The sequence below is a fragment of the Paenibacillus sp. S02 genome (assembly GCF_019454065.1).
Classification (GTDB): domain Bacteria; phylum Bacillota; class Bacilli; order Paenibacillales; family Paenibacillaceae; genus Paenibacillus; species Paenibacillus polymyxa_B.
On record NZ_CP073682.1, the window covers coordinates 531,030 to 646,372 of the forward strand.

At 45.8% G+C, this 115,343-nt stretch carries 106 protein-coding genes, 2 tRNA genes and 2 pseudogenes (2 of these 110 cut by a window edge); 65 read left to right on the plus strand and 45 right to left on the minus strand.

Annotated features, from left to right (window positions below; translation table 11 throughout):
• Positions 1–2,629 carry the 5' portion of a bifunctional lysylphosphatidylglycerol flippase/synthetase MprF gene (gene mprF / locus KAI36_RS02375; RefSeq protein ID WP_220026825.1) on the minus strand. It extends 14 nt beyond the left edge of the window, so the window shows 2,629 of its 2,643 coding nt (coding positions 1–2,629); its start codon is at positions 2,627–2,629; its stop codon lies beyond the left edge, outside the window.
• Positions 2,630–2,840: 211 nt separating this feature from the next.
• On the opposite strand from mprF, the gene KAI36_RS02380 reads away from it, so the two are divergent.
• From KAI36_RS02380 to KAI36_RS02390, 3 genes are all read left to right on the plus strand, one after another.
• Positions 2,841–3,602 (plus strand): AAA family ATPase, encoded by a 762-nt coding sequence (locus tag KAI36_RS02380; RefSeq protein ID WP_025722438.1) that lies wholly within the window; start codon positions 2,841–2,843, stop codon positions 3,600–3,602.
• Between the two features lie 248 nt (positions 3,603–3,850).
• Positions 3,851–5,053 (plus strand): MFS transporter, encoded by a 1,203-nt coding sequence (locus KAI36_RS02385; RefSeq protein ID WP_220026826.1) that lies wholly within the window; start codon positions 3,851–3,853, stop codon positions 5,051–5,053.
• 222 nt (positions 5,054–5,275) lie between these two features.
• Entirely contained in the window at positions 5,276–6,328 is a 1,053-nt protein-coding gene (locus KAI36_RS02390) for a lactonase family protein (RefSeq protein WP_220026827.1), read from the plus strand.
• A gap of 119 nt (positions 6,329–6,447) precedes the next feature.
• Here KAI36_RS02390 and KAI36_RS02395 read toward each other — a convergent pair whose 3' ends face one another.
• Positions 6,448–7,404 (minus strand): ArsR/SmtB family transcription factor, encoded by a 957-nt coding sequence (locus tag KAI36_RS02395; protein WP_025718196.1) that lies wholly within the window; start codon positions 7,402–7,404, stop codon positions 6,448–6,450.
• A 271-nt stretch (positions 7,405–7,675) separates the two neighbouring features.
• On the minus strand, positions 7,676–8,641 hold the full coding sequence (locus KAI36_RS02400; RefSeq protein ID WP_220026828.1) for a hypothetical protein: 966 nt from the start codon (positions 8,639–8,641) through the stop codon (positions 7,676–7,678).
• A 273-nt stretch (positions 8,642–8,914) separates the two neighbouring features.
• Between KAI36_RS02400 and KAI36_RS02405 the strand changes: the two genes are divergently transcribed.
• Both KAI36_RS02405 and KAI36_RS02410 read left to right on the plus strand, forming a co-directional pair.
• Positions 8,915–9,547 (plus strand): NAD(P)-dependent oxidoreductase, encoded by a 633-nt coding sequence (locus KAI36_RS02405; RefSeq protein ID WP_076294492.1) that lies wholly within the window; start codon positions 8,915–8,917, stop codon positions 9,545–9,547.
• 33 nt (positions 9,548–9,580) lie between these two features.
• Positions 9,581–11,296: an NAD(P)H-hydrate dehydratase gene (locus KAI36_RS02410; RefSeq protein WP_220026829.1), complete on the plus strand. Its 1,716-nt coding sequence runs from the start codon at positions 9,581–9,583 to the stop codon at positions 11,294–11,296.
• Here KAI36_RS02410 and KAI36_RS02415 read toward each other — a convergent pair.
• Entirely contained in the window at positions 11,280–11,774 is a 495-nt protein-coding gene (locus tag KAI36_RS02415; RefSeq protein ID WP_023986747.1) for a hypothetical protein, read from the minus strand. The two genes, KAI36_RS02410 and KAI36_RS02415, sit on opposite strands and share 17 nt — an antisense overlap.
• A gap of 170 nt (positions 11,775–11,944) precedes the next feature.
• Between KAI36_RS02415 and KAI36_RS02420 the strand changes: the two genes are divergently transcribed.
• Positions 11,945–12,781: an HAD hydrolase-like protein gene (locus KAI36_RS02420; RefSeq protein WP_220026830.1), complete on the plus strand. Its 837-nt coding sequence runs from the start codon at positions 11,945–11,947 to the stop codon at positions 12,779–12,781.
• Positions 12,782–12,948: 167 nt separating this feature from the next.
• On the opposite strand, the gene KAI36_RS02425 is transcribed toward KAI36_RS02420, so the two are convergent.
• Positions 12,949–13,899 carry a beta-ketoacyl-ACP synthase III gene (locus KAI36_RS02425; protein WP_025723691.1) on the minus strand — a complete coding sequence of 317 codons (951 nt, stop codon included), beginning with the start codon at positions 13,897–13,899 and terminating at the stop codon, positions 12,949–12,951.
• A 245-nt stretch (positions 13,900–14,144) separates the two neighbouring features.
• Between KAI36_RS02425 and KAI36_RS02430 the strand changes: the two genes are divergently transcribed.
• Both KAI36_RS02430 and KAI36_RS02435 read left to right on the plus strand, forming a co-directional pair.
• The gene (locus KAI36_RS02430; protein WP_025723692.1) at positions 14,145–14,825 is read left to right on the plus strand and encodes a LexA family transcriptional regulator; all 681 of its coding nucleotides are present in this window, start codon (positions 14,145–14,147) and stop codon (positions 14,823–14,825) included.
• Between the two features lie 115 nt (positions 14,826–14,940).
• Complete coding sequence (locus tag KAI36_RS02435) at positions 14,941–15,747, plus strand: patatin-like phospholipase family protein (protein WP_220026831.1); 807 nt, start codon at positions 14,941–14,943, stop codon at positions 15,745–15,747.
• Positions 15,748–15,927: 180 nt separating this feature from the next.
• Here KAI36_RS02435 and KAI36_RS02440 read toward each other — a convergent pair whose 3' ends face one another.
• From KAI36_RS02440 to KAI36_RS02450, 3 genes are all read right to left on the minus strand, one after another.
• A complete protein-coding gene (locus tag KAI36_RS02440) occupies positions 15,928–17,679 on the minus strand; it encodes a methyl-accepting chemotaxis protein (RefSeq protein ID WP_220026832.1) in 1,752 nt (583 codons plus the stop codon).
• Positions 17,680–17,845: 166 nt separating this feature from the next.
• Positions 17,846–18,877 (minus strand): ribonucleotide-diphosphate reductase subunit beta, encoded by a 1,032-nt coding sequence (locus KAI36_RS02445; protein WP_023986750.1) that lies wholly within the window; start codon positions 18,875–18,877, stop codon positions 17,846–17,848.
• A gap of 20 nt (positions 18,878–18,897) precedes the next feature.
• A complete protein-coding gene (locus tag KAI36_RS02450) occupies positions 18,898–21,231 on the minus strand; it encodes a ribonucleoside-diphosphate reductase subunit alpha (RefSeq protein ID WP_220026833.1) in 2,334 nt (777 codons plus the stop codon).
• A 526-nt stretch (positions 21,232–21,757) separates the two neighbouring features.
• Here KAI36_RS02450 and KAI36_RS02455 point away from each other — a divergent pair.
• The 3 genes from KAI36_RS02455 to KAI36_RS02465 all read left to right on the plus strand — a co-directional run bounded on the left by KAI36_RS02455 (position 21,758) and on the right by KAI36_RS02465 (position 23,922).
• Positions 21,758–22,105, plus strand: coding sequence for an MTH1187 family thiamine-binding protein (locus tag KAI36_RS02455; RefSeq protein WP_013308518.1), 348 nt, complete (start codon positions 21,758–21,760; stop codon positions 22,103–22,105).
• A 73-nt stretch (positions 22,106–22,178) separates the two neighbouring features.
• Positions 22,179–22,250: transfer RNA gene (locus KAI36_RS02460), tRNA-Thr, on the plus strand.
• A gap of 256 nt (positions 22,251–22,506) precedes the next feature.
• Positions 22,507–23,922 carry a transcriptional regulator gene (locus tag KAI36_RS02465; protein WP_220026834.1) on the plus strand — a complete coding sequence of 472 codons (1,416 nt, stop codon included), beginning with the start codon at positions 22,507–22,509 and terminating at the stop codon, positions 23,920–23,922.
• A gap of 460 nt (positions 23,923–24,382) precedes the next feature.
• Here the strand turns inward: KAI36_RS02465 and KAI36_RS02470 are convergent, their stop codons facing one another.
• The 5 genes from KAI36_RS02470 to KAI36_RS02490 all read right to left on the minus strand — a co-directional run bounded on the left by KAI36_RS02470 (position 24,383) and on the right by KAI36_RS02490 (position 29,043).
• Positions 24,383–25,885: an oligosaccharide flippase family protein gene (locus KAI36_RS02470; RefSeq protein ID WP_258382234.1), complete on the minus strand. Its 1,503-nt coding sequence runs from the start codon at positions 25,883–25,885 to the stop codon at positions 24,383–24,385.
• 75 nt (positions 25,886–25,960) lie between these two features.
• A complete protein-coding gene (locus KAI36_RS02475; protein WP_220026835.1) occupies positions 25,961–27,085 on the minus strand; it encodes an amidase domain-containing protein in 1,125 nt (374 codons plus the stop codon).
• Between the two features lie 24 nt (positions 27,086–27,109).
• On the minus strand, positions 27,110–27,781 hold the full coding sequence (locus KAI36_RS02480) for a class F sortase (protein ID WP_258297196.1): 672 nt from the start codon (positions 27,779–27,781) through the stop codon (positions 27,110–27,112).
• 51 nt (positions 27,782–27,832) lie between these two features.
• Positions 27,833–28,147 (minus strand): hypothetical protein, encoded by a 315-nt coding sequence (locus tag KAI36_RS02485; RefSeq protein ID WP_104496237.1) that lies wholly within the window; start codon positions 28,145–28,147, stop codon positions 27,833–27,835.
• Positions 28,148–28,260: 113 nt separating this feature from the next.
• The gene (locus tag KAI36_RS02490; protein ID WP_104496238.1) at positions 28,261–29,043 is read right to left on the minus strand and encodes a polysaccharide deacetylase family protein; all 783 of its coding nucleotides are present in this window, start codon (positions 29,041–29,043) and stop codon (positions 28,261–28,263) included.
• Positions 29,044–29,299: 256 nt separating this feature from the next.
• Between KAI36_RS02490 and KAI36_RS02495 the strand changes: the two genes are divergently transcribed.
• Positions 29,300–29,360 (plus strand) — tRNA-Thr (locus tag KAI36_RS02495).
• A gap of 259 nt (positions 29,361–29,619) precedes the next feature.
• Positions 29,620–31,041 (plus strand): transcriptional regulator, encoded by a 1,422-nt coding sequence (locus KAI36_RS02500; RefSeq protein WP_220026836.1) that lies wholly within the window; start codon positions 29,620–29,622, stop codon positions 31,039–31,041.
• A 318-nt stretch (positions 31,042–31,359) separates the two neighbouring features.
• On the opposite strand, the gene KAI36_RS02505 is transcribed toward KAI36_RS02500, so the two are convergent.
• The 3 genes from KAI36_RS02505 to KAI36_RS02515 form a co-directional block, all read right to left on the minus strand.
• Positions 31,360–32,535 carry an MFS transporter gene (locus KAI36_RS02505; RefSeq protein WP_220026837.1) on the minus strand — a complete coding sequence of 392 codons (1,176 nt, stop codon included), beginning with the start codon at positions 32,533–32,535 and terminating at the stop codon, positions 31,360–31,362.
• A 24-nt stretch (positions 32,536–32,559) separates the two neighbouring features.
• On the minus strand, positions 32,560–33,378 hold the full coding sequence (locus tag KAI36_RS02510; RefSeq protein ID WP_220026838.1) for a MerR family transcriptional regulator: 819 nt from the start codon (positions 33,376–33,378) through the stop codon (positions 32,560–32,562).
• Between the two features lie 666 nt (positions 33,379–34,044).
• Complete coding sequence (locus KAI36_RS02515) at positions 34,045–34,563, minus strand: DUF3231 family protein (RefSeq protein ID WP_025723699.1); 519 nt, start codon at positions 34,561–34,563, stop codon at positions 34,045–34,047.
• A 293-nt stretch (positions 34,564–34,856) separates the two neighbouring features.
• On the opposite strand from KAI36_RS02515, the gene KAI36_RS02520 reads away from it, so the two are divergent.
• The 3 genes from KAI36_RS02520 to KAI36_RS02530 all read left to right on the plus strand — a co-directional run bounded on the left by KAI36_RS02520 (position 34,857) and on the right by KAI36_RS02530 (position 37,100).
• A complete protein-coding gene (locus tag KAI36_RS02520) occupies positions 34,857–35,507 on the plus strand; it encodes a glycosyltransferase (protein ID WP_220026839.1) in 651 nt (216 codons plus the stop codon).
• A gap of 458 nt (positions 35,508–35,965) precedes the next feature.
• The gene (locus KAI36_RS02525; protein WP_025723703.1) at positions 35,966–36,847 is read left to right on the plus strand and encodes a glycosyltransferase family 2 protein; all 882 of its coding nucleotides are present in this window, start codon (positions 35,966–35,968) and stop codon (positions 36,845–36,847) included.
• 145 nt (positions 36,848–36,992) lie between these two features.
• Positions 36,993–37,100: a hypothetical protein gene (locus KAI36_RS02530; protein ID WP_023986758.1), complete on the plus strand. Its 108-nt coding sequence runs from the start codon at positions 36,993–36,995 to the stop codon at positions 37,098–37,100.
• A gap of 277 nt (positions 37,101–37,377) precedes the next feature.
• On the opposite strand, the pseudogene KAI36_RS02535 reads toward KAI36_RS02530, so the two are convergent.
• The 3 genes and pseudogenes from KAI36_RS02535 to KAI36_RS02545 all read right to left on the minus strand — a co-directional run.
• Positions 37,378–37,662: pseudogene (locus KAI36_RS02535) on the minus strand (hypothetical protein); the annotation flags it as partial.
• 171 nt (positions 37,663–37,833) lie between these two features.
• Positions 37,834–38,475, minus strand: a complete 642-nt coding sequence (locus tag KAI36_RS02540; RefSeq protein ID WP_220026840.1) for a hypothetical protein — start codon at positions 38,473–38,475, stop codon at positions 37,834–37,836.
• 1,444 nt (positions 38,476–39,919) lie between these two features.
• Positions 39,920–40,918 carry an SPRY domain-containing protein gene (locus KAI36_RS02545; RefSeq protein ID WP_220026841.1) on the minus strand — a complete coding sequence of 333 codons (999 nt, stop codon included), beginning with the start codon at positions 40,916–40,918 and terminating at the stop codon, positions 39,920–39,922.
• Positions 40,919–41,213: 295 nt separating this feature from the next.
• On the opposite strand from KAI36_RS02545, the gene KAI36_RS02550 reads away from it, so the two are divergent.
• Positions 41,214–41,531 (plus strand): hypothetical protein, encoded by a 318-nt coding sequence (locus KAI36_RS02550; protein WP_375162978.1) that lies wholly within the window; start codon positions 41,214–41,216, stop codon positions 41,529–41,531.
• Positions 41,532–41,704: 173 nt separating this feature from the next.
• Positions 41,705–42,520 carry a DUF2935 domain-containing protein gene (locus tag KAI36_RS02555; protein ID WP_220026842.1) on the plus strand — a complete coding sequence of 272 codons (816 nt, stop codon included), beginning with the start codon at positions 41,705–41,707 and terminating at the stop codon, positions 42,518–42,520.
• 78 nt (positions 42,521–42,598) lie between these two features.
• Here KAI36_RS02555 and KAI36_RS27645 read toward each other — a convergent pair.
• The 3 genes and pseudogenes from KAI36_RS27645 to KAI36_RS02565 all read right to left on the minus strand — a co-directional run.
• Positions 42,599–42,778, minus strand: a pseudogene (locus tag KAI36_RS27645) (alpha/beta hydrolase family protein); the annotation flags it as partial.
• A gap of 175 nt (positions 42,779–42,953) precedes the next feature.
• Positions 42,954–43,319 carry a cupin domain-containing protein gene (locus KAI36_RS02560; protein ID WP_028541171.1) on the minus strand — a complete coding sequence of 122 codons (366 nt, stop codon included), beginning with the start codon at positions 43,317–43,319 and terminating at the stop codon, positions 42,954–42,956.
• Positions 43,320–43,428: 109 nt separating this feature from the next.
• Positions 43,429–43,971, minus strand: coding sequence for a GNAT family N-acetyltransferase (locus KAI36_RS02565; protein WP_025721908.1), 543 nt, complete (start codon positions 43,969–43,971; stop codon positions 43,429–43,431).
• A 177-nt stretch (positions 43,972–44,148) separates the two neighbouring features.
• Between KAI36_RS02565 and KAI36_RS02570 the strand changes: the two genes are divergently transcribed.
• The 3 genes from KAI36_RS02570 to KAI36_RS02580 are packed head-to-tail and all read left to right on the plus strand — an operon-like array spanning position 44,149 to position 46,793.
• Positions 44,149–45,003: an aminoglycoside 6-adenylyltransferase gene (locus KAI36_RS02570; RefSeq protein WP_220026843.1), complete on the plus strand. Its 855-nt coding sequence runs from the start codon at positions 44,149–44,151 to the stop codon at positions 45,001–45,003.
• A complete protein-coding gene (locus tag KAI36_RS02575) occupies positions 44,987–45,580 on the plus strand; it encodes a dienelactone hydrolase family protein (RefSeq protein WP_220026844.1) in 594 nt (197 codons plus the stop codon). The genes KAI36_RS02570 and KAI36_RS02575 overlap by 17 nt, the downstream gene beginning before the upstream one ends.
• 58 nt (positions 45,581–45,638) lie before the next feature.
• The gene (locus KAI36_RS02580; protein ID WP_220026845.1) at positions 45,639–46,793 is read left to right on the plus strand and encodes a hypothetical protein; all 1,155 of its coding nucleotides are present in this window, start codon (positions 45,639–45,641) and stop codon (positions 46,791–46,793) included.
• A 23-nt stretch (positions 46,794–46,816) separates the two neighbouring features.
• On the opposite strand, the gene KAI36_RS02585 is transcribed toward KAI36_RS02580, so the two are convergent.
• Positions 46,817–47,506 carry an ArsR/SmtB family transcription factor gene (locus tag KAI36_RS02585; RefSeq protein WP_220026846.1) on the minus strand — a complete coding sequence of 230 codons (690 nt, stop codon included), beginning with the start codon at positions 47,504–47,506 and terminating at the stop codon, positions 46,817–46,819.
• Between the two features lie 98 nt (positions 47,507–47,604).
• Here KAI36_RS02585 and KAI36_RS02590 point away from each other — a divergent pair, with 98 nt between their 5' ends.
• The 9 genes from KAI36_RS02590 (at position 47,605) to KAI36_RS02625 (ending at position 57,547) form a co-directional block, all read left to right on the plus strand.
• Positions 47,605–48,243 carry a flavin reductase family protein gene (locus KAI36_RS02590; protein WP_220026847.1) on the plus strand — a complete coding sequence of 213 codons (639 nt, stop codon included), beginning with the start codon at positions 47,605–47,607 and terminating at the stop codon, positions 48,241–48,243.
• A gap of 152 nt (positions 48,244–48,395) precedes the next feature.
• Positions 48,396–49,688, plus strand: a complete 1,293-nt coding sequence (locus KAI36_RS02595; protein ID WP_013308539.1) for a homocysteine synthase — start codon at positions 48,396–48,398, stop codon at positions 49,686–49,688.
• Positions 49,689–49,880: 192 nt separating this feature from the next.
• The gene (locus KAI36_RS02600) at positions 49,881–51,533 is read left to right on the plus strand and encodes a CoA-disulfide reductase (protein WP_220026848.1); all 1,653 of its coding nucleotides are present in this window, start codon (positions 49,881–49,883) and stop codon (positions 51,531–51,533) included.
• A 137-nt stretch (positions 51,534–51,670) separates the two neighbouring features.
• Positions 51,671–52,000 (plus strand): hypothetical protein, encoded by a 330-nt coding sequence (locus KAI36_RS02605; protein ID WP_220026849.1) that lies wholly within the window; start codon positions 51,671–51,673, stop codon positions 51,998–52,000.
• A 339-nt stretch (positions 52,001–52,339) separates the two neighbouring features.
• Entirely contained in the window at positions 52,340–52,462 is a 123-nt protein-coding gene (locus KAI36_RS27075; protein WP_023986778.1) for a hypothetical protein, read from the plus strand.
• Positions 52,463–52,562: 100 nt separating this feature from the next.
• Positions 52,563–52,871: a hypothetical protein gene (locus KAI36_RS02610; protein WP_023986779.1), complete on the plus strand. Its 309-nt coding sequence runs from the start codon at positions 52,563–52,565 to the stop codon at positions 52,869–52,871.
• Between the two features lie 786 nt (positions 52,872–53,657).
• Positions 53,658–55,160: an HD-GYP domain-containing protein gene (locus KAI36_RS02615; protein WP_220026850.1), complete on the plus strand. Its 1,503-nt coding sequence runs from the start codon at positions 53,658–53,660 to the stop codon at positions 55,158–55,160.
• A gap of 175 nt (positions 55,161–55,335) precedes the next feature.
• Complete coding sequence (locus tag KAI36_RS02620) at positions 55,336–56,781, plus strand: ATP-binding protein (RefSeq protein WP_220026851.1); 1,446 nt, start codon at positions 55,336–55,338, stop codon at positions 56,779–56,781.
• A 46-nt stretch (positions 56,782–56,827) separates the two neighbouring features.
• Positions 56,828–57,547, plus strand: coding sequence for an NAD(P)H-binding protein (locus KAI36_RS02625; protein WP_220026852.1), 720 nt, complete (start codon positions 56,828–56,830; stop codon positions 57,545–57,547).
• A gap of 75 nt (positions 57,548–57,622) precedes the next feature.
• On the opposite strand, the gene KAI36_RS02630 is transcribed toward KAI36_RS02625, so the two are convergent.
• Complete coding sequence (locus tag KAI36_RS02630) at positions 57,623–58,897, minus strand: DUF4179 domain-containing protein (RefSeq protein WP_220026853.1); 1,275 nt, start codon at positions 58,895–58,897, stop codon at positions 57,623–57,625.
• Positions 58,894–59,421: a sigma-70 family RNA polymerase sigma factor gene (locus KAI36_RS02635; protein WP_220026854.1), complete on the minus strand. Its 528-nt coding sequence runs from the start codon at positions 59,419–59,421 to the stop codon at positions 58,894–58,896. The genes KAI36_RS02630 and KAI36_RS02635 overlap by 4 nt, the downstream gene beginning before the upstream one ends.
• 263 nt (positions 59,422–59,684) lie before the next feature.
• On the opposite strand from KAI36_RS02635, the gene KAI36_RS02640 reads away from it, so the two are divergent.
• Positions 59,685–60,065 carry a RidA family protein gene (locus tag KAI36_RS02640; protein WP_013308546.1) on the plus strand — a complete coding sequence of 127 codons (381 nt, stop codon included), beginning with the start codon at positions 59,685–59,687 and terminating at the stop codon, positions 60,063–60,065.
• Positions 60,066–60,189: 124 nt separating this feature from the next.
• A complete protein-coding gene (locus KAI36_RS02645; RefSeq protein WP_276572456.1) occupies positions 60,190–61,254 on the plus strand; it encodes an undecaprenyldiphospho-muramoylpentapeptide beta-N-acetylglucosaminyltransferase in 1,065 nt (354 codons plus the stop codon).
• A 98-nt stretch (positions 61,255–61,352) separates the two neighbouring features.
• On the opposite strand, the gene KAI36_RS02650 is transcribed toward KAI36_RS02645, so the two are convergent.
• Entirely contained in the window at positions 61,353–62,108 is a 756-nt protein-coding gene (locus KAI36_RS02650) for a tryptophan-rich sensory protein (RefSeq protein WP_220026855.1), read from the minus strand.
• A gap of 244 nt (positions 62,109–62,352) precedes the next feature.
• Here KAI36_RS02650 and KAI36_RS02655 point away from each other — a divergent pair, with 244 nt between their 5' ends.
• From KAI36_RS02655 to KAI36_RS02665, 3 genes are all read left to right on the plus strand, one after another.
• Entirely contained in the window at positions 62,353–63,303 is a 951-nt protein-coding gene (locus KAI36_RS02655; RefSeq protein WP_023986785.1) for a bile acid:sodium symporter family protein, read from the plus strand.
• A gap of 250 nt (positions 63,304–63,553) precedes the next feature.
• Positions 63,554–64,678: an NADH-dependent flavin oxidoreductase gene (locus tag KAI36_RS02660; RefSeq protein ID WP_220026856.1), complete on the plus strand. Its 1,125-nt coding sequence runs from the start codon at positions 63,554–63,556 to the stop codon at positions 64,676–64,678.
• A 112-nt stretch (positions 64,679–64,790) separates the two neighbouring features.
• Entirely contained in the window at positions 64,791–65,378 is a 588-nt protein-coding gene (locus KAI36_RS02665) for a GNAT family N-acetyltransferase (protein ID WP_220026857.1), read from the plus strand.
• Here the strand turns inward: KAI36_RS02665 and KAI36_RS02670 are convergent.
• A complete protein-coding gene (locus KAI36_RS02670; protein WP_220026858.1) occupies positions 65,308–66,969 on the minus strand; it encodes a response regulator transcription factor in 1,662 nt (553 codons plus the stop codon). The genes KAI36_RS02665 and KAI36_RS02670 overlap by 71 nt on opposite strands.
• 7 nt (positions 66,970–66,976) lie before the next feature.
• Entirely contained in the window at positions 66,977–68,791 is a 1,815-nt protein-coding gene (locus tag KAI36_RS02675; RefSeq protein ID WP_220026859.1) for a sensor histidine kinase, read from the minus strand.
• 207 nt (positions 68,792–68,998) lie between these two features.
• On the opposite strand from KAI36_RS02675, the gene KAI36_RS02680 reads away from it, so the two are divergent.
• The 3 genes from KAI36_RS02680 to KAI36_RS02690 all read left to right on the plus strand — a co-directional run bounded on the left by KAI36_RS02680 (position 68,999) and on the right by KAI36_RS02690 (position 72,172).
• Positions 68,999–69,880, plus strand: coding sequence for a carbohydrate ABC transporter permease (locus tag KAI36_RS02680; RefSeq protein ID WP_029515990.1), 882 nt, complete (start codon positions 68,999–69,001; stop codon positions 69,878–69,880).
• Positions 69,881–70,717: a carbohydrate ABC transporter permease gene (locus KAI36_RS02685; protein ID WP_023986791.1), complete on the plus strand. Its 837-nt coding sequence runs from the start codon at positions 69,881–69,883 to the stop codon at positions 70,715–70,717. It abuts the gene before it with no gap.
• 159 nt (positions 70,718–70,876) lie between these two features.
• On the plus strand, positions 70,877–72,172 hold the full coding sequence (locus KAI36_RS02690; protein ID WP_071639382.1) for an ABC transporter substrate-binding protein: 1,296 nt from the start codon (positions 70,877–70,879) through the stop codon (positions 72,170–72,172).
• Positions 72,173–72,254: 82 nt separating this feature from the next.
• On the opposite strand, the gene KAI36_RS02695 is transcribed toward KAI36_RS02690, so the two are convergent.
• Entirely contained in the window at positions 72,255–72,794 is a 540-nt protein-coding gene (locus tag KAI36_RS02695) for a dihydrofolate reductase family protein (RefSeq protein WP_220026860.1), read from the minus strand.
• Between the two features lie 106 nt (positions 72,795–72,900).
• Here KAI36_RS02695 and KAI36_RS02700 point away from each other — a divergent pair, with 106 nt between their 5' ends.
• From KAI36_RS02700 to KAI36_RS02745, 10 genes are all read left to right on the plus strand, one after another.
• Positions 72,901–73,833: a helix-turn-helix transcriptional regulator gene (locus KAI36_RS02700; protein ID WP_220026861.1), complete on the plus strand. Its 933-nt coding sequence runs from the start codon at positions 72,901–72,903 to the stop codon at positions 73,831–73,833.
• A 180-nt stretch (positions 73,834–74,013) separates the two neighbouring features.
• Positions 74,014–77,139, plus strand: coding sequence for a DEAD/DEAH box helicase (locus KAI36_RS02705; protein WP_220026862.1), 3,126 nt, complete (start codon positions 74,014–74,016; stop codon positions 77,137–77,139).
• 20 nt (positions 77,140–77,159) lie between these two features.
• Complete coding sequence (locus tag KAI36_RS02710) at positions 77,160–77,885, plus strand: phosphoribosylglycinamide synthetase (RefSeq protein WP_220026863.1); 726 nt, start codon at positions 77,160–77,162, stop codon at positions 77,883–77,885.
• A gap of 151 nt (positions 77,886–78,036) precedes the next feature.
• Positions 78,037–78,942, plus strand: coding sequence for a M15 family metallopeptidase (locus tag KAI36_RS02715; RefSeq protein WP_220026864.1), 906 nt, complete (start codon positions 78,037–78,039; stop codon positions 78,940–78,942).
• Positions 78,943–79,032: 90 nt separating this feature from the next.
• Positions 79,033–79,590, plus strand: a complete 558-nt coding sequence (locus tag KAI36_RS27080; RefSeq protein WP_258382235.1) for a hypothetical protein — start codon at positions 79,033–79,035, stop codon at positions 79,588–79,590.
• Positions 79,590–79,928 (plus strand): hypothetical protein, encoded by a 339-nt coding sequence (locus tag KAI36_RS02725; RefSeq protein WP_220028031.1) that lies wholly within the window; start codon positions 79,590–79,592, stop codon positions 79,926–79,928. Before KAI36_RS27080 ends, KAI36_RS02725 begins: the two co-directional genes overlap by 1 nt.
• 1 nt (position 79,929) lies before the next feature.
• Complete coding sequence (locus KAI36_RS02730) at positions 79,930–81,363, plus strand: glutathionylspermidine synthase family protein (RefSeq protein WP_220028030.1); 1,434 nt, start codon at positions 79,930–79,932, stop codon at positions 81,361–81,363.
• A 94-nt stretch (positions 81,364–81,457) separates the two neighbouring features.
• Positions 81,458–81,871 (plus strand): DUF350 domain-containing protein, encoded by a 414-nt coding sequence (locus KAI36_RS02735; protein ID WP_053324534.1) that lies wholly within the window; start codon positions 81,458–81,460, stop codon positions 81,869–81,871.
• A 65-nt stretch (positions 81,872–81,936) separates the two neighbouring features.
• Positions 81,937–82,077 (plus strand): hypothetical protein, encoded by a 141-nt coding sequence (locus KAI36_RS02740; protein ID WP_220026865.1) that lies wholly within the window; start codon positions 81,937–81,939, stop codon positions 82,075–82,077.
• Between the two features lie 21 nt (positions 82,078–82,098).
• A complete protein-coding gene (locus KAI36_RS02745; protein ID WP_220026866.1) occupies positions 82,099–83,175 on the plus strand; it encodes a Gfo/Idh/MocA family protein in 1,077 nt (358 codons plus the stop codon).
• Positions 83,176–83,342: 167 nt separating this feature from the next.
• Here KAI36_RS02745 and KAI36_RS02750 read toward each other — a convergent pair whose 3' ends face one another.
• Together KAI36_RS02750 and KAI36_RS02755 are read right to left on the minus strand one after the other, a co-directional pair.
• The gene (locus KAI36_RS02750) at positions 83,343–83,843 is read right to left on the minus strand and encodes an NAD(+) diphosphatase (RefSeq protein WP_220026867.1); all 501 of its coding nucleotides are present in this window, start codon (positions 83,841–83,843) and stop codon (positions 83,343–83,345) included.
• 136 nt (positions 83,844–83,979) lie between these two features.
• On the minus strand, positions 83,980–85,449 hold the full coding sequence (locus tag KAI36_RS02755) for an MFS transporter (RefSeq protein ID WP_220028032.1): 1,470 nt from the start codon (positions 85,447–85,449) through the stop codon (positions 83,980–83,982).
• 164 nt (positions 85,450–85,613) lie between these two features.
• Between KAI36_RS02755 and KAI36_RS02760 the strand changes: the two genes are divergently transcribed.
• Positions 85,614–86,039 (plus strand): MarR family winged helix-turn-helix transcriptional regulator, encoded by a 426-nt coding sequence (locus KAI36_RS02760; protein WP_025719761.1) that lies wholly within the window; start codon positions 85,614–85,616, stop codon positions 86,037–86,039.
• Positions 86,040–86,141: 102 nt separating this feature from the next.
• Here the strand turns inward: KAI36_RS02760 and KAI36_RS02765 are convergent, their stop codons facing one another.
• Positions 86,142–86,720, minus strand: coding sequence for a TetR/AcrR family transcriptional regulator (locus KAI36_RS02765; RefSeq protein ID WP_220026868.1), 579 nt, complete (start codon positions 86,718–86,720; stop codon positions 86,142–86,144).
• Positions 86,721–86,908: 188 nt separating this feature from the next.
• Here KAI36_RS02765 and KAI36_RS02770 point away from each other — a divergent pair, with 188 nt between their 5' ends.
• Positions 86,909–88,132, plus strand: coding sequence for an MFS transporter (locus KAI36_RS02770; RefSeq protein ID WP_220026869.1), 1,224 nt, complete (start codon positions 86,909–86,911; stop codon positions 88,130–88,132).
• A 17-nt stretch (positions 88,133–88,149) separates the two neighbouring features.
• Here KAI36_RS02770 and KAI36_RS02775 read toward each other — a convergent pair whose 3' ends face one another.
• Together KAI36_RS02775 and KAI36_RS02780 are read right to left on the minus strand one after the other, a co-directional pair.
• Positions 88,150–88,578 carry a DUF3995 domain-containing protein gene (locus tag KAI36_RS02775; protein WP_220026870.1) on the minus strand — a complete coding sequence of 143 codons (429 nt, stop codon included), beginning with the start codon at positions 88,576–88,578 and terminating at the stop codon, positions 88,150–88,152.
• A gap of 12 nt (positions 88,579–88,590) precedes the next feature.
• A complete protein-coding gene (locus KAI36_RS02780) occupies positions 88,591–89,154 on the minus strand; it encodes a TetR/AcrR family transcriptional regulator (protein ID WP_220026871.1) in 564 nt (187 codons plus the stop codon).
• A gap of 548 nt (positions 89,155–89,702) precedes the next feature.
• Between KAI36_RS02780 and thrS the strand changes: the two genes are divergently transcribed.
• Complete coding sequence (gene thrS, locus KAI36_RS02785) at positions 89,703–91,616, plus strand: threonine--tRNA ligase (RefSeq protein WP_220026872.1); 1,914 nt, start codon at positions 89,703–89,705, stop codon at positions 91,614–91,616.
• 159 nt (positions 91,617–91,775) lie between these two features.
• Here the strand turns inward: thrS and KAI36_RS02790 are convergent, their stop codons facing one another.
• A complete protein-coding gene (locus KAI36_RS02790; protein ID WP_023986812.1) occupies positions 91,776–92,576 on the minus strand; it encodes a GTP pyrophosphokinase in 801 nt (266 codons plus the stop codon).
• A 278-nt stretch (positions 92,577–92,854) separates the two neighbouring features.
• Between KAI36_RS02790 and KAI36_RS02795 the strand changes: the two genes are divergently transcribed.
• Genes KAI36_RS02795 through KAI36_RS02805 form a run of 3 tightly spaced genes read left to right on the plus strand, consistent with a single transcriptional unit; the run spans position 92,855 to position 95,006 of the window.
• Positions 92,855–93,316 carry an S-ribosylhomocysteine lyase gene (locus KAI36_RS02795; protein ID WP_007428584.1) on the plus strand — a complete coding sequence of 154 codons (462 nt, stop codon included), beginning with the start codon at positions 92,855–92,857 and terminating at the stop codon, positions 93,314–93,316.
• A 5-nt stretch (positions 93,317–93,321) separates the two neighbouring features.
• Complete coding sequence (locus KAI36_RS02800) at positions 93,322–94,092, plus strand: SDR family NAD(P)-dependent oxidoreductase (protein ID WP_220026873.1); 771 nt, start codon at positions 93,322–93,324, stop codon at positions 94,090–94,092.
• Between the two features lie 29 nt (positions 94,093–94,121).
• A complete protein-coding gene (locus KAI36_RS02805) occupies positions 94,122–95,006 on the plus strand; it encodes a MetQ/NlpA family ABC transporter substrate-binding protein (protein WP_025719774.1) in 885 nt (294 codons plus the stop codon).
• Positions 95,007–95,172: 166 nt separating this feature from the next.
• Here the strand turns inward: KAI36_RS02805 and KAI36_RS02810 are convergent, their stop codons facing one another.
• Positions 95,173–96,012 (minus strand): AraC family transcriptional regulator, encoded by an 840-nt coding sequence (locus KAI36_RS02810; RefSeq protein ID WP_220026874.1) that lies wholly within the window; start codon positions 96,010–96,012, stop codon positions 95,173–95,175.
• A 239-nt stretch (positions 96,013–96,251) separates the two neighbouring features.
• Between KAI36_RS02810 and KAI36_RS02815 the strand changes: the two genes are divergently transcribed.
• The gene (locus KAI36_RS02815) at positions 96,252–98,435 is read left to right on the plus strand and encodes an alpha-galactosidase (protein WP_220026875.1); all 2,184 of its coding nucleotides are present in this window, start codon (positions 96,252–96,254) and stop codon (positions 98,433–98,435) included.
• Positions 98,436–98,671: 236 nt separating this feature from the next.
• Here the strand turns inward: KAI36_RS02815 and KAI36_RS02820 are convergent, their stop codons facing one another.
• Positions 98,672–99,565 carry an AraC family transcriptional regulator gene (locus KAI36_RS02820; RefSeq protein ID WP_220026876.1) on the minus strand — a complete coding sequence of 298 codons (894 nt, stop codon included), beginning with the start codon at positions 99,563–99,565 and terminating at the stop codon, positions 98,672–98,674.
• Positions 99,566–99,722: 157 nt separating this feature from the next.
• Between KAI36_RS02820 and KAI36_RS02825 the strand changes: the two genes are divergently transcribed.
• Positions 99,723–100,628, plus strand: coding sequence for a DMT family transporter (locus tag KAI36_RS02825; protein ID WP_220026877.1), 906 nt, complete (start codon positions 99,723–99,725; stop codon positions 100,626–100,628).
• A gap of 56 nt (positions 100,629–100,684) precedes the next feature.
• Entirely contained in the window at positions 100,685–101,017 is a 333-nt protein-coding gene (csaA, locus tag KAI36_RS02830; protein WP_104497192.1) for a chaperone CsaA, read from the plus strand.
• A gap of 266 nt (positions 101,018–101,283) precedes the next feature.
• Here the strand turns inward: csaA and KAI36_RS02835 are convergent, their stop codons facing one another.
• Positions 101,284–103,710, minus strand: a complete 2,427-nt coding sequence (locus KAI36_RS02835; RefSeq protein ID WP_220028033.1) for a UvrD-helicase domain-containing protein — start codon at positions 103,708–103,710, stop codon at positions 101,284–101,286.
• A 310-nt stretch (positions 103,711–104,020) separates the two neighbouring features.
• On the opposite strand from KAI36_RS02835, the gene KAI36_RS02840 reads away from it, so the two are divergent.
• Complete coding sequence (locus KAI36_RS02840; RefSeq protein ID WP_220026878.1) at positions 104,021–104,872, plus strand: zinc ribbon domain-containing protein; 852 nt, start codon at positions 104,021–104,023, stop codon at positions 104,870–104,872.
• Positions 104,873–104,937: 65 nt separating this feature from the next.
• Entirely contained in the window at positions 104,938–105,726 is a 789-nt protein-coding gene (locus KAI36_RS02845) for a TrmB family transcriptional regulator (protein ID WP_220028034.1), read from the plus strand.
• 7 nt (positions 105,727–105,733) lie between these two features.
• On the opposite strand, the gene KAI36_RS02850 is transcribed toward KAI36_RS02845, so the two are convergent.
• Positions 105,734–106,366 carry an NUDIX hydrolase gene (locus KAI36_RS02850; protein ID WP_220026879.1) on the minus strand — a complete coding sequence of 211 codons (633 nt, stop codon included), beginning with the start codon at positions 106,364–106,366 and terminating at the stop codon, positions 105,734–105,736.
• A gap of 172 nt (positions 106,367–106,538) precedes the next feature.
• Between KAI36_RS02850 and KAI36_RS02855 the strand changes: the two genes are divergently transcribed.
• Complete coding sequence (locus KAI36_RS02855; RefSeq protein WP_023986824.1) at positions 106,539–106,832, plus strand: hypothetical protein; 294 nt, start codon at positions 106,539–106,541, stop codon at positions 106,830–106,832.
• A gap of 79 nt (positions 106,833–106,911) precedes the next feature.
• Positions 106,912–107,613 carry a histidine phosphatase family protein gene (locus KAI36_RS02860; protein ID WP_220026880.1) on the plus strand — a complete coding sequence of 234 codons (702 nt, stop codon included), beginning with the start codon at positions 106,912–106,914 and terminating at the stop codon, positions 107,611–107,613.
• 85 nt (positions 107,614–107,698) lie between these two features.
• Here KAI36_RS02860 and mscL read toward each other — a convergent pair whose 3' ends face one another.
• Complete coding sequence (mscL, locus tag KAI36_RS02865) at positions 107,699–108,193, minus strand: large conductance mechanosensitive channel protein MscL (RefSeq protein ID WP_023986826.1); 495 nt, start codon at positions 108,191–108,193, stop codon at positions 107,699–107,701.
• A gap of 151 nt (positions 108,194–108,344) precedes the next feature.
• On the opposite strand from mscL, the gene KAI36_RS02870 reads away from it, so the two are divergent.
• Both KAI36_RS02870 and KAI36_RS02875 read left to right on the plus strand, forming a co-directional pair.
• Complete coding sequence (locus KAI36_RS02870) at positions 108,345–108,788, plus strand: carboxymuconolactone decarboxylase family protein (RefSeq protein ID WP_025719800.1); 444 nt, start codon at positions 108,345–108,347, stop codon at positions 108,786–108,788.
• An 18-nt stretch (positions 108,789–108,806) separates the two neighbouring features.
• Positions 108,807–109,766 (plus strand): sigma-70 family RNA polymerase sigma factor, encoded by a 960-nt coding sequence (locus tag KAI36_RS02875; RefSeq protein WP_220026881.1) that lies wholly within the window; start codon positions 108,807–108,809, stop codon positions 109,764–109,766.
• A 56-nt stretch (positions 109,767–109,822) separates the two neighbouring features.
• Here the strand turns inward: KAI36_RS02875 and KAI36_RS02880 are convergent, their stop codons facing one another.
• The 4 genes from KAI36_RS02880 to KAI36_RS02895 form a co-directional block, all read right to left on the minus strand.
• Positions 109,823–110,161, minus strand: coding sequence for a DUF4870 domain-containing protein (locus KAI36_RS02880; protein ID WP_023986829.1), 339 nt, complete (start codon positions 110,159–110,161; stop codon positions 109,823–109,825).
• Between the two features lie 348 nt (positions 110,162–110,509).
• Entirely contained in the window at positions 110,510–110,791 is a 282-nt protein-coding gene (locus tag KAI36_RS02885; RefSeq protein WP_023986830.1) for a hypothetical protein, read from the minus strand.
• 31 nt (positions 110,792–110,822) lie between these two features.
• Positions 110,823–111,974 (minus strand): MGDG synthase family glycosyltransferase, encoded by a 1,152-nt coding sequence (locus KAI36_RS02890; protein WP_220026882.1) that lies wholly within the window; start codon positions 111,972–111,974, stop codon positions 110,823–110,825.
• 43 nt (positions 111,975–112,017) lie between these two features.
• On the minus strand, positions 112,018–113,055 hold the full coding sequence (locus KAI36_RS02895) for a serine hydrolase domain-containing protein (RefSeq protein WP_220026883.1): 1,038 nt from the start codon (positions 113,053–113,055) through the stop codon (positions 112,018–112,020).
• A 365-nt stretch (positions 113,056–113,420) separates the two neighbouring features.
• On the opposite strand from KAI36_RS02895, the gene KAI36_RS02900 reads away from it, so the two are divergent.
• Both KAI36_RS02900 and map read left to right on the plus strand, forming a co-directional pair.
• Positions 113,421–113,609 carry a hypothetical protein gene (locus KAI36_RS02900; RefSeq protein ID WP_007428354.1) on the plus strand — a complete coding sequence of 63 codons (189 nt, stop codon included), beginning with the start codon at positions 113,421–113,423 and terminating at the stop codon, positions 113,607–113,609.
• Positions 113,610–113,714: 105 nt separating this feature from the next.
• Positions 113,715–114,497: a type I methionyl aminopeptidase gene (map, locus tag KAI36_RS02905; protein ID WP_081327425.1), complete on the plus strand. Its 783-nt coding sequence runs from the start codon at positions 113,715–113,717 to the stop codon at positions 114,495–114,497.
• A gap of 66 nt (positions 114,498–114,563) precedes the next feature.
• Here map and KAI36_RS02910 read toward each other — a convergent pair whose 3' ends face one another.
• Positions 114,564–115,343: the 3' portion of a hypothetical protein gene (locus KAI36_RS02910; protein ID WP_220026884.1), read on the minus strand. 507 nt of this gene lie beyond the right edge of the window; 780 of the gene's 1,287 nt are visible here — the last part of the coding sequence; its start codon lies beyond the right edge, outside the window — the gene reads right to left on this strand; the stop codon is at positions 114,564–114,566.

Genomic DNA, 115,343 nt, shown 5'->3' on the forward strand with positions numbered 1-115,343 from the left:
TGGACACGAGATATACCAGCTCCAGCGTCAGGATCGGTAGAAAGACAGAAGCCGGATAGGCCAGATAGCGCGGCTCCCATTGCGGCTTGAACTTATCCTTAAAGCGCCGAAGCCCCTGAAAACCGTAAAAATGTCCCCCGTATTGAAAAACGAGTCGAGCCAGCTTTTCCTCGCGCAATGCCTTTTCGCTTTGCCCTACCTGGGACAGGGGTGCCATTCCCAGATTAAATGTCGTATATCCACTCTCCTTGGCCCACTCAATGACCCGTGTGAATAAATAATCCATCGTGCCATTTGGCGTGTCAGGCAAGTGGCGCATCAGGTCAATGGAGACCGTCCGTCCATGATCATAGGCAGGGGCCATCGTAGCGAAAGCGATGACTTTTCCTTCAGAGTCCTTTAGCAATGCAATCGGCGCCAACTGAAGATAGGGCTCTTTGAACCAGCCGAGTGAATATCCCTTCTCCTTGCGCCCGTCCAGCCAAATATTCGAAACATGTCGCATCTCCTCAATCAGTGACGCCTCTAGAGGCGATTGGATGATTTCGAACGAGTAGCCATCGCGGTCAAAGCGGTTTTTGGCGCTGCGTAGCGCCTGATTGCTTTTGCCCGTCAGTGTAAAGGATTCCAGCGGCACCAGTGCTTCCTCGCCGAGTTTGAAAAAGCGATAGCCGTTCTCGTGATAGATGGACAAATACTCCGGTGATGCCTGATAAAATACAGCCGTTAACGCATACCGATCTGCGAAACGCTGAAATTCCTGAATCGCTTCACTCACACGTTCTTTTGGACCGAGTGGGTCACCTAATACAATCAGTTTGTCCCGGCTGCGAGCATAGGGAATGACGACCTGTTCATTTTTGGTCCAGTACAGATATTTATCGCCCAGAAAAAGCATATGAGAAACGAGATTACCACCCTGTCGTTCCAAAAATTCTTTTAGCTTATCCAGCTCCTGCGCGTCGGGTAGATTGCTGATACCACGCTGAGGTCGAAGAAAGAAGTACACCGTCAGGAATACCCATGCCAAAATCAGACTAAACACGGCAGTAACTCCGTAATCGCTGCGGTTCATAAAAAAGTCCAGATGGACCTTGGCGTGCAAATGGCGCATAAACGGAGTATTGGAGCCTGCCCCAATGATAAAATAAGCCCCGGTTACGAGTAGAGATAATCCGCCCCATATTAAAATATTGTGCCGATTCAGCGGTGCACTGACCCGATAAAACCGCGAGCGCGAGATCCATAGCATTAACGCCACGAACAGTAGAAATAAGGCTTCTTCAAAATCCAGACCTTTAATAAAGGTGAAAATGGCGCCGGCCAGCAGCAGTATCAATGTCAGTCGTAATGCTCTGCGAATACGCAGAGAGATTCCGTGGGACAGGACGACAAGCATAATCCCGATGATGACTGAGATTTCATGCGACAAGCGCATGACGGGCAGGCTGAGCAAATGCTCAGCAAAACGGAGCCGATATAACAGACCTGGCGTAGCTGCCGACAAAAGAAGCACCACGCCGGAGATGAGTACCAGCTTACCAAGCGCCCATACCCCTAGATCTGCCAAAAACCGGAATTGACCAGGCCAGCCCCATACCTTCTGCCAAGCATTAAGGGAGTAGTCCCAGCCCGTCTCAGCTAGCTGATTTAGGCGCTCGTTACGCGGAATCATTTCCAGCGCGGCTAATACCAAGCCGATGAGCCACGGGATGATGTAATAAAAGACGCGAAAGACCAGCAGCACAGCCAGTGCCCGATCTGAGTTGGCTCCCGCCATTTGCAGCCCGAGCAGGGCAATGATATCGAATGCCCCGACCCCTCCGGGTGCAAGACTGATCAACCCGGCAATCGCGGCTATTACATAAATGCCGAACACAGCATGCATCGGCAGTTCATGGAGCAAGTGCGAGCCGATCCATGCAAAGGTAAGGCCAGCCAGCAGCCACTCCAGCAGGGAAGCACTGATGGAAGCGGAGATGGTGGACCAGGAAAGCTGTCCTTCTCCCTTGTTGAACCATGTGGAGTACCGTTTGGAGCGCTGCATGATCAGAAATAGCGGCAAGTACAATGCCATTCCCCACAGCGCCCAATGAAGCCAAGGATGAGCATCCAGTACAGGCTGTACCGGATACAAATGGACAATGGCTCCCCAAGCCAGCAAAGATAGTCCGGTAATGACGACTGGCGAAAGAAACACGACCGCAGAGGTGATGACACCCAACGGCACACCGCTTTTTTTATAGAGTACTGTGCGAAGGCCCGCTCCTGTAAAGCCTGCAAACCCAAAGACATTATTGAAGGTATTGGAGATCCAGGCATAGCGAAATGTCGTTCCAGGCTTGACCTGAAGCTTGAAATGATGCCTGATTACGTAATCGTATGCGCTCATAGCCGCCACGGCAGCCAGTGAGAACAAGCCAATCTCGATGAGAAAGGTGGCATCCATTCGCCGCAGTTCATGAAGCATACGCGCCAGATTAAAGTCTTTTAGCTCTCGTCCGGCCTCCCATATAATAAAAGCCAGTACAGCCAGTGGTAGCAGAATACGTGTCAATCGCTGCCTGTAGACGGTCATCACGAACTGTACGATTTTAAAGGATTGAATCGATTTGTGATTAGATTTCATAGATTCACCTGCTTGGAAAAGAATGAGATGTACACGGAATGAAGTGCTTAGATTTCATGCCCGATGAACATTACTATATATTATACCTGTAATAATCGTTTGAATAACAACAGAAGGGTTACGAAATGGGTTTCAGTTTGATTGCTGTAAATAATTCCAATATAATGATGGAAAACCTAGTGAGTTGCTTGGCAATGGAGCTGAACTGGACATGAGTATATGGGATCGTAATCTTTTTATACGTCGCCTGGAGCTGATATGGCCTCCAGATGCTGACAAGAGCCAATATCCGTTTAACTTAAAAGCCTTACACCAGTGGAATGAACTTAAATTTCATCCTTCCGTTACCTATATTATTGGAGAAAACGGTGTAGGTAAATCGACGCTTATGGAGGCAATCGCGGTCGCGTGGGGATTTAATCCAGAGGGCGGTACTAAAAATTTTAATTTTTCTACACAAGCCACGCATTCCTCACTGCATGAGCATATCCGGCTGGTAAGAGGGATAGAAAAGCCGAGAGATGGCTTCTTTTTCCGGGCGGAGAGCTACTATAATGTGGCGACTCATATCGACGAGCTGGATCGCGAAGGAGGAGGGCGACCGATTCGAAATTCCTACGGGGGTAAATCGCTGCATGAGCAGTCGCATGGCGAATCTTTTTTTGCTGCATTTGTGCATCGGTTTGGAGGACAAGGATTGTATATTTTGGATGAACCGGAGGCTGCGTTATCTCCTTTGCGCCAGATGGCCATGCTTGCACGGATTCACGAGCTCGTACAGCAGGGATCACAGTTTATCATTTCTACTCATTCCCCCATTTTGATGGCTTATCCAGATTCCATCTTGTATCATCTGACACAAGAAGGGATTGACACCCGGACGCTGGAGGAAACCGACCATTTTATCATTACGAAACAATTTCTGAATAACAAGGAAAAGATGATACGGGAGCTATTCGAAGATCCACAATAGGGATCATAGGGACCGCCAGACCGTTTCATAAATTCACCCTTGTCGTTCGTTATGAGAGGGACAACTTCGTCTTTTCAGGTTGTTCCTTTTTACTGTTCTGCCAAAGGAAAGATTCAGGGTTATCGGAAGTATTTTATGATTGTTATTTGTCTCTCGCTCTATTAATATAATGAAGAGTTTTGCTGGAATGGTTGCAAAATGAGATTTTCGTATACGAAATAAAGAACCTGAGGAGGACAAAACGCAACATGTCAGATTCACAACAGTTGAAAATGGGACCGCTGGTCATTTTGATGATTAATATGTTTATTGCCATGCTGGGAATTGGTCTCATTATTCCGATACTCCCTAAGTTTATGAGCTCCTTAGGAGGCAGTGGTGAAACGGGCGGTTATTTGGTTGCCGTGTTTGGCTTAACCCAATTCCTGTTTTCGCCGCTAGCGGGAGAATGGTCCGATAAATACGGACGTAAAAAAATGATTATTATCGGTTTGGTAATCATGACAGGGTCTTCTGTATTGTTTGCGATTGGGGAATCGTTGACCATACTGTATATCTCCCGTTTGCTGGGTGGTGCAGGGGCGGCTTTTATGATTCCTCCGATGATGGCCTATATTGCTGACATTACAACGGTCCATAATCGCGGTAGAGGAATGGGGCTGTTGGGTGCTGCCATGTCTCTTGGCTTTGTGATCGGTCCTGGTGTGGGCGGCTTGCTGGCGGATATCTCGATTCGTACGCCCTTATATGTTTCGGCGGCCGTATCGGGCGTAGCTGCACTGATTTCCTTGATTATGCTGCCCGAAACCTTGTCGCTGGAGAAACAGTTGAAGTTTCGGAATGTCAAGGCCAAACGTGACAATGTGATTAAACAGTTTGCCCTTTCTTTCCGCAAGCCTTACTTTATGTTGCTGATTATGATATTCACGTTAACCTTTGGACTGACACATTTTGAAACGATGTTTCCTTTCTTTGTGACGGGGAAGTTTCATTATAATGAGCGGGATATTGCTATCATTATTACCGTAGGTGCACTGGTCGGAACCGTGATTCAAGCTGTGGTAATCAGTCCGATGTTGAACCGTTTTGGCGAAAAAGGTGTCATCATCGGTTCCTTTCTGTTTTCGGCGATTCCCCTTGTGCTTATGCTGCTCTCTGGCAACTTTTATTATGTACTCGGGGTATCGCTCATCTTCTTTACCGCTACGTCGTTGCTTCGTCCAGCCATTAATACTGCTTTATCCAAAATGGCGGGGGATGAGCAGGGAGTTGCAGCCGGCATGAACAATGCTTATATGAGTATTGGTAATATTCTAGGACCTGCGCTTGCGGGTACATTGTTCGAGGTGCATATCAATTTGCCATACATTTTTGGGGCAGCCATTCTCATTCTTAGTTTGGGTCTGGCTGTTAAATGGAAGAGCAGAGATACGCAAACCACAGCGGTTTAATGTTGTTCTTTTCGTAAAATTAGTCTCTTTTGGTGTGAACTGTGACGTTCTTGTGAAACACAGATGGCGCCGAAGGAGGCTATTTTTTTGCATACATCGCGAAACGTTAATGAAACGACAGAATCTTGGGTAATAATGCATGATGAGTTTACAACAAGACAAATAGTAGAGCTAAAAATCCAGATAATAGGTAAAAAAATAGCTAGAAGGAGATGAGAGCCGATGGAAGAGCGGAATGAGCAGTTATTTTATACAGGAACTTATGCGTCTCGTCAGGAAAGAGGAATATATGTATGTGCTTTGCATGTGAACAATGGTGATCTGAGCATTATTGGAGGTGTGGAAGGGATTGAAAGGCCTTCTTTTCTCGCGCTACACCCGGATGGGACGAAGCTGTATGCTGCGAGTGAAACAGAAGGAGGCGAGCTGTATGCGTATCAGGTGAATGCCCAGACGGGGGAATTACACCCTTTGGATCGAAAAGGGACGGAGGGAGCGCATACTTGTTATGTTTCCGTAACAACCGATGGAAGATATGTGCTGGCTTCTAACTATTCAGGCGGCAATGCCGTTGTGTTCCCTGCGACGGAAGCTGGAGGATTAGGAGACATGTCGGGGCAAGTTCAGCATACCGGCTCAGGCATTCGCCAGGACCGCCAGGATGCGGCACATCCGCATTCGATTATTCCAGATCCTTCAGGACAGTATGCCATGGTATGTGATCTGGGACTGGACCAGATTGTGGTATACCGTTTGACAGAGGATGGAAAACTGGTGACCCATCGTGAGACAGATTTGCCACCGGGTTCTGGACCGCGTCATCTGGTTTTTCATCCTTCGCGTCCATATGCTTTTGTCGCCAATGAGTTGAACAATACAGTCGCTGTTTTTATTTATAACGAACGTAATGGTGAGCTTACATTGATGCAAAGCCTGTCCACACTGCCAGAAGGCATTATAGATGTAGAAAATACGGCAGCCGATATTCGGATTACGCCCTGTGGACGCTTTTTGTATGTGTCAAACCGCGGCCATGACAGCATCGTGCTATACCATGTCGATCTGGACAGCGGCAAGCTGAAGACGGTTGAATGGGTGGAAACCTTCGGCAGTACACCGCGTAACTTCAACATCTTGTCCGGTTATCTGATAGTAGCGAATCAGGATGGGAACAACATCGTATCCTTTGCCATCCAAAGTGAGGATGGACGGCTGACCCGAACGGGATATGTGCTGGAGGTTCCTTCACCTGTGTGTATTGAACCTGTTCGCTAATCGGATAGCACGTGGCAAAAGAGTACGATATAAGTGGATGAAAAATAAAACACGGCGCTTTGTTTCCCATGAAAGGCATGGGCCAAACGCCGTGTTCAGGTCTTGAAGTGGTCTAAAAGCTACTTGCTGCTATCGCCAGCTTCTACCGCTACTGTTTTGGTATGATTTTCTGTATGTTTGTAGTACAAACGGAACAGGATGTCCTGATTGTAGTTACCGAATCCGGTACCGAACAGAGTAACCCCTCCAACATGCTGGGCATCATCCAATATGGCAATGCGGAATTTCCATTGCTTCTGATCAATCAGCACTTGGCTTAAAGTCACGTCGGATATTTGCTTGCCATCCATAAAGGTACCTTCAGAGGTAACGCGAAGTCTTTTAAGGAGACCATATTGATTGATAAAATCAGGCCACCATGCAGGTGTGTATTTACCACGGTTATCCCCGAAATCCCCTGGGCTGGTCCATGTACCCAAATTCACATCATTTAGGAAAAAAGTGATATCTGAAGGCCAATTATCATTGGTAAAAGGGGCCTCGGACGATAGTTCCATCGAAATTTCCAGTTCCTCAGCTTTTTGGCTGGACAGTAGGAAATTCGGCACCTTATAATCCATATAACCTTGGCTGAACCACAGAATTTTGGAATTGAAGCGCTCAGGGTCCAAGAACGAACGAGGCTCATCGAATTCACCAATGATCTTTTCGACGGTAGCCAGTCCGCAGGTCGACTGTATTTCGAAATCTGTAAAGTGTCCGACGGAAATCTCCGTCTGATGGAATTGCCGTACATCCTGCTGATAGCGTGGCATGGCGATTTCAATTTTGTCTGTAGCCAGTGAGCACACTTTCTGTACCCCGCCTCGTCCAGGCAGCATTTTAGTTGAAATAATGGACGCTCTCTCCAGTTTCTTGACATGCATCGTCATAATCGCACTGCTGAGCCCCAACGCTTCCGCCAGCTCACGTATATTCATAGGCTTCTCCGCAAGCAGAACAATCATGTTTAGCCGAACCTCACTGGCCAGCGCTTCATAAACGGGAAGTGATTTTTCAGAAATGTCCAGTTGCATAGTTCCTCCAATTCTAACGCACATCATAAATTGATGGTAGTTTAACATATATGGATTTTTTTCAATAATCATACATAAAAAACGATATGATTTACATTTATATAAACAATATACCCTTTCCTTGATCACTGGCACAAGCCTAACCCCATAAAAAGCCGGAAATTGTTCAAAAAACAGGACACCCCATGAACTCTTTCTTTGTTGTTGGGATGTCCTGTGATGGTATGTGATTTGCAGGGTGGATACGGGATAGAGTCATGTGCCATTGGTGTTAGGACCGGATATGTTCTTCTGCCAAAGAAGAGTCAGCCGTTTTATCTTTATCTGCTGCGTGTAAATCCTGATGTTGAGAGGCATCTGCCTTGATCAAGCCGGGGTGACCAACATAAGGACGGTCACTGCGCGAGCGGCCTCGGGTAAGTCGGAAGCCAATCAAGAACAGCACAAGCTGCACAGCCAGTATGTAGGGAGACGCTTCCGGTCCGATCCATTGAAACAGAGCGACAGCGGCGATTACCATGCACAACAGGCTTGTTGGAAAATGGGATGCCGTCACGTCCAGATCATTTTGCCTGCGAAGGGTCATCAGCCGGTATACATACAGTAGGGCGATCAAGCCGGAAACGAACCTCATCCATGCACACCCTATGAGCCATGATGCAGATTGTACAGTGTCGGGCAGACTAACATCGACATGGCTGGAGGCTATCAGTTCCACAACCAGCCTTGAGACCAACCAGACGATTCCTGCCAGCGCCAACGGACCAGCTGCTGGACGTAATAGCTTCCACAATGCTGTTCCCCAGCCCGGAGCATGAGATTCCAGCAGAACCAGACGCCTTTCCTCGATGAGTTTGTTCATTTCACGCTCCAGTGATTTGAGAAGCAATTCTCTGCGGAACGTATCACACTCCCGAAGGGATGCTTGAACCTGCTCTTGAAGGTGAGGGGTCAAATAGGGAGCAGCTTTGGCTTCCTGAAGAGCGTGGATGAGTCCGTTCTGGTACTGCTTTTCGCTGTTATTGAACCCATTCTGGGTAGCGGTTTGGAGACAACCAGCTAATCGTCCATAGATACGCAGCGAATCCAGTAATTCTTCCAGCCGCTGCTGACGCGAATTTCGAAGCTGGGCTGCACTGTGAACATACAGCCATACCAGCAAAGACAACGCCAGCAGGAAGGCAATCAGACCGGGTGAGATATATGCGGCTAACGCCGCGAAGTCCGTCGGGGACACCCGCAATCCCTCCTTCCATTGTTCTTTCTACACTATTGCACAGACTACACAGGCATTTCAAGGGCTTGTATACCTTTGACCAGGATATATGAAGTATTTTTTGGTAAAATAGACAAGATACAAGCAGGAGGGTAGATTCGGTATGGATAAAGATATAAAAATTGCATCAGAAGATCATGAGACATCGAATCGATATCTTGCACGGGTTCAAGCTGGAGATAAAACGGATAAATAACAGTAAGTAAATTATAGACAGGAAGAAGGCACATTTATATGAAAGTTATTATTTTCGGAGCAACTGGAACCATTGGTCAAGCGTTAGTAAAGGAAGCAATCAAGCGTAAGTATGAGGTGACAGCAGCGGTGCGCGACCCCCAACGTGTGACGGAGCAAAGTGAATACTTGACGGTGGTTCAAGCAGATATTCTTAATCCGAATTCCGTTACGGAAGTGGCTAAGGGTCACGATGCTATCATTAGCGCGTACGGTCCCAAGTTTGGAGAAGAGGAAGAACTGCTCGAAGCGACTCGTTCTTTGCTGGAAGGAACTCGGCGTTCCGGCGCGGAACGCATACTTGTCGTTGGTGGAGCGGGAAGTCTGAAAACAGAAAACGGTGAACGCCTCATGGATACCGCCGAGTTTCCGGAGGAAGTGAAGCCACTGGCGGCTGCCCATGCAGATGCACTGGAGCTGTACCGCGCTGCGGATGTAGACTGGACCTATTGTAGTCCTGCCGGAATAATTGAATCGGGAAAACGTACAGGACAGTTCCGTATTGGTTTGGATCATTTGGTGGTTGACGAATTAGGCCATAGCCGTATCTCGGTCGAAGATTATGCGGTAGCCCTGATTGATGAATTAGTAGAAGGGGAATTTGTCAATTCCCGTTTTACGGTCGGATATTAATAAGCAGGGATAGCCATACGGGAGGCGAAAAGCATGTATATGGTGACCGCCGAAGAAATGCGGCAATTGGATCGGTACACAATTGACAGGCTGGGTATCCCGGCCCTTACCTTGATGGAAAATGCCGGGCGCGCGGTAGCTGACGAGGTATTGAAGCTATGTGCCGAAAGAAGTGGGAAGAGCAATGGCGGCTTCCCAGTAGGCACTGCTGATCTAACACGTGGGATTGAGCGTGCTGAAGTGTTAGGGTCGCAGTGGGCAGAAGAGGTTACACACACAGGGCCGGGGGATATACCGGGACATGGCGGTGTTATACGGACAGAGTCGTGGAGTCAAGGACGACATGACTTACGGGAACGAGAACACTGGTATATCCTCGTAGGTAAAGGCAACAACGGTGGTGACGGACTGGTAGCGGCTCGCCATCTAACGGATGCAGGGCTGCGCGTCACCGTTGTGTACGTCGAGCCGCCAGACACGCTGCGCGGTGAAGCGGCTGCGCAGCGCGATATCATCGCGGCTCTGGGTATCCCGGTGATCCTCTATGGCCGGGATACCCTCGACCTGCGCGGCGTCTCCGGCATCGTCGATGCCCTGCTGGGCACGGGCACGCAAGGCTCGCCGCGCGAACCCTACGCCTCGCTGATCCGCGAGGCCAATGCCAGCGGCGCGCCGCTCGTGTCGGTAGACGTGCCTAGCGGCCTCGACGCCGACACAGGTGCGCTGCACGAGCCGTGCATTCGTGCGCGCGTCACCGTATGCCTCGCCTACTTGAAGCGTGGGCTCGTCCAATATCCGGGCGCCGGGACTACAGGCGATGTGGTGGTACGCTACATCGGTATTCCACCCGGCCTTGCACGTGAGTGTGGCGTGCAGCTGCGGCTCTTGACCCGTGACACGCTGCACGCTGCACTGGACGTGGATGTAAGCCGCAGCCGCGTGCCGGACGGGCACAAGGGCACCTACGGCCATGTTCTCGTCGCGGCCGGAAGCCTGCGCATGAGCGGGGCGGGCTTGCTGGCCGCACGTGCCGCCCTGCGCATCGGCAGCGGCCTTGTCACGTGGGCAGTGCCCGAGGCGTTGTTGCCGCGCGTCATTGGAGCCGCGCCGGAACTGATGCTCGCTGCCGCAGCAGCAGGCGGAGACGGCGAATGGAATGCCGACTCCGCAGACGAGCTGCTACAGCTCGCGCAGGCACGTGATGTGCTGGCCGTCGGCCCCGGCCTCGGCCGCTTTGCAGGGGACACTGGCTGGCTGCGCCGCCTGTGGGAGGAATACGGCGGTCCGCTCGTGCTTGATGCGGACGCCTTGAACATCCTCGCATCGGCAGGGCCTGAGCTGGAGGCTTGGAAGCCGAGAAGTGCGGCGGTCGTACTAACGCCGCACCCCGGTGAAATGGCTCGTCTACTGGGCATACCGACAGCAGAGGTGCAGCGTGACCGCATCACCCATGCCCGGGAGTACGCCCGAACACGTGGGGTCACGCTGGTGCTCAAAGGAGCGCGCACTGTCATCGCTTGTCCCGACGGAACAGCCTACGTCAATACCACAGGCCATGCTGGGATGGCGACAGGCGGTGCGGGCGATGTGCTGACAGGCATCATCGCAGGTTTGCTGGCCCAGGGCTTGAATGCTTCGCAGGCAGCAGCCTTTGGCGTGTATCTGCATGGTGCGGCTGGAGAAACAGCCGCACGTCATCGCCAGCATCCTGCCTCTGTGATAGCTGGCGACATTATTGAAGCCCTATAGGCCATAGCAGCAGTGGCAGGAGGAAGGCCAGCATGATCTGTAATCCATATTCACGGTTCAGCCAGTACCTTCCTCCATAATACAGCAGTGTAATCCCTGCACCTGCTATGCCGTTGCTCCATGAAATGCCCGTTCCGGCAGGCGACATCAAAGAACCTAGCAGGAGAAAGACACTGAATCCTGCAGCGAGGTATAGGGTGAGCTGCTCGGGCTTACGAAGCCAGGGTAAAAGATCGCGTAGCGCATCAGCGGCAAGAGCGGCAGGAAGGGCAAAACCATAGGCCCACAGCTGCGCGGTCAGTTCACCACTATTGCCTGCTATAGTCAGAGGAATTCCTGTTATTTCCTCTGTCAGATAGCAGTAGACCCATAAGAGACCAAAAACCAATCCTCCACAGGCCAGTTTATTCAGCGCATAACAACCAAGCTCCATCCGCCAAGGCATTTTGGAATTAAATTCATTCCAAGGCTGTCTCATGTTGCGACTCCTCCTCTTATCACACTCGGTATTCACAACCAATCAAGGAATTTATTTTCAATTACAATCCGCTTACCGTTTACGACACTTCAGTTTACGTTAGCTGTGTATCATGTTCCTAAGCAAAATAAAGATTGCGGATAGCCGCGGTACGGAAAGGCGGGGATTGCATGATACAGGCGGTTATTTTTAATCTCGAAAGTACATTGTTAGACCCCGGAGGACGAGGCTTAACCCAGGGAATGCGTGACATTTTCAGATGGAAAGGTATACAGGTAACTGAAGAACAGGTATCTCATGGGCGAGGAATGCCGATCCGGGATCATATTGCGAATGTGCTGGGACTTTCAGAGGTTCGGAAAAAATGGCTGGAGTGCTTTGGTGCGCATCCTGGCAGAGCGGATATTGAGCATATTTATCTTGAGCTTGTCCCTGTTCTTCGTTCCTTGATCCAAGGGGCTGAGCCTGCTATCGGTATAGACAGGGCGCTGCAGGAGTTACAGGATCGTCGCATTCAGTCAGGTGCCACTGCATCCTGTCCGATGGAAATGCTCAGTCACAAGTTTACGCCTGCACAGTCACCCTATACGTTGGATTGTATGGTAGCCCCTTGTGAAGTTTCGCAGGGGAGGCCTTATCCGTGGATGATCTATGAAATTGCACATCGCTTGCAGGTATTCCCGCTTAGCGATATTGTGAAAGTAGGAGATACAGCAGCCGATATGCAAGAGGGACGGAACGCCGGTGTATGGACGATTGGTGTATTGAACCATAACGAAAGCGTGACGACCGCAGCTCAAACGACCAGCCATGAAGCGGACGACAGAGTGGCTGAGGAACGGCGCAGACAGAGTGTATATGGTTTGAAAAGGGCAGGAGCCCACATCGTGATGAACTCGGTCGCTGACTTGCCACGTATTTTGCGTGAAATTGAAATGCTCCAACATACGGGAGGATATCCCTCTTATATGAAGCAGGTAAAAACAGCGTTAATGCCACCATCGTGACTAGAAAGGCCTGAGTTTTTGATTGCTTAGTTCTAGGTTATATGTATGCACGTACCTGGATAAAGGTGAACTCTGCTTGGCTTTCACAATATAATAATGGAGCATTTCGCTACGTTAGCGAATGCTCCATTTTAGTTCACTCCTTTTTGTCTGTTGAACTGAAGAATTTATGCGATCTGAATAACTTGAACACCCCAGGCTAATCCTGCGCCGAAGCCAGCCAGGACGACAATATCACCAGCTTGAATTCGCTGCTGTTCCATAGCTTCCGCGAGCGCAATGGGAATAGAAGCAGCTGACGTATTTCCGTATTTTTCGATATTTATAAAGAACTTATCCAGTGGAATTTTCAACTTAACTGCCGCATGTTCAATGATTCGGATATTGGCCTGATGCGGAATGATCAAAGCAATATCATCTATGCTTAATCTTAATTCCTCCATAACTTTAGTCAGCATAGATTCCAGAATGCGCACCCCAAACTTGAAAACCTCTCGTCCATGCATTGTAATAGGCCCTGTGACGGGGGAGATCAGCATGTCTGCTCCACGTTCTTCCGAGCCAAGCAAGGAAAAAGACGAGAAAGCACCGGGATGAGATTGAAGGACAACAGCACCTGCTCCATCTCCAAATAAAACGGCGGTATTACGGTCCTGCCAATCTACGATTTTGGAGAACTTGTCTGCTCCAATCACCAGGACGTTGTGGTATGCACCCGCCTTCATCATGTCACTGCTGATCGAGAGGGCATATACAAAACCGGAGCAGGCTGCCGATAAGTCGAATGCAGGTGCGCGGCTTCCTAGCTTTTGCTTGACCAACATGGCCGTGGAAGGGAAAGCATAGTCAGGGGTGGACGTTGCCACTACAATAAGATCCACATCTTCCGATGATAATTGAGCACGGTGTAAAGCATGAGTTGCAGCCAGGACGGCAAGATCAGAGGTTTCTGCGGATGCTTCTGCGATATATCGCTGACGGATACCTGTTCGCTGAGTGATCCATTCATCGGATGTATCCAGAGATGCGGCTAATTCCAAATTGGTGAATAGTGATGCCGGTACATAGAATCCTGCACCCGTAATAGTAATGCCGTTGGGCTTGAGAGCTGATTGCATGAACGTTTCCCTCCAATAAAATAATCACACAAAAGACCGTAAAGACCAAAAAAACCAAAAAACGATATGGATAAAAATATAACACAAGCCAATTAAAAAGGAAATATGTAAAAGAGCAGCCCGCTGTGTGAGAATCAATAATCATTATGAGGCTTGCTTATATGGGTATTCAGTGCTAATATTTAGACACAAAAAACCCAAAAACGAATTCATAGAGAATTACACAGGGAGGTTACAACGCTATCGTGTCACTTACTAAACGCCGACTGCAATTTTTGCATACATTAGTGGAACTGTACCAAAAAACAAAACTACCTATTCATTATGAGGCCTTGGCTAAATCATTAGGGGTTAGTAAGTGGACGGCCTATGACATGCTGAAAGAAATTGAAAAGCTCGGGTTTATTACGCGCAGCTATGAGGTGAATACCAAGGTAACCGGACGTTCACAGGTTGTATTTGTACCTACAGATAAAGCTTCGGATTTGTTCAACCAGTCCCGGAATGAATTAGTGGATCTGGTGGATTGGAAAAAAACCGTCGAGAATATCTCGGGACTGCTCAAGGATTTGAACAATACAGGTCCCAATGAGGCGGTCCGAAAAATTTGGGCTGAAATTCCTGAAGCCAGTGTCAGAATCAATTTTTGCGCCTATATTATAGGGCTGCTTTTGATGTACTTGAAGAAGCTGGGAGGTAAAAGAGGTCCCTGGATTCAGCGGATTGTCCTTACAGCGCCAAGCAAGGAAATGGGCATGACCATGTTTGTTGGCACTGTGTTGGGTATGGCCTTACAAACGATGAACGATGAACTAGGCCTTGAAATTACGGAGCTGGTTTCCCGTTTTCTGCAATCCATTTCGGATCTTTCTGACGAGGAAAAAGGGTTGCTTTCCGATTTTCTAAGCGAGGCTTTTCATTTTTGAATATAACAGGAATGAGTCATTTGTGAGGAGAGGAAGCTGGCCTCCTTACGTTTAGTTTTTGGGTCTTTTGTGTGTTTGGACGCATGCAGTAAATACATGTAAAGGGGTTGCGTATATGCCGAAGGTAGGATTGGTTTTGGGTGGGGGAGCAGTCAGAGGACTTGCTCATTTGGGGGTACTGAGAGTGTTCGAAAGACACGGGATTCAGGTCGATTGTATCGTCGGTACGAGTATGGGCGGCATTGTTGGCGGACTTTATGCGGCGGGTGTTCCTACGGATGCTCTATTGGATTGTATTAAAAAGACACCTAAATACCGCCTGTTGGATATCGGCATACGCCATCGTGGTTTAATTGGCGGTAACAGCATGAATACGGTGGTGAATGAGCTACTGCAGCAGTATGGACAGCATACGCAGAAGATTGAGGATCTTCTTATCCGTTTTGAAGCTGTTTCTGTCGATTTACTGGAAGGCAAGCAATTCATTTTTGAACAAGGTGATTTGGTGACAGCACTGCGGGCTACGATGGCGTTTCCTGGCTTATTCGCTCCTGTGATGCATGAAGGCAAGATGCTGGTCGACGGAGGGGTATTAAACAATTTGCCTGTAGAAGAGATGAGTCGGGAAGCAGATTGTTTAGTAATTGCTGTTGATGTGGCACGGGGACATGAAAAGAAGCCGCCGCGAAATATGGTGGAAGTTGTATACCGCTCTTACAGCTTGATGACCGCCGAACGAAAGCATAATAGTCTCCGGCTAGCAGACGTTGTTATTCGCCCTGAAGTCGGACATATTGCGGCGTTTGATTTTACAAAATGGCCTGAATGCGTCGAGGCTGGCGAGGAAGCGGCTGAATGCATCATGGATGAACTGAAGCCGCAAATAGCCAATCATGGGCAATCAGCACAGATGCATGTTTAGTATGTAAAGAAAAGAAGTGCCTCTTAGTCGACACGCACGCATAGATCATCTGCCACTGATCCGCTCCAGACACATCTTGTATTTATCTGTTGAAAACGCAAATGACCCGTAAAAGAAACGCTTTTTCAAAGGTTCATCTTACGAGTCACAATTCATCATGCATGGGTAATCCCTTTTTTACTATTCAGCGTTTTTCACCCGGAACTGGTCAGCATGTCGCTGCAGATTGTTTGATAGTGTGGTCAGATTGCGGGCTACTTCGGATAGTTCTTTTACCGCTAGGGCCTGCTTCTGAGCGCTTGCTGATACATCTTCTGTCATTCCGGCAGTCTGCTGTGCCGCGCTGGCTGTGTGATTTAAATGTTGATCTACGCTGTGACGTACCTCTTGCATCTCTGCCGTCAATTGAGCCAGATGTGCAGCTAACTCCTGAACTTCCTGTGAAACCTGGGTGACTTTGTCAACAGACTGTAGACATACAGAAATTTGGGTTTCTTGTTCATTGACGGTCTTTATGTTTTCATCAAATTGATCACCCATTTGCTCAATTTGCTCAACAAAGCTTTTTAAGATTTCGTCGATTTCACGAATCGATATGGCGGATTGTTGGGCAAGTTGTCCCATTTCATGAGCGACCACAGAAAAACCCTTGCCAGCTTCGCCTGCACGTGAGGCTTCAATAGATGCATTAAAGGACAAAATCTGCGTCTGCTTTACGATGCCCTGTACCTGCTGACCGATGTTAGCCGCCTCGCGGGATTTTTCGGTTAACGCGTGTGACATGCGCTGCATCTGCTTGATACGCAAGGCGCTTTCTCGTCCTTTCTCTAATAACAGTTCATGCTCACTAGCTACCTGATTACGAACCTCATTGAGATGATGGGCCGTATCCGTAAATTGTTGCACATGGCTTCCGACTTCATCCAGCGTTTGTCCTAATCGATCAGATTGTTGAACCGATTCCACCGCTTGATCCGCTTGGTTAATAGAGACATCGGCAATTTGCTGGAGTGTACGGGACAGTTCCTCAGTCTGGTGGAGTGTTCCTTCCGTTGTCACGACAATATTCTCCGATGCGTGCTGGAGTGTGCTTGAACTGCTTTGAATATCCACAATCATATTCGACATGGCTTCCACCATTTTGTTCGTCAATTTGCTGATTTCGCCTAACTGATCATATGTTACTTGCGACGATGTAACCGTAAGGTTGCCGTCGGCTACTTGCTCCAGTGTATTTTTAATAAATCTCACCTGATGCAGTATCCGCCGGGTTACCAGCATCATAGCCGCAATTGAGATGATCAGAATGATGGAGATAACAGGGATAACTAATCGGTAGGCCTCGGGCAAGGTATGTTCGTATACTTCAGTCACAGAGGAGAGGGATCTGTCGATTCCCAAATAACCAATGATGGTTCCATCTGTATCCTTAATGGGAGTAAAGGAGGAAAACATCGTCCCCCACTCAGGGTCCGTTGTAATATCTGTAGTTACCGTTTCCCCTTGTTTTAATTTCTCTTCCGTTTCTTTAAGGGTAAAACTTACAGGAGTTCCGAATGGACTGTAGTCTTTGTCGTCCCATGCGGCTCCATCCACCGTTATTTTCCACTCATCTCCAACGCGGTTGTACATATAGGCGTACAGAATTCCAGTTTGCAGTCTGAGCGTATTTAACTCGTTCCGAAGCTGCTTATACTCGCTGCTTTGCTCAGATGAATCGGTGTTTAAGCTCTTGACTGCGGACTTGTCCAATAACTGGGCCGTGTTCTTTGCCAGCGTTTCATTGTTTAGCTGCATGGTTGATAGAGAAGCATTTTGGATAGATCGATTGGTCGTCCACAGAACAATAACGCCAATCACTATTAAAGGAATGAGCAAGATGAAGTAGAGTTTGGATTGTAATCCCATTCTTTTTTTAACGCCGCTTTTCATAATATGCTCCTTACTATATTTTTTTCACCTTCATATATATCGTGTACAAATAGGAAAATATGAATAGTAATTCAGATGTTTTCATGATTTTTTTGCGTATTTGCGTAAATTCTCATGAAAAAAGCCTTAGCCCGGTAAGTACCGAGTTAAGGCTGTATCTTATGACTTACAAATCGTCAAATCCGTTGTCATCTCCGACCTTGCCATAATTGCGTGATTTTGCTTCAAAAAAGTCCGTTTTTGTCGCATTCAGCGCTTCGTCTGAGAATGGTTTAATCCAAGGCATACAGTTTACATCTACGCCTTCGTATGCTTTGTCCATACCAAGCAATCTCAGGCGCATATTTGCCATGTATTTGATATAATCGCTCAGCTCGTTCAAGTCGATGCCGCGAACCTCTTTGAGCGTATAATGCGCCCAATTCGTTTCCAGCTCCACAGCGCGGTTAATCATACGATAGACATAGTCCGTATTTTCCTTGGTGTTCAGCTCAGGGAAGTCAGACAATAGCTGCTTGAACACTTCAGCAAAAAAGTAGCAATGCTGATTTTCATCACGCTGAATATACGAGATCATTTGGCTGGTCGCCATCATTTTCTGATCACGGGCCAAATTGTAGAAGAAAGCAAATGTACTGTAAAAGAAAATGCCTTCCAGAATCAAATCGGCTACCATCGCTTGGAAAAAGGTTTGCGGGTTCTGCTCATCGCGGAACTCCTGGTAAATATCTGAGATGAATGTGTTACGCTCTAGCAGGACAGGATCGTTTTTCCAGTATTCAAAAATTTCCTTCTGTTCCTGATCTGACACCAAAGAAGACAGAACGTAGGAGTAGGACTGGTTATGCACCACTTCCTGCTGTCCGATAATCGCCGAAATAGCTTCCAGCGAGGAATCGGTAAAATAGCGTTTTACATCCCCGACAAACATCGTTTGCATGGAATCCAGCACAGCCAGCAGACCAATGTTAATTTTGAAGGTGCGCTGTTCTTCAGCATCCAGCACAGGGAACTGGGACGCGTCCTTGGACATCGGAATTTCATCTGGAATCCAGTGGTTCAGCAGCAGCACTTTATACAGTTTGTACATATGCGGCATCCGAATATCGTTCCAATTCAAAATACCGGAGCTTTCGCCTTCAATAATACGGGTAGAGCGATTCGGCGCTTCTGTGTTAAAAATCTTCTGTAACTGCATGAGAGCTTCTCTCCTTTAATTTAGGATGCGCAGCTATCACATTCTTCAATCGTCAGTGCGCGGCTGCGTACATAATAGGTCGATTTCATACCTGATTTCCAGGCATGGATGTGCAGCTCTAAAAATTCAGTTGCTTTAATATCGGGACGTACATACAGGTTAAAGCTTTGGCCTTGGTCAATATGACGCTGACGTGCAGAAGCCATGTTGATCGAAGCGTGTTGATCCAGCAAGAAAGCTGTCTTGTAGTACCAGATGGTTTTCTCGTTCAAGTCCGGTGCTGGGTTAGCGATCTTGTAAGTTGTTTTCTCTTCATAGGAAAGCAGCTCGTATAATGGATCAATGCTGGCGGTAGAGCCTGCGATGATAGACGTGGAACCGTTAGGTGCGATGGCGAACAGCCATGCGTTGCGGACACCGTTTTGTTTGACTTCTTCTGCAAGCTCGCTCCACTCGGACGTTGTGACAAATTTACCTTCGTGTGTACCGTCCGTATAGCCACGGGAAGTGAAATAATGCCCGGTAGACCAGTCAGAACCCTCGAATTTCGCATAACGGCCTTTTTCTTTCGCTAGCTCCATGCTGGATTTGACTGCCAGGTAGTTAATCTTTTCATACAAATGATCGTTATAGCTTACCGCTTCATCGGATTCCCAACGGATACCTTCCAGTGCGAGTAGATGATGCAGTCCGAATGTACCCAGACCGACAGCGCGATATTGGCTGTTCGTATATTGTGCTTGCAGCACTTCAATGTTGTTGATATCAATAACATTATCCAGCATACGTACCTGAATCGGTACGAGGCGATCCAGCACACCTGCCGGAACCGCACGAGCCAGATGGATGGAGTTCAGGTTGCACACAACAAAGTCGCCAGGAATTTTGGAAATAACAATGCGTGTTTGTCCGTCCTTGGTGACCAGTTCCTCTTTTTCCACTACAGTTGCAGATTGGTTTTGCATAATTTCCGTACACAGGTTGGAGGAATATACCATACCATGGGCGCGGTTCGGGTTGGCCCGGTTTACCGTATCACGGTAGAACATGTACGGTGTACCTGTTTCCAGTTGTGATTTCATCAGGCGCTTCATGATGTCGATGGCAGGCACTGTAATACGAGAGAGAATAGGATGCTGTGACGCCTCTTCATACTTTTCGCGGAAGGTACCTGAACCGAAGGTTTCATCATAAAAATCTTCCAGACCCAGTGGACGACCGTTGTCATCTTTCCAGCCCATCACCTTCTTCACTTCATGCGGGCAGAACAGATTCCATTCACCACGTGCTTCGACCCGCTCCATGAACAGATCGGGCAGACATACGCCGTGGAACACGTCATGTGCACGCATCCGCTCGTCACCGTTGTTCAGCTTCAGGTCAAGGAACGCGAGGATATCCTTATGGAATACGTCCAGATATACGGCAATTGCACCTTTGCGAGTACCCAATTGGTCTACGCTAACAGCTGTATTGTTCAACTGGCGAATCCACGGAATGACGCCAGAACTTGTATTTTTATGTCCACGGATATCGGAGCCACGCGCCCGTACTTTACCGAGGTACACGCCGATGCCGCCGCCCATTTTGCTAAGACGGGCTACATCCGTATTGGAGTCGAAAATGCCTTCCAGCGAGTCGTCTACGGTGTCGATAAAGCAGCTGGAGAGCTGTCCGGCCACCTTTTTTCCGGCATTGGACATGGTTGGTGTAGCTGCCGTCATGTACATGTTGCTCATCGCCCAGTATGCTTCCTTGACCAGCTCCATACGCTTGTCGGCAGGTTCTTGGTGCATCAGGTACATCGCGATGATCATGTAGCGTTCTTGCGGCAGTTCCATTACGCGTCCATCAAAATCATTGGCCAAATAGCGCTCAGACAGCGTTAATAGCCCGATATAATCGAACAGCAGGTCATTTTTCGGCAATATGGAATCGCCCAGCTCATCAATCTGCTCCTTGGTATAGTAGTCGAGCAGTTCTTGACGGTAAATTCCTTTTTGGACCAAATCGGTAATCAGTGGATAAAATGCACCGTAAGGCTCGTCCGCATAGGATTTGTAACGGCGGTGAGTAGCCGCTTTTTTATACAAAGAAGTGAGCAAAGCACGTGCAGCGGCAAATTTCCAGTCCGGTTCTTCCTTACTAACCAATTCAAGGGCAGCCATCGCAAACGCGTTGCTGATGTCATCCCCCGTGACTTCGTCCCGGCGCAGCTTGCTAGTTACACCGCGAATGAGTCGATCTTTATCCAGCTTGTCCAGCCCGCTGAGTACACGGTCGGCATATACGGAAATGCGTATTTCATCAAAAGCCAACTGGCGATTGTTTGGTTTGGTTACGAGTTGTGGCATAGGATTAATTCCTCGCTTTCCTGATTTGGAATCATACTTGGGAATAGGCATGAAAATGATCATGATGAGAAGATAATGGCGAAAAAAGCGATGGTCAGACAGCATTTGGGGGCTGTATGTAATCCAATAACATAGAAATAGCGATGCACCTGCCAATGAAGGGGGAAAAGATGGTTCCCGTACGATTTATCGGCTACATCACTATATTTAGACGTGTTATGAATATTTAACCCAACATATTGTGTGTATAAACTTAAAATTTCAAATAAGTGCAAGGAGTATTATAGCAACATTCGAAGCCATACGTAAAGGAAAAGGAATGGAAAATCAAAATATTCAGAGAAGTCGCGGGCTGTATTTGAATTGAGGCAGTTTGAACGGTACAATGAATGATAAAGATGTTTCCTACAGAAACAAGCAGCATACATATGAACTTTTTTGTGAAATAAGGTTGCTCGCTCTATCGGACTGAGGTTTTAGATTTTTAAAGAATTGACGATTTTAAATTAAAAGGAGGAACTTGGCGATGGCTATTGCAGAAGTGACAGTGATCCCGATTGGAACGGGGAGTACAAGCCTGAGCGACTACGTTGCCCAGATGCAAAAAGTGTTGAAGACGCAAAAAGGAATTACCTATGAGCTTACCTCCATGAGTACGATTATTGAAGGTTCGTTGGACGATGTGTTCACCGCCATTGCTGCGCTGCACGAAGCGCCATTCCTGTCTGGAGCTAAGCGTGTTTCCACCTCGGTCAAAATTGATGATCGCCGTGACAAGCCTTCCTCCAGTCACCAAAAGCTTCGTTCCGTCGCAGAGAAACTATCGGGCACCGCGACAGGAAATGTTACCGAACTAAATCCAAATCCTAGTTGAAAAAGTTGATGTAAGTGATTGATTTTTATGTAACTAAGAGTATAATAGTTTCTGTTGTCAGTTACACTGACCTGCTGGTGTAGCTCAGGGGTAGAGCAACGCACTCGTAATGCGTAGGCCGGGGGTTCAATTCCCTTCACCAGCATAGCTATAAACTCAAGCACAGCGCGGCTTCCAAGCTTTTGGAGGACGCGCTTTTTTGTGATTTTGGACAATCTTCTACGCTGAGGTCTTTTTAGTCAGATTATTATGCTATATATAATTAGTTTTTTGTTTCGTTTCATGCTAAAAATCGAATTCTTACATTAGTTGCATAGTATATTGACAGGTGGTTAATTTTGGTGAAAAATGAAGTATGTTTTTAAAAATTATGGAAAGTTTATGCGAAGGGTGGCTATGGCATGAAGCATACACCTACGATACGAGCAGAATTAGACAGATACTTAAAACAAGAGAGCATGAGTCTAACGCAATTCGGGCATATAGCAGGCATGAATAGGGGAATAGTAAGTGCTATTGTGACGGGGAATAAGTCTATGTCTGTTAACCAGCTTGACCTAATTACTGAAGCTATGGATTTACCGGAGGGCTACTTTTACGACTTATTTATAGAAAACTACATCATCGACCATCCTCCGAATATGAGGCGAATCGAGCCATTTTTGTTTCGCTGTGCGGAGTTGGACAAGCTGGATGCGATCCGTCGAGTGGTGGGAAGCATTATGGACAACCTACTCTATTCGCCTAAACTATTTGATATAGCAGAAGTACTATTAGCACAGGGACGACATGATGCTGCATTGCTGCTCTATGAGGGCGTAGCTGAAGCGGAGAAGTACCAACATTCTGAACGTTTAGCCATCTGTCAATATCGTATATTCACGATTCAAATTGGAGACGATCAAAGTCGCAATCTCAGTGCAGCTACGATATTTGAAGCTTTTGTTGAACGCCTAGATGAAATAGACCAGCTTGATGCATTGAAGGACTTGGCTAATGTGTACAGGTCTTTGCGTAAATGGAACAAGGTAGATGAAGCGGCGAAAAAAATGAAGCAGAAAGCGAAAGCTCAATATTCGCTAAAACATCAACATAAGAACCGAGAGTGCAATGAATCTACAAAGAAGTTAAGTCGTCCCCTGTTTGTGTACATCACCTATGCCGATTTACTATGTGCAAGTGTCTGCGATGACCAAGGCGATTATCAACAAGCTTTACAACATACATATGCCTACGGTAATTTAGATTGGGTCAAGGAGACGGACGAGGATACCCTATATTGGATTAAACTGTATAAAGATTGGGCAAAATGTAATACTTACGTTAACAAACTTCTGTCTGGTGATATCAGTGTGCTTCAAGATTATGTTGAATATATAGCAGAATCAGACTCTAATGAACAAGAGAAAATCTCCAAATTGTTGAATGTTATAATTGCGGCTAACCGATTTGAATTGGAAGTAGACGATATACTTCAACGGTTTGAAACGGAGATTAATTCGTTTTCTGAACAATCTTTATCCGACGATATGTACAACCAACAGGTGATACCGGACTATATCGCGTGGTTTGGTTATGAGTTAGCTCATTATTATTTACATCGAGGTATGTATAGTGTTGGCTTTAAACATTTGATGTATTCAATGGTAAGTTATCATACACTAAATAATGAGACTTATTTCATTAATTGTATGGGTCTTTTTTTACACTTTCGGGATCATGCAGTTTCAGAAACTAAAACAGCATTTTTAAATTTCATTGAAAAGGTGTGGATGGACAATGTTGAGAAAAATGGTACTGCTGATCATCGCGGCTAGCTTTTTGTTTATTGTTACGGTACCTGTACCTGTTCAGTCGCATGATATACGACCTCAAGTACAGGTTGGGGGTTCTTGAACATAAGTAAAGTAAATCCCCGCTAACCTTTTACTGGTCGGCGGGGATTTTTGTTGAAGGAATTACTACATCGTTCACCGAATGAATTATCAAGGTGATCAGCATGAATCATACATATAAAGTGTCAAAATCGGATATAGAACTGTTTGCAGCTACATTAAAACTAAGTTTACTTCAGAAGGATTTACTGACAGTTGAGTTAGTAAAGAACCGATATTAACCCATTTTAATCTTGGTGATGGGCCGGTCACACTTCGGCTTGGTATGCGACATCACGATTAGTACTTGTTACTGGAATGGAATTTTAATCCGGGAACGTAGAACCGAGCCTCATTTGTCTATATTGGAGTTAGTCCCCATAAACTACTCAACAGCTTTTCTTTATTCGTTAATGAATCTTTTTAATCGTACTTTCAAATATAGGACACACCAAAAACAGTAATGAACTATTTCTAAACCAATAAGGATTGCTTCTGACCAGCTAAGAAGAGATAAGACTTTGGAACACAATGTGCAAACAATAAGAATAGCTTCAAGAATCAGAATATCCAGAATTGACATAATAACTGTTCGGGATATGGTGATTTGGAAAAATCGTAAAGATTTTAAATTCCAGGCAGTTGCGATCAGCTCCAGCATGATGATTCCCAGTGACATACCGACATATCCCAATCCAGGAATGGCAACTAAGGAATAAAGAATTATGAAGTTAACAAGGACTCCTGTGACAAGACCAATAAAGGGAGTTTTCTTCCGATTCTGCGCCCATAGAATACTTGTTGTGATTTCGCGCAATCCGACGAGCAGTGGTAACATTGCCAAGGATTTAATAGGAACCTCGGCATCATGTATACGAAAAACAAATAGAGAGATTTCAGGTGCATATTTAAAAATGAAAAATCCTGAGACTAATCCCCAAATCCAAGCTACCTGAAGAGCCGTATTACTTTTTTTATAAAATGAATTAAAATCATTATTTTTCCAGTCGGCGGTTATTTTCATTGTGAGCGTATGGGTTAACGAGCCTGTAATCAAAGTAGGTATATAAGCAACGACTAGAGCGATGCCGGTAACAATACCGAACATCTCCGCTGCTTCTTTGAGCGAAACACCGGCAATTTGTAATCGTTGAGGGATGATGATCGCATCCATAAAGTCGGAAGCCGGGATGAGCAATCGTGTTAGCGCAATAGCAAAGGAAGCTTGTACTACCAAAGGTAGATCTGTTCGAGTTGATGGGGAAGGCAAATCTGTAGAGTGACGATTGGACGTGAAAAAATAAGCAGCAAGCATAGCAAAGGCTAACAACGCGCCTGTAGAGGTTCCCAGTACCGCTCCACCTACGGCATACTCAATGCCGGATCTAATAAAAAGGGGCACTAGCCATATTAAAGTACCAATCCTAACAGTTTGTTCTATTATTTCCGAAAGGGCAATCGTGGTGTATCTTTCGAGCCCTTGCAAATATCCGCGCAGCAGACTCAGTAAGGGAACGGTAAATAGGGCAGGAGAGAGGTATCGAATCACAACATCAAGCTGTGGATAGCCAAGCAAAAAAGCGATCGACTTGGATTGCCAAAAGGTTAAGACACTGCATGCCAAACCTATGAGCATCAAGAATATCGCAAAAACTTTGAACAGTCGCCAGCCTTTTACTGAATTTTTGGCTGTAAACATCCCCAAAGCTGTGGGCAATCCACCTGAAATTATCATCAATATTAAGCTGTAGAAGGAGTAGGCTAGCTGATAGAGACCCATTCCTTCAGCTCCAACAAGTCGCGTCATAAACATTTTTCCAACTAAACCAATGGCCTTCACAACAATCATTGCATTTGCTCTCACCATGGTTTGTTTTAATATAAGAGGTAGTTTCAGATTTTTCACCCCATTAGAAGCTGTCCATATTATTCCTATGACAGAAACCTCCGGGATATGAATAAGTCTTAAGGATCACGAGACTTAGTCCTGTATATGAATTAATAAATATTTGGTATGTTTATCCCACCCCAAGTCAAAGGGAACTCTGAAACGGTCTGCGGTATGGGAGTTGACTAAAGGATAGCCCCTCTGATCAAATCCGACTACAACTGAGAAGTGGTCTACATCGCCTTTTAAGACGTAAGCAATTAAATCACCTGGAAGTAACTGGGGTTTATCAAGATGCAGCTGGCGTTCATTAACGGATTGAACAATATCTGAGAAGCTGCCTTGTCCAATAATTCTTCCATAGCCGGAGCGTATAAGAAAATTTCTAAATGCGTCTGTCTGAACCCAGGCCTGGCTTCCACCATTGCCATACAAGTAATGCCAGCCTGATTTCATAGGCAGTCCTCCGCCTTCTTCCGCATCCCCGATGACTTGTGAAGAGAAGTTGGTACAGTCGCCTCCCTTGGAGTTATAATCCAAGTATTTTTGATTATATCGTTGACCATTCCCTGCCCCCCATGTCGTTCCTGCATATTTATTCGCATAGTCAATGGCGCGGGCCCTGTTATATTTATGAATAGCTCTCTCTGTTGTTGCCGGATCTTTATGGGGAGAAAAAAATAAGTCGGATTTTTGAATCTTTTTTGAATTCTCTTCCAGAGGATCTGAATACCATTCTCGTTCCACGTACCAACGGTTATCCTTTTTTCTTAGTGTAATACCATGACGTGTTCCAATTCCAAAATCATGCCGACCGGGATAGCTGTGAATATACTCATAACTCAATTTCAAGGACTGAACAAGGGAAATTTTGGCCGTATCACCCAATACTTCTGTACGGGCTATCCGAATTGTGCTTTCCGCATTCACAAATTTCATTTTACGATGCCTAGCCCATTCATGAATATATTCGGCTCTGTTCATTTCACGATGGTACGCATAGTTGCTTCGTTTATCTGTTATCAAGTAATGGTCCTCGATGTGCGTTTTATCCTGATCCATCAACAACCGAGTACGATCATCAAACAATTCTTGAAGAAATGGGATAACGTTATCTTGTTCAGCTGGCTCGGCTTGTGCACAAATTAAAAAAAGGCTGTATACAGGGATTAATATTAAAATCATGCACAGCAGTTTCAATTTTTTTATCCTAAGCACATTTATTCATTCTCCTTGAAATGGTTAATTGTTTTTGAAATTGTCCTTGTTCTGAACCGTAAGTTTCCCACAGGCTGAATTCATGTTTGCTAATTTGGTAAAGACGACCAATCGCCCTTCATGTTCCTTCTTGCTTCGACTGTAGCGTCCAGCACAGGTAATTAAGTTTAAACGATGCTCTTCTGTAGGACCAAAAATCGTTTGAATCGGTGCTTCGGGGGTTAGATAAAATTTTACGGACTCCACTACAAATTGAAGCTTGCAACCGTTATTGCCAGTTACATACACGTAATCCCCTCTTTTCAGTTTTTTAAGAGGATAAAAAACTGCCGGGCCCGTATATGTATCGACATGCCCGTCCATAATTGCATTACCAACTGCCCCTGGCAATGCAGCGGTAGATAAATAACCTACTCGATCCGTGTTACCTGGAACGCCCATTTGACCATTTTCTAAGTAGGTAACCGGTTCTATAATCGAATGAATACGAACCGCAGGAATATCTATTTTATGTGGGATGACCCCTAAAAAAGGTTTATTTGTAACCTGTATGGGCTTTGCCTTTTGAGTTTGTTGAATTTTAGACTTATGTGAGGCACGGGTAGAGTTACCACGATGTTCAGCTGAAGATGAACAGCTTGCAGTAATCAGCAGAATCAATAGTATTGTGACGCGACTGAACCACTTATTTGTCATATGAAGAAGGAAGAAGGGGATATAAACGACCCCTCTCCCTTTTAACCTCCTTTAATTCATTTGCTCGCTTGCGCCACCAAATCCAGTTTTCGGTAGTTTAGTAGCTTTTGCTTTTAAACTCTTTGCATGAATACTTTTTTCTCCAATGATTTTGGCTGGTGCAGCTTCACGTGCATGGAGCTTGTGAGCTTTCTCATGTTTGCTCTTCGCATGCAGCTTGTGTTCGTGTTTCGCATGAGCTTTAACCTTATGCTGGTGCATTTTGTGTTCATGCTTTTCCGTTGCGGGTGCAGATGATGCAGATACCATCGATCCTGCTGACAGAAATACAGCCAGGGATGCTACAGCCAATATTGCTTTTTTCATGTTATTGCCTCCTTTAGATAGTTGGTAATTCGCAGATATATTCTCCGTACATAGAACGTTTTATGTAGCCATTAATTTCATAGGGAAGAATTGGTTTGATTATTCCTCACCTTTCATTTATTGACCTCAATCAGTCCTTCGGGTGTGGCACGATTGTCAAGCAGTTCGGATACGGTAACGAAGGTAAATCCTCTTTTTTTCAGCTCAGGCAAAATGATTTTCAAAGCCTCAACGGTTTGCGTGCTTTTATATACATAATCGTGCATAAGGACAATATCGCCGTTACGAGCATTACGAAGTACTTTGTTGACGATGCGGTGCACACCTGGTTTTCGCCAATCCAAGGTATCCTGATGCCAGGACCATAAAATCATTTTTAGCCCTTTTTCTTTAGATAGTTTGACGAGCGAGTCGGTGTAGGAACCACCAGGTGGACGGAAAAAGTGGGTTTCTGTACCCGTTGCATTAATGATGCTGGCTTGGCCCTGATCAATTTCAGACAGGGCTTTGTTGGGGGAAATACGATGGAAAGATGGATGATGGAAGGTATGGTTGCCGACATCATGTCCTTCTTTTCGTTCTCGCTTCACAATGTCAGGGAGTTTTTCTACACGGCTGCCGACAACAAAGAAGGTGGCTTTGGCATCATATTGCTTGAGCAAATCTAGAATGGCAACTGTTTTGCTTTCGTCCGGTCCGTCGTCGAAGGTGAGGGCAATAAGCTTGCGATGTGTAGGAACTTCCCATACAATATCACCTCGTTCTTCGTAATAGGTTCTTCCTTTTGTATGTGCAGGAGATGAGGTGGATTGTGCAGTTGTATATGGAGCAGGGAAGAAACTGATGCACAGCAAAGAAGTTGCGATCACAGAAGACATTAATCGAATATTTTTCATCGAGTTTATTCTCCGTTCTAAGTTTTTCAGTTTAGCTTGCCATGAAAAAGTGTACGCCATTCCTCGCTCGAATAAGTTATTTTCACAAATAGTATTTTCAATTTATTTCGATGTACATTGGACCGTTAAGGTATCTATCTCGTCTTGTTTCCTTCTAACAAAACTTCTAACGGCTTCGGATTATTTATAAATATTTGAGGAGCCTTAGGGCGAACGTAATTAAATAATTACAGACTTTGGGGGTATGTGGGTACTAACGGGAACTGTACCGGAACGCACTCGTAATGCGTAGGCCGGGGGTTCAATTCCCTTCACCAGCATAGCTAAAAACTCAAGCACAGCGCGGCTTCCAAGCTTTTGGAGGGCGCGCTTTTTTGTGGTTTTGGACAATCTTCTACGCTGAGGTCTTTTTAGTCAGATTATTATGCTATATATAATTAGTTTTTTGTTTCGTTTCATGCTAAAAATCGAATTCTTACATTAGTTGCATAGTATATTGACAGGTGGTTAATTTTGGTGAAAAATGAAGTATGTTTTTAAAAATTATGGAAAGTTTATGCGAAGGGTGGCTATGGCATGAAGCATACACCTACGATACGAGCAGAATTAGACAGATACTTAAAACAAGAGAGCATGAGTCTAACGCAATTCGGGCATATAGCAGGCATGAATAGGGGAATAGTAAGTGCTATTGTGACGGGGAATAAGTCTATGTCTGTTAACCAGCTTGACCTAATCACTGAAGCTATGGATTTACCGGAGGGCTACTTTTACGACTTATTTATAGAAAACTACATCATCGACCATCCTCCGAATATGAGGCGAATCGAGCCATTTTTGTTTCGCTGTGCGGAGTTGGACAAGCTGGATGCGATCCGTCGAGTGGTGGGAAGCATTATGGACAACTTACTCTATTCGCCTAAACTATTTGATATAGCAGAAGTACTATTAGCACAGGGACGACATGATGCTGCATTGCTGCTCTATGAGGGCGTAGCTGAAGCGGAGAAGTACCAACATTCTGAACGTTTAGCCATCTGTCAATATCGTATATTTACGATTCAAGTTGGAGACGATCAAAGTCGCAATCTCAGTGCAGCTACGATATTTGAAGCTTTTGTTGAACGCCTAGATGAAATAGACCAGCTTGATGCATTGAAGGACTTGGCTAATGTGTACAGGTCTTTGCGTAAATGGAACAAGGTAGATGAAGCGGCAAAAAAAATGAAGCAGAAAGCGAAAGCTCAATATTCGTTAAAACATCAACAAGAGAGTCGAGAGCGTTATGAGTCTGCCAAGAAGCTAAGTCGCCCATTGTTTGTATATATTTCATATGCCGATTTATTGTGTGCAAGTGTCTGTGAAGCCCAAGGTGACTATCAACAAGCTCTGGATTATACATACACCTACGCTAATCTAGATTGGGTCAAAGAGACTGACGACGACACTCAACACTGGGTTAGCTTGTTTAAAAGTTGGGCAGAAGGTAATACTTACGTATATAAACTGTTGTCAGGAGATATAAGTGTGCTTCAAGATTATGTTGAATATATTGCAGTGACATCAGCCACTAACGAGAATGAGAAAATCTCAAAACTGTTGAATGTTATAATTTCAGCAAACCAATATAACATAGATGTGAAAGGTATACTTCAACAATTTGAAGCCGAAATAAACGCTTTTGCACAACAGCAACCATCATCAGATGATATGTATACCCAACAGGTGATACCGGATTATATCGCGTGGTTTGGTTACGAGTTAGCTTATTATTATTTACATCGAGGCTCTTACATTGATGGTTTTAAACATTTAATGTATGCAATGGTAAGTTATCATACATTAAATAATGAGACTAATTTTATAAACTGTATGGGTTTGTTTTTACATTTTCGGGATTATGCAGTTTCAGAAACTAAAGCAGTATTTTTAAATTTCATTGAAAAGGTGTGGATGACCAATGTTAAAAAAAATGGTACTGCTGATCATCGCGGCTAGCTTTTTGTTTATTGTTACTGTGCCGGATCAAGCCCTTAACCACCACAATAGTATTCAGCCTTACGTTACCATCGGAGGTGCTTAAACGTAAGCAAAGCAAATCCCCGCTAACCTTAACTGGTCGGCGGGGATTTTTGTTGAAGGAATTACTACATCGTTCACCGAATGAATTATCAAGGTGATGAGCATGAACCATACATATAAAGTGTCAAAATCGGATATAGAACTGTTTGCAGCTGCATTAAGCTAGGATATGTACTTTAAGACGATATATACCATCGTTGAAATTGCATTGGATGTGGGTGTTCTGTCCATTTCTTATTTAGTAACAATAGGGATTCCAGTCCTACTGCTCATTTTTTTAAATAGTAAGATGGCAAGAAGTAAAGCTATGCTTACAGCGGCAAAACCCAGCCAATTCAAATATAGGACAGATGTACGACTGATGACTAGCCCGCCTAATCCAGATCCCAGTGCAAAACCAAATTGGATGAACGAAGTATTTACGCTAAGAGCAATGTCCGGATTTCGAGGCGCCAGAGTAACCAGATATAGTTGCTGGGCCGGGGAAATACTCCACGTTGCTAACATAAAAATCATTAAAACCAAGATTAATACCAAGAGATTGACTCCGGCTAGAACGAATAAAAGAAGAGTCGCCCCTTGTAACATGAGCCCGAGACAAATGGTAAATTTCGATCCCTTTGCATCTGCCAATTGTCCGCCCACTCTTGATCCGACAAAGCTGCAAATGCCCGCCAGGAAAAGAACACCGCTAATTTCTGTCATGGAAAGAGAGGACGTGGCTTGCAAGAAAGGCGTAATATAAGTAAACAGTGTAGAATAGCCGCCGACATAAAATAACGTAATAACCAAGGCCATCAGAATGGTTGGATTTCTTAAAATAGAGAGCTGCATTCTGAGGGTAACCTTTTCTTCTTCTTTGATTGCCGGAACCTTTTTATAGATGATAAGTAATGGAAGAACACTCAATAATCCGATTAAAACAAATAGCATTCTCCATCCAAACATCTCACTAAAAAATGTGCCCATGGGAACACCGAGCACTAGCGAACTGCTAAGCCCCATCAAAATGATACCGATGGCATTGCCCCTTTTTTCTTTTTCAACGAGTCGTGTCGCTACTGCCATGGCTACAACGGTAGCGATTCCTCCGCTAGCCCCTTGGATAATTCGTATCCATAGTACTGTTTCATAAGCAAGATCTACAAACATAAGTCCGTTGCTGGCAATAAACACACCAAGGGTGGTCATCAGTAGTTTCTTGCGATCTGCATTGATCGTTAATGCAATCAAAATCGGAGCGACAATGGCCGCGGCGAGAGCAAATACAGTCACCAATAACCCAGCTTGTGAAGTAGATACTCCCAAGTCCACAGCGATCATCTCAATGACTCCCGTAATAATATATTCAATGGTTCCAATCAGAAAAACAGCCAGTGCCAGGACATAGATGATCCGTTTATTTTTCAATTTACCCCACTCCACCTTCTTCAGTTATCTATTTAGTATTGGAATTTGTATTTCTATGAATTGTGCATCTCGTTCTGGGGATAACGGTAAATATAGTTCCCTACCTGATTCGTTTTCCTTGATCTGATAGTTATTTTTCTCAATCCATTTCGCTAAATGAACACAGGCCGCACCATCAAATTTTGAATTTGAATGAAAAGCCATTGTAGCCATCATCGGTTCAGGAGGAAGAATCCGCAGCTGAAACGGTTCTGGAAGTGATCGCAGCTCACAGGTTAAAAAATAACCGACTTCAAACTCAAACTCATCCTTTTTTCCGTCGATGTCTTTCCACAAAAGAATCTGAGGGCCTTGGATCAGCTGGCGAATTTCCGTTGTTAATAACTGATCAAATTGACGAAACAAATCCGGAATGTCTTCTTCTTTCCCGCATGTTTTCTGATAAAAAAACGATTGAGCACCATCTGCTTTGACTCTGATTTCTTGACCCGTTTCGAATTGCCCCTCTTTTTCTATAAGCTGCATACGCTCCTCAATCCTGACGAGTTTGGCTTGTTCCGTATCGATGATATGCTGGATTTCGCTTCTTTTCAGCTTAAACATGCCTTGAATATTCTCCAATGAAATATCTTCCTGAAGCAGCTGTTTAATTTGGGGCAATGTAAACCCCAATTCCTTATAGATTAAGATTCGGTTGAGCTCAAGAAGCTGATCTGCGGAATAGTAACGGTAGCCCGTATCGTGATCCACTTTTCTCGGCTTAAGTATGCCAATCAGGTCGTAATAACGCAGTGTTTTTAAGGTGACCTTGCTTAGCCTGGAAAATGTACTGATTTTGAACAAAATATCATCTCCAATCTATAACATAATGTGAGTATACAGTTTCCCGTGCAGGGGAAAGTCAAGGATGTGACTGCTTTTCCTTTTTATAGCTAAGATCGACTGCCATCCTTGTCACCAATCTATGTTGGTGTTATTGGTAAGTCAAAGAAAACGTTTCTGAATAAAACGTTTATTTTTTTGAATTAATAGGATTCTGTTGGTTCAATCCTTAGTAATTGAGTTAATAGCACTAGCTATGGCCTAACTGTCCTTTAGCGAACAAAAGGATGCCACTTATCACGGCATCCTCTAGATATTCATTAATCTATCCTGAACTGTACCGGAACGCACTCGTAATGCGTAGGCCGGGGGTCCAATTCCCTTCACCAGCATTCAATGAAACTCAAGCACAGCATGGCTTCCAAGCTTTTTGGAGGCCGCGCTTTTTTGTTGGAGAGAGCATTCTTCTCCCAATCAATTCATATTATAACTACAATTGCATGTGTCCTTAGTTTTAGGCTTGTTATCTCCTTATATCTTACAAAGGAGAACATCTACTCAAAATATCAAACGTTGAAGTAAGTGAATACTCTAAATAAGATTAAATCCCCGCAAACCTTAACTGGTCGGCAGGGATTTTTGTTGAACAATCTAAGGAACAGTGTGTTGAAGATTCATACGGGAAATTTAGGCTTTAACTGGTTCAGGTCTTTTTAATTGAAGAGGGGGAGGTATTAGCCAACCCTTTTCTTTGTTCATTTTTAGAATACGGACTCCTAAAGCAGTCTTAGTTAGATGATATTTCGCAAATAAAGCCCCGATGTCTTCTCTAATGGATTGACCCATAGCTTGGCTGCAAGATGTCAATCCCACAGAGGTATCTAATGCGATTTTAGCTGCAATTTCGGGATCAGTAAACCTTGCACCAACCGGGATATCCTCAAGTTTCACAGGGGGTCTTTCAGGCAAAATAGGAGCTGGGGCAATACCATTATCAGTAAGCATTGCGTCGCATTCTTGGATTTCTAGTTTAGCTTGATCAATAAGATCATCCAGTATTTTTTTGAGTTCCTTGTCTCCTGCGTGGTTTAAACATGCTTGGTAAAATGAAACGCTGCCTTTCGCTAACGCTGAAAACTGCCACACACTATAAATTTCTCCGTAATGCATGGGCTCGTCTTTTGGATTCCCGCTTAGGATACCCATTATAAAAACCACTCCTTTTTTAATTTTAATGATGTACAAATTTATGATTCCCAGTAGTGAAGATTTAATGTATGTATACGAAATAAGTCCTACTGGGCATGCTAAATACGTATGTTGAAAAAAATGAAGATAATGGTTGTTGTTGCATTAATGATTTCATGTTTTGGAGCGTATATAAAGTCGCTCTGCTGGCTAATCACCGGCAGGCCTTTTTTGTGTTTTGAATTAAAAATACATATTTCAACCATAATAAGACAGCCTGTTTTATTCCAAACGTAAGAGGAGCAGATGAATTGAAAAACAAATGGCTGTTGGCATTGCCGTTAACCTTGGCGCTCGTTTTTAGCATGACTCCGTTAGTAGGTGCGCAAGCGAAGATAGGGGAGGAGAAGGGTTCTACTTGCCTAAGTTCCAAAATGGTGCAACTGAAAGGCGATATGCAGAAGGTATGGATCGACCATACGATATGGACGAGGAACTATATTGTCAGCGCCATATCTAATCTTCAAGATCAGAAGGACGTATTGGACCGGCTTTTACGGAACCAGCAAGATATAGGCAATGTGATCAAGCCTTATTATGGGGAAGCCGCTGGTAATAAGCTGGCTGATCTTCTGAGGGAGCATATTCTAATCGCAGGGAAAATTGTAGCGGCTGCCAAAGCGGGTAATCAGGCGGATGTGAAAAAGCTAGAGGCGGATTGGCGTACAAACGCCGATGATATCGCCAAATTTTTAAGTGCAGCGAATCCGAACTGGCAGTTTAAAACGCTACAAGATATGCTGTATACGCACCTTCAGTTGATTACGGAATTAGTCCTTGACTATATCAAAGGAGATTGGAAAGCGGGTATTGCATCAACTGACAAAAACGAGATCCATATGATTCATTTAGCGGACATCCTGACAGAAGGCATTGTCAAACAGTTTCCTGGAAAATTTTAAGTGAGCGCTATAGACGCTGCAAAGCAGATTAGCTTTCTATGATCACCCCAAAGGGTGATATAGAAAGCTTTTTTATCGGTTTAATGAATCGTTAATACAACTATGAATGCAGTTGGTATGTCGAACCGAAATACGTTCTCCCACAAGCTCTGTTCTATTGATTCTATTACGAAGCACTCGTGATGCGTAGGCCGGGGGTAAGGTGGTTCATGAATAAAAAATTTACAATAATCCTATTTTATTTCAATAATCTTTTTAAAAGGGCAAATTACGTTGTCGGTTCTACTAGTCTTTTTTAGTACGACCTTTTTTACCAAGAAGCCGCCTCAAAATATATTTCAATACATATACTTGGAGCATGAACATATGAAGAACTGGTTTCGAGAAAAATAGGGAAGTTCGCTTTTATGTAAAATAATATTTTCTTATTTTAAAATGTAGAATGGAGGGAACTTCTTGTGCCACGAGCTTCAGTTATACTGCCAGTTTATAATACTGTGGCTTATGTTTGGGAAGCAGTCCACAGTATTTTAGTTCAAACCTACTCCGATTTTGAATTAATTATTATTGATGATGGCTCAACAGATGGATCCGCTTTTCTTATTTCACAGATAACAGATCCTAGAGTAATTAAAATCTTTCATAGTACCAATCAAGGTTTGGTCGCTACTTTAAACGAGGGATTCAATAGGGCAACTGGTGAATATATCGTTCGTATGGATAGCGATGATATTTCTACGCCAGATCGATTGGATGTGCAAATATCATTTATGGATCAAAATCCCTTAATTGATGTATGCGGTGCTGCTTTTACTACTTCTAGTGGAGGAGTACTTAAGGTGAATCCGGCCAGTCATGAAGAAATTAAAACATGGTTGTTATTTCATTGCTGTATCTGCCATCCTGTCACAATAATACGCAATAGCATGATACATCGGCTAAACATTCAATATGATAGTAATTATCCTCATGCCGAAGACTACGAAATGTGGAACCGATTAGCTTCACAGGTACAAATAGCGAACCTCCCCATAAACTTATTGTATTATCGTCAACATAAAGGACAAGTGTCCAATCAGCACAAAGCAATACAAGACGCCACTGCTCGGAGAATTCGACAAAGACAGTTTAGCCAGTTGGGCTTGGAATTATCAGATGAAGAGAATCAGATTATGCTGGATATTCTTGAGTTTAAAATTAATCCCTATGATTATAATTGCTACACTAAAGCTGTAGGATTTGCGAATTGGGTATTGGATCAAAACTGTAAGTATCAGATTTACAATCAGGAACTATTAAGCATGGCTTTTTCACGGTGTATATCCCATCTCCCATATTAACAAAGATATCAGCAAGCGATTGGAAAGTATCCTAATATCCTGCTGGCGTGTGTAAATGGGGTGTTTTATGTTTACCTGAATGCCCGGTCATAAAACATATTTACACATATATTAAAATGACGACAAATAAAGGAGGGCTAAAGCTATGAGCGGATGTGCAGGTGCAGCTGTTTGCGGTGTGTGGACTTCTACAGCGGCCATTTTGGTGCTCTATATCCTCTTGGTTATCATCCTTAAATCATGTTGGGTTTAATTTTGTGAAAAGAATTGTATGATAATGACCCATCAATCAAATTCAACGACCTTCTTTCTTTCATAATCTGCCCGAAATTAGATTAGATAAAAAGCTCTGCTAACCTTATGGGTCGGCAGAGCTTTTTTCTTTTGAACAATTTCCTAATCACTTTAAATATATCAAACATGCTGCGATTGTACACCTTATTGTAAGCAACCTTGCGTGGGTTTCTGGTCCACTTAAGCCGCGAGGCATCTTGAGTCCTGCACAGCGGACAGTCTACCTCTCTTGTTGTTTATTTCGTTGAATACTCGCTTACTTCAAATGTAAGGATTTTATTGAATATTACGTAGTCCTTACGGTTGCTGAATGGACCTTTGTTATTATTATGCTTATCAATGGCAAAGAAAGAAGCACCTCTCCCGGCATCTTTAGCATCATACCAAGCGACAAAGGCATTCAGTTCTTTTTTACTCAGATCGAATTCCTTATCCAATCCATTGTCCATCGTTACAACCAAGATGGCACGGTCACCACTAGGTTGTTCTGGTTCGGTTGGATCAGACGGATCGGGCGTGGATTTCTTTACAATAGCATTTGCTTATGCGAGTTTAGCAGTTTCAATATGTATCGTCTAAGATGCATATATTAAATAATAAGTGAAATAATTACTTTTTAACAATGGAACGTAACAGTTTAATTCTGTTTTTGCTTAAAAGAAAAAGCCCCGAAGGGCTTACATGATTAAAATTTATTGATTTTCTTTCGCGAGAAAAGAAGCTGCTAACAGTGTAGTATTCGTATAGCCACCTGAAACATTTTCATATGAAAAATTAGCGATAGGAACTCCAATAACTGTAGCAACGTCTCCTTCAAAAATTTCTCCACTTGCTCCCGGATAAACTGCCATTACTGTATTGTCATTTTCATCACTAATATAAACGATAGCCGTTGTCCCTATAGGAATGTTATCTTCTTCTATATCTATTACATCCCCGCTTATTTTTACAAATTTGTTTAAGTATAAGTTCAAATTTTTATTTAAGTGTTTTGTTGTTACGGATTTGTCTACTAGATTAATGACTTTGCTTTTATCTGTGGAAGGAAATAAGTCACTGTTTTTAGCAATGAAGTCATAAGAGGTTTGTTCCATAGAAGCTTGATCTTCTGTTAACACGGGTGTTCCATCTTTCAAGAATTCAGCAAATAAATATTCTTTATCTGTGACCTCATTTGTAGAAGCTTGCTGAGCAGTATTTTCATTGCTTACTGTTTGTTCAGTAGCAAAGGACGTGCTTGAAGACCCAGTCCTTGTCGTTGTTTCTTTAAAATTGCTTCCACAAGCTGTTAGAGCTACAGAAAGTAGAACAATGGATAGAATTTTTTTTAACATGACGAATTCTCCTGTGAGTATCCTCATCGGTTGAGGTAGTTGCTCATTTTATCTTGTTACCTTTATTATCGAATATTAGTGTTGAATACATAATACTTTTAAGTTTTAACAAGAAGGATAATAAACAGTGGCTTTTTCTATTCTAGAGACCTTTCATTAATATGTGATATCGGACGCACCGAATTTCTAAAATTGTATAAATGACTCATTATATCAAATTAGGCAATGTCGCAAAGCCGGGGTTGTCCCCTTCACCAATAACTTACAAACTCAGGCACAGCGTGGTTTCTAGGCTTTTGGAGACCGCATTTTTTTGTATAAAAATGGAGGGTGTAATGGTATTAAAAAAAATAAATATTCTATATTTTTTGTTTGTGCTAATATATCTCTATTCAAGTACAACTAGAAATGAGGATATTGTGTGCACAATGATAAGGAATTAAAACTTGAAGAAACAAATATTGCAAAAGGTATTGCTGTAATACTCCTTTTGATTCATCATCTTTTTGCTTTTCCTGACAGATTAAAGTACATCCAGTTCATATAATGGTGAGTGGTGGTTTTTATATGATTATATTCTGCTGCTATTAATTTTTCCGGTCACCTTCCAAGCCTTTCAACGTAACGCATGGGTAACTCTACTCATTTCCGGTCTTGTTTTTTTATAATTCATATTCACAAGGAAATTATTACAGTATTATGTATTGGCAGTTGCCGTTCATGATAGGGTTGTTCTTTGCTAAATATAATTTGTATTCATGGATGAGTAAGATTTATAATTCCATCATATTTAATAACATACTTTTTGATATTATAATAATTGTAGTGCTATTTCACTTTCGTACCACGAGTCAATTATTTGAGAAGACAACGATTGATATGATAATAGCTCCTGTACTTATCCTCGTTAGTATTCATTTAATGAATAAATTAAAACTAGCCAGACCTTTCGCTTACTTAGGTAAAAATTCAATGAATATTTGGTTAACTCACACCTTTTTTTGTTATTATTATTTTCAGAGTATTGTTTTCTTTCCCAAGGTATCTATCTTGATCTTGTTGTGGCTAACGTTGTTAACGGTACTTACATCAATTGTAGTTAACAGCATCATTAGTCTTATTAATAACAAAGTGTACACTAAAAATATTGATCTAAGTACAAACAAAGTCGGGGGCCAAGTGTAGAATTCTTGCTATCTGTTTGAAAAAGACTACTGAATTGTACTTCACGGACACTCATTCGAGAGTATTGTATTTAATTTAAGCACAGCTTCCAGGCTTTTTGGAAGCCGTGCTTTTTTTGTTAAAAAAAACGATTTGCAAACCTTAGTCTAGAAAAAAATGTATCGTCCAGTATAGCAGTTTAGGCGTGATTTTGAGATTAGAGTAAATATCAAGAAGGACTTCATTAGCATATTAGCCGATATGAAGTCCTTCATCATGTTTATTTAGTTGAATATTCGCTTACTTCAAATGTGAGAATTTTGTTGAAGATTACGTAGTCTTTGCGATTGCTGAATGGACCTTTGTTGTTATTGTGCTTGTCAATGGCAAAGAAAGAAGCACCTCTACCAGCATCTTTAGCGTCATACCACGCGATGAAGGCATTGAGTTCTTTTTTACTCAAATCGAATTCTTTATCAAACCCATTGTCCATCGTTACAGTCAGAATGGCGCGGTCACCAGTTGGTTGGGAGGCCCCATCGGTATCTGACGGATCAGGTGTTGTAGACGGATCAGGCGTTGTAGACGGATCAGGTGTTGTAGACGGATCAGGCTTTGTAGACGGATCAGGCTTTGTAGACGGGTCAGGCTTTGTAGACGGGTCAGGCGTTGTAGATGGATCAGGCGTTGTAGATGTACCCGAATCTTGATAAGGTAAAAAACCTTCTGGTACAGAATATTTAAAAGCGCTCGCTCCAAAATTAGCTTCGTAAGTCATATATCCACCAGTTCCATTCATGACCATCGGGAAGACCTGTGTTCCTTCTAGTTCAGATGGTTTAACGGTGTTGGCTCCTAGGAAAACGCCATTCTTGTACCAAACAATTTTATCGTTATCTAAGTCCAGTGCAACACCGATAACATCATTAAGTCCAAACGTAGGACCGTAAGCTGTTCGTACATCTGATGTAATATTATTTATAATTTGACCACTATAACCGTAGTATGCTTGATATTTCGGACCAGATTCACCTGTTATTCCTACTAATGAAATACTGTGGCTAACCTTTACTTCCCAATACCATTTTCCTTTTGTTTTTCCTACTGTCGCTTTGTCGCTTTGTCCTACGTTCCCAAGAGTAGTTACTACAGATCCGTTTTTCCAAGTCACATTTGTAGTCTCTGCTTTTGTAACTGAGGGGAACAATGAGAACACTGAAGCTCCAATGAGAAGGGCTAATACTATTGTTCCTAGTTTTTTGAATATAATATTTTTCATGACTTCCTCCTAAATATATGTAATAACAAGTGAATTATAGAATTAGATTGGGATAATTGTCCAAACATTAAATGATATAAATTCAAATATGAGTATTATTATGGGATTTAATTTTTTTGATGAAGACTCTCAATAAATTATAAAATAACTAGTAGTCATTAAATTAGAGGAAACTAGTTGCATCTCTTGTACGATGTGGGTCGAGGGTACGATACTTGATGCTCTGATAGGATCACGGCAGTTTAAGGAGACATCTAGTTGAAAATCGTAAGAAACAATGGATACATACACAGAAATGTTAAAGCAAAAGGAATCCATATATGGTTCACCGAATGGAATATTTGAGGTGATCGTCGTGAAACGCACATATAAAGTGTTGAAGGCAGACATGGAGTTGTTTGGAGCTGCTTTGGTCCAGGCACATGTATACGTAGTATCCGTTGATGAGGAATTGCGTGTGGCATTTGAGGATTATGGGGGAGTAGTAGAGGAGATTAAGCCAGAATCAGTTAAGATAGCGGGTAAAATTTTTATGCGAGACCAGCTTGAATTTCGAATAGACCTAGTATCAGGAGAGGGGCCAGAAATGACTAATAACTCCGACGGTCAATAGCCAGTATAGAGAAATATTTCACGTACATAAATAAGGTAACAGAGTTACGAGTCTCAATAGCTCAACTTCGGAATTAGATTAGTATGAGGCGTAGGATTCAATATTCATAATGACAAGGCATATTCCATATGACTAAGTAAGTGCTTTTTTGCTCACATAGAGGAGGGATATGATTGGTTGCATTCGTTTCACGCTCATTAGATGAAATACGATTTTGGTCCAGGATCATGAAGGAGCATTCCTTTTTTCTGGGGTTAGGTTTTCGAGCGGAAGATACTCAACTTAAAACAGAAGCCAATCGGTTCTACGCCATTTTTGAGGATATTGAGAAAAGGTCGCATGAATTTAATACCGAGACAGATCCTTATACAATCAAAGAGTTTAATACGGAAGTTCAGAATGCGGCGACGAATATTTGGGCATTTAAGAGAATGGTATTGGGCCTTATATTACAATGCAAACTTCCTGGGCAAACCAATTTTCCCTTACTGGTAGATCACGTAAGCCGGGAAGCCAATTATTTCAGAAATCGTTTAGGGGAACTCAATTCAGGAAAGCTTGAACCATTACCTGATGCAATTATTGATGAAAATGTATTTTTCTTAAAAATCATGGCTGATCACGCAAAATTTATAGGCCATTTGCTTGATCCATCCGAACGTAAACTGGTTGAACAAGCGAGGGAGTTTAGTAATGATTTTGATATGCTGATGTTTCAAGCGATTGACCTAAGTCATATGCGGCCACAGTCACAAACCGTTCCACTCCTGAGTCAATTTGTTGATGAGAACCGTGTCTCTGTGAAGTCTTTGCGTGACTTTAAGAAAACAGCGCGTGATTTAATCGACGAGTGCCGAATAAAAAGCATTATCCATCCTTTATTGGCCGATCATGTATTTCGTGAAGCTGAGAGGTTCCTTTTTATTCTCGATATGTTTGATCAATCCTTATCAGGTGTTAAGGTGAACAAGAGAGAAATCATGCACTGAGAGAAACTAACAAAAAATCCAACAGCGGCAGACCAAGACTTGAAAAATAAAGTTTTGACAGCCGCTGTTGTCATCCAACTAACGTGTATGAGTACATATAAAATCCAATATGTCAGCATTAAGCATCTTATGGAAATGTTCGCGATCAAAGCCGGGAGGGTCTTGCGATGGGAGAAAGGCTGGAGTCCTCATTGATTCCGGGAAAGGACTCAGAAAGGAGAAATGTCCGGCGTTTTTTACTGTTTTGTATTGTACCCTTCTTAGGATCTGGCACGCTCTGCATCCAACATACCTTTCCTTTCTCGAATTTTTGTTTAACTATCCTCCTGCCCGTTGCTTAATGAAAAAATAGACAGCTGCCGAGTGTATACCGCTACATCTTCGAGCAGCCTCAATTTCTCTTGTTCACTATCTTCTAATTATTGTTAAATATTCAAATCCAAATATCATTGACTGCCGTTAATTCTGACTCTGCTCCTCCAGTATTTACTACACCTCTCGGCTCTACTAGCATGATGTGGCACTCCTGATGTGCGAAAGGCTTGTGTTCGACCCCCTTAGGTACAATAAACATTTCTCCCTGAGAAACCTGTACCCGTCCATCTCTAAAATCAATGAACATCTCGCCTTCAAGTACAATAAAGACCTCGTCGGTATCTTGATGATCGTGCCATACAAAATCCCCAACTATTTTCACCAATTTAAATTGATAGTCATTCATTTCACCAATAACTTTCGGAGACCAATGATCACTAAACTTAGATAACTTTTCATGCAGTTTGATGGATTGATACTTCATAATAACCTCCTTGGAATTTCCTGAAATTCGATTACAATAATAAGAATATTGAAATTTGGTACTTTTATCTACTACCTACAATGGTTAAACGATTGTTCGCTCTGAAAAACTAGATATCCTCTGACGGATTTATAATCGCCAGTACCTGGTGATCCTCCCACTTTCCGTTGATCTTTACGTTACTTCGAGAGATGCCTTCTTTGTGAAAGCCAGCCTTCTCAAGCACACGGATGGATCCTGGATTCCGAGGAGAGGCTTCCCCGAAGATTCGGTGAAACTTTAGCTCATCGAAAGCATAGCGAACCACCTGCTTCACCGCCTCCGTCGTATAACCCTTGCCGTTATATGCTTGGTCTAGGCTGTATCCGATCATACAGCTCTGAAGCGGTCCCCTCACCACAAAAGATAAATTTATGCTGCCTATAATCCGGTCGTTCTCCTTGTGACATACCACGAAGGAATATTTCCGGTCCTCCATCATGTCGGCCTTGCTCTTAATAATCGTCTGGAGCTGGTGCTCCTCCGTATAGTACTTCTCTTGGGTGTTTGGCGAAAACTCCTCAAAGAATTCCCGATTGCGCTTGTACATTGCTGTCAATTCTGCGGCGTCCGTCTCCTCAGAGAACCGGATGTATACTTGCTGCTCCGACATCTGCACCATCCTTCCAAATGTAATATTGAAAGAATTATATCACAGGCTGAAGATTGGGAAATTGATTTGATGAATGGTGTATATCAGGAAGCATTCCTTTGAATGTTAACTAAAAAATATATACCGTAATTATTGGATTGGATATAATGTTTTCTAAAAAAAAGGAGGCTAGATCGTATGAATAATGCTTACGAAGTGCTCGAGGAGCGCATATCCGAATGGGGACTTTCCAATGATGAGATTATAGCGGTTTATATCGTTGGGTCCCGTGCCAGAGAGGATAAACCTTTTGATGAGTTTTCTGACTTGGATGTGGTCGTCTTTTCAACGAATCCAGATTACTATCTTCAAAATGATCAATGGTTACTAAACATCGGCAAGGTTTGGACCAGCTTTATGTTTCGAACGGCAAAAGGAGATCCAGAAAAACTAGTTCTCTTTGACCAAGGGGCCGAGGTTGATTTTCTATTCCGTCATACTTCTGATCTGGATCATATAATCAAAAATGGGCATATTCCTGAAGGATTTCAGCGTGGGGTTAGGATGCTGCTCGATAAGACGGGAAATGGAAACCAAATCATCCCTCAAACCACTACGATCCCGGGTACTCCTCCGATATCTGAAGGTGCTTATCTACAGGTTGTTAATATGTATTGCTTCGCCTCTCTATATGTGGCTAAACAAATTTTGCGCAATGATCTGTGGGTAGCTAAGCAAAGAGATACGGACTGTAAACAATTATTGCTGCAAATGATAGAGTGGCATGCAAAAGCTGTACATGGATCGGAATATGATACTTGGCATGCAGGGAAATTCATAAATGAATGGGCTGATCAAGATGTCGTTGCTGATTTGAAAAAATCTTTTGGGGAATACGACCCCAATCATAGTTGGGAAGCACTGATCGTATCCTTTGAGTTGTTCAACCGGTTATCCTCGGAAGTGGCAGCTAAGTATAAATACGCGTATCCGAATGACTTGTTTTCCCATATCCAAACCTGGTTAGGGGGACAATATGATAAGCATAGATAAAAAGTCGGACACCCTAATTGTTGTGCTGCATGAGATTTATGGGATTAACCAGCATATAGAAAATTTTTGCAGCTCATTATCGGATCAGGGCTATGCTGTCATTTGTCCAAATTTACTAGGCAAAGAAACGCCTTATGACTATTCGCAAGAGGAAACTGCTTACACCAATTTTATGGATAATATAGGATTTGACCGCGCTTTCTATCATATGGAAAGTTTATTATTAAGTGTTCGAGCTCGTTATAAAAAGGTATTTATCGTCGGCTTTAGCATAGGGGCAACGGTTGCCTGGCTGTGTAGTAAAGAAAAGTATGTTGATGGAATCGTAGGATACTATGGCTCTCGTATTAGAAATTATTTAGAAATAGCTCCACATTGTCCAACATTGCTTTTTTTCCCACAGGAAGAACCATCATTTAATGTGGATGAGCTCATTTCAACTTTAGACAACCGTAATATCCGGGTACATAAATTCAGTGGACAGCACGGATTCAGTGACCCGTACTCTCCCCGATATAACGTACACTCAGCTCAGCAATCATTTAAAGAAATGGTAGAGTTCTTCAAGGAAGGTTGATCAATGAACAGTTCATCTAGCCCACACCTTTTTCATTGTTCTGGGGAAACGCACAGTCATGATGTGCGAATTAGTCATATGTATATACATCATTGACTATGAAAAGGGGATGTATGTGGCTGTGGCTACCTTTTATCAAGCCTTCAAGTTGAAGAGTCGGATTTGGCGAACGATGCTAAAGCGGAACGGAGTAACAGGGATTGGAGTAGGCTATGCTGATCCTAACAGACCCGCAAAGGGCGCGGCGGTTGTGCTATATACCTTGAAAAATCTTAACGCTGTGACGCAATCCAAATTGCAAGCAGTAACCCATAATATAAGTCGGGCTTCTGCGGTACCTATCCGAATTTTAGGTGTGGGTTCCTTCAAAAGGGAAGCGGCGGCTCCTACCCAAACGAACCCTCGCCAAAGATGGCGCCCTGTGCCCGGTGCGGTCAGTGTAGGAACGACGGTTCCCACCACTGCAGGAGGAACCGGAGGACTCATTGTTATTAAGAATAATACTTTGTTTATTTTGAGTAATGCCCATGTTCTAGTCCCGACGAATACAAACCAATTTCACAATACCATTCAGCCTTCTCCGGCAGATGGGGGCAGAACGGCCGATCAGATCGGGAGAGCTTTTCAATTTGTCCCGCTTACGACGACAGGTGTTAACTTTCAGGACTCCGCCATCGCTATTGCCAATTCAAACAGTCTGCTTAACCCAAGGTATCTGATTAACCAAAGCGGTGGCCTCATTACCGTACCTGGACACTTATTGAGCTACCGTCTGGGAATGACGTTTAAAAGAATGGCAAAAAACAACGGCTTCGCCAGAGGAGTCGTGGAGGCGATTGGTGTGGAACAAAGGGTGAGAGGCGATTCGGGAATCAAGATTTTCCGTGATCAAACGGTCATTCGTTTTACCCAGGGACGAACTGGGCCTGGAGATTCAGGTTCCGTATGGCTGAATGACAGTAAAGATCGGTTGAACAATTATGCGGCCGCGGTCCATTTTGCTGGATCTACCGACGGAACGCGTTCCGTATCTTTCCCGATTGAACGTGCGATGAGAACGTACGGAACCTTGGTCGCCATCCCGGCTGGAGCTGGAAGATATAAAGCAGGTGTGGCAAAAGGAAAGGCTCCAAAAAACAATTATGCCTATATCCGTCCGATGACGAGAAAACAACTGGCCTTGTCTCCAATCATAAAATCCGACGCGGATTAAGAGAAGATTAAAACTATGATGATCTAGTCAACCTCTATCGAAAATATCTCTTTAAAACCTCTTTTACCATCGGCTGTAATACGTATCGCGCGGGTTGTGGGCAGACGCTCGATCCAATTTAATTCGAATAATCTGTCCAGAAGTGCATTTCCTAAAGCACCTGCAAGATGATGGCGTCGTTCACTCCAATCCAGGCATTTATGTGAGAAGGAGCGGCGCTTTTGTCTTGTTTGTGTAAGATCAATCTGAAAGTCAGTGAAGAAAGTCTCTCCTGGTTCCGTGATATGAAGCCCGTCCTGATCCTCGGAAAGTATCCCCTTTTGAATGAAAAAACTCATGAGCTGCACGCCTAATTGACCCGCAACATGATCGTAGCAAGTTCTTGCCAACCGTAGGGCCTCGTTTTCGGAGGCATGTTTGAATGACTTGATTGGAACAGGGGGAGCTATGGATAAAAGTGACTCCATCACCTGGGCAACTTCGGGGCCTTGAATGCCAAAGTAACGGTGCCGCCCCTGTTTTTCCACAGTAACGACTTGTGCATCGGTCATTTTAGCCAGATGGAAGCTGGCCGTTTGCGGTTTGATGCCTGCCATATGGGCCAATTCACTTGCCGTGTGGAACCTGCCGTCTAATAAAGCGGTGAGTATAGCTGCACGGGAAGGCTCGCTAACAAGAGAAGCAATCATGGCTACATTTGACTTGGTGCTCATGGCACGGTTATCCCCCTTTGTAATCCATACTTCGATGAAGGTTGAAATATTTATATTTTACAATAGGGAGGTAGATCTGAATAGAAGGAGAAGAGATAATGAATCACATAAATCAGATGGATGAGATGAATCATAGCCCAGACGTTAAAACGATTAACCCTAGCATTTTATATTATGGAACCCCTGTGATTTTACTCAATACGCTGAATGAGGATGGAACGACCAATATTAGCCCCATTTCCTCTTCGTGGGCATTAGGAGATTGTGTGGTACTAGGCATTGGAATAGGTGGCAAAGCATTTGAAAATATGAAGCACCATCCCGAATGTGTAATCAACGTCCCGGGACCTTCGATGTGGGAAAATGTAGAACGTTTAGCTCCTTATACAGGCAAGAATCCTGTTCCAGCGGAAAAGAAGGAACATGGATTTATGTACCATAAAGATAAGTATGAGATCAGCGGACTAACTTCGAATGAGTCGAATAGGGTCAAGCCCGCCCGAATCAGGGAGTGCCCTATTCAAATTGAAGCTAAGGTGAAGGATGTGAGAATCCCTAACCATTCTCCTTATTTTGCGATCGTCGAAACTCAAGCCATACAGGTGCATGTTCATCAGGATATCATCCTCGGTGAGAACCATATTGATCCGACAAAGTGGAGCCCACTCATCTATAATTTCCGTCATTATTTTGGCCTGGGTGAGCATTTGGGCAAAACCTTCCGATCTGAAACCTGATATTTTAATAAAATTATAATATCCTACCTGAATAATGAGAATTATCTTCCCAAATCGTTCTTTTTGTGCGAGAATGATTGAAAAATCATCCATGAGTACGCATACAGGAAGAGACGATTCATACAGCACGTATAACAAGGGAGGAAATAACCATGTCAGAAGAACGCAAGCTGTCATTCGAAACTCTCGCTGTCCATGCCGGACAACAAATTGATCCTACTACCTTTGCCCGCGCCGTTCCATTGTATCAAACCACTTCATATGGATTTCGGGATGCGGAGCATGCGGCTGATTTGTTCTCGCTGAAAGAATTCGGCAACATTTATACGCGTCTGATGAATCCGACCACGGATGTATTCGAGCAACGGATCGCCGCGTTGGAAGGCGGGGCTGGCGCGTTGGCAACCGCTTCGGGAGCGGCGGCGATTTCCTTCTCCATCCTGAACATTGCGGGAGCTGGGGATGAGATTGTGTCGGCCTCCAGTCTGTATGGCGGTACATATAATCTATTTTCTACGACACTGCCGAAATTGGGCATTAAAGTACATTTTGTCGATTCGGATGATCCAGAGAACTTCCGTAATGCCATTACGGATAAGACGAAGGCATTATTTGCCGAAACGATTGGTAACCCACAGGGCAATGTGCTGGATGTGGAAGCTGTAGCGGCGATTGCGCACGAATATGGTATTCCGCTGATTGTGGATAACACGTTCCCAAGTCCTTACTTGTTGCGTCCTATTGAATACGGAGCGGACATTGTCGTGCATTCTGCAACGAAGTTTATTGGCGGACACGGTACGTCTATTGGTGGGGTGATCGTGGACAGCGGCAAGTTTGACTGGAAAGCGAGTGGTCGTTTCCCAGGACTGACTGAGCCGGACCCGAGCTACCACGGAGTTGTTTATACCGAGGCGGTGGGACCTATCGCATATATTATCAAGGCACGGGTACAATTGCTGCGGGACTTGGGAGCGGCCATTTCTCCGTTCAATTCATGGCTGCTGCTTCAGGGCTTGGAGACACTTCATCTGCGGTTGGAAAGACATAGTCAAAATGCCTTGAAGGTAGCGCAATATCTCGAAGGCCACAAGGATGTGGAGTGGGTCAGCTACACCGGGTTGCCGAGCCATCCGTCCTATGAATTAGCTCAAAAGTATTTGCCGAAAGGACAAGGAGCAATCCTGACCTTTGGTATTAAAGGTGGAAGCCAGGCGGGAAGCAAGCTAATTGCGAATGTAAAGCTATTTTCTCATTTGGCGAATGTAGGTGATTCCAAGTCTTTGATTATTCACCCGGCAAGCACAACGCACCAGCAGTTGAATGTGGAAGAACAGGTTGCTGCCGGAGTCAAACCAGAGCTGTTACGCCTATCTGTCGGGACAGAAGCGATAGACGATATATTGTACGATCTGGAGCAGGCGATCGCGGCCAGCCAGCAGTAGTAGCAGTAGACCCTTCTTAGACTAGGTGTGACAGAGTATTCGTGTAGCATTCGCAAGTGATTTTTCGACCCAGATCAGTATTCGTTCAATGTTTATCAGGCGGGGGGCAACCTCCGTCTTTTTTTGCGTATTGACAACATACCCCCATAGGTATATATTATACCCCGTAGGGTATATGAGGAGGGGAAGAAATTGGGTAGGAAAATAGTTATTATTGGCGGGGTAGCAGGTGGAGCTTCTGCTGCTGCGAGATTGCGTAGATGGAATGAGGAAGACGAGATTATTCTGTTTGAACGCGGAGAGCATGTTTCTTTTGCAAACTGTGGCCTTCCCTACTATATTGGCGGGGCAATCCATGCGCGGGAGAAGCTGTTTCTCCAGACACCTCAAGGGATAAGAGACCGTTTTAATATAGATGTACGGGTACTGAAAGAAGTGATACAAATAGACCGCGAGCAGAAGCTCGTCCATTTCCGCGATATGATTACAGGGGAAACAGATGAGCAGCCGTACGATATTGTGGTATTGTCGCCGGGAGCCAAACCGATGATACCGGACATTCATGGATTACATGAAGCTATGAATTTATTTACATTAAGAAACATTCATGACACGGACGTTATTAAGGCATATGTAGATGAAAGGCATCCAAAGCATGTCACGGTGATCGGGGCCGGATTTATTGGGCTGGAGATGGCCGAGAATTTGCGGGAGCGTGGACTTGCAGTAACCATTATTGATATGGGACAACAATTATTGAATCCGCTGGACCCTGAAATGGCCAAATGGGTAGAACAGCATATGAGGCTGAACGGGGTGGAGGTGCATTTAGAGGAAGGAGTCACAGCTTTTGAAGAGCAGGGTACACAACTTCGTTTGACTTCCGGGGGTGTGCTTCAGACGGACATGGTTATTCTGGCGATCGGTGTTGTTCCTGAAAATGAGTTGGCCAAGCAAAGCGGATTGGAACTTGGTTTTCGCGGCGCTATTCAGGTGAACGCCCAACTGCAAACCAGCGATCCGGCCATTTATGCGGTGGGGGATGCCATTCAGGTCAAAGACCGCAATCATGGGTTTGCAACGATGGTATCGCTAGCCTGGGGAGCCAATCGTCAGGGGCGTTTGGCAGCGGATCATATTAACGGTCAGGCAATATCTTATGATGGGGCGCTCGGAACATCCGTAATTAAGACCTTTGCATTGACTTCAGCTTCTACAGGTAATAATGAAAGAACACTACAGCGGCTGGGCGTTCCTTATCAGGCTGTTCATATTCATCCTGGTTCGCATGCTGGCTATTATCCTGGCGCATCACCCATCGCTATGAAGCTGCTCTTTAATCCCGAGAACGGAATGATCTATGGGGCGCAGGCTGTTGGAGCTGATGGAGCAGACAAAAGGATTGATGTCATTGCAACGGCTATTCGTGGTCATTTGAACGTCCGTGAACTGGCTGATATTGAACTTGCTTACGCACCTCCCTATTCTTCAGCAAAAGACCCTGTGAATATGGCGGGTTACGTGGCTTCGGATATCATGGATGGACTGGTCCAAACGATACAGTGGCATGAAGTTGATGATTTTCACCGTAATGGTGGTCTTATTATTGATGTTAGGGATGCGGTGGAGCTACAGGCAGGGGCCATTCCAGGTTCGATTCATATTCCTCTGGCCGAGATTAGAGAGCGGATGGCAGAAATCCCTAGTGATCTGGAGATCGCGGTATCCTGCCAAGTCGGTCTGCGAGGCTATATTGCGGCCCGAATTTTGACTCAATACGGTTATCGGGTGAAGAACGTTGATGGTGGCTATAAGACGTATTCGGTTATGGCTGAACATGAGTGAACATTTCCTTCCGTGTCTTTGATGTAGGATTGCTACTGCACATTATTTACGTTACTCGCAGGGTTTACCCCTTTTCTGATCAAATTATGGCTTGGTTCACTGTGTGACGTCTGTTACAATAGAAGAGGCATATACGAATGGATAGAAAAGAGGTTGAACAGTTGGGCACTTCAGTGATTTGGGAAGCAGTTATATATTGGGTGATCTTGGTGATTTCCGCTCTGTGCGTGATCGCAGTATCGGGTACTCGGAAGACAGCAAGCACGATTATTCTGGCCCCCGTTGTGTTGTTCTGTACCATATTTATGATGCAAGGCTCAGTGTTTACTGCCATGCAGCATCCGACGATGGGGTCTAATGTGGGTTTGGGTATGGCATTTCTGACAACATGGGTAGTCAGCGGAATATTGTTTGCTGTAGCGCTTGTAATTGCTTTTATTAAATATAACAAGAAGAACAAGGCGTAATTTAGCCTTAACCTCAGATGAATAAAGGCTTTCGGTGATGTACCGAAAGCCCTTTTTGTATTCCTTTTTAACCATGCAGGATGTCTCCGCTTATCTGCGTCTTCTCATAAGCAACACAACGATCAGCACGACGATGATCACGATCAATAGGAATTTCATATTCGATAACCTCCTTGGTCTGTCTCATATTTGGTATTAACCACTTTTAGTTAGTATGCACCGATGGATCTCAAGCAAGTATCTATTGTCGATTTTTTGGGGAAATTTAGAATGTGGGACTAAAAAGAGGTTTACAGGCTTAGCTGGAAAGTGTATACATAAAGTAAGGAGGCGATTGCCATGAGTGATCGTGCATTTCATTTGTTCTATATTATTTTCTTAACGGTTCTGGCACTTGGAAGTGTTGGTGGAATCGCTTGGTGGCTGCGCTCTGTCGGTCGTCAGGAGAAGGAAAAAAACTAAATTCAACATGGGCATACAAGCCCGAATGCATCTTCCAGTAGGAGGGTGCATTTTTATATGTTATAATGGGAACATATGTTCTTTGCAGGGGGTGAAGACGATGTTGCCAGATTTGGAACGAAAGCTGTTACGTATTTTGTATAATTATTTCGCCCAGCATCGCCACATGCCCACAATGGCGGAATTGACCGTAAAAACGGGCAAGCGAGATGCCGAAATTACAGTCGCCTTGCGACATATGGAACAGGAGCGCTACATCACTTGGGAAAACAATTCGGGTACCCAGCATGTTGTTTTACTGGAAGGGTGGGAGCGTCCCTCGACCCAAAGGCGCACCCAAGCGGAAACAAGGCGTTCCACTACGCAAACGATGCCGCCAGATGGTACAGAATATTGGACGAATTATTAGAAGGTATATAAAACTGGAAAATTAATGAGTTTTTAAGGTGCATATCATTTAGTTTTAAGAAAGCGAGACTATAATGACCCTATTAACCCCTTTTTGATCAAGCTATAGGCCCTGCCGATGTATCGGCAGGGCCACTTTTTTGTTCATAGATACGGTTTCCGTATATGAAAAATCCCCCGGGGATCATCCGGAGGATGGTGCAGTTTGCATATACTGCACGGCCTGCTCAAACTTCATCGTTTGATGGCATAATATATATTCAACCCCTGCTACCTTGCATTATATGGTCAGCATGTTCATAAGGGGCAGTGTGATTCCACTGTTCATTTTCCAAACGACAAAAGCCCTACCTCTCTTTCGTCCTTGCGGCTCCGATGACCGCGCCAGTGTGAATGTGAAAATCTTCGGCAAAAGCTCAAAATTCTACATTAGGGTTATACATAAAATTTGGAGAAGCTCCATACGGTGATTAGGAGTAATAGCTTGTTGCGTGGAATCCTATGGGGTTAATACATACTTTAATAGTATAGCAAGAATGATTCTAAAACACAAGGCATTTTTGGTTTCTTTGATTATAGACTGGAAAAAATGTTGGCTAAAAAGCCCTTCCCTCGCAAGTTTCTTAATTAAGAATAAGATGATTCCCCATCTATAAATTGCAGATTAAAAGCCGTCCTCGTATTTGTGTAAAATGCTCAAGCAAGAAGGTAAACTTTTGATGGTTGGACTCCGATATTGAATACACAAGATATTTTAGAGTGTACGGATGAAAAGAGGGGTAGCAATTTGCCGACCTATAAGCGCTTTATTCAGCATGTTATCCTGAACTATATTATAGGTTCGTTTATCGCTGTATTGTTGGTAGGTATGATTTTTGTATTTTCCACGTTAAATGTAGCCCACTATGAAATTCTGGGTCTTGTTAAAATTATTGCATTTTCCAGCGTCATTATGATTGCTTGTGAAACCATAGTGTTTCGAATACATTTGAGACCGGTTCATCGTTTTTTTTACGGTAATCAGGAAACACTCAAGGATGTAGAAGCGGTGTATATCCGGGTTCATCATCTGCCTAATTTGTCAGTTTTACGTATTGTTGGACCGCATTTGTTGGGTTTCTCTATCCCGGCAGCCGTCATTGCCTTATGGATGATACATACTGGACAACTTACCTTTCCCTTGTATTATGTAGGAATCGCCTGTATAGGAGCTTGTCTGGTTGCTTCGATGCACGCACTGGTTGAATTTTTCCTGACAATGAGAGCAATCAAGCCGTTGCTGGAGGAAATTCGTGATCGAACCTATCAGCAATATGGATTGAACCTGTCCCTGCGAGGACGAGTCCTACTATCGCTTCGGCATAAATTTCAGTTAAGCGCGACGCTCATTGGTGCTTTTCCTCTGTTTTTATTTTGTCTAGCTACACAGATTCGCCTGGAACGTTTGGAGGCGACGGATTCGAGTTCCTATTGGGCATGGGCGGGTACGATTTTAATTTTTGGTGTAGCCTTTGCTTATCTGGGAGGAAGGTTGTTGACTCGTGAGATCGAACAGCCGATCCACCACCTGCTGGAAAAAATGAATGCAGTGAGGGAAGGCCGCCTGAACAGTAATGCCAGCGACTTGTACTCCGACGAATTTGCCGAGTTGGTTGAAGGCTTTAACATGATGATTGAGGGCCTGAAGGAACGGGAAGAAAAGAACGGTCAGCTATTGGACAGTTACTTCGCCACCTTGGCGGCAGCGCTGGATGCGCGAGATGCCTATACCGCAGGACATTCTTTGCGTGTAGCTGAATACTCCGTACTCATTGGGCGCAAGGGAGGTTTGAATGAGACAGACCTCGACTTGCTGCGCAAAACAGCTTTGCTGCATGATATCGGTAAAATCGGTGTGGCTGACGCTGTGCTGCTCAAGGACGGCAAGCTGACGGACGAGGAGTTTGATCAGATTAAAATGCACCCGGTTATGGGAGAGAGCATTCTCCGGCAAGTTGAACCGGCTTATGCTATGGCCCCTTATTTGCCTGGCGTGCGCTCGCACCATGAGCGTTATGATGGCAAGGGATACCCTGACCAGCTCGCTGGAGAAGATATCCCCTTATTTGGGCGAATCATTGCTGTAGCGGATGCTTATGATGCGATGACGTCTGATCGTCCCTATCGGAAAGGTATGAAGGAAGAGAAGGCGGTTATGATATTGGAAGAGGGAAAGGGAACCCAATGGGACCCTTATTTTGCCGAATTATTTGTCAAGGAGTGGCGCCGGAACAAAGGCATCACAAGCTGACTCTGTAGATATCAGTACACTAGGGCGAGCCATTGAGGTTCGCTTTTTTATATACGGATGTAAGCATCTTTTGACATGTCGAAAGATGGGGCTTCATGTTATGATGTACAAGAAAGGCAAACGCGGTTAACATAGGCCTGGCATCCAATTTTTTGCGCTATGGGAGTGTGAGTCCATGCAATTTTCAATGATGTTTTTAATGAATTTAGGGATGCTGATTGCCGTTGCCTATGTGGCGAACGTGATTTATAAATATGGTTTGAGTCGTACCTCTTCGCGGTTCAAATATGTCAGCTCGGTGCTGCTAGTGATATTTGGCGGATGGGTCAGCTCTTGTTTTGGTTTTAACTTTAGTGAAACGGTTATTTTTGATCTGCGTTTTGTACCGCTGATTATCGCGGCATTGGTGTATCCCCGCTCCTATACGCTTATTATTATTGGGGTCGCAATCGGACTTACGAGATTTACCTTCGGTTTGCATATGGCCGCGTGGGTCGGCTTCTTGAATATGAGCATTCTGGGCGTCCTGTGCGCCGGATTGAACTACTGGATGCGCCGTTCCACCTGGCGTTTGATTATTAAGGCATCGGTGACCATTTTAGCGGTTAATATCGTAAATACGTTAAATATTGCCTGTCTGGGTGTCATTCCCTGGCGCTATTATGTAGCGGAGGTTGTTCCTCTTACACTGCCAATCGGCATCGTCCTCAGTTTTTTATTTGCTCTGATTTTACGGGACTTTCAGATGGAACAACAGCGGAATCATCAGATTAAGCAGGCGAATGAGTTGTTATCAGAGCAGCGAGATGAGTTGCAGAAGGCAAAGGTCATTCTAGAGGAACGTGCCAAGCAACTGATGATGGCTTCCCAATATAAATCGGATTTTATGGCAACGATGTCGCATGAGTTACGTACACCTCTTAACAGCATCATTAACCTGGCGCAGATTATCAACGAGCAGGGAAAAGAACTGGATGAGGACGAGTTATACCAATACAGCGATCTTATCTATGCCTCGGGGCATGATTTGCTCCAAATGATTAACGACATTTTGGACTTGTCCAAGGTCGAGGCTGGTCACATGGAAATCGTAAGTGAGTCGGTTAATGTGCGTGAGATTGCGCAGGTGATGATGATGCATTTTGAAGTCACTGCGAAGGATAAAAACCTGGAATTCAGCTTAAAGGAGCATGAGCCTATACCGAATGAAATTCGGTCCGATTCCAAACGTGTACAGCAAATTTTGCGTAATCTGTTGTCCAATGCTTTTAAGTTCACTCATGAAGGACGTGTACTGCTAGAAATGAGTACACAGCATCTGGATCAAAAGGGACAAGAGGGAGATTGGGTTGTATTTGCTGTAAAAGATACGGGCATCGGTATTTCCAAGCTTCAGCAACACGTTATTTTTGAGGCATTCCAGCAGGCGAACGGTTCCATTAATCGTAAATATGGAGGAACCGGGTTGGGATTGTCCATCAGCCGTGATTTTTCCCGCTTGTTGGGCGGGTTTATCCGTTTGGAAAGTGAGGAGGGTAAGGGAAGTACGTTTTCCTTGTACCTACCCATGTGTCCGTCTGTAAGCAAGGAGGCGGACGAACAACCCTTTAAATTAACCTAATCGCTATTGTAGGAGCAGGAGCGTTAAGGCACAAAGGAGGTCTATCATGGAACGTAAAGCGGTCGTTGTGGGTGCAACAGGGCTTGTCGGGGGTTATGTTGTACGAGAGCTGCTGGTGCAAAAGGAATACAACCGCGTCATGGTTATGGGCAGACGTTCGTTGGACATCAAGCATCCCAAGCTGGAACAGGCGCTCATCGATTGGGAACAGCCACAGAAAGCGGTGTTCGCCTTCGAAGGGGTGGATGATGTTTTTTGCTGCCTTGGGACAACGATGAAAAAAGCTGGCTCCAAGGAGCAGTTTCGTCAGGTGGATCTGGACTATCCGGTGCTGGCTGCCCAGTTGGGCAAAGAGGCTGGTGCTGTACAGATGCTAGCTATCTCAGCGATGGGGGCCGATCCAGATTCACGCGTGTTTTATAACCGCACCAAGGGTGAGGCTGAAGAGGCGCTTGCCGCTATCGGGCTGCCTGCGCTGCATTTGTTCCGTCCGTCGCTGATTTTGGGCGCGAGACCTGAACGACGTTTGGGCGAAGCCGCTGCAGCTGTTGCCATGAAAGCGCTGGACGGTCTAATGACGGGCAAGCTGGCTTCCTACCGCGCTATCCCAGCCTCGGTCATCGCACGAGCCATGGTACGAATTGCTCTTGCGCAGGCGAGCGGAGTACATATTTATCCGAACGACATCATTCGGGTCATCGGTGCAGAGCTAACATCCGATGATGAGGAACCTGTTACAGGAACGGCTCCTGATGAGAACGTGTAAAACCACGGCAGGATTAAAATGACAATAACGCCGCTGTTGCCCAATGATTCGGACAACAGCGGCGTTATTTGTGTTTTATTGGCGGTTTGTATGTTGCGACACATCTATCGTAATCTCTAATTCATCAATATAATGTCGTGTCCAGTTGCCATTAGCATCGAGTAGGGCACTGCCTCCTGGTTGTGTCGGCAATATATAAGGCTTGAAGATGATCTTCTGGGGAGTGTCCACAAAAGGAGTAAACAGGGTGATCATTTTGCTGTCACGTTCTTTGGTAAGGGGAACTCCAGAGCCGCTCAGGAGCTGGAGTTCTCTTCCCTGCTCGTCGAATATAGCATACTCAACCATATCCAATTCCTTTTTGGTGTACTGGATCGTGTGGCCGTTTTTGATGTACTTGTATTCTCGTTCCACGGTGTAATCATCCGGCATATGTGCAATATCGGTCAGCATTTTGAACGACGTTGTGATCTTGGTCGTGATGGGTGTAATTTCTACCTTTTCTGCCGTAAATGCAAGATACGGATTAGACTTGCTCATTTGCAGCTGAAGTATCTTGTTATTTATTTTAGTTTTGTGAACCGTGGTTTGTATGCGAAACGGCTCGGCTACACCTTTTAACTTTGCATATACCTCTAGCTCAAACTGATCTGGTAAGGCGGGTTTACCACTGGCAGGGTCACGCATATACGCAATCAGCATAGAATTACTGTCTTTACCTGGGCGGCCATACATGAAATTAAAGGCGCCATTATTGCTATTGACCGATGTCCCATTGATGAACAGGTCCACTTTCTCCAGAATGTCCTCCTCGGGCTGTCCTTGTGCATGGATGGTCGGATATAGGGTTTGATGTTGTGAATCTCCACCGCTCTTTTCCAACGCCACGACCAAGCGTGTCCCGTCAAATATGATTTGTGGTACCTTTAATGTAATACCGCTGTGGGTAACACTGAGATTCGAGGAAGTTGCCAACCCTTTCTGATCAGCGGTTTGCAGCCCGAGATCCCCAGCAAGCTTGAACACGCTGTCTACAAGGGGAACCTGTTTCAATGATTCTGCCATTGTAGGCGAAACAAAGGCGCTACCAATGATCATAATGCCAATGACAGCCGCAGAAGCAGCGGCAATTGCGGTTCCCCGAAGAAATCTTTTGACCGGTCGATGTAAGGAAGAGGAAGGAGACTTGGATAACGGCTCCACATCCGATTCCATTTGTGTGTAAAATGCATCTAAGCGTTGTCTTACCAAATCAGGAATTATTATCGTGTCTGCTTCCAAGTTTTCTTTTTCCGATTGTAATTTCTGATCCAGCTCTTGATTCTGTTTCTCAAACTCTGAAGGGCTCATTGAAAGGTCACCTTCCTTTCTCCGCGATTTTGTAGCAGGTCCATTAATATTCTGCGAGCACGGTGCAATCGTGTTTTGACGGCTCCCTCTGATACTTCCAGTACCTCTGATATTTCTCTGATCGGCATATCCCGCAAATAGTGCAGGGAAATTACGGTTCGCATGGATTCCTCCAAGTGGTCGATGGCCTCGCGCAGCTCGATTTTTTCATATCCGCCCGAGGTGGAGGGTTCCTTTATAAATTCCGCCACGGGTACGATCCGTTTTTGCTTGCGGATAATGAGATGGCACTCATTAATGAGGATGCGTAGCAACCATGTTTTAAAATAGCGAGGTTCACGCAGCTCACCCAGAGACTGGTATGCCTTGAGCATCGCCTCTTGCATCGCGTCCGCGCAATCTTCATTGCTGCGAAGAATGGAACGCGCCATGCCATACATATCGGATTCCATATATTTCATCAAGGCAACGAATGCCCTGCGGTCCCCCTGCCTTGCTTGGTGTAAGTTTGTTTCGAGATTCAAAGGATGGTGCTCCTTTCCCGTCTATACTGGCTATGATCATTGTACCTGTATCTGGATTTGTAGAATTTATTTTGTAGCAGGTTACAGGAGTTAGATGATACATAGGTGCTAAAGGTTACAGCGGAAATAAAAAAATATAGCACCGTCGCCAAGGGATGTATTAAAAGAAACCCAGTGCGTTATTCCGTCGCACGGAATAGTGGCTTTGGACTTCACATGCTATAATACGGTGAACCAGTATCAGGAAGGAGAATCCAACCCATATGAAAAAAACAATTGCTACTGAAAAAGCACCCGGTGCTATCGGCCCTTATAGCCAAGCGGTAGAGGCAGGCGGGTTTATTTACACTTCGGGACAGCTTGGACTGAATCCGGCAACAGGTGAGTTTGGTAAGGATGTACAGGAGCAGGCGCGCCTGTCCTTGAGCAACGTACAAGCCATTCTGGAAGCGGCGGGCAGCAACATGAACCAGGTTGTGAAAGCGACTGTATTCCTGAAGGACATGAACGATTTTGTCAGCGTCAATGAGGTGTACAGTTCTTTCTTCGAGCAACCGTACCCAGCGCGTAGTGCGGTGGAGGTAGCTCGTCTGCCTAAGGATGCACTGGTGGAGATTGAAGTCATTGCATTGAAGGGCGAATAGTCTGAAAGGTCCGTTCATAAAATAAAAAGTTTGTATGGCAACCGGGTGTCCCTATTAAATAGAGGCACCCGGTTGCTCAAATTTAATGTGTTTTGTTTTTTTTGAGTACAGAGTGGAGGTGGAGATGATTAAAAAAATAATTTTCACTGGTGGAGGCTCTTCAGGACATGTAGCAGTAAACCTAGCTTTGATTCCTCACTTACTGGAACAACATTGGAGTGTCCAATACATAGGCTCTGAACAAGGGATTGAAAGAGAATTGATTTCTGGACTAGAAGATGTGTGTTATTTCAGTATCTCAACTGGGAAATTGCGCAGATATTTTGATTGGAATAATTTTAAGGACCCTTTTAAAGTGCTAAAGGGGATTTCTCAAGCGTACCGGATTATAAGAAAAGAAAAACCGGATGTTATTTTTTCAAAAGGCGGGTTTGTTTCGGTTCCTGTGGTATTGGCTGGGTGGTTGAATAAAGTCCCTGTAATCATTCATGAATCAGATATTACCCCTGGATTAGCTAATAAGATTTCCAGCACATTTGCTACAGAAATTTGTACTACCTTTCCTGAAACCACTCAGTACTTTCGCTCTAAGCATACCCGGTATGTAGGTGCTATTGTGAGAGATGAACTAAAAGATGGGGAGGCAGCCAAAGGTTTGACCTATTGCGGATTTACTCGAAATAAGCCGATCATTCTGATCATGGGTGGGAGTTTAGGTTCCAAGAAGATCAATGAGATGGTCTGGATGAATTTAGAGGCTTTGCTCGTTCATTTTCAAATCGTGCATATTTGTGGTAAAGACCAAGTGAATCATTCCATTCATATGCATGGCTACAAGCAGTTTGAATACATAAACGATGAACTGGCGGATGTTATGGCGATGGCAGATATGGTTGTTTCTAGGGCGGGTTCAAATTCCATTTTTGAATTCTTAACGCTGCGGAAGCCGATGCTATTGATCCCTCTTTCAAAGGCGGTCAGCCGAGGAGATCAAATTCTAAATGCAAAATCATTTAAAGCGCAAGGCTTTTGTGAGTTTTTAGAAGAAGAAGAGTTGGAATCTGAACGATTTGTTGACATGATTCTTCGTTTGTATGAAAAAAGGTCGGATTATATTATCAATATGAAGAAAATGAATGCAGATCACTCGACAAGCAAGCTTATAGATCTGATTAAAGTCTATACCTAATCACATGGTTAAAATGAATAAACAAAACGAGCGAGCTTGGGCTAGATGATTCAGACCCAAGCTCGCTTGTTCTGGCTAGGAGATAATATTAGTTTTCTTTAATCTCGGTCTCGATTACGGGCAAAGAATAGCCACAGCGCGTACATCAGAATGACTGCCGCCAAGATCAATGCAGCCAGCCGTACGTTTTCATTGTTCGGATGCTCGACGGCGATGGCGACATAGGCCCATACAAATACGAGAGGATAAATGCTGTCGCGATAAGGGAAGCTGACCATGATCGCCAATACGGTGCCGATGAGCAGGATAATGATCGCCCATGTCGTATCGCTCAGTCCCCAGCCACTCCATTCATTCTTTTCCAGTGCCACTGCAATGTTGATAATAGTAGCAACGGATACCCAACCGAGGTTCAGGCTGAACGGTAGCTTGACGAACCACATTTCTCCGCGGGTTGGCTGCGGCGTGCGGGTACGTACATACACGATGCTCAAGGAAAGCAAGTATAGCATAATGACGATGACGCACAGTTCTACGTATACATACTGCCAGAGGAAAATCCAGATGATATTGAAGAGACAGCTTAGAATGAAAAAAATACCTATGGACTGAACGCTTGTCTTGGCTTGCCCTGTAGGTGTAGCTTGGTACACGACAAAGCAGGCGAGCAGTACGTAGATGACCGACCAGATGGAAAAAGCGTAACCCGCTGGTGTGATCAAGGTTGGGTACATGTTGGATACAGCAGCAGTGCTTCTGCCGCCGATAGGAAGTGTAGAAGCCAGAATGTTAACGAGAACGACAGCGATAAATGCAATAATATTCCACCATTTATACGGATGGCTTCGTGACATAGGGATATCTCCTCCTCAACGAATGATGATCCAAAAATGACCGACTGGTCACAAGCTTCTATTATGAATATACCCATTTTGCTTTCGAATATGTCCTAACCGGAAAAAGTTTCTTGATCCCGGTAAAATCATAAAAAGTTGTATGTATATGCAGTCATATGTAGTACAATGGTGAAAATTTTAAGCACTATATAAGCTGAATTTCCACAAATTCAAATTATATAGAAGTAAGGAGATAAGTAGAATGAATGGCTTGGAGAAAGTAGGGAAATTTGTAGGGGGAACCTTTTCCATCTGGGTACTTTTATTTGCATGCTTGGGATTTTTCTTTCCTGCGGCGTTTACAGGGTTGAAAGGATACATACAGTTATTTTTGGGCATTGTCATGTTCGGGATGGGGCTGACTTTATCTGCGGCTGACTTTCGTGAAGTATTCCGGCGTCCAGTGGATGTGGCTATTGGCGTGGTCGGGCATTATCTGATTATGCCGTTTCTGGCCTTTGGATTGGCATTAGTATTGCAGCTGCCACCGGATATTGCGGTAGGTGTCATTTTGGTAGGCTGTTGCCCGAGTGGAACCGCGTCCAACGTAATGACGCTCTTATCCAAAGGCGACGTGGCATTGGGAGTATCGATTGCTTCGGTGTCGACGCTGATTGCTCCACTGGCTACCCCGGCCATGATTAACCTGCTTGCTGGACGTTGGATGAATATTGATGCGAAGTCGCTGATCATGGATATTCTCATCGTGGTTATTGTTCCCATTGTGCTGGGTGTTATCGTCAAATCGCTATTTCGCAAACAGGCAGAAGCCAGTGTCCAGGCGCTGCCGCTCATATCAACACTGGTGATCATGCTCATCGTGGCTATTGTGATTGCAGGCAGCAAAGGCAAGATTTTGGAGACAGGTCCGATTATTTTTGGTGTGGTTATTTTGCATAACGGAATCGGGTTCCTGCTCGGATATTGGTTTGCCAAGCTATTCGGTATGAATCTTTCCAAGCGTAAAGCTGTTACGCTGGAAACGGGAATGCAGAATTCCGGACTGGGCGCTGCGCTGGCAGCAGCTCATTTTAATCCGATTGCTGCTGTACCGAGTGCGATTTTTAGCGTGTGGCATAATATTTCCGGCTCGTTGCTCGCGACCTGGTTTTCCCGCCGGGAGGAGAAGAACAGCACATCCGGGAACCATTAAGCTTTGTCAGTGGCTTGTGACAAGTGGCTGCGGTTCAGCTTTTTCGAACAGTTTAGGGAAGGTCAGAAAGGATAGATTTGACTTTATAGTTGCGGATCATTATACTGTGGTTGTTACAACCACTGTATTTAAGTAAGCAACAGTAGTTTGAGTTCGTTATGGAAGGAAAACTGCATCGAATTCATATTCGGCTTCATGCTTAACAGCCTTATATTATCTGATCTGATTTAAACTGAAGGAGAGAGAACGAATGAACCCAAAATATAATTCTCTATTTGAAGCTTTTACCCTACCATCCGGTGTTACGTTGAAGAACCGTATTACCATGGCACCTATGACTAACTTTGCTTCCCACGAAAATGGTGAAGTCAGTGACCAGGAGCTGGCATACTACCGTGAACGTTCCGGCGGGGTGGGCGCGGTTATTACCGCTTGTGTGTATGTAACTCCAGATGGCAAAGGCTTTGTCAATGAGTTCGGTGCGGACAAGGATGAAATGATTCCGAGCCTGCGTCGTCTGGCGGATACGATTCATCAAGAGGGCGCAAAAGCGATCCTGCAAATTTATCATGGTGGCCGCCTGTGTCCACCGGATCAAATTCCAGATGGACAGCCAATCAGTGCAAGCGCAGTAGCCGAGGAAAAAGAAGGCGCGCCTGTGCCGCGTGAAATGACATCCGACGATATCCACCGCGTCATCCGTGCCTATGGCGAAGCAACTCGCCGCGCGATTGAAGCAGGTTATGATGGTGTGGAGCTTCACGGAGCGAACGGTTACCTGGTGCAGCAGTTCTTCTCCCCGCACTCCAACCTTCGTACCGATGAATGGGGAGGAAGTGTTGAAAAACGAATGACCTTCCCGCTGGCGATTGTTCACGAAGTGAAGAAAGTGATCGCAGAACATGCAAAGCGGCCATTCATCTTTGGATACCGCTTGTCTCCTGAGGAAGGACACACACCAGGCATTACGCTGGATGATACGATGGTGCTTGTAGACCGTTTGGCGGATCAAGGGCTGGATTACCTGCACATTTCCGTAAATCATTTCTTCGGTGGTTCGTTCCGTGACCGTAGTGACGAACGGTCACGTACTGTTCTCATCCATGAGAAGGTAGGTAACCGTGTGCCGATTATGGGAGTCGGGTCGCTGAATACACCGGACGAGGCGCTTGCAGCACTGGAGACAGGTGTACCGCTTGTATCGCTGGGACGTCCGCTTTTGATGGAGCCGCAATGGGTTCAGAAGGTACAAAACGGCACAGAAGATACCATTCGCACGACATTATCCAAGCAAGCCCAGCAGGAGCTAGTCATTCCTGACTACTTGTGGGGTGCGTTGACGACCCTTCCAGGCTGGATGCCTGTTACGGACTAAATTTTGAATGATGGAGATACCCTAGGCTGCTCTCATGCACCTGGGGTATTTTCCTGTCTCGTGACCGTGAACACAATAATATAGGAATAACTGAGAAAGAAGGAAAATGACAATGTTACATAAAGCTAATGGTGCCATTTTGATAAAGTCCACCCATCCGGGGCTACAGATTCGACTGTTACAAGTAAGTGATGCAGCACGTTTATTAGAGATCAGACGTAAAAATTTTGATTTCTTCAAACCGTTCGAGCCAGAACGACCTGAAATTTACTTTACGCTGGAAGAACAGGCGCGTCTGATATCCAACGGTTTGGAAGCGGCACAAGCCGGACAGGGATATACGTTTGGACTTTTTTTGCCGGAAAATGATAAGCTGATTGGTAGAATGGAGCTGTCGGGTATCGCTAGAGGCCCCTTTCAAAACGCCAATCTGGGCTACTTTGTAGATCCCGCTTACCATGGACAAGGCTATGCTACTTCCGCAGTGAAGGATATCGTACGCTACGCCCTGAATGAGTTGGAATTACACCGTATTCAAGCAGGAGTGATGCCAAGAAATGCGCCTTCCAATCGAGTGATGGAAAAGGCGGGATTTCGCCGCGAAGGGCTAGCTCTCAACTATTTGAAGATTAATGGTGTGTGGGAAGATCACGTGCTGTATGCGGTAACGGCTGAGGATTTGCAGAATGGCGTCTTCTGAATTCGCCAGGCGTGACCCCCTCCAGTTTTTTGAACACCTTGCCAAAATATTTTTCATCCTGATAACCGACCATACCGGCAATATGATGAAGGCGCAGCTTGTCATTCAGCAGTAATAGCTTTGCCTTGCCCATCCTGATCTGGCACAAATAGTCCGATAGATTAACCCCATACTCCTGCTTGAATTTACGAGAAATATATTCCCGACTGAGGTAAAAGCGGCTCGCCATATCCTGTAGAGAAATGTCCTCGTCGTAGTGTGCATCCAGATAGCGGGCAATATCACGGATGGTCGGGTTGTTTGGGCTATGGCTTGGTGTAAGTGCCTGACCGGCTGCCAACAGTCGGTTTTCGACCTGTCTTTGCCATAAGGGCAACGAAAGCATGCCGCGGTTGTCGACCGGCAAGGCATGAATGGAGCCGGACTCATCTGCCAGTTCCTCGCCATCGGTATCTCCGGGCCTGTCATTCAGCCAGCGGGCCAGCATCCAGTCCAACTCCTGATTCCAACTGGCTAGCTGCTCTGCTGTAACCGAAGGCAGCTCGGCTACGGCTGCTATCCAGCGGCCTACCGCTATAGACACACGACTGGCATTACAGCTGAGCGCACTAAGCCGTAGTTCCTCTTCCATCTCAGGCAACTGGGGAAGACGAATGCTCTGCCGTGTCTGGGAACTCTGGTGCATCCAGTCGATGGTTTGCAACACATCCCGTTTCCACAATGCTTGCCGTGCCTCTTGGTAGGCAGTGGCTGCCGCTATGGGAAAGGCACCAAAAGAGCCAACCCCGATGTGCATGTAGCACCGCAAAGCCGTTTTGATTCCTGTATGAATATCCTGCAAGAGCGGTGACCAGCGAGATGGCTCGCCCCAATACAGCAGAATAATTTCGTCCATACGCTCCAGATGACGGAATGCAATTCCGGTTTGAGAAGTTCCAAGAAATTCGTTGCAGATGTTAATGAGGGAAAAGCTCAAAAGCGCACGGCGCGTTTTATATTTGTCCAGTATATCGGCATCCAGCTGAGTGGTACTCATCACAGCTGCATTACATATCTGAATAGCTGCAGGAAGACGTAGCTCCTCACGTAAGGGCGTAATGGATAGAGGGGTATTCGCTATACCGGAAACGATTTCAGTCAGGAGCTTATCAGCATAGTGCGGCCTCATCCGATTGACCTCCATGGCCTGCATCGTCTGCCTGTTCCGGTCTTGCTCCGCTGTCCGCCAGGCTTGAGTGGCTTTATTAAGAGCCTCGTTAATCTCCACTGGATCCACGGGCTTAAGAATATAGTCCATGCCTCCCCGGCGGATGACCTGTCGAACCAAGTCAAAATCATCATAGCCACTGACCACCACGACTCGGGTTGCTGGGGAATTGACTTGAATCCACTCCATCAGTGCTACTCCATCCTTGCCGGGCATTCGCATATCCGTGAGTACAACAGGTGGGGAAAGGGCGGTAATGACCTCAATCGCCTGATCGCCCGACTCAGCCTCAATCACCTCGCTCACACCGCAAGCTTCCCAATGTACGAGCATCCGTATGGCATGGCGTACATGCTTCTCATCATCTACAATCAGGACTTTCATTGACAGATCACTCTCCCTTAATATGAATTTCCGTAGGGACTTCAGTACGAATTTCGAGTGTATAACGGACGCCATGAGGCAGAATGTTGTCTACGCACAGGGTGTTAGAACCATCCTCCGAGTGAAGCTGAATACGCAATAGAACATTACGAAGGCCAATGGAGTCCTGCTCGCTAGTGTCCGGCTCCTCGTAGGCTTTCAGCGGACGTTTTAACATATGCTGGAGCTGCTCCAACTCGGCCTGCCGAATGGAAGTTCCGTTATTTTCCACTGTTATTTTCACAATGCTTTCCCGGATTCGGCTGCCTGTAATGCGAATTTCACCGGGTCCCAGCCGGGGATCGGCACCGTGTTTAAAGTAGTTTTCCACCAACGGTTGGAGAATCATTTTAGGCACCCGATCATTCAGGACCTCATGTTCCCACTGGTAAGTGACCTCTAATTGCTCACCGAAGCGTTCCTTTTGTAAATCAAGATATTGTTTTACATGTTCGGCTTCTTCCTTAAGTGTTACGACCGTATGGTCCCGCATATTATAACGCAGCATTTTGGCAAGGGAAGAGAGCAGAGAATAAATTCGCGGCACCTCATGCTGTAGAGCCAGGGTTCCAATAGACTGTAGCGTATTATATAAAAAGTGAGGATTAATCTGTGCTTGAAGCGCTTTCAATTGATGTGTCTTATTAGCCAGCTCCAGCTTGTATTCCCGCAAAATGAGGTTATTGATGGTATCCATCATCTGTCTGAAACGGCGCGACAGTACTCCGATCTCATCGTTACTCATGGCCCGAATGTCTACATCCAGTTGACCGGACTGAATCTGGTTTATGTAGCGAGTCAGTCGCTTAATAGGTTCCGTGATTTTTATCGAAATCCATAACGTGGCAACAATGACGAGTAGCAACGCTGCGCCTGTAATGACCGCATTGATCTGAGTCAGGCGGGTAGCCCGTATATACAGCGTACGATGTGGAATTTTCTTGACGAGCGTCCAGCCTGACAGGTTGGCATCCAGCTTGCCATACACGTGCAGTGCCGTATCATCCTCAATCACTCCGTGCTCGCCTTCTTTAGAAATTCGATTGAGCAGGTCAGATTCCTTCCAGTGTGTTCCAATCGCTGCTTCTTTTCCGCTATATATGATTGTTCCGTTCCGATCGATCAAAAACAGCTCCTCTGTATCCGCATCATACAATTGACGGCAAATACTGCGCAGCGGCTCCAGATCAACATCTATAGCGAGTACCCCAAGCGTCTCTGAGGCAGGAATGTTCCGAATCGCCCGGTGAAGTGTAAATACCTGCCGCTCTGTGCTGTGCTCCGCATAGGAGACCGCCGAAAAGCCGTACAAATGCTTCATGTGCGAAGGCTGTATGAATAGTCCGGAAGGGCCGTAATGAATAGAACCGGTAAAGGGCTCCAGCCGGAATTCCCGTAGAGGGACTGTACTGGTAATCAACGTCGATTGCCCCGCCTCAAAAGAATGCAAATACACTTGGTCAATGCCTGACGAAGCATTCATCATCGTTTGCAGCGTAGTGTAAATTTCAGCGACGGCCCGGTAATCATCAGGGATTTTGGCCAGATTACGCAGAAAATGAGGGTCATTATAGACTCCGATGGACGCGCGATTCAGCCCCTGTAAATAGTTATCCAGATTCGTAATTCCCTGAAAGATAAGCCGTTCATTTTCTTGTGTGGCCTGCTCACGCAAGGATTGCTTGGTGAGAACGAAGGTCATTGTCATCGACAGCAGCAGCGGCAGAGTGACGGCAATGAGCAAAAACCAGATCAGGCGGGAACGAATGCTGTGAAATTTCATGCAGTGAGCTCCTTTCACAATTCAAGTTGAGCCAGAGGTCAATATTTTCCCCCCTAATGGTTCACGATCCTACGTGTTCTCGAGAGCGCTTATTCGACATAATGAACATGTGAATCGCATATCCGTACGGCCCAAGCATCATGCTGCTGAAAGAAAGCCGTAAGGGAGCGTTCCAGACACCAATAGAACAACAAAGGGGGGATCGGTTTGAATCGCGCCAAGTCGTCGCAATGGCTCCAGCAATGGATTTTTGTAGGGCCCTCGACGTTATTTTTCGTTATCATTATTGTAATCCCTTTCATGCTTGGAATGTACTATTCTTTTACAGAGTGGAATGGGGTAGCCAATCAGGCAAAGTGGGTCGGGCTGGATAATTTCAGTCACATTTTATGGAATGATGACAAATTTGGGACAGCGTTCTGGTTTACGGTCCGTTTTACGGTGGTAGGAGTGGTGGCTGCGAATATTTTTGGCTTTCTGCTGGCGTATTTTCTAACCAAACCGCTGAAAACAAAAAATGTACTAAGGACCATCTTTTTTATGCCCAATGTGATCGGAGGTCTGTTGCTGGGCTTTATCTGGCAGTTTATTTTCGTCAAGGGATTTGCAGCAATCGGAGAGAGCACGAACTTGTCCTTCTTCAATCTGTCCTGGTTGGGAGATGAGATCACGGCCTTCTGGGGCATTGTAATCGTGTTTATCTGGCAAACTGCCGGGTATTTGATGGTTATTTACATCTCTTCCCTGACCAATGTGCCCCGCGATATGCTGGAAGCAGCTGAAATTGACGGAGCAAGCCGGATGCAAATTTTGCGGTCGATTATACTTCCTTTGATCATGCCTGCCGTTACGGTATGTCTTTTCCTGGCGATATCATGGTCATTCAAAATGTTCGATCTCAATTTGTCACTGACCAAGGGCGGTCCCTTCGGGTCCACAGAGTCAGTTGCACTCAATATTTACAATGAAGCGTTTGTGAATAATCGTTATGGGCTGGGAACAGCTAAAGCACTCATTTTCTTTATCATTGTTGCTCTGGTTACGAGCCTTCAGGTACGACTGACGAAAAGTCGGGAGGTGGAAGCGTAAATGGAAACAAGCAAGCGCTACCGCTTTGGAACATGGGCGACCGAGATGGTGATGATCCTCGTCGCATTGTTATTCCTCGTCCCGTTTTACTTTTTATTCGTGAATTCGGTCAAAAGCTTTGGTGACCTGCTCACCGATTCTGCGGCCTGGCCACAAACCTTTGTATGGAGCAACTACGCTAGAGCGTGGAGTATCACGCGTTTTCCCGAAGCTTTATGGAATTCACTCGTGGTTACAGTAATTAGTAATCTACTGCTCGTACTGATCAGCTCAATGGCTGCTTACCGAATGGTCCGGCGTCCGACGCGTTATAATCGAGTGTTGTTCAGCCTGTTCGTAGCTGCCATGGTTATTCCTTTTCAATCGGTGATGATTCCTTTGGTCAAGGTTGTAAGTACACTGGACTTAATGAACAGTATAAGTGGTCTGGTAATCTGTTATCTGGGATTCGGAGCCCCTATGTCGATCTTTCTCTTTCATGGATTCGTCAAAGGTGTACCAGTCGAGGTGGAAGAAGCAGCTACGGTGGACGGCTGTACGCCTTACGGAGTGTTTTTCCGAATTGTGTATCCGTTGATGCTACCGATGATGGTAACTGTTATTATTTTAAATACGCTCTGGATTTGGAATGATTATCTCCTGCCTTCTCTGGTACTGCAAAAGGCTGAACTGCGCACGATTCCGATTGCGACCTATGCCTTTTTCGGACAATACACGAAGCAGTGGGATTTAGCATTGCCTGCTCTGGTGCTGGGTATCTTGCCAGTCATCGTATTCTTTCTGGCCATGCAAAAATATATTATTCAAGGTATTATGGCTGGCTCGGTCAAAGGTTGAGTGTGGCGATGAGCTGAAAATGTACATGGTGTGCCACTACGCAAACGGATGGTGCTTACTATCGCTTGTTCAGCACCATTCCGTTTTCCGTTTGCTCCGTTTCCACATGAATTTTTCGAGTTCATCTGATATGAATTTAGAATAGAAAGGAACATGAAAATGAAAACGCATACTTTTAAAAAGAAAGCTCAAGCACTCATCTTGCTTCTCGCGGCCTTTGCCCTGGTTTTGGCAGGTTGTAACAGCAGTGGCGGACAAAACGCAGGCAAAGAGGAAGTGAAGGAAAAAACAATTCACATTTTTCAGTTTAAGGTAGAGATTGCAGAAGCGCTGAATCGCATGAAAGCGGAATACGAAGCATCTCATCCGGGCATCAAGCTCGATATTCAGACCGTGGGCGGGGGCAGTGACTATGGTGCGGCGTTAAAGGCGAAGTTCGCCTCTGGGGAGCAGCCGGATATTTTTAACGTAGGAGGTTACCGTGAGCTGGATACGTGGCTGGAGTATTTGGAGGACCTGTCTGACCAGCCTTGGGTTGGCGATGTGGTGGATGTCGCCAAAGAGCCGATGACCAAAGACGGCAAGCTGTATGGCCAGCCGATGAATCTGGAGGGGTACGGCTTTATTTATAACAAGGATTTGTTCAAGAAGGCGGGGATTACGGAGACCCCTAAAACATTGTCCGAACTGGAGGGAGCTGCGCAAAAGCTCCAAGCTGCAGGGATTACTCCATTTTCTAATGGATATCAGGAGTTTTGGGTGCTGGGCAATCATTTGCTAAACGTGGCATTTGCCAATCAGCCGGACCCTTCGGCCTTCGTCAAGGGACTGAATGATGGAACTGCAAAGATTCCGGGCAACGCTGTATTCGCCGAGTGGGTTAAGCTGTTTGATCTGACACTGAAGTATGGCAATTCGAAGCCACTCACGACCGATTACAACACGCAGGTAACGAATTTCGCCACTGGCAAGGCTGCCATGATGCAGCAAGGGAACTGGACTCAGGTCCAAATTGATGGTATTAATCCGAAGCTGAATTTGGGGATTTTGCCTATGCCGATTGGTGAAGACGCAACAGCTGGAGATAAGCTGTTTGTAGGTGTCGCCAACAACTGGGTGGTTAATAAAAATTCGTCTGTCAAACCCGAGGCGAAAGAGTTCTTAAACTGGATGGTGACATCCGAGCAAGGTAAAAAGTATATCACCAAGGAATTCAAGTTTATTCCAGCGTTCAAGAGCATCGAAGGGGCAGAGGCTGATATGGGCCAATTGGGTGCTGAAGTGGTGAAATACAGTAAGGAAAACAAACTGTTGGGCTGGTTCTTTAGCCGCTATCCTGAAGGAGCACAGCAAGAATTCGGAAGTCAGATGCAAGCCTATGTGGCAGGTAAATCGGATGCTGGGAAGCTATTCGAGGATTTCCAGAGAACATGGGATAATTTGAAGACCAAATAATGAACAAAAGCACGCGATAAAGCCTTCATATTTCAGGGAGATTGCATGATCCTGAAATATGAAGGCTTTTCTGTAAACAAAATTATATATGGTAATGGAGCAGAGCGATATCCCCGCGGTGTTCTATTTCTTTAAGCTTAAACGTACTTGGCAGCGTTCCTTCTGGAAATAACGGTATTCCTTGTCCAAGCACTTTGGGAATGATCGCAATGATAGCCTTCTCCAGCAGTCCAGCTTGTAAGAAGTCCTGGACTAACTGGCCTCCACCGACTAGCCACACCGCACCTTCCGATTGTTCTTGTAGACGTGGAACCAGTTCAGTCAGAGCTTCGTCCGTAAATGTAACATGTGGCGCTTGCTGTTGCTCCGTTAATGCTCGTGTGAGCACATAACATGGCTTGCCAGCATAAGGGAAATCATCTGAGAGCTTCAACACTTCCTCATACGTCAGCCTGCCCATCAGCACTGTACCTACGGTGTCGTAAAAGTCGGCATATCCATTGTCCCCGCCATCACCCTTAACATCATACAGCCAGTCCACCGAACCGTCCGGCAAAGCTATATACCCGTCGAGACTCATGGCAATATACAGCACAACTGCATTTGATTTCAAATCCTCCATAGTTCATTCACTCCTTTCTATTTCCTAATGTTACAATGTATTTATGACATAGTATGTCGTAGTTAAACGGTCATTTTAAATTAATTCTTGATTAGAGGGGTACCTTATGAACGAACGCAGAATTGCTCTTATGAGGATACTGGATTCCCGAAAAAAATATACGGCGCGTGAGCTGGCTGAACGTTTTGGTGTCTCCGTCAGGACGATACAAAGAGATCTCGACTATTTGCAGCAGACCGGGTTACCCCTTTATACCGAAATGGGTCCTCATGGCGGGTATCGGGCACTCCCCAATCGGCTTCTTCCTCCCCTTCATTTTGCCCGCGACGAGGCTCTGGGTCTTTTTCTCATGCTGCAACTGTTGGAGAACATTCCAGATATCCCTTTTGGCTCGGTTCGTGGGCATTTATCCGAGCATTATTATGCCGAGCTTCCACAGGATGTGCAGGACAGTATTGATCAATTAAAGGAATACATTTCTTTTCGTATGCTCCCCACTCACTCAGAGTCACCCTACACCTCAATCATTTTGGAGGCTGCGCTGAATAAGCGCCGGGTGAACATGCATTACCGCTCCGCTTCCGGTGAAAAGTGGACCGAAGTATATCCGATTGGACTGTATTTTGATCACGGATATTGGTACATGCCAGCGCATAGCAGAGACCGCATCATTCTGTACCGTTCAGATCGGGTGATCACAATAACGATGCTGGACGAAACCTTGGACAGCCTTCCCACGCTTCAGGAATGGTTGGCTTCGGAGGATTCCCGTATAGGAATTCCGTCCAAAATAAAATTTACCGCATTGGGTGCCAGGCTGGCCGGATCAGATGCTCTCTTCCAAAATGTTTCCCATCACGAAGGGAAGAGTCAGGAATGGCAGGGATATATTCCGGTCGAAGAGTTTAGATATGTGTCCCGACTTTTACTAAAATACGGGCCAGAGGCCGAGGTCGTATATCCCAAAGAACTGCGAGTACAGGTCAAGCAACTGTTGCAAGACAGCCTGAACCCTTATCTGAAGGAGGATGACGAATAGGAGAGAGTATCCATAGCCATTTCCATGGCTTTTCGGACTCCCCTTTTATAGTTAACCACATGAATATTTAAGGTTATTAACTTATGACTTTCCATTTATTTTTGTGATAAAGTTTTGAAAAGAGCCCGTTTTCGTATATGATGAAGAGTAATAATTCAAAAGGCTGGACGGGAGACAGATATGAATCAACCGCTTTATGGAATATGGCTCGGAGATGTGTTTTTTTGCTTTTCTGGTGAGACGTCGGAACCACGTATCGATGCGTGGAGCAGTGTAATTCGCAGGCTGACGCTAAAGGGAGACCTTCGGCCGTTTCGGCAGGCTGCGTTGCGTCTTGCTGAGGTACGGATACCGAACACTGCTCGTGTGGAAACCGCGGGCAGAGGTGGCAAAAGACGTTCCATGCTGGGGCGTACATTGGAGGGGCTGTCGCTGGAACCGCGCGAGACGATGGCACTGCTGACCCGCATGGACGAGAAGGGCTGTGCGGCATCGGGCATTACGCTGGGCGAGGAAATGCAATATTGGCAAAAAGCTGCTTATTTCGCGCTAGAGCTGATGCAGCGGGGCGAAATTGCGCCATCGCTTACAGAGGCGCGTCCATCGGGACCGCGCCGTCGTGGTCCGGAAGCGGCTGTCGGGGTGTGGATTCCTCGACTGTGTCAAGAGGAGGACATACGGCGCTTTTATGAGCTGGCTGCTGCAATGCCGGCTGTTTGTATGGCGGCTCCGGCCGTTTTTGCGGGCAAGGAGCCTGAAACACGCGAGGATGCAGCCGGAATCGTGCTGTACTCCTTCTTGTGTGCGGTCATCCATGCGGAAACGACCGCGGTGCTGGCAGCATCAGACCGTGAGCTGGGCCGATATCGCGCAGAGTATCGGCGCGGAGGATCGCCGCTGGCAGAGCTGTGGTGGAACAGTCTGCTGACAGGTTCCCGGCCGGTGGCGATTCAGGGAACGCCCGCGGAGATGGAGGAGCTGGTGATTCAAGCTTCTTCTCTTGAGGGGAGCGCAATGCCTGTCACGGAACGGGAAGACAAGGAGCCGACAGAAGGGCAACTGCGGTTGTGCCTTCGTTTGGAGCCTTCGCTGGAAGAGAGTGTGAAGGAATGGCGCATTACCTTTTGGGCAGAAAGCGATGCTGAGCCGGGGTTGCGACTGCCTGCTCTGGCACTGTGGGCGCATCCTGAACGTGATCTGGTTCGAGGCGGAATTGTATATCGTCAAGTGCAGGCGCAACTGCTAATGAGGCTCGGACAGGCGGCTGAAGCGGCACCTATATTGCAAGAAGCGTTGAACCGTCCTTATCCCGAGGGGCTGACACTGGAGCCAGAGTTGTTCTTCCGCTTCCTGACGGAAGCCGTTCCCGCATTACAAAAGAACGGTATCACCGTGCAAATGCCTTCACGCTGGAGCCGGGAGGGCCGAAGACGTGCAGGCTTGCGGCTCAAAATGCGTTCGACAGAGCAGGGTGCCAAGCCAGATGGTGTGATTGCCGATACATCGTCTGTCGGCATTAGCCGCATGATTTCGTTTGATGCCGAGGCTGTGCTGGGTGATACGACTTTGACGATGGAGGAACTGGAAAGCATCGTCGCGGCCAATTTGCCGTATGTACGTCTCGGAGGGGAATGGATCGAGGTCGATCCCAAGGAAATTCGTCAGGTGCTGCGTTTTATCAAGCGCGGGGAAAACGGTGAAATGAGCTTGTCCGAATGGATGCATCTAGCTGCAGAAAATGAAAGTGCAGGCGAGGCCTCATGGAAAGGCTTGTCCATCTTTGGCGCGGAATCCGCCGGATTGCTTGCGTCTTTGGCTGAGGGCGGCGTACTCCGTTCGGTAGAGCCGCGGCCTGTGCCGGAGACGCTGCATGGCGCATTACGGCCCTATCAAGAGCGTGGCTTTCAATGGCTGGCTGCAATGCGCGGATTGGGCTTTGGCGTCTGCCTTGCGGACGACATGGGGCTTGGTAAAACGATTCAGGTCATCACCTGCCTGCTCGACGGTGGCATCGGCGCAGATGATCAACGTCCGGCGTTGATCATCTGTCCGACGTCCTTGCTCGGCAACTGGCAGCGCGAGTTGAAGCGCTTTTCACCGGATTTGTCGCTGTATATTCACCATGGCAACCAGCGACTCCACGGCGAGCTGTTTCAGGAAAGTGTACGTGAGTATGATATCGTCCTCACTACCTATCATTTGGCGGGCCGGGACGGCAGCGATTTATCTGCGGTATACTGGTCCTCCATCGTGTTGGATGAGGCGCAATATATAAAAAATGCACGAACAAAGCAAGCACAAAGCGTCATGAAGCTATCTGCACCACACCGGATTGCCATGACAGGTACTCCGGTAGAAAATCGGCTGAGCGAACTGTGGTCTATTTTTCAATTCCTGAATCCAGGTTACCTCGGTACGGCGTCTTCGTTCCGCCAACGGTACAGTCTGGCGGGAGAGGAGCGGGGATCCGCGTTGCGTGAGCTTCATCGCCTCGTCTCCCCGTTCATGCTGCGTCGACTCAAAAGCGACCCGGATATACGCAAGGATTTGCCAGAGAAGCTGGAGTTGAAATCCTACTGTGTACTGACACCAGAGCAGGCCGGATTGTATCGGGGCGTGGTGGATCAATTATTGGGAACACTGGATGGGCAGATCGGTATGGCTCGCAAAGGGCTTGTTCTGTCTTCACTGACCAAGTTGAAGCAGATTTGTGACCATCCGGGTTTGATCATTCCGGGTCGGGCTGATAGTGGTAAAACTGAAAACTCGGGCAAAATGGAGCGACTGCTGGAATTGGTAGAGACGATTCGCGAGAACGGCGAATCGGCGCTGATATTCACCCAATATGTGTCGATGGGAGAATTGCTGGTCTCTCGTTTGGCCAAAATCTTCGGGGAAGAGCCGTATTTTCTGCATGGAGGACTGGCGAAAACCAGACGTGATGAGATTGTTCACAACTTCCAGCAGGGAGAAGGACCGAATATATTCGTACTTTCCCTGCGTGCAGGTGGCGTGGGCCTTAACCTGACACGCGCCAGCCATGTCATTCACTATGACCGCTGGTGGAATCCTGCAGTGGAAAACCAGGCGACGGACCGCGTATTCCGTATTGGTCAAAGCCGCAATGTACAAGTGCATAAGCTGATTTGCCAAGGTACACTGGAGGAGCGGATCGACGAGCTGATTGAGAGCAAAAAGGCACTTTCCGAGCAGGTTGTCGGCTCCGGTGAACATTGGCTCACCGAAATGTCTGATGATGAATTGCGCGGTCTGATTGCGTTGCAAAATGATGTATGGATTGAGTGAGCAGAGAAAGGATGAAGGCGATGACGAGGCCGCGAGTGAAGCTAAAAGTAACTGACGGTCAATGGATAGCGGAATTAGACGGAAATGGGTTGGAAGGCGAATCAACGGGTGTACCTTCCACACATGCTGTCCAATGGACTGGCCCAGCGCCTGTACTGAACCCCGAACAGCGGAAGGCATGGCTGGAGCAGCTAAAAGCAGATCCTTTGGACATCTACCGTTTTTTGCAAGGGGAAACCTGTCTATCGCTGGATGAGATCGTTCAGCTAGCAGCTGAGACAGCCACTTCCAGCATGGAGGATGGCGTGGGTGTAGTCGACGATGTGAAGAAAGCTCTTCAAGCCGGTCTGGAAAGCGAGCCGCAGACCTGTCTGGAACTGATCGGAATGTCGCGGGAAGAGCTGCTGGAGTACATATTTAGTGCTTGGGCTGGAGAGTTATCCCATGTGCAGGGGACATCCCCCGCGCTTGAGTCTACCTCACGGCAGGAAGGCGGACGCAGCGGATCGGCAGCGATTAGCGAATGGATTGCAGAGTCTGCGGCAGAAGGAGCATTGCATCGTCCCGGTGCGGGCTTTCACGCGATTGAGATTCGTCTGCCGCAGAAGCTTGCTCCTAAGAAGGAAGCGGATATTATGGCTTTGCTGCCGGGTTTACCCCGTGCGGAAGAGGCATTGAAACTCATACGTGAACGGGTAGCCGAGCGGGCCCGAGCTGCAATCCCGCAAAAACGTCATACTCCGTAACAATTCGGGTATATACTTCCTTTTTCGAGTCTATTCGCCTTCATCGAACGGGATAATGGCTTCGAAGAGTGCCAAAAGTTCAGTTACAATGGGGAAACGGAAAAGTGACGGCAAGTCATGCATCAATTGCAATATTGGAGGAGATACCAGCATGAAACGACATATACAACAGACGCGAGCATCTAAGCGCTGGACCAAAGCGCTCATTCCAGGGCTGATCCTGCCAGGTCTATTACTGGCAGCCTGCCAGCAGGGAGGATCAGGTGGACAGGAAAGCGAGCCGTTGAAGTCATCTACAGCGGTACAGGAGAATGTACAGCCTTCCGCCCAGCCGGATGCGGGCAATGGCAGCACTAGCGCTGGACAAGCCTCTGCGGATACAGAAAGTGGACAGGCCGACCCTGTGATGGCGTTGCGGAGCCAGAGTGCGCTGCAAGCCACGGTTAAGGAAGAGGATGGAACCGCGATCGTCACCAATGCGACTTCTGATACAGTCGTTGTGAACAAAAAGCGCAGCTTGCCTGTAGGCTATGTCCCCGATGACCTGGTGGAGCCGCAGGTGCCATTTTCCTTCGAGGGACCGCATGAAAAGCGGCATTTGCGTAAGGAAGCGGCAGAGGCACTGGAGAAGCTGTTCGACGGTGCGGAAAAAGACGGCATTGAGCTGCGTGCGGTATCGGGATACCGTTCCTATAAGCGTCAGGTATCTATTTTCAACAACAATGTAAAGACAAAGGGGCAGGAATATGCCTCTAAAGTTAGCGCTGTACCGGGTACGAGTGAGCATCAGACAGGTTTGTCCATTGATGTATCCAGTCCAAGCGTGGGTAATGTGCTGGAGCAGTCCTTCGGAGCTTCCAAGGAAGGCGAATGGCTGGAAAAACATGCACCGGAGTACGGATTTATTATTCGTTATATGAAGGGGAAGGAAGATATAACCGGCTATGTGTACGAGCCTTGGCATATCCGTTATGTGGGAATAGACATTGCGGAGGATGTAGCCAAGCAGGGAATGACGCTGGAGGAATATTTCGACGAGAACAATATCAAGCTGTAGCAGTGAAAACCAAGCCGTAATCCTAGAGATTGCGGCTTTTTGTCGTGTTTTTCTTCCAAATTGAACCTTTTCAAGGTAGAATCTCGTATAGTGAACGACGACATAAGCGCTTTGATTTGTTGCAAACCTCATGACAGAAGCGTACAGGAAGGGAAGGGAATCATCATTTATTATTCATTAACGTATCGCGAATGGTCGGAAGACACTCAAAAGGAACTGCGCAGCCTGACACGGGAATCCGTATCGGGAGATGAGCTGTTTCTACGCAAGCTTGTAGACGCTACGCGTCTTTATGACAAACTATGGTCGCATATCTCGAATGAAAGTGAGGAACATACGGATCATTCCGTCTATGTGACTGAATTTACAGGGGAACGTGCAAAGCCTTACGGTGCGTCCATCACAGACCTCGTGCTTGCCAGTGAGGGAGGTTACACTTCCACATACAGTGCAATGTACTGGATATGGCATGAACCTGCATTCCGTAGTATGGATCAGCGGGAAGGCTCGGTATTTACCTTGGAGTTGGCCCAACGGCTATTAGATCACTATACAGTACTGGGTGGCAAAACATATGAATTTATATATTCGGTACTGGACCCTCAGCTGAAAAAGGTACATCTGTTTGTGAAGGAGGTCGATCTGTGATGGAGCACTCTTGGGGAAAAATGAAATCCAAGCCCGGCTCTCGTACACGGATGGCGGCCTTTGCCCTGATGTTGGCTGTCCCGGCCGCTCTGACGGGTTGCGGTGACGACGATTATTATGACTGCGATGAGCTACCTGTATCGGAACAAACGGCGTGTCGGGATTCAGGCAGCAGCGGGTATTACTATGGCGGATCGACTTATTATAGTGGGGGCTCCTCCTACCATAGCAGTCGTTCTTCTTCCAGTTCTTACCGAAAAAGCTCATCCTCATCTTCCAGCTCACACAGCGGTTTTGGCAGCAGCGGTTCACGCAGTGGCTTTTTCTCTGGGGGTTAAGATGAGCATGCGCACGATTCGGCAATTGCCTTATGAACATAATGAGCTTTTTAAGGGTGAAATCAGCCGTATCATCCCATATCACCGCATGTATGGCAAATCCTATTGCGTGCCGGCCTTAACGGTATATCGGGAAAGCGAGCTGGCAGAGCTTCAGACTGCTTCTGAGGCGGTACATCGTATTTATCGCAAGGTTCAGCAATTCGTCCAGCGCTATATGCCGGATGAATACCTGGTGGAACGGTTGGGGATTCATCCGGGCTTGCTGCGTGCTGCACGAATGGAGGCCGAGCCGGATGGGATAACCCGCCAGGACTGGATTGTGGGGGAAGCGGGTATCAAGTGCATAGAGAATAACACCGATACCCCAACCGGGATTCCCGAGGTGGCTTATCTCGAAGGAAAGCTGCTGGAGGTGCTGAGTAGGGATGGAATGTCGGCGGATGACAATGCATTACATGGACCCTCATCTGGAATGGACGAGGCGATTCAGTCTGCCTTGACGGAGTTCATTCATTTTTATAGCAATAAGGGATTAGGAACGAAGGTGTATTTCACTTGCTATGACTGGCACATCGAGGATCAGACGAACACCAAATATATCATGCATTTATGTGAACAAGCCGGGTTTGAAGTGGTTTATGCGCCTTTGGAAGAACTGGAGATTATCCCGAATGAAGGATTGTATCACCGGGGAGAGCAGATCCACATTCTCTATCGCCTGTATCCGCTGGAATATCTAATTGATGACCGGGAAGAGGATACGGGGCTTGAGGTGGGGCAGGCGCTAATGGATATGGTGGCAGACGGGAAAATAGGATTAATCAACCCGCCGCAGCATATCATTACCCAGAGCAAAGGGTTCACCGCAACCGTGTGGTCGCTATATGAGCGCAATGAGCAGACACCAGAGTTCTGCGGTTTTCGCTTGTTTGACGATCGCGAGCTGGAGGTGATACGAACCTACCTGCTGCCTACGTATTTTGAACCCTCGGTGTTTATGCAAAATAAAGAGCCTTATGTGGCCAAAGGTATATGGGGTCGGGAGGGTAAAGGGACGCACTTGATTGAACATCCTCAATCCGAAGAGATGCTGAAAGGTGCTTTGGGAGAGGTTGAACCTGCGCAGACTGACAACCCTGATCTGCTTCACCAAGCTGATGGTCCACGAACACCTGAGCAGGAGGAAGCCGCACATATTGCCGCTTATTACGAGGGACAGCCTAAGATTTATCAGCGGCTGTGGCCGATGCAGAGCGCAGAGGTACAGACCGAGGAAGGGCTATTTCACGGCTATGTGCTGACAGGCATATTCGTGATCGGGGGACGTTTTGCGGGTGTCCTGCCGCGAATCGGTGAAAAGGTAACAGGTGATATGGCCTACTATTGCGCCGCCGCCGTTGCCACCGTACCTCCTAATCCGCCTGTTATATAAGCTGAATTAAAAAATGTACAATATTCGAACATATCTGTTATTTTCACAAGTGAGGATTTTGCAAAATCCTGAAGTATCATAAGGAGGAAGAAAATTGGACTCTCATATCAGTTTGGGCAACGCATTGGGCAATGTGGGTATCGGCCTGCTTATCCTGTTTGCCATCTTAATCGTAGGTTATTTTGTGTTCAGCTTGCTGACACGTTATAACGATAATCAAGAAATCGCACGCGGCAATGAGGCGGCAGGCATCTATATGGGTGCAAAGCTGCTAGGTCTGTGTATCATCGTGGGAATGGTGTCGTACAGCAGTCATTCATGGCTAGATATGCTGACCTGGTCGGCTGTGGGCATTGTAGTGCTGTGTCTGGTCTATGTGATTTTTGATCTGGTGACGCCGCGTACCAAAGTGTGCGAGGAAATTGCCAAAGGCAATGTGGCTCTGGCACAGCTGCTGCGCTCGGTCATCGTCGGGGTGTCTTTTGTGGTAGGTACATTTTTGATGTAGTCGATATAGAGAAGGAATACCAAGGATCTGCAACACCGGACAACGGAGCTGCAGATCCTTTTTTTATGGACATTGTATTCACTGCCCGGCATCAGCTTGTTGAATTGAAGGTTGCGACGATCACTTCCTGTGGGGACTATTCTACAAAGCAACGGGTGATACTGCATAGCAAAAAGGAATTTGCTACAGAGTTCAAACCAAATTGAAGAGAAGGGAATTCTGAACATATGAGTACCACCACCTCCCCAACCAAACAAATTCGGATGGGTATCATTGGCCTGGGTCTTATCGCTGAATATCACATGAGATCACTGCACACCATCTCGGGGGTATCTATTGTGGCCGTTAGTGATGTGAATCCCAATCGCCTTCAAGCCATTGGAGAACAATTGCAACTGCCTGCTTCCAAGCGGTACGCCCATTATGAAGCATTAATCCGTGACTCAGAGGTAGATGCGATTCTGTCGCTGACACCCAATGATGTGCATTTTGACATTATTCGTATTGCGCTGGAAGAACACAAAGCTGTTCTGGCAGAAAAACCATTGACTCTCACATGGGAAGAAGCGGATCAGTTGAAAAAGCTATATACAGCGAATCCGGTGCCTTTGCTGGTTCACTATAAGCATCGCTACGGGGCGGCCTTCCAATATACCAAGCAACTGCTGGATGAGCAAAAGCTGGGTAAAATTTATAACATTCAATTTCGTTATCTAATGGATGCATTTGCGCCATATCGTCAGCATCCGTATACATGGCGTCACAATTTAGCCAAGGCTGGTTCTGGAGTAGTGGGGGATACAGCCTCACATATCATTGATCTGGCCCGTTTTTTGGTGGGTGAATTTAAAAGTGTCGCAGCGCTGCTACATACCATTACACCCGAGCGGTTCGATCCGATCACGAGTCTGCCTGTAAAAGTGGATGTGGAAGATCTCGCTGCCTTTCATGGCATCGTAGGCGACAATACCGTGGGAACCTTTATCACTCATAAAAATGCCATCGGCATACGGCACGATATCGAAGTCGATATCTATGGAGAACTTGGTACGCTACACGCCAGCCTCAATAACCCGGAAAGTATCCGCATCGTGCTGCGTGACCTGGAACACCCGGGTGCCGAATACGAGACTTGGGCTGTCCCTGTAATCTATAATCATACGGCCTATGAAGATTTTGTTGAGCTGGCAAGGGGAAAAACTGTGGATCGTGCTCCCATATTCGAGGACGGCTACAAAAATCAGTGGGTACTTGAGAAAATACTGCAATCATGGAAAGAGAATGGACGTTTAGTAGAAATGTAGGGGATGTGAGGGGAGTCGCTGAAATTCCAGCAATGACAAAGAGTATAAACATGCTGTGACCCGCAAGAGGGTTCCTTGGAAAGAGCAGCCATCTTGCGGTTTAGCAATTCAATATATCTGTAAAGACATCTTTTTCATCATTTTCGCATCGCCACGCTTATATCACTTCAAAATAAGCCTGCCTCAATCTTTTCAATAATGGTCAGCAAGAAGGATTCAGCTAAGCTGTTTTTCAAAATAGCTTGCTTGGCTTCCTCCAGTGTAAACCAACGTGCTTGATCTACCTCCGTACAAAGAACATCCAACTGGTCGTCATTCACAATGGATACAAAATTCAGCATCAGTGTATTGCTTCGTTCAAAATACTCGCTGCGCATATATTGATACTCATCGACTTGTAATCCTACTTCTTCCTTAACTTCACGCACCAATGTCTGCTCGGCGGATTCACCCTTGTTCACATAACCTGCCAATAAAATGAAGCCTTGAATATTGTACTGCTGTATGAGCAGCACCTTATCTCTCTGACTATTCAATATAGCGGTACTGATCGCAGTGCTGAATATCGGGAAACGAAAGACTTGGCATGTATGACAAAAGGGGATAGGGCCTTCGCCTTCACACTCCTTCACCATCAATTTTGTTCCGCATTCATAGCAATATTTCATGTAAGCGCCACCCTTGTATCACATTTTTTAAAATTGTAAATGTTGCTTTTAATGCCGTGTTTGTACTGCAATACTCATCATCTTAATTCTACGATCACTGTTCTGTCTACGAGCGCTTTATTTCTTCTCTTGATCTTTATCCCTTTTCTTGCTGCGTTCTTGCCCGTCTAGCCTCAATCAGCCGCCAGCCTGTTAACAATGCCGCCACAAGACAGATGGACGCGGACGTCATAAAGACTACATGCATGCCTGCCAGAAAAATTTCTGGATGACCCGGGACCAAGCCGGTGACCCGATAACCAGCCTCTTTACTCATAATATAAAAGAGGATGGATGTGGCCAAAGTGATCCCCACAACCATACCGACGTTGCGAACCAGCGAATTGACACTCCCGGCTGAGCCGAGCTGTGTGCGGGGTACTGTAGACATAATCAGCGAGTTGTTCGGCGATTGGAATAAACCACTGCCGATGCCCAGCATGGCAATCCACAGACCCACGAGCGGGATGGAGCTGCCTGCATGCAGTTGGGCCAATCCAATTTGGGCAATGACCATAACGACCAGCCCGGCGAATGTAAGCAGTTCAGATCCGATTTTATCGGAAAGCGCACCGCTGAGAGGGGCCACAATAACCATCGAGATGGGGAGCAGCATCAGCAGGAAGCCGGCATGAAAAGGCGACAAGTTCAGCATATTCTGCGCATAGAAAGGCGAAATGATGTTAAAGCAAAAATTAGCGACGAACACCAGAAAAGCACACAAAATACTGAGCGAAAATAACGGATTTTTGAATAGCGCGAGCTGTAACAGCGGCCCAGGACGACGAAGCTCCAACCTAATGAACATGGCAAAAGCAACTACAGCCACCACCAGCGAAGCAACGATACGTTTGTCTCCATACCCGACCTGCTGTCCCAGCAACAATCCGACGAACAAAGTGAGAATAAAAATAGCAAACACTAAGCTACCGGGAACGTCAATTTTATCTTTCACCTTGATCAAATCCTTCGGAAGAAGCTTCCAGCCAAGAAAGACAGCGACCAGCCCTACCGGTACATTGACCCAGAAAATGTACTGCCAGCCCAGCGACGAGACAATAATACCGCCCAAGCTTGGCCCGGCGATACTGCCCAGAGAAACGAAGGTTCCAATGAGGCCAAGCGCTTTGCCCCGTTCATTGGACGGGAAGATATCTGTCACGATTCCCTGGCTGTTCGCCATGGTCATGGACGCTCCAAACGCCTGAATAATGCGGGAAATCAGCAGCATAGAGAGCGAAGAGCTAAGACCGCACAATAGGGAGCCAAGAATGAATACGATTGTGCCGATTTTGAATATTTTGATTTTACCAACGATATCTCCAAGCTTGCCAAAAAATAAGATAGCGGTACATATCGCCATTAAATAGGCGGTTGTCACCCATTCAATCTGTGCCACGGGTAAATGTAACGTGTGAGACAACACAGGAAGAGCGATATTGACGATGCTTCCATCCAATGTGGACATAAACGTAAACAGATTCAAAACAATTAAAATCAACCAACGTTTCTTCTGGACTTCGATATTCTCTTGATAGGTTGTAGCCGTTGTAGCAGTTGAACTCATCATTACACCTCGTTATCGTTAACAATTTCTATTTAGTTGCACGCGCAACTAAATGAACGGTTCTAGTGTACAGCAAATTAGTTGCGTGTGCAACAATATTATTGTAAACTTTGCTTTGGTCCCAACTGGGGATGTGTCATTTTTAAGCCAATGAGGTGTATTTGATGAGAAAAAAACAACCGATTGGAAAGCTAATTTCCCACCTGTACCGTCGAAATCAAAAAATACTGTCCAAAAAACTGACTCCTTACGGAATCGGTAGTGGAGGACAACACAGCTTTTTAAAGCTCATTTTGCAGCGGCCGGGCATTACACAAGAGCAGTTGACGAATGAACTTAAATTTGACAAGGCAACCACGGCACGCTCTGTGAAACAATTGGAGGAATCAGGCTACATTGAACGGAAAACAGACCCAAATGACCGCCGTTCCCATCTTTTGTCTCCTACGGCCAAGGCGCTAGAATTTTCCCCTGTCCTACAAGGAATATTGGACGAGTCCAATGTCAGCCTTGTCCACAATCTATCTGAAGAGGAAGAGGAGCTTCTTATCGATTTACTGCAAAAGATTAGTATAGACCCTGACGAATAAACAAATAAACAAATCAGGAGTTAGCCAGAGGATCGTGGCAGGTAAAAGAAAAAGCAGCCCTCACAGAGGATACTCTGTGAGGGCTGCTTAATGCCACGTCATTCAGTCCAAGCCAATTCCTTTGAACGCATTTATGACTAACTGTCGCACATAGGAATCGTCTAATGGATAACCGGTTACCAACAATCGATAAAAAACCGGCCCATAAATGAGATCGATACATAATTCAATATCGAGATTCTCCCTCAATTCTCCGCGCTCCATTCCGCGCTCAATAAGAAGCCTAGCCTCAAGTCGCCGAGGGTGGAAATATCGGGTCCGGTATGCCTCTGACAATCCTGAATCAAGTTGCCCTTCGCCTATTAACTCCGTAATGATTTTACCCTCTCGACTTATTAAGAACCGCACTAAATTCGTGGCATGAATGAGAATGTCATCTAATACACAACCCGTGTCGGGCACGGGCAATCTTGCTATGGTGGCTGACAGGAAGCCATCCATCACTACGGCAGCTTTGTTAGGCCACCATTTATAAATGGTGGCTTTGCTAACTTTCGCTCGCTCAGCAATTTTTTCTACCGTAACCGCCCCAAAGCCTTGCTCCAACAGTAAATCATAGGAAGCGTTAAGGATAGATTTTTGCGTCTCGACATTACGTGGACGTCCTCTTTTGCTCTGCACTGGAATGCTCACCTTCTTAACAGATATAAGTAAACACGAAAAATAAACTATACGTTCAGTATATCAAATATCATGTGAAAATAAAAAGTTGATTTTGCCTATTTACAAAACGAAACGTTCAGTATATTATTTGATTATCGAATTAACGAACTATACGTTTAGTATTTAAATTAATGAGGAGGATTATCATGCAAAGAGAACAACAAGCCTTAGAAAGTAACCGTATCTCAAATTGGATGATGTTTTTGTTGGCAGCCGCATGCGGCCTTATTGTTGCCAACCTGTACTATGCTCAAACCCTTGTAGGACCTATTCACGTTGCTATGGGTCTTTCTTCTACAGCAGCGGGCTTCATTGTCACCTTAACTCAAATCGGTTATGTGGTGGGATTGCTATTTATCGTACCGCTCAGCGACATTATTGAAAATCGACGGCTTATGGTCATATCGCTAATCATCACAGTCTGTGCCTTGGTTGTTGCCGCTTTTGCCACCAATGCCCCGTTGTTCCTGACCGCATCCTTATTCATTGGAATTGGATCTGTGGTAGCCCAAATACTGGTGCCGTACGCCACCTATTTAGCATCCGAAGAGCAGCGCGGCCGCGTTGTTGGGAATGTCATGAGTGGACTCTTACTAGGCATTATGTTCGCACGGCCAGTAGCAAGCTTTATCACCAGCATCTGGGGATGGCAAGCCGTATTTATTTTGTCAGCCATTGTCTTGACGCTGTTGACGATTCTGCTCTCGCGAGCTCTTCCAGAGCGCAAGCCTGTGCCTACGGTATCTTACAGTAAATTGATTTTCTCGTTAGGCACTCTTTTAAAACAAACGCCTGCATTGCGTCGCCGTGCCCTGTATCAAGCCTGCCTATTTGGAGCTTTCAGCCTATTTTGGACTGTTGTTCCTTTACGGTTGGCGGATGATTTCGGAATGTCTCAACAAGGGATTGCATTGTTTGCTTTGGTAGGCGTAGGCGGTGCAGTAGCTGCTCCGATTGCCGGCAGATTGGCTGATAAAGGCTGGAGCAAAGTACTAACCGGGCTAGCTATGATCATTGCAGCCTTGTCTTTTTTGCTCATCTATCTTTTTCAAAGTCATTCGACCGTTGCGCTCGTACTTCTCTTTATTTCAGCGATTACACTGGATATGGCTGTATCAGGAAACCTTGTACTTGGACAACGCGTTATTTACTCCTTGGGAAGTGAAGCGAGAGGGCGTTTGAACGGATTATTCATGTCTATCTTTTTCATAGGCGGAGCGATTGGATCATCATTAGGTGGTTGGTCTTATGCGTTAGGTGGCTGGAATTTCAGTGCTCTGATTGGAATCGTCCTGCCTGTGCTGGCTTTGCTGTACTTTTTCACTGAGAAAGAAACGAGTGGAGATGTGCGAAAGAAACAAACCACCTGATAGAGGTCAGCTTTAACCTATGCCGTACGCAAAAGCATAATCATTAAAATGGCTGTTCCCAAGAGAAAACAAAGGGGCGAGTAGAGCACAGTGTCCCATTTTGCAAAAACAGTTCCTTTTTTTCTCTTGAAGAACCCCACCCATTTGAAATCTCCTATAGAACGTAAAATAAATATGCACGATAACAAACCTGCACCGTAGGAATGAAAGAAACTGAAAAACAGGGATTGTGTAACTCCACCTAGTTCTAAAACGAACCAAGCGGCTAAAGCTAGTAGAATAGCTACAACTGATGTCCCTATCTTGGAGGGCTCAAAGAGCAAAGCCGTTCCTGTGCTTGGGATCGCTGCCTTTGCACCTTTTTGTCCGCCGAATACCCAATATAGATGCATGCCGCTCAGTACCCATAGAATTCCGCCAACTACCCATGTAAGTAACTCCAACATGTGGCATCCTCCTTAATTGAATTCATTCGAAATCCACTCTGTCCAAACCATGTGAATATGTTGCTGAATGGCTTCGTCACTTAATGTCTCTTGCTTGTGACGCTCATACCAACCTAAGTAGTAATGGTACAACATCCATGATCTCTGAAAGGCTTTCTCTGGTTGCATTCCCTTCTGTATTAAAAGCTCTTTCATAAACTCCATTCTCATCTGTTCGACTTCATTGAGCAGGGAATGGTAACTATCATCCTTCAATGACAGTTTTCGCAGATAAAACAGAAAATCTCCTCGTTTTGTCTTCCCGAACATCTGGGTTAACAACTCTCTGATCCGCTCATCTGCGGCAGCATGGATGATGGACGCTGCAATAACCTGTTGTGTCGTCTGTTCCTTCCATGTCTCCACAATCTGTCTAATGTAGCTGCTGCGATTGTTAAAATACCAATAAAAACTGCTCTTACTGCACCCTAAAGAAACGGCCATTTTTTCAACTACGAGTTGATCAATTCCACCCTGTTCAAAACGTTCGATTCCTTTCTGAATCCATTGTTCTTCTGTGACAATAATTTTAGGCATCTCTCCCTCTTCCTTTCTGTACGGTATCGTCTAGATAAGTATATATTATAGTGTTTTTAGAGCTATGTAAATAAGGGCACATTGGCTCCTTTAGCCGGCTGATGCATAGGAGGCATCAACTTACATAAACGCCCACTTGAAATACCCGCGAATTTGCTCTATAATGCTGTAGCATATAGTGATATTCAAGGCATTGACCAAAGACATGATTTCCTTGAAGGGCCGTTCAGAGAGAAAAGACGAGGCTGAGAGCTTTTCCGGCAACCGCATGTGAAGTTACCCCTTTGTAGCCGTGACGTTGAACATGTAGCTGTGCAATCTGGCAGTAACATCAGTAAGCGCCTACCGCTTTATCCCCGTTAACGGATACCAATGGAGGGTCACGCATGTCGTGCATGAGCATGTTCCGATGAACATAAATGTACGCACAGGAGCGGGCCGAACTAGGGTGGAACCACGAGCTGAACGCACTCGTCCCTTGAGGGAGAGAGGCGTTTTTTTGCGTTCAATTTTGATATAGAACACAATTTGAAATGGAGGCTTTAATCGTGAGTATTCAAGTGAAATTGCCGGATGGAGCCGTACGCGAGTACGAGCAGGGCGTAACGATCGCCGACGTGGCGGGTTCGATCAGCTCCGGGCTGAAAAAGAACGCAGTAGCAGGTAAAGTGAACGGGAAGGCTGTAGATCTGAACACCGTTTTGGATCAGAACGTTGACCTTGAAATCATTACGCTGGACGGTGCAGACGGTCTGGAAATTTATCGCCACAGTACAGCTCATTTGCTCGCTCAGGCGCTCAAACGCATTTACGGTGAGAAAAACGTGAAGCTGGGTATCGGTCCGGTCATCGACAGCGGCTTCTACTATGACATTGATATCGAAAACCCATTGTCTGTTGACGACCTGGCCAAGATCGAGAAGGAAATGACGAAGATCGCACAGGAAAATCTGCCGATTACACGTCGTGTGGTCAGCCGTGAGGAAGCCACTCGTATTTTTGGAGAGTTGGAAGATCCACTGAAGCTGGAACTGATTCGTGATTTGCCGGAAGAAGCGGAAATTACTATTTATGATCAAGGCGAATTTTTTGACCTGTGTCGTGGCCCGCATTTGCCATCTACTGGCCGCATCAAAGCTTTTAAACTGTTGAGTGTAGCGGGCGCATACTGGAGAGGCGATTCCAACAACAAGATGCTGCAACGTATCTACGGAACAGCATTCCCGAAAAAAGCACAACTGGATGAGCACCTGCATTTGCTGGCAGAAGCGAAAAAACGCGACCATCGCAAGCTGGGTAAAGAGCTGGAACTGTTCATGTTCTCCGAAGAAGCACCCGGCATGCCGTTCTACCTGCCTAAAGGTATGGTTGTCCGCACTGCATTGGAAGATTACTCCCGTGACATTCAACGTCTGCATGGCTATGAGGAAGTACGTACGCCGCTGATGATGAACAACCGTCTGTGGGAACAATCGGGACACTATGAGCATTACAAGGAAAACATGTACTTCTCCGAAGTGGATGAAACTACGTTTGCTCTGAAACCGATGAACTGCCCAGGTCATATGCTTGTATTTAAAAATGAGCTTCATTCTTATCGCGATCTGCCAATTCGTATAGCCGAATTTGGACAAGTGCATCGCCATGAGCTGTCCGGTGCGTTGAACGGTATGATGCGTGTTCGTACATTCTGTCAGGATGATGCACATATTTTTGTCACACCAGGTCAGATTGAACAAGAGATTACAGACGTGATTAAGCTGATTAACGAAATGTATAGTGTGTTTGGCTTTGACTTCACAGTGGAATTGTCCACACGTCCAGATGACTTTATGGGCGAGCCAGCGCTGTGGGATCAAGCGGAACAAGCTCTGCAAAACGTGCTGGATCACCTGGGCATCAACTACCGTATTAATGCGGGAGATGGAGCATTTTACGGTCCGAAAATTGACTTCCACATTCTTGATGCGCTCAAACGCAGCTGGCAGTGCGGAACGATCCAACTGGACTTCCAAATGCCTGAAAAATTCGACCTCACTTATGTGGGCGAGGACAACCAGAAGCACCGTCCAGTCGTTATTCACCGTGCCATCTATGGTTCGATTGACCGCTTCATGGGCATCCTGACTGAGCATTTTACAGGTGCATTCCCATTGTGGTTGGCTCCTGTTCACGCAAAGCTGTTGCCAGTATCCGAGAACTATATTGAGACTGCCAATGAGATACAGGATGCGTTGCTGAAAGCAGGTCTGCGTGTCGAAGTGGATACTCGCAATGAGAAGCTTGGTTATAAAATCCGTGAGGCGCAATTGGAGAAGGTTCCATATATGTTCGTTATCGGGGAAAATGAAAAAACAACCGGTACTGTAGCGGTTCGTAAACGCGGCGAAGGCGATCTGGGATCACTCAGCATTGCGGACATCGTAGAGAAAATCAGCACAGAAATTCGCGAGAAGCAGTAATATTTGATCGAAAAAATGTGTGAAAGAGCCATCAAAACCATGATGAACGTGGTTTTGATGGCTCTTTATTTATAACCAATACATAAGAATCCAGCGTAAGAATGAACCATAGTTTTTGCAGCCTCGACTGAATTCTTAAGTTATCTTGTGCACAAAAACTTAGCAGGTTTGTGGCCGTGAAGTGGCGTGATCTGCAGGGAGGGATAGTGTCTTCAAGGACGACTCTTCGGATTGTTTCGCCGGGGATTCTTCCGCATCCTGTTCCTCGCTAAGCGATAAAATTTCGCCGCGCAACTTCAGCATTTTCTGATCCAGCTCGTAGGTTGCACGTGCGGCCTCGGTCAATCCATTAACGACATGTTCAGGCACTTTCTTATCGAACTTATAGTACAAAATATGCTCCATACTGGCCCAGAAATCCATAGCCAATGTGCGCAATTGAATTTCAACCTTGATCCAGCGTGTGCCCTCAAACAGGATCAGCGGAATTTCCACAATGACATGTAGGCTCTGATAGCCGTTGGGCTTAGGATGGGCTATATAGTCCTTGACCTCCAGAATACGAATGTCTTCCCGTGTGTGAAGATGATCCATCAGACGATAAATATCTTTCACAAAAGCGCACACCACGCGCATTCCCGCGATATCATGAATTTCACGCAATATATTGTCCAAGGTGACTTCATGCCCTTTGCGCCGAACCTTTTCCACGATGCTGTGGGGCTCTTTGATCCTGGTTTTAATATGCTCAATCGGACTAAAACCGTCTAACAGCTTCCATTCCGTCTGGATTAGCTTAATTTTATTCTTTAATTCCTCCAGAGCCAGTTGATAAAGGACGGGAATCTTTCTCCACTCCTCTAGTTGCTTGGCGTTAACACTGTTTTGATCCAGCTGTAGCTGAAATTCCTGCAAGGGTAATGGGACAGCATTCAGGTGCTTCCAATCCGGTTCATTCACAGAGCATTCTCCTAAATGAGGCTTATGATGTCCTCGATCTTTTTCGTAAAAAAGCATTATCGTATACATTGTACACTATGTCAAAACCTACAGGCAAAGGAGCGACGGTCAAAGAAAAAAGAAATACGACAAGAATTATGGTGGTAAAACCGAGTAATCCGATGTATAATTACAAAAATGCTGATTTGGAGCATTTAATTCTTTTTTAAAAAAATCACAAATGTAGAGTATCCATCATTAGATTAAAAATATAAATTACAGAAAAGAGGAAAAGAACAATGGCAAAAGTAGAAAGTTTTCAATTAGATCACACGATTGTAAAGGCTCCTTATGTAAGAGCAGCGGGAGTAGAGCATGATGAAAAAGGAAGCACAGTACAAAAGTATGACTTGAGATTTTTACAACCTAATGAAGACGCACTTCCGACAGCAGCTGTACATACGCTGGAGCACTTATTAGCGACGTACCTGAGAGATGAAATCAAAGGAATTATTGATATCTCTCCTATGGGATGCAGAACGGGGTTCTACTTGATTTTGTGGAATGAACATGAGCCTGAGGAGATTGCACTCGCTTTGGAAAAAACCTTGAAAAGAATTCTGGAAACGACAGAGGTTCCGGCTGTTACTGCTTTGGAATGCGGGAACTACAAGGACCACTCTCTTTTTTCAGCGCAGGAATATGTGAAGATTGTATTAGAGGCGGGTATTAGCCGCGATCCTTTCGAAAGAGTATTTTAAAATCTATGATTTCGATTGACCTATCTCATCAGACAGCGATTGTGACAGGCGGCAAGTCAGGCATAGGCAAGGGAATTGTAGAGCTTTTCATTCAAAGTGGAGCTAAAGTGATTTCTGCTGATATTTCTTATGAAGAGCCGTATAGAGTGGTCAATTCACAGTTGATTGAAACGCAATTGGACATATCCAAACCGGATGATATCGAAAGATGGTGCGATCTACTAATCAGCGAAACGGGAGTTCCTGATATATTGGTGAACTGCGCTGGTACTTCTACGATGGATTATGTCATTGATAGTAAGTTAGCCGATTGGGAAAAAGTATTTTCGATCAATTCAACCGGATTATATGTAACGTCCAAACGTTTTGCCAAAGAAATGGTGGACGCTCGTAAATCAGGACGAATTATTCAAATTGCTTCGCAGGCTGGAAAAAATGGATATCGGGCCATGGGCGGATATTGTGCTTCCAAACATGCGGTTCTCGGCTTGACCAAGGTAATGGCCATTGAGCTTGCCCGGCAAAATATTTTGGTAAATGCGGTCTGCCCTGGCATTGTAGAAACGCCGATGAAGCATCGTGAACGGATTGAAGGGGGCGTCATTCGCGGAATGACCGCTCAAGAAATATACGAAGAAGATTGTTCACAGGTACCTTTGGGGAGAACGGCTGAGGTGGAGGATGTCGCCAATGTGGTGCTATTTCTGGCAAGTCCACTCTCTGCATATATGACAGGACAAGCGATTAATGTTACAGGTGGAATGACGATGCACTAGCATACTAGCATGATCTGGGGGAAAACAACATGAGGAAATCGTTCGTTTTACTATTAGGGATTAGTTTATTATTAGTTGCTGCAGGATGCGGTAATAAAAGTTCAGACAGCAATGGCTCCAGTGCCGCTTCCGGTTCGGAAACGCAAAAAGTAGTCATCGGCTCCATGGGCTCTGACGCCCAGATATGGAAGCATATTGCCCAGTCCCAGGCCGCCAAGGATGCCAAGCTGGACATTGAAGTGAAAGAAATTAACGGCGGAATCGAAACGAACAATGCGACCAAAGAAGGCGAAGTGGACGTAAATGCATTCCAATCATGGGCGTACCTGGTTAGCTATAACAAAGAGAGCAAAGCCGATTTGAAGGCTATAGCCACAACCTACCTGGAGCCTATGGGGATTTATTCGCAAAAATTCAAAAGCATCGATGAAGTGACCGACGGGGCTCTGGTAGCTTTGGCAGATAACCCGGCCAATACAGCAAGAGGTTTAAAGTTATTGGAAGCCTCCGGTTTGATTAAGCTTAAGGCTGACTTTAATGATGCCTTGGGTACAGTCAATGATATTACTAGCAATCCTAAAAACCTGAAATTTGAACTCATTGATGACAAAACAGGACCACGAGTGATTCAAGATGTAGGCTTGGTGCTGATTGGGAATACGATTGCTTTAGAAGGGGGTCTGAATGTACTGAAAGATTCCTTGTTCCATGAGGAAATCAGTCAGGCAACCAAAAATAATATTAACGTCCTGGTTACTTCATCCGATAAGGCGAATGACAAAGGGCTGCAAAAGTTAGCGGATCTCTATCATAACGAGGATACTCAAAAATACATTAAAGATGAATTTGGCGGTACCAAAGTAGAGGTTAAAGAGCCGGTTTCTTATTTGGAAGGACAAACTACAACAAAATAAACTTATGAGATCAGCCAGTTTTTCTGGCTGATCTTTTTTGTTCGCAAGAGGCCTCTTACCAGTAGTCGGGTAGAACGTCATCTCTGCTCTTGGAGTCCACGCCGAATAGGTGACAAACGTTGAGTTGATGTCGCCCCATCCTCCAAATGAGTCAGCGATTGTACTTTTAGTAGTCGGCTTGAGTTTGAGCATGGGTTTCAGTTCGATAATGTTTGGGGGAGAATCCCTTTACCTTTTTGAAAATTTTCGAGAAGAGTAAAGGGTCGCTATAGCCGACTGAACGGGAAATATCACCTATCGAAAGTTCAGCGTTTCCCATCATTTCACATGCTTTGTTGATCCTATAGCGAACCAAATAATCCTGAATGCTTGTGTTCACTTGTTGTTTGAATAACGAACATAAATAGCTTCGATTGAGTCCAATAAAATTTGCAATGTGCTCAATGGTAATTTTCTGAGCATAATTCATTTCAATAAAATCCTTCACTTTTTCAACGTAAATTTCCGCCCGGCTTTCCTTTTGTTCAGGAGGTGTTACCGGACCGAACTCTATAAGCTCCGATAACATTAAGCAAAGCAGACCGGTCAGTCTGGTTTCCCGAGCCTTATGGCATCCACTTGATTCGTTCATGAGCTGTAAATACTGATAAATCAAATGGTCTCCTTCAAAGTCGAGAATTGGACGCGTCATCGTTAGGCCTGCTTGCTTGAGGAGTGTTTCTGCCAGTGCCCCGTTAAAACCAAACCAGCAATAAGACCAAGGATTCACTACATCGGCTTGATAATAAGTGATGACCTGGGGACAGATTAGAAACCACTGTCCTTTCCGCAAGCGATAACTGCACCCACCGACCTCGAAGGTACCTTCTCCGTCCAAAATATAATGGAGCAGATAGTGATCTCTTATCGCAGGTCCAAAAAAGTGCCCCGGTATGCATTCCTCCATGCCAAACTGAGTTAGATACAATTCAGAGTGCTGTTTACTACGTGGCAAATATTCTATCACGCTAAATCTCCTTATGTAAATTATCAAGCATTATAACATAAATAGTGAGTACCATGCCATGTACTTCATATCTAAAATTAATATATCATTTCTGTAGAACCTATTGCGACTAATGAGGAGCTTATCAAGCTTTACACCATGTGAATTTAGTTGATGACTGTTACAAAAAGGTTCTTCTATGTCCTATTTTAAGTGCGGATTTCCAATGGGTATGACTAGAGGGAGGGGTTGTTTTTCCAATGGGTATCATTGTTCAAGAGCAAACGGGGCTGTTTCATCTACAGTCGTCGGGCATGAGTTATATTATTCAAGTTGTGGATGGATTTCCTGTGCATGTATACTGGGGAGATAGGCTGAAGCATCGCGAATCAACTGCCGATCTATTGCCTCACACTTCTGCGAAGGCTGGATTGGATCGGCTACCGCAAGAGTATCCGCAGTATGGGAGTGGAGACTTCCGTAACCCGGCGTATCAGGTAGAACTTGAGGATGGAACTCGTATTACGGAGTTGAAGTACGATGGTTATCGTATCATGAAGGGAAAGCCATCATTAAGCGGGCTTCCGGCCGTATATACCGAGAATGAAGACGAAGCGGATACGTTGGAACTTGAATTAAAAGATGTCTTTTCAGGTCTTAAAGTTGTTCTTCTTTATACCGTCTTCGCAGATCGAAACGTAATCGCTCGTTCGGCTCGTTTGAGTAATGCGGGGGAAAAGAATCTTAGGCTCCTTCGTGCACTAAGTGCCAGTGTCGATTTTTCGGGTAAAAGCGATTTGGAGTTCATGTATCTTTCGGGAGCATGGGCTCGGGAGGGGAATATTACCCGCAAACCGATTCTTCAAGGTGAAACCCGAATTGATAGTAAAAGGGGCATGAGCAGCCATCAACTCAATCCTTTTACTGCATTGGTCACTCGCGAGACAACGGAATGCTATGGCGAGGTATTCGGCTTTAGCCTCGTGTACAGCGGGGGCTTTGAGGCGGGAGCGGAAATGGATTCATTTGGCTCAACACGGTTTAGTATCGGCGTGAATTCCTTTGACTTTTCGTGGTTACTGAGCCCAGGGGAGAGTTTCCAAACGCCAGAAGCAATTATGGTTTACTCCGGTCAAGGACTGGGAGATATGTCGCGGACGTATCATCGCTTGTATCGGACTCGACTTTGCCGAGGGAAATATCGGGACGAAGAACGCCCTATTCTGGTCAATAACTGGGAAGCTACCTATTTTGACTTCAATGCAGATAAGTTGGTATCGATAGCGAAAGAGGGGGCTGAGCTAGGCATCGAATTATTTGTCTTAGATGACGGTTGGTTCGGAAAACGGGATTCCGACAATTCGTCTCTCGGCGATTGGTACGAGGATCGTCGGAAGCTGCCAGACGGACTTGCGGATGTCGCGAACCGTATCAATCGGCTGGGGCTTAAATTCGGGCTCTGGTTTGAGCCAGAGATGATCTCTCCAGACAGCGAGTTGTACCGGGAGCATCCGGATTGGTGCCTTCACGTTCCGGGACGCAGGCGCAGCGAAGCCAGATGGCAGCTAGTGCTGGACTATACTCGCAAGGAAGTGCGCGATTTCATCTACGATTCGCTGGCTGCCATTTTCTCCAGCGTGCCGGTTTCTTACGTGAAATGGGATATGAACCGCTGCCTGACGGAAATCGGTTCCGCTGCTCTGCCGCCGGAACGCCAATCCGAGACTGCCCATCGCTATGTTCTTGGATTGTATGAGCTGTTGGAGCGCATCACCACCGAATTTCCGCATATTCTTTTCGAGAGCTGTTCAAGTGGCGGAGGGCGCTTTGATCCAGGAATGCTTTACTACATGCCCCAAGTCTGGACTAGTGATAATACCGATGCGGTGGAACGCCTGAAGATTCAATATGGAACTAGCCTTGTCTATCCTGTAAGTGCAACCGGAGCGCATGTGTCGGCAGTTCCGAATCATCAAGTTGGACGCATAACGCCCCTTGATTTTCGAGGTGATGTCGCCATGTCCGGAAATTTTGGATATGAGCTTGATCTCACGAAATTCACCGATGAGGAAAAAGAGACGGTCAAACGCCAAATCACAGCCTACAAGCAGATTCGTGGTTTAGTACAGAAGGGTGACTTGTATCGCCTAAAGAGTCCGTTTGAAAATAACGAGTCGGCTTGGATGTTTGTTACCGAAGACCAAGAGGATGCCATCGTCTACTATTTTCAAGTGATGGCTGTTCCGAACGCACCCTGGCGGGTTCTGCGCCTTGACGGACTTAATCCAGAGCTCGAATACGAAGTTCAGTCAGGAAATAGCGGAGAAAAGTCTATCAATGGGGGGGATAGGCTTATAAAGTTGGGCCTCCCTCTTGTCTACGGACAGAAAGACTATGAAAGTGGATGGTTCAGGCTACGGGCAATAAGGCCCGGCAAGGCGTAAAGGATCAGTACAACTGCCGAAAGAGAAAAGACAATTGATTGAGTTATGCCCCTTTTTGTATGAAAAGGGGCATTTTGCGTACAGCAGCTGTATTGATCGAGGAGGGGGAAGCCATGTTTTTTATACGAATGATGAATGACATGAAACTGAGGAAGATGTGGGAGTTACATTTGAATGTTGATTGAAAACAGGATCATCAACAGAGTAAGTCATTACGCTGACGGCTGCCTCATTCCTTAATTAATGAATTCATTTCTAAATTTCCGGAATTCATTAGGTGTTTTTTTATGATGTCTCTTAAAAGACTGAATGAAGTGATTTACATGATTGAACCCCACTCTGTGGGCTATTTCAGTTATTGTAGAATCTGTTGAAATTAATAACTCGCTGCTTTTCTTGATACGGTACTTAATTAAGTAGTCGTAAGGTGTCATATGAATGGTTCTCTTAAAACTACGAGTGCATTCCGAAATACTTAAATGTGCTATAGCAGCAATTTCTTGTAGTGTTATATTGTCTGAGTAGTTTTGATGGATAAAGCTGAGCATCAATTGAAGTCGCTCCTGTTGCAATTTCATGTATTTAGGTGCTTCCTCAGAAGACAGCGAAATATTAGATATTAAGACTAACCATAATTGTGCCGTTTTGATGGAAACCTCGTATTCCCAGCCCCATTTTTTTTTCATATCAAATTTTTGTTTCATATCCCAAAGCATTTGCAGTATTTGAATTTGCCATTCAACATCTCCTTTGATTTCTAATGACAATAAGAGAGAGTTTGTATAAGGCAGTACATAGTTTTTTTCCATCGCACTATCTGCATAAAAGGCCAGCAGCTTCTCAGGGAAATTAAAACTGACATATTGACCGTTATGTGTAAGGTGTGTAGTAACGTGAAGAACACCTTTATTAATTAAAATGGCCTGACCTGTTTCTAATTCATGATCAATGCCGTTAACTTGTATCACTAGCTTTCCTTTGGTAACCAAAGTGATTTGTAGTTCCTCATGCCAATGTAAATCGTTGAATCCTCTACCTTCAGGACTACTTGCATGAATAGTATGGGTGTACATGATGTATGGAAATGAAACATCGGGATATAGAATGGTCTCATGCAATTGTTTTTTCATTTTAGCGAGGTCCTTTCTGATGACGATATTTCTATATAAATTAAAGATATAGTTACACAAATAAAATAAAAGTGGTGATATTATTATACCAGATCTTCGGCTTATCATTACAATCCTGTGCACAGGCGATTGGATAAGACATCTTGGAGGCGTACATGTGAAAATAAATCAATCGTCGTTACCGTTTCATCCGTATATTTTGCTTTTAATCAGCATACTGTCTGTTTCTATCTCATCCATCATGATAAAATCCTCAGATACTCCAACCTCTGTGGCTGGGATGTACAGATTGTATATGTCAGTACTCATAATGCTTCCTTTTGTACCTTGGAAAATGTTTCGTTCCTTAGAAATGAACAAAAAAGATTGGAGTACTGTTTTCATAGCTGGTCTTTTTCTCGGGTTATATTTCTTGTTTTGGATGGAATCTTTAGTATATACCTCAGTTGCGAGCTCCATGGTCATCTTATCCTTACAGCCTTTATTTGTAATGATGGGTTCATACTTTATGTTCAGAGAACGAGCAAACATATTAACCATTCTTTGTTTGATCGCCGCTCTTGTCGGTTCAATCATTATAGCTTGGGGAGACATAGGGATTTCGAGAGAGGCATTAATCGGAGATGGATTATCTTTATTAGGAACAATCTTGGTTTCAGCATATATGTTGGCAGGACAGAAAGTAAGCCACAAAATAAATGCAAATTTATATAGTGTTATTGTTTTTTTTATTGGTGGCAGCGTCATGCTGGTCTACAATTTGTTGAATCATTATTCCTTGATCGAATATGACTCGTCGGATTGGATGTATTTCTTTTTACTTGCAGTAATCCCAACTATTTTCGGACAATATATTTTTAATTTGTTGTTGAAATCAATGGGTGCAACTACGGTCTCAGTTGGTATTATTGGAGAGCCTGTTCTTGCCATAATTCTCGCCTACTTATTCTTGGGAGAAATAATCTCTGCATTTCAATTCATAGGTGGAATCATGACTTTATTCGGTATGGGGATGTATTTTTGGGCAAAATCTTTAAAGTATACTACAGTTGCAAAATATTAAATTTGAAACTGATTATCGCGAAATTGAAGAAAACAATCGATGAGGAGAATGTTTAGATGGCAACGATTGATGATTTTTTGAAACTAGATATTCGAGTTGGAACCATAATTAAAGCTGAGTTTTTTGCAGAAGCAAAAGTACCTGCTATTAAACTTGAAATTGATTTTGGACAAGATATCGGAATAAAAGCTTCGAGTGCACAAATCACAAAAAGATATGTGGCTGAAGATATTATAGGGGAACAAATCATAGGTGTAGTCAACTTTCCACCTCGACGGATAGCAGGCTTTAAGTCAGAGGTATTGGTCCTTGGAGGAATTCCCGAAAAGGGGGATGTGGTTTTATTGAAACCAGGTATCAAACTACCTGATGGAACACCTATTGGATGATTGATCGGCTGTTTAATCAGTAAAATATATAACTTCACAACAGGCAAGGCATTGAACTAACGGGATACGATTCTTCAATAGCAAGTTGAAATAGATAGCGGCAGACTAGGACTTTATTTTCACGTCCTAGTCTGCCGCTTTTTCTTTTATTGGTCTGTCTAAAGCTTATTTGATTCATTAAAATCTGCAACAGTTAGGCTGGAAATCACGAGTGTCACCAGTCCAGTAAAAGCACAGTTCTCCAATACCAGCTATACGCCTTATACCTATCTGGCTGGGATGCTGCGTGTCCCCTCTGTCATCGGGGAGGCGCAGAGCGGGCACACCGGCGGCGTGCCTGTGATAGCCGCGCTTGTACGGCGTCCGCTTGTTGTGTCGCGCCGCATCCACGCCTTGCAGGCGTCGTCGGTGCATTTCCACACGGGCACGTTGATGCGTGGCTCCGCCGAAGACCCTGCCACCGACGAGGTCGTCCGTGTCGTGGCGCTGCCTGGTCCCGGCCTGCTGCTCACGCGGGTCGCTGTGCCAGACACTGGCGATCCAGCGCCAGCACGGCTGCTATACCCGGAAGCACCCTTCGGTTGGCCGAAGCTGCTGCGGCGTGCTTCCGGCTTGGAAGCCTCAGGAGTGACTCCATAGGCTTCCAGCAGGAAGCGTGACACGGCGGCAGGCTTGCCATGATTAGAGGCGGGAGAGGTGATGTACAGCAACTCCTTCGCCCGGGTGACGGCCACATAAGCGAGGCGGCGCTCTTCTTCAAGCGCTGCATCGTTATCCACAGCCGTAGTCGGGGCGGCGCCTGCCCGCCGATCCTCCGGCAGCTCGCTGTGCAGCGCCGAGCTGTGCGGCAGAATGCCTTCGCTGGCTCCGATCCAATATACGCAAGGGAATTCCAGCCCTTTGGCGCGGTGGATCGTCATGAGCCGAACAGCATCGCTGTCTTCTTCTCTGCGCAGCGATTCCATTTGGCGGTGACGCTCGGAAAGCTCGTCCGCAAAGCTGACGAACGCCTCCACGGTGTCAAACCGCTTGGCTGCCGTTTCGAGCTCCTCCAGACTTTCTTGCATCGTTTCCTTATAATGAGTCCACGCGCCCGTATCTCCGCTTTCCAAATATTTGTCATAAAAGATGCGCCGCATTTCTTGAATGGCATAGGCAGGCTTCATTGTAGTGAGACTGCGAATCAGACGAATACGCTCTTTCACCTGTTCACGCTGAAAATCACGTAGTCGATCCCAGCGGCTGAGATGGATCAGCGGGTATTTTTTAGCCTGCTGTTTCTCCTCGCGCATAATCCATTCCATCCCCGCCTCACGGGAGACGTACAGCGGCCCAAGGGTGCTCGGAATGGATTCCATACGCCGGGGATTCAGCGACAAGCGCAGGTGATCCATTAAGGGACGAATCAGGGACTGATCATAAAATACAGCCCCTGCTCCGTACTGAATAAATGGAACATCCCGCATAATTAATTGCTCAAAAATAGACCGGCTTCCGCTGGCTGTCCGGTGCAAAATAGCGATATCCCGGTAGCGCAGCCGACCTTCCTCTACCTGTCCGAGTAGATGGGTAACAATATGCCCCGCTTCCTCCTCGGGTCCGGATGGGGTGGCAAACTGCGGCGGCAAGCCTTCACGCCCGGCAGCTGAAAGACGCTTGGAGCGTCGATGAACATTTTTGGCGACAATGTTAGAGCCCAGCCCCAAAATCCGCGCATCGCTGCGATAATTAATATCCAGAGTAATGACCTTAGCATCCTTATAGACCTTGTCAAACTCCAGAATGGATTCCTGGCGTGCCCCATTAAAGGTATAGATCGTCTGATCATCATCCCCCACAACCATCAGATTGCGATGTCGGGCAGCCAACCGCTGCACCATCTCATATTGCAGGGCATTCGTATCCTGAAATTCATCGACCATGATATGTGAAAAACGTCGCTGAAGCGGCTGAAGCACATCCGGGTCACGCAGCAGTGCGGAGGCACGCAGCAGAATATCGTCAAAATCCATTTTATTGCGCTCCTGTTTCCATGCTTCATAGGCGAGCATGGCACGCTTGGCATCCGATTCCTCGCGCACGGTTTCCGGCAGCTCGTCCGCGCTGCGGCCTTCCGCTTTCCAGGCGGAGAGGGCAGACAGCAGGCTTTCTGGCTGGAAAGCCTCGCTGAGCCCAAGCTGCCGCAGCATCATTTTCATGACGGTATGCTGGGCCTGCGTTTCACCGAACACTTCATCTTGCACGCCGCGATGACGTAGCATCGCTAAAGCGAATGAGTGAAAGGTGCGTGCCTGAACTGCACGTGCAGCGGCAGGGCGCACACCGGGTAATCCCGCGATGCGCAGTTTCATTTCGGCAGCTGCCTTGCTGGTGAAGGTCACCAGCAGAATGGACGATGCAGGGACATCCCGCATCGCCATCAGGTAGCCTGCGCGGGCAGCCAGCACTGTGGTTTTGCCGCAGCCAGCCCCTGCAAGGGTCAGAAGGGGGCCTTTGCCGTGGCGGACGGCCTGGATCTGCGGGCGGTTCAGGTGAATGCCGGCGTTCTCTAAAGCACGAAAATAGGCCGAGTCTTGGTCGGTGTCGGGCACCAGCGTTATACTGGTATCCATGGAAGCACGACGTGCCTGAGGGCTCGACGTTGAATAAGGAACCCCGATGGGTCGGGGGTAAAAAGAAGGATTTGGGTCCATAATCCTGAAACCCCTTTCGTTCTTAAAATCTTCCATTTTCACAAATGGGGGTAGTTTTTGGTATGATAGAGTTCTAGTCAGCTTTAGCTGACGATAAGAACAAGGCGATGGACTAAAATAATGCTGAAATTCATGCGGATCTTGCCGGAGCGACAGAACGTCAATACGTTGACGCCAATGCCTATAGCCTTCAATCAGGCGATATGACCGCATTCCATTATACAGGAGTTCGAGGTTTGCCAACAGAAAAAAACTTTGGGATATACGGACGGTACAGTGAAATCCGGCTGGATATGGGGAGGAAATAACGATGAAGCTGATTCAACGTATAAAGGAAGGCGCTAATCGCGCAACAGAAAAGGCGCAGCATGCTGTCGAGATTAGTAAGATCAATTCACAAATTACAACGATTCAGCAGGAAATGGATGTTCATTTCTTACGAATGGGTCAGATCTTTTACGAAGGTTACCGCGCATCCGACATGTCGGTGGCAGAAACCGAGATGACACAGCTATCCACTGCATGTGATGAGCTTCAGGATGAAATTGACGAGCTGCGCAGTAGAATTGCAGAATTGAAAAACGCTCATTTATGCACCTGTGGAGCGGTTGTACCACTGGATGCCAACTTTTGTCCCAAATGCGGACGCAAGCTGAATGAAGGGCAGACTGCCTCCAAGCAAGTGGCTGCTGTACGTGAAGAGGTGCCAACGGACGTCTATTCTTTTGATCTGCGCAAGCCAGAGGTAGTGAAGGATGCTGCGCCTGCTTACACGGAGTATGCAGAACATGAAGTAGTCGATCGGCATGAACAGGAACAGGATGAGCGGTATGAAACACAGGAACCCGCGGGACTAGACCGCGATTACACAGTGTCTGATTTTACACCGGAAGAAAAAGCGGCATTCGACGAAGAGTGGGAGCGTCGTCGTCAGGAAGAGCTGGAGAAAGAACACCGCCGCCTTGAAGAACTGGCACGTGAGCGTGAGCGTCAGGAAGAGCTGGACGAGCGAATCCGATATTGGAAGGCCAACAACTCTGGGGCCGAGAAGTCGGCAACGCCGTCTGCACAAGTACGTGAAAATGTAAAATGCCAAATCTGTACTGCAGAACTACCAAAAGGGTCCAAGTGGTGCCCGCGTTGCGGAGCTGAACAGATTTGACGCAGCCGAACAGGCTGCTGCAGGACACAGACATAACGCCGGGCAGCATAGGGGGAACAGAACATATGGAGCGTTTGCTGCATCATCTGCGGAATCTGGGTTTTACGGAAATGGAAGCCAAGGTTATGGTTGAGCTTTCGAGGCAAAATGCGGCTTCCGGCTATGAAGTGGCTAAGCGTCTGGGCGCATCGCGCTCCAACGTGTACGCGGCTTTGCAGCGTTTGGCCGGGCAGGGTTACCTCAGAGCTAGTGCTGGAGAGCCTGTACGTTACAGCATGCTGCCACCGGGTGAACTGACCCGGATGATCGAAGGACAAATGCAGGAGTCCTTACGTGCGGTGGAGAAGGAAATGCCACGAACAGAACCAACCAAGCCGACCTTTTATAATGCGGAAGGCGATCGGAAGGTGCTGGAAAGTCTGACACGTGAGTTGGAACGGGCAGAGCATGAGATTGTGCTGGATTTATGGCGTGAGGAAGCTGAGCTGCTACGGGCAGAGTTGGAGAAAGCCGAAAGTCGGGGTGTGCGTCTGCTCTGGTCCTGCGATAATGAAGAAAGCATGATGGGACCGTGGTTACCGCGTGTGTCTGGTACAGACGGACAGGAACCGGCAGGGCGCAAGTTTTCTTTTGTTATTGATCGGCGTTGGTGCATGCTGGGTATGCGGGGAGAGAATTGCCCGACACAGGCGCTTATTACCGAGCATCCGGTAATGACAGGTCTGCTGCTTAATCATTTTGCTCAGGATCTTATTCTGTATGAGCTGGAGCATGATATGGGCAGAGAGCTGTCGACCCGGTATGGCTGGCGGTATGAAGGCATTATCGGCAAATATATGTCAGCTGGAGAATAGCTAAAGATTACCGGGTAGGAAGTTCCATCAGTGCCCGGCATATAGATGTAATATAGCCCGCCTTATGAGGCACGAATTGATCCGATGTAATCAGGCGGCGGGTTTTTTCTGGGTTCGGCCCCGACGTAATGCCATGGGCTTCGATAAAGGGAATACGGCCTTCAAAAAGGGCCAGTGCTTGGTCAAGATCTGCTTCGTACAGTCCGGCTACTTCTTCTTGCTGGAGGTGATAAGCTTCCAATGGCTGGTTTGATAGCAGTCCAAACACCGAGCTAACCTCCCGATCCCAAAAAGAGGTGCCTTGTGCGGTACCTTTGCTTTCATACCGAACGGTCATCAGCGGTGTTAATGAGGTAAAGGGAACATGAATACCCAGTTCTTCCTCCAGCTCACGAGCCGCCTGAGACATATCTTCGCCTGCCGTCAAGTGACCGGCTGCTGTAATATCGTAGCATCCGGGGAAGGTGTCCTTCGTATCCTGACGCTGTTGGAACAGCAAGCGACGGCCTGTCGAAGTGTCTCGTGCTAGCCAGCAGTGAAAGGTATGGTGCCAGTATCCCTTGGCATGTGCGTCTTGTCGCGAGGCTGTGCCAAGAGAGTTGTCTTCATCATCGTAGATATCTAGAAGCTCGCTAGTCATCGTGGTTCCTCCTATAGTAAGCAGAAATCAAAGGTCTACTTTACAGTATAACGTGTTTTCTGACCTGACGATATGAAGGCGGGTGTGGAATGTAGAGTGGCATTTGGGGTATGCTGGGAACATAAGGATTTGTAATATCACATAGGTTTACGATTGAAAGGAGCGATTTCACATGGAATGTATAGTACATTTTCGAGTCATGCATCCGGAGGAACCCAAGGAACTGCGCGGGTTGATTATGCTGGAAAGCGGAGGCAAGCCGGGGATTGATCAGATCACGGATATGTTCAAAAATATGGGCTATGATGTCCGCCCAGACAATCCGGAGGAATTGATTTTTAAACCAGTCGATGTCAGAGCCAATTATACATATATCCGGGTTATTGAGCTGGATACAGGTGAGGAAGTCTACCAGGAAGACAGGGATTTGCGCGCGATTTTGGAAAATTTGCTGAATAAACGTTAAACGTTAAAGATCAGGAGAACTAATCGATGGAATGAGATAAAGTGATCCTGTCGCCATTCATAGGAACGGAGAACCAATAATGAGATTGTATATTATCCGACACGCAGACCCCGATTACCCCAACAACACCATCACGCCGGAGGGGCATTTGGAAGCCCAGGCACTGGCCAAACGGCTTTCCAGTCACGGACTGGATCGAATTTATGCCTCTCCTTTGGGGCGGGCTTTGGATACGATGCGCTACACCGCCGATTCTCTGGGTATGACTCATGAAGTGGAACACTGGACACAGGAGCTGGCTCTAAAGCTGGAGGAAACTCCATACGGCCGTCTTTCCCATTGGGATTTGCCAGGTGAAGTGATCCGTTCCGAAATGCCCCTGCCGACTCATGACTCTTGGCAGGAGATTTCCTATTATCAGGGAACGCAAAGTCCCGAAACCTTCGAGCGGCTGAAGCTTCATTCCGATGAATTCCTGAAACGGCAAGGCTTTGAGCGGGTGAAGGGAAGGTACCGGATTCTGAAGCACACCGAAGATCAGGTGGCCGTGTTTTGTCATGGCGGCTTCGGGCTGACCTGGCTTGCTCATCTGTTGGAGCTGCCATTGGCCTTGGTCTGGTCCGGTTTTTGGATGCCGCCTAGCTCCGTAACCACGATCTTGTTTGATGAGCGCTCTCAGGAATGGGCAGTTCCCCGTTGCATCGGCTTCGGTGATGTTTCCCATCTGTACGCTGAGGGCTTGCCCGTCAGACCCCGTGGCATTATCACCAATTTCAACTAATCAGATCTTCTATACCATACTAAAACGGCTTAAGACGGTGTACCGTCTTAAGCCGTTTGTTGTAGTCATATAGGTGTGGGTTGAGTCAGCGTGCTTCGACGTACCCTTCCAGCTTGGAAGTGCAATGTGCGCAACGGGTAGCGGCTACAGGAATTTCGGATAGGCAATGTGGACATTCCTTAATCGTTTTTTCCTGAGGAGGTTTTTCTTCCTCTTTGCGTTTCAGCATGTTAATCCCTTTGACCAGCATGAACACACAGAAGGCCACGATCAGGAAGTCCAGCAGGACGTTAATGAACTGACCATAGGCGAGGACTGCAATCCCTGCTTCTTTGGCTTGTGCCAAAGTCATGCGTGTACCGTCAGCATTTAAAGGATCGGCAGCTCGTAAAGCTACATACAAGTCTGGAAAATTCATGCCGCCCAGAAGTTTACCAATCGGAGGCATAATAATATCGTTTACCACAGAAGTGACAATCTTGCCAAACGCTCCACCGATGATAACACCGACCGCGAGGTCAATCACGTTACCCCGTACAGCGAATTCTTTAAATTCTTTTATAATACCTTTTCCGCTCATGTGAGTGCTCACCTTCTTTACATAAAATCATTTATCTATAATACATGCTATGTCAATTGAGGGCAATTCCCAATTGATGTATTACTCTTTGTCACAAAATCACATGTTCATTTGTCTTCTATATGTAAACCAATAATGGAGGCGATGTATCGTGAGTTTAAGATTCAATCACAGAGCAGTGAGTCCTAGCACATTCAAGGCAATGATGGAGATGGAAAAATATATTTCCGGTCGTTTTACAGACAAAGTATTGTACGAACTACTGAAAATTAGAGTATCCCAAATCAATGGATGTTCCTATTGTCTGGATATGCATGCGAAGGATTTGCTCAAGCTGGGGGATTATGCTGACCACATTTTGCAGCTAGCCTTATGGCGGGAGGTTCCTTTGTTCACGGAAAAAGAACGTGTTATGCTTGAATTAGCTGAAGCGGTCACTCGCATCTCTGAACAAGGGGTATCTACGGATTTGTACAATAGGGTCAGAGAACATTTTACAGAGGAAGAATACGTAGATTTGATTACCGCGGTTAACGTGATTAACAGTTGGAACCGGATTGCAATTGCAACGGGAATGTATCCGGGCATTCTTTAATGAACAGGGGGCTATGCTTTGTCTGGCAAAGAACACAGAATTGAACAAGAATCGGTGGATTTAAATCTGGAGGAGCTGTATCAAAGATATCGCAAATATTCTTTTGCCATTGCTTATCGCATGCTTGGAACGGTTACGGATGCCGAGGATGTAGTTCAAGACTGCTTTGTCGAGCTGAAGAATAAGCCCCTGGATGATATACACAATCCCAAAGCCTATGTAGCCAAAATGACGATGAATCGGTGTCTGAATCTGCTGAACTCTGCGCGCAAGCAAAGAGAGACATATGTAGGACAGTGGCTGCCGGAGCCTTTGGGTGAAAGCGCAGATCTCCCTGCGGATTGGTTAGAGCGTAAAGACATGATATCTTACGCATTTCTGGTTTTGCTGGAGCAGCTAAAGCCGATAGAGCGGGCTGTTTTTGTGCTGAGGGAAGCTTTTCAATATGATTACAAAGATATTGCGGAATTGCTGGGGAAGACTGAGAGCAACTGTCGTCAGTTGTTTAGTCGCTCCCGTCGTATTCTATCTTCAGGAGAATCTGCTCTTGAGGCTCAGTCCAGTCGTAATATGAATAACTCATCCCGAATAAAACTACTAGAACGTTTTACAACCGCCTTTCTTGCCTACGATGTGACTGCTATGCTGGAACTACTGGCTGAACAACCTGTATTCGTGTCAGATGGAGGAGGTAATGTGCATACGGTGATGAGACCGATGGTTGTACGCAAAGGCGTTCTTGCCCTGTTGACTTCACGTCGGGTATTAACCGTTTTACGAGAAAGAGATGTGTTTCACACCGTCATCAATGGCGAGGTCCAGCTGGCATTTCTGGAAGATGGAAAAGTGAGAGAAACCTTATGTCTCAGACTGACACCGGACGGGGAGCATATTCAGAGTTTTTATTTAATGGTCAACCCAGATAAGCTGCGATACATTCATATAGGACAGAAGAAGCGAACATGCGATAAAAAGTAATCATCGAAACAGCAAAAACCTTGAATCCTGCTAAGGATCAAGGTTTTTTGTTGTTTTCACAACTGCCGGGCTTGATGAAGAGCCAGATCGCCTACCCAGGGAAGCTTGAGCCACTTGCCTTGTCCCGCGCGAATTAACAGGATGACCCACAATACAAGGCCTGCCAGCGTTAGCAGGGAAGCGAGCAGAGGACCGAGCAGCGGAATGAATCCAACAAGCACATGCCCGATCATGAGGGTGACAAACAAAAATATGGATTGCAGTGCGTGAAATAATACAAATCGACTTTTCTTTTCCAGCATGACAAAGGCCAGTGCGCCAATAAATGCGAACAGATAGCACAGGACAGCTGCTATATTTTCATCCAATCCCGTGGAAGACTTATAGACTGACATGTCAGGCAAATCCCCCTTTATAAGTTATCCGTACTATACAAGCTATGAGGACAGGAATTAAAGATATACCCGAAACGCCAGAAAAAGTTCAATCAGGGAATGTGTATAAAAACACGAAAAAGACTGAACGAAAAGGATTCGCTCAGTCATTCACAGGGTTATACACAGTTTTTGCACATGTTGTACGCATTTTATCCACTAAACCCTACTACTTGTCCACAAAATAAACATAGGTTATGCACAAATTGTGCACAAACTGTAGACAATATAGCGATTAAGCCCACTTTGCACACAGATTGTCCACAAAATATCAACAGATTGGTATTAACCGTGGATAAGTTGTCTTATTTAGCGGTCTCCGCGTTGTAAACGACGGCGTGGATGTGTGATTTTACCCTTTTTATCCTCGTCGTCCTCTTTGGGGATAAGTCGTTCATCAGTACGTCCTTCATGATGGTTATCAAAGGCATATTCGGTCATTTTCCACTCGGAAGTACCCAGAACAACATCAGCGGGAAAATGCTGACCTCTGTGCAAATGCTGCTCATGTCCATCCTCATCAATATAAACACCATCCACTTCTACCTTTTCTCCTGTTAGCGGGAGCAAATCCTTCCCTTTGTGTTCCATAGGTATCCCCTCCGTCTGACTTTATTCTTCGTTAATTTGTCCGGACGGAAGGTCTTTTATCCACAAGCTGATGCAAAATATCCTCGGCAATCTGGTCTGCGGGATGAGGTTTGCGAAGCAACTCAATCGCCTGCGTCATCTCCTCGGCAAGAGAGGGGGTGGAAATCAGGTCGAGACAATGCTGAATCAGCTCCTCTGTAGTGCGAGCAATACGGGCAGCTCCTTTTTGCTGCAAATACAGAGCATTATTTAGCTCCTGACCGGGTACGGGCTTGAACACAAGAATAGGCAAACCGGATGCGATGCTTTCCGAAAGTGTAATGCCGCCGGGCTTCGTAATCACCAGATTGCTCGCACGCATAAGTGCTGGAACAAAGTCCACGAATCCATAGGTGTAAATGTCCGGGTGGTCTGCATACAGCGCATCCAATTCTGCTTTCAGTTGCTGGTTACGTCCGCAGACGATCAGTAGCCGCAACTGAGGAAGCTGGCTTAATTGCCGACAGATATCCAGTATGCCGGATAGCACACCATAGGCGCCAGCCATAATGAGTAGCGTCGTAGTCTCAGACTGTAGTGATGGAATTACCTGTTCCTGAACGGGAACTTCGTCGGCAGACATGTTATAAAAAGAAGCGTGAATCGGAATACCCGTAGCGATAATGCGTTCGATAGGTATTCCCCGCTGGGCGGCTTCCTGCTGTATATCCTCAGTGGCTACATAGTAGCGGTCAATATCGGGATGCAGCCAGCGCCCATGCAGATCGAAATCTGTAACCACGTTGACAATAGGCAAATTCATTCCCATTTTGCGGCGTAACGCCGGGAGCACGAGCTGCGGGAACGTATGTATCACGAGATCCGGCAACTCCTTTTTCAGAGTGAGCGTAAGTTGACGCATTCCAAATGAATGCAACACATGGCCGAAGGCCGATTTAGCCTGCATACCGCGTGTGATGTTATAGACCCAGCCGTAAAGCTGAGGAATGGTTTTGAAGCTTTGCATATATACAAATTTGGTCAGACCATTCAACCAGGGATGAGATTCAGCCATCAGGTCGAGAAGTTGTACCTCGCAGCGTCCGAGTCTTTGCAAACTGTCCATAATTGCCCGAGCGGCCTGCACATGGCCTTCCCCGTAACTGGCGTACAATATTAGAATTTTTGGTGGTGAGACTTCCATGATTGTTTAGCCTCCTATATTCAATAAGCACATGAAGCTCATTTCAGGAACGTTCCAAGTTGAGGGAGGATACGGCTGGCAAAACGTAGTGCTCCAGCAGTGTTCGCGGATTTTTCCAACGGCTCACCTTGCTGTCTGCTGTAAATACCGCGACTGCGTTCGCTTCTGGCACAAGATAAATTTGCTGTCCTCCATGTCCGTGCGCACACGCGTAGTTAATGCCGTGGAGTCGTCCTGTCCACCATTGGAATCCGTAATCTCCGAATTCTGGATACCCTTCAACCTGTCGCTGTGTCGCCTGATGCAGCCAATCGGCCGGAATCAATTCTTTTCCGTTCCAGCTGCCTTGATGAAGGCAGCAATCGCCGAATTTAGCCATGTCACGCGATGTCAGATATAGCCCGATGTGTCCCATGGTGTAGCCCTCTGGATCTTGTGCCCAACCACTTCTTCCAAAACCTAAGGGTTCGAACAGATGCTGGAGAGCGTATGTATAGGCGTCAATCCCACAGCATTGGGTCAGCAGCACGGACAACAGGTGAGAATCAACACTACGATATTGGAATACACCGAGTTGATCCTCCTGTACAGGTAAACGCAGGGCAAAGGACGGCCAGCTTTTGCTGCGATGAAAACGGTGGATAAAAGCTTCTCCGAGCTTTTTGCCCGTCTGCCAATACAAGCCGGATGTCATGGTCAACAGATGGCGAATCGTAATCTGCTCTAGCAGTGTTTCCTTCCGCCTAGGTAAATACTCAGACAACAGCTTATGCACAGCCGTCTCTGGCCCGGGCATATCACCGCGGGCCATAGCTATGCCGATGAGCGTGGAAGTGAAGCTTTTGGTCGCAGATCGCAAATCGTTCAGAGAGCTTACTTCATGCCCGTTATAATAGCGTTCCCAGATCAGTTTGCCGTGGCGCAGCAGCAGGAAGCTGTGCATTTTAGGAAACTTGGCTTGGATTTCACGGTCTGCCTGATCAAGTAGGGAGACATTGATGCCCTCCTCTTCACAAGTTCCTATCTTCAGGGCAGACATACGGGCAACAGGTGCAGTGAACAGCGGAGCATAGCGGCTCATCCTTTTCCCTCCTTGTTATGTTTATTTATTTTACCCCAAACACATACACTCCAAAAACCGATAAATAAGGTATACCCTCCTGTGCAACAGCTGATTGATACCCCAAATGACATGATGCGTAAAAGATAGGTAAAATCAATGTAAATTTACTGGAAAGCTGAAAGCTGTATCTGAATATGTTATAATGGGGTAGTGATTCAGCCAAAAGAAAATCGGTTAATAATAGTGTCAGGTACATGCCTTGTATAAGGCGTTCCCGACCTAAGCTGCAATTAGACATACTACTTCACTGCATAAGGACATCAATACTTTTCGGCATTCTCTTCAACGGAGCACTTATTTTCAACGTTTTGGGAGGGAGTTACATGGCAACGAAAGGTCACAATGAAGTTAAGGAAAGTCTGCGGGAAATGACTCGAATTTTCCGGCCTAAGGATCCCAAAAAATTTGTAAAGGAATATGTGCGAAAATACCGGATTACAGGAGGGTATGAGGAAGAGTTGACCATGGTGGTGGAAAACGAACTCGGTCGCATAAATTCTTCAGTATCTTAAAGGGTTCGATTACCCGAAAAACTAGAAATACGACTTTTATAAACCGTCTATCCACAGAGGAGACGGTTTTTTTGTGTCCGCCCTGCATACAATGGGATAGGTTTATTGAATTTGTATGCTCAAAGGAGGCGGATTCCAATAGAGATAGCGATACGAACACCGGAGGAAATCGGCTACATGAGGGAGGCCGGACGTATTTTGGCAGATTGCCATCGTGCGCTGGAAAGTCGTATTCTTCCGGGAATCACAACGCTTGAAATCGATGCTTGGGTGGAGCAGTTTTTAAGCAAGCGTGGAGCCACGCCTGAACAAAAGGGCTATAAAGGTTTCCCTTATGCCACCTGCGCTTCGGTCAACGAGGTAGTATGTCACGGTTTTCCCTCGGAGCGGGTGCTTCATGATGGGGATATTGTGACCATCGACATTGTGGTTAACAAAGATGGTTGGCTGGCTGACCGAGGATGGACCTATGCGGTAGGTAACATTAGCCGCCCGGTAGCACGACTGTTGCGGCAGACCCATAGGGCATTGGTACGCGGTATCGAGGTTGCCCGCCCGGGGAGGACGTTGGGGGATATCGGGCATGCTGTGGAAAAAGCAGCAGGCTGGCGGCGGTTCGGCAACGTCAAGCCTCTGATCGGGCATGGCATTGGCCGCCAAATGCATGAGCCGCCAGAGGTTCTGCACTACGGTCGTCCCAAAACGGGATTACCACTGCGCGAAGGGATGGTGATTACCATTGAGCCGGTATTTACCCTCGGAACCGAGGGGGCCGTGCTCTGGGGGGACGATGGCTGGACCATCAGCACAGCAGACGGCAGTTGGGGAGCTCAATACGAGCACACGATTGCGATTACAAAGAACGGCCCTTATATTTTGACCTCGTAAAAGATAGTTGTGCCATAGGGAGTCAATGTGCGGGTCGTTTGCATAAGGCTCTCTAGGTAAGTTTTTTCAGGATGATACATTCATCGTGCTTGTAGAGATTTTTCGGTAAAGCAACAGATAAATCCCCAGCTCGACAGGGGAGGAAACAGCCATCACAATTCCCGCCACGTTGCCGTCCAGTCCTGGAAAAAAGCAGATACACAGAATAAGCGCGAGAATTGCAAAGCTTACAGAAAACAGCCTACCGATAAAGATAGGTTTGGTATTGCCGATTAATATTGACCTTCCAATAAAATATTCCACCCAAGGATAAAATGCGACATAGACAGCCAGTATGCGAAGCAATCCTCTGGTTTCTAGCAACAGTTCTCCTTCCAATCCCAATACATTCCGTAACACAGGATCGCCAGCAAATCCGAAGGAAAGTAACAGTAGTAGCAGCGGCGATAGGATAGACAAAAAGCTCAAAAATATCAGCACTTCCCTGCGCTTGGACGTATAAAATTGAATCACAATTTGATGCAAAGAGCTGCAAAACCAGACAAATAGATTTAGGATTTGCAGTGCTACAGAAAAGGATGCCACGGCCAAAAGTGGATCAGTTGTATTGTTCAGCGCAGCTTGGATGGAAGGATTCAGGATAACCAGCACCAGCGCCGAATATAGCAAAGGAAGATAAAAAGGTAGGAGATGCTTCGCATGATGGATGGTTTGCTCCGCGTTGTCAGGAGGCAGCTTTCTTTTGAGAACCCGGCCTTCTAAAAAAGTAACGACCAGCTCTATGAGGATACCTGCAATAAAAATGGCGGCACCGACTCGTCCGTCATTCGTCCAGCCAGCATGGAT

What these genes read in the sequence shown, in the direction of transcription:
- KAI36_RS02380 (WP_025722438.1), top strand. Translation starts at nt 2,841, where the DNA reads ATGAGTATATGGGATCGTAATCTTTTTATACGTCGCCTGGAGCTGATA.
- KAI36_RS02385 (WP_220026826.1), top strand. Translation starts at nt 3,851, where the DNA reads ATGTCAGATTCACAACAGTTGAAAATGGGACCGCTGGTCATTTTGATG.
- KAI36_RS02390 (WP_220026827.1), top strand. Translation starts at nt 5,276, where the DNA reads ATGGAAGAGCGGAATGAGCAGTTATTTTATACAGGAACTTATGCGTCT.
- KAI36_RS02395 (WP_025718196.1), bottom strand. Translation starts at nt 7,404, where the DNA reads ATGCAACTGGACATTTCTGAAAAATCACTTCCCGTTTATGAAGCGCTG.
- KAI36_RS02405 (WP_076294492.1), top strand. Translation starts at nt 8,915, where the DNA reads ATGAAAGTTATTATTTTCGGAGCAACTGGAACCATTGGTCAAGCGTTA.
- KAI36_RS02410 (WP_220026829.1), top strand. Translation starts at nt 9,581, where the DNA reads ATGTATATGGTGACCGCCGAAGAAATGCGGCAATTGGATCGGTACACA.
- KAI36_RS02415 (WP_023986747.1), bottom strand. Translation starts at nt 11,774, where the DNA reads ATGAGACAGCCTTGGAATGAATTTAATTCCAAAATGCCTTGGCGGATG.
- KAI36_RS02420 (WP_220026830.1), top strand. Translation starts at nt 11,945, where the DNA reads ATGATACAGGCGGTTATTTTTAATCTCGAAAGTACATTGTTAGACCCC.
- KAI36_RS02425 (WP_025723691.1), bottom strand. Translation starts at nt 13,899, where the DNA reads ATGCAATCAGCTCTCAAGCCCAACGGCATTACTATTACGGGTGCAGGA.
- KAI36_RS02435 (WP_220026831.1), top strand. Translation starts at nt 14,941, where the DNA reads ATGCCGAAGGTAGGATTGGTTTTGGGTGGGGGAGCAGTCAGAGGACTT.
- KAI36_RS02440 (WP_220026832.1), bottom strand. Translation starts at nt 17,679, where the DNA reads ATGAAAAGCGGCGTTAAAAAAAGAATGGGATTACAATCCAAACTCTAC.
- KAI36_RS02445 (WP_023986750.1), bottom strand. Translation starts at nt 18,877, where the DNA reads ATGCAGTTACAGAAGATTTTTAACACAGAAGCGCCGAATCGCTCTACC.
- KAI36_RS02450 (WP_220026833.1), bottom strand. Translation starts at nt 21,231, where the DNA reads ATGCCACAACTCGTAACCAAACCAAACAATCGCCAGTTGGCTTTTGAT.
- KAI36_RS02455 (WP_013308518.1), top strand. Translation starts at nt 21,758, where the DNA reads ATGGCTATTGCAGAAGTGACAGTGATCCCGATTGGAACGGGGAGTACA.
- KAI36_RS02465 (WP_220026834.1), top strand. Translation starts at nt 22,507, where the DNA reads ATGAAGCATACACCTACGATACGAGCAGAATTAGACAGATACTTAAAA.
- KAI36_RS02480 (WP_258297196.1), bottom strand. Translation starts at nt 27,781, where the DNA reads ATGACAAATAAGTGGTTCAGTCGCGTCACAATACTATTGATTCTGCTG.
- KAI36_RS02485 (WP_104496237.1), bottom strand. Translation starts at nt 28,147, where the DNA reads ATGAAAAAAGCAATATTGGCTGTAGCATCCCTGGCTGTATTTCTGTCA.
- KAI36_RS02490 (WP_104496238.1), bottom strand. Translation starts at nt 29,043, where the DNA reads ATGAAAAATATTCGATTAATGTCTTCTGTGATCGCAACTTCTTTGCTG.
- KAI36_RS02500 (WP_220026836.1), top strand. Translation starts at nt 29,620, where the DNA reads ATGAAGCATACACCTACGATACGAGCAGAATTAGACAGATACTTAAAA.
- KAI36_RS02515 (WP_025723699.1), bottom strand. Translation starts at nt 34,563, where the DNA reads ATGGGTATCCTAAGCGGGAATCCAAAAGACGAGCCCATGCATTACGGA.
- KAI36_RS02530 (WP_023986758.1), top strand. Translation starts at nt 36,993, where the DNA reads ATGAGCGGATGTGCAGGTGCAGCTGTTTGCGGTGTGTGGACTTCTACA.
- KAI36_RS02540 (WP_220026840.1), bottom strand. Translation starts at nt 38,475, where the DNA reads ATGTTAAAAAAAATTCTATCCATTGTTCTACTTTCTGTAGCTCTAACA.
- KAI36_RS02545 (WP_220026841.1), bottom strand. Translation starts at nt 40,918, where the DNA reads ATGAAAAATATTATATTCAAAAAACTAGGAACAATAGTATTAGCCCTT.
- KAI36_RS02550 (WP_375162978.1), top strand. Translation starts at nt 41,214, where the DNA reads ATGTTAAAGCAAAAGGAATCCATATATGGTTCACCGAATGGAATATTT.
- KAI36_RS02560 (WP_028541171.1), bottom strand. Translation starts at nt 43,319, where the DNA reads ATGAAGTATCAATCCATCAAACTGCATGAAAAGTTATCTAAGTTTAGT.
- KAI36_RS02565 (WP_025721908.1), bottom strand. Translation starts at nt 43,971, where the DNA reads ATGTCGGAGCAGCAAGTATACATCCGGTTCTCTGAGGAGACGGACGCC.
- KAI36_RS02570 (WP_220026843.1), top strand. Translation starts at nt 44,149, where the DNA reads ATGAATAATGCTTACGAAGTGCTCGAGGAGCGCATATCCGAATGGGGA.
- KAI36_RS02575 (WP_220026844.1), top strand. Translation starts at nt 44,987, where the DNA reads ATGATAAGCATAGATAAAAAGTCGGACACCCTAATTGTTGTGCTGCAT.
- KAI36_RS02580 (WP_220026845.1), top strand. Translation starts at nt 45,639, where the DNA reads ATGATGTGCGAATTAGTCATATGTATATACATCATTGACTATGAAAAG.
- KAI36_RS02585 (WP_220026846.1), bottom strand. Translation starts at nt 47,506, where the DNA reads ATGAGCACCAAGTCAAATGTAGCCATGATTGCTTCTCTTGTTAGCGAG.
- KAI36_RS02590 (WP_220026847.1), top strand. Translation starts at nt 47,605, where the DNA reads ATGAATCACATAAATCAGATGGATGAGATGAATCATAGCCCAGACGTT.
- KAI36_RS02595 (WP_013308539.1), top strand. Translation starts at nt 48,396, where the DNA reads ATGTCAGAAGAACGCAAGCTGTCATTCGAAACTCTCGCTGTCCATGCC.
- KAI36_RS02605 (WP_220026849.1), top strand. Translation starts at nt 51,671, where the DNA reads ATGGATAGAAAAGAGGTTGAACAGTTGGGCACTTCAGTGATTTGGGAA.
- KAI36_RS27075 (WP_023986778.1), top strand. Translation starts at nt 52,340, where the DNA reads ATGAGTGATCGTGCATTTCATTTGTTCTATATTATTTTCTTAACGGTT.
- KAI36_RS02610 (WP_023986779.1), top strand. Translation starts at nt 52,563, where the DNA reads ATGTTGCCAGATTTGGAACGAAAGCTGTTACGTATTTTGTATAATTAT.
- KAI36_RS02620 (WP_220026851.1), top strand. Translation starts at nt 55,336, where the DNA reads ATGCAATTTTCAATGATGTTTTTAATGAATTTAGGGATGCTGATTGCC.
- KAI36_RS02625 (WP_220026852.1), top strand. Translation starts at nt 56,828, where the DNA reads ATGGAACGTAAAGCGGTCGTTGTGGGTGCAACAGGGCTTGTCGGGGGT.
- KAI36_RS02630 (WP_220026853.1), bottom strand. Translation starts at nt 58,897, where the DNA reads ATGAGCCCTTCAGAGTTTGAGAAACAGAATCAAGAGCTGGATCAGAAA.
- KAI36_RS02640 (WP_013308546.1), top strand. Translation starts at nt 59,685, where the DNA reads ATGAAAAAAACAATTGCTACTGAAAAAGCACCCGGTGCTATCGGCCCT.
- KAI36_RS02645 (WP_276572456.1), top strand. Translation starts at nt 60,190, where the DNA reads ATGATTAAAAAAATAATTTTCACTGGTGGAGGCTCTTCAGGACATGTA.
- KAI36_RS02650 (WP_220026855.1), bottom strand. Translation starts at nt 62,108, where the DNA reads ATGTCACGAAGCCATCCGTATAAATGGTGGAATATTATTGCATTTATC.
- KAI36_RS02655 (WP_023986785.1), top strand. Translation starts at nt 62,353, where the DNA reads ATGAATGGCTTGGAGAAAGTAGGGAAATTTGTAGGGGGAACCTTTTCC.
- KAI36_RS02660 (WP_220026856.1), top strand. Translation starts at nt 63,554, where the DNA reads ATGAACCCAAAATATAATTCTCTATTTGAAGCTTTTACCCTACCATCC.
- KAI36_RS02665 (WP_220026857.1), top strand. Translation starts at nt 64,791, where the DNA reads ATGTTACATAAAGCTAATGGTGCCATTTTGATAAAGTCCACCCATCCG.
- KAI36_RS02670 (WP_220026858.1), bottom strand. Translation starts at nt 66,969, where the DNA reads ATGAAAGTCCTGATTGTAGATGATGAGAAGCATGTACGCCATGCCATA.
- KAI36_RS02675 (WP_220026859.1), bottom strand. Translation starts at nt 68,791, where the DNA reads ATGAAATTTCACAGCATTCGTTCCCGCCTGATCTGGTTTTTGCTCATT.
- KAI36_RS02685 (WP_023986791.1), top strand. Translation starts at nt 69,881, where the DNA reads ATGGAAACAAGCAAGCGCTACCGCTTTGGAACATGGGCGACCGAGATG.
- KAI36_RS02690 (WP_071639382.1), top strand. Translation starts at nt 70,877, where the DNA reads ATGAAAACGCATACTTTTAAAAAGAAAGCTCAAGCACTCATCTTGCTT.
- KAI36_RS02695 (WP_220026860.1), bottom strand. Translation starts at nt 72,794, where the DNA reads ATGGAGGATTTGAAATCAAATGCAGTTGTGCTGTATATTGCCATGAGT.
- KAI36_RS02700 (WP_220026861.1), top strand. Translation starts at nt 72,901, where the DNA reads ATGAACGAACGCAGAATTGCTCTTATGAGGATACTGGATTCCCGAAAA.
- KAI36_RS02705 (WP_220026862.1), top strand. Translation starts at nt 74,014, where the DNA reads ATGAATCAACCGCTTTATGGAATATGGCTCGGAGATGTGTTTTTTTGC.
- KAI36_RS02710 (WP_220026863.1), top strand. Translation starts at nt 77,160, where the DNA reads ATGACGAGGCCGCGAGTGAAGCTAAAAGTAACTGACGGTCAATGGATA.
- KAI36_RS02715 (WP_220026864.1), top strand. Translation starts at nt 78,037, where the DNA reads ATGAAACGACATATACAACAGACGCGAGCATCTAAGCGCTGGACCAAA.
- KAI36_RS02725 (WP_220028031.1), top strand. Translation starts at nt 79,590, where the DNA reads ATGGAGCACTCTTGGGGAAAAATGAAATCCAAGCCCGGCTCTCGTACA.
- KAI36_RS02730 (WP_220028030.1), top strand. Translation starts at nt 79,930, where the DNA reads ATGAGCATGCGCACGATTCGGCAATTGCCTTATGAACATAATGAGCTT.
- KAI36_RS02740 (WP_220026865.1), top strand. Translation starts at nt 81,937, where the DNA reads ATGGACATTGTATTCACTGCCCGGCATCAGCTTGTTGAATTGAAGGTT.
- KAI36_RS02745 (WP_220026866.1), top strand. Translation starts at nt 82,099, where the DNA reads ATGAGTACCACCACCTCCCCAACCAAACAAATTCGGATGGGTATCATT.
- KAI36_RS02750 (WP_220026867.1), bottom strand. Translation starts at nt 83,843, where the DNA reads ATGAAATATTGCTATGAATGCGGAACAAAATTGATGGTGAAGGAGTGT.
- KAI36_RS02755 (WP_220028032.1), bottom strand. Translation starts at nt 85,449, where the DNA reads ATGAGTTCAACTGCTACAACGGCTACAACCTATCAAGAGAATATCGAA.
- KAI36_RS02760 (WP_025719761.1), top strand. Translation starts at nt 85,614, where the DNA reads ATGAGAAAAAAACAACCGATTGGAAAGCTAATTTCCCACCTGTACCGT.
- KAI36_RS02770 (WP_220026869.1), top strand. Translation starts at nt 86,909, where the DNA reads ATGCAAAGAGAACAACAAGCCTTAGAAAGTAACCGTATCTCAAATTGG.
- KAI36_RS02775 (WP_220026870.1), bottom strand. Translation starts at nt 88,578, where the DNA reads ATGTTGGAGTTACTTACATGGGTAGTTGGCGGAATTCTATGGGTACTG.
- KAI36_RS02780 (WP_220026871.1), bottom strand. Translation starts at nt 89,154, where the DNA reads ATGCCTAAAATTATTGTCACAGAAGAACAATGGATTCAGAAAGGAATC.
- KAI36_RS02795 (WP_007428584.1), top strand. Translation starts at nt 92,855, where the DNA reads ATGGCAAAAGTAGAAAGTTTTCAATTAGATCACACGATTGTAAAGGCT.
- KAI36_RS02800 (WP_220026873.1), top strand. Translation starts at nt 93,322, where the DNA reads ATGATTTCGATTGACCTATCTCATCAGACAGCGATTGTGACAGGCGGC.
- KAI36_RS02805 (WP_025719774.1), top strand. Translation starts at nt 94,122, where the DNA reads ATGAGGAAATCGTTCGTTTTACTATTAGGGATTAGTTTATTATTAGTT.
- KAI36_RS02815 (WP_220026875.1), top strand. Translation starts at nt 96,252, where the DNA reads ATGGGTATCATTGTTCAAGAGCAAACGGGGCTGTTTCATCTACAGTCG.
- KAI36_RS02820 (WP_220026876.1), bottom strand. Translation starts at nt 99,565, where the DNA reads ATGAAAAAACAATTGCATGAGACCATTCTATATCCCGATGTTTCATTT.
- csaA (WP_104497192.1), top strand. Translation starts at nt 100,685, where the DNA reads ATGGCAACGATTGATGATTTTTTGAAACTAGATATTCGAGTTGGAACC.
- KAI36_RS02835 (WP_220028033.1), bottom strand. Translation starts at nt 103,710, where the DNA reads ATGGACCCAAATCCTTCTTTTTACCCCCGACCCATCGGGGTTCCTTAT.
- KAI36_RS02840 (WP_220026878.1), top strand. Translation starts at nt 104,021, where the DNA reads ATGAAGCTGATTCAACGTATAAAGGAAGGCGCTAATCGCGCAACAGAA.
- KAI36_RS02845 (WP_220028034.1), top strand. Translation starts at nt 104,938, where the DNA reads ATGGAGCGTTTGCTGCATCATCTGCGGAATCTGGGTTTTACGGAAATG.
- KAI36_RS02850 (WP_220026879.1), bottom strand. Translation starts at nt 106,366, where the DNA reads ATGACTAGCGAGCTTCTAGATATCTACGATGATGAAGACAACTCTCTT.
- KAI36_RS02855 (WP_023986824.1), top strand. Translation starts at nt 106,539, where the DNA reads ATGGAATGTATAGTACATTTTCGAGTCATGCATCCGGAGGAACCCAAG.
- KAI36_RS02860 (WP_220026880.1), top strand. Translation starts at nt 106,912, where the DNA reads ATGAGATTGTATATTATCCGACACGCAGACCCCGATTACCCCAACAAC.
- mscL (WP_023986826.1), bottom strand. Translation starts at nt 108,193, where the DNA reads ATGAGCGGAAAAGGTATTATAAAAGAATTTAAAGAATTCGCTGTACGG.
- KAI36_RS02880 (WP_023986829.1), bottom strand. Translation starts at nt 110,161, where the DNA reads ATGTCAGTCTATAAGTCTTCCACGGGATTGGATGAAAATATAGCAGCT.
- KAI36_RS02885 (WP_023986830.1), bottom strand. Translation starts at nt 110,791, where the DNA reads ATGGAACACAAAGGGAAGGATTTGCTCCCGCTAACAGGAGAAAAGGTA.
- KAI36_RS02890 (WP_220026882.1), bottom strand. Translation starts at nt 111,974, where the DNA reads ATGGAAGTCTCACCACCAAAAATTCTAATATTGTACGCCAGTTACGGG.
- KAI36_RS02895 (WP_220026883.1), bottom strand. Translation starts at nt 113,055, where the DNA reads ATGAGCCGCTATGCTCCGCTGTTCACTGCACCTGTTGCCCGTATGTCT.
- KAI36_RS02900 (WP_007428354.1), top strand. Translation starts at nt 113,421, where the DNA reads ATGGCAACGAAAGGTCACAATGAAGTTAAGGAAAGTCTGCGGGAAATG.